The organism is Streptomyces herbicida (genome assembly GCF_032656585.1).
In the GTDB taxonomy this organism is placed as follows: Bacteria; Actinomycetota; Actinomycetes; order Streptomycetales; family Streptomycetaceae; genus Streptomyces; species Streptomyces herbicida.
In genome coordinates this window covers 115,344-226,734 of record NZ_JAUYWJ010000013.1, presented here as the reverse complement: position 1 = coordinate 226,734, position 111,391 = coordinate 115,344, and the positions used below count along the sequence as shown (strand labels likewise).

Sequence of the window (111,391 nt, the reverse complement as noted above, 5' to 3'; positions counted from 1 at the left end):
ACACGGGGCCGGGCGCGCGAGGTCGCTCACAACGGTGCTCATGCGTAGCTACCCTGCGCTCCCCCCGCGCTTGAGGCACACCAAGCCAGCGTGCCCGGAAGAGCTGTTGGAGATCAGGCGAGCGGTACCCAGCCGAGGAAGATGTGGCCAGCGGCGCCGTAGCGCAGGACGTCGCTGGGGCGGCGAAGACCGGTTCGAACACCGTGGAGGATGCCCAGCAGCAGGCCGTCGCCGGCGACTTCAACGCCGAGCCCGAAGAAGTACCGGTCCTGGCGATCTGCGGCAACGCCGAGGACACCGGCAACGGCGACCTCGCCCCCCGCGTCCTGGTGCCCATCGAACACACCATTCCCAACGAGGCCGGCTACACCCTGATGCGTCAACGGGCGGCGTCTCGCTGCTCGAAACCGCTCAGCCTCGGAGGACGACGATCACGACCGCTGTGCTCCGGGTCGGCCTACCGTGCCGGGCGGAACGGCTGCAGGAAGCGGATCCCGTCCTCGACGCTGCCGTCCATCAGTTCCAGCAGTTGGGGCACCAGGTCCTGCATGCGGGGTGCCTGCAGGTGGCTTTCGAGGGCCTCGCGGCTCTCCCAGCGCTCGAAGATGACGAACGCGCCCGGTTGTCCCTCGACCTGGTGAGCCTCGTAGTCGATGTTGCCCGCGTCGTAGCGCGATGCGGTGACGGCGGCTGTCATGAATGCCTTCATCGCGGCTTCCTTTCCGGATTTGGCCCGGGCTTCCCACAGCACGGTGACGTAGTGGTTCGAGGTGGTGGTCACGCTTGCTCCTCCTGACTCCGAACAGCATCGTTGTGCGCCGTTCACGACTCGACACCGAGCCCCCGGGGAGCGCCGGCGGGAGCTACGGGACTTCGTGGTGCAGCGTGTACCACCCAGCGGGGCGGGGTGTGCGGGAGGATGGTGTGCATGGATCAACTCGGTGCCGCGCTGCGGGCGTGGCGGGACCGGCTGGACCCCACGACGGTGGGCTTCGCACACGGCTCACCCCGTCGGGTCCCCGGTCTGCGACGCGCGGAGCTGGCGACGCTGGCCGGCATCTCGGTCGAGTACGTGGTCCGGCTGGAGCAGGGACGGGTGGCGACACCCTCGGCGCAGGTCTGCTCGGCCCTGGCTCGCGCCCTGCACCTGTCCGACGACGAGCAAGCTCACCTTTTGCGCATGGCCGGTCACGCAGCGGATCCGAGCCGGGTTCCACGAATGATCCCAGGGAGCCTGTACCGGATCGTGGACCAACTCGCCGGCAACCCGTTGGCGATCTACGACGCCACCTGGCAGTTGCTGCACTGGAATCCGCTGTTCGCGGCCACGTTCGGCGATCCCACGGTCCGCGGTGTGGGAGACCGCAACGTCCTGGTCTGGCAGTTCCTGGCTGAGCTGCCCCGGGTCCGGCAGACGGCGGCCGAGCGGGTGGCGTTCGAGGAGTCCCTCGTCGCCGACCTGCGCGCGACGACGAGCCGGTACCCCGACGATCCCGACCTCGCGGGGTTGATATCGAGGCTGAACCTCAGCCCACGGTTCTGCGAGTTGTGGAGCCGCCGAGCGGTGGGCGGTCACCAGAGTGCGCACAAACTCGTCCAGCACCCGGATGTCGGAGACGTCGCCATGAACTCCGACATCCTCAACACCCAGGACACGAACCTCCGCCTCGTGGTGTACACGCCGCAGCCAGGCACCGACGCCCGCAGCAAACTCGAATTCCTTGCGGCCATTGGGGTCCAGAGGATGTCTCCTCAGGGATGAGGCCCGCGTTCTGCCTCGTCCGGTGGACCAGGCTGCTGGGTGGTATGCGCGGTACCAGGAAGTCCCGTAGCTCCCGCCAACCCTCCCGGGGACCCAGCATGGGGTGTGTGAACAGCGCACGACCGTGCTGTTCGGACCAGGAGGAGCCAGCATGACCACCACATTCATCACCGGGGCCAACAAGTCCCTCGGTTTTGAAACCGCTCGTCGTCTCGTCGAGGCGGGGCACACCGTCCTCCTCGGTGCCCGCCACCGTGAGCGCGGTCGGGCCGCGGCCGAGTCGCTCGGCGCCCGGTTCGTTCAGATCGACGTGACCGACGACGTCTCGGTCCAGGCCGCGGCCGCGGATGTCGCCGCGCATGAGGGAACGATCGACGTCCTGGTCAACAACGCCGGCGTCCTCGGCAAGGTCGGCCCCGTCGAGGAGTACACCGCGGCCGACGTGAGCGCCGTACTCGACGTGAACGTCGTCGGGATCGTGCGCGTCACGCACGCCTTCCTCCCGCTGCTGCGCAAGTCGCCGAACCCCGTCATCGTCAACGTGTCCAGCGGGATGGGCTCCTTCAGCATGACCCAGGACCCGGCGCGGATCGAGTCGCAGTATGCCCTGCCCCTCTACTGCGCCTCGAAGGCCGCGGTCACGATGCTCACGACGCAGTACGCCAAGGAACTGAAGGACGTGAAGGTCAACGCCGCAGACCCCGGGCAGACCGCGACCGACTTCACCGGCGGCCTCGGACACGGCGTCGCCGACGGCGCAGAGTCCATCGTGACCCTCGCGACGATCGGCCCGGAAGGGCCGACGGGACAGTTCATCGACCGATCCGGGAACCTCCCGTGGTGAACCTGCCCTGAGCTCAGGGTCGGCCGACCCGCCGCCCTGCGCGTACCTCATGCTCGTAATCTCTATGCTCAGTGATCACGAAGGACGGCCGTGCCCGCGCTGCCAGCTTGCCTGCTCGAACCCCTGTGGGAACAGTTCGCCGCGCTCCTTCCCGTCCGGGAGGAGTTCGTCGTCGGCCACCCGCTGGGCTGTCACCGCCGCCGGATCCCCGACCGAACCGTTTTCGAGCACATCGTGCTCGCGCTGGTCCATGGTTTCGGCTACGAGCGGATCTCCACGCCCGGATGCTCTGACCGCACCATCCGCCGACGCCTCAAAGAGTGGTCCCGGCAAGGGATTTCCAAAGCGCTGCACGCTCTCGCCCTGGACGCCTACGACCGGATGATCGGCCTCGACCTTGGCGAGATCTCGGTGGACGGCTGCATCACCAAGGCCCCGTCCGGCAGGGAGAAGGCCGGCCGCTCGCCGGTCGACCGGGGCAAGCAGGGGCTGAAGCGCTCCGCCGCCTGCGACGCCCGCGGCGTCCCGCGGGGGATCGTCTCCGCGGGGGCTAACAGGCATGACTCGCCACTGCTGGGACTGACCCTGGACGCCGCGCAGGAGCAGGTTGGCATGCTGCCGGACACCGTGAACGTCAACCTCGACCGGGGCTACGACAGCATCAAGTCCCGTGAGCTGTGGCTGAGTTGGGGTTCACTGCCGAGATCGCCCGCAGGGGTGTGCCCGCCCCGATCCAGGCCAGCAGGCGCTGGCCCGTCGAGCGCACGCATTCGTGGATGAACGGCTACGGCAAGCTTCGGCGCTGCACCGAGAGAAGCGGCAGGGTCGTGGACTTCTACCTCTACCTCGCCGCTACCCTCGTCACACTTCGCATGCTGATCTGGCAGGCACGCAGCCGCTACCGCTGGGATGGCCGACCCACCAGCTGCCGCCTCAAGTGATCCATTTGCCGGTCGGTCTTAGTACCAGCCGATCCATGGGCCCTGAGATGGTGCGGTTTGACGCTTGAAGTGCTCGATTCCATCCGGCCCCCAGGCACCGACCCAAATGCGGCCATCCGAGAAATAGCCGTTCCACGGAGAGCTTACGAGGTTCCCGCCAAGGTCTTCCCAGCCGGACCAGCCACCGCTCGCTGCAGAATCCTGCCACTTGTGGAACATCTCGTGGTAGATGCCGATCACGAATACATCCAGACGGCAGTCCGAGTTGCGTGCTGCCGAGGGGTTGTAGATTATTGCCCCGCCGAGGCTCACCCAACCGCTCCATGAACTGGTGTCAGAGGGGCGTTTTTCCCACCGGTGCCACAGCGCGTTGTCGCTTCCGCGAGTGAACTCCTCCCGACGTCCGTCACAGTTGTTGATGCCAAACACCGGGTTCGGGAGGGTGACACTGGCACCCAACGGTACAGCGCTGTGGCTCACCGGCGCGGGCTGACGGGACGCGCCCACGGATGTGGCTCCCGCGACATCGATCGACAACGGCGCGGCTGCCCGGGAGACGGTAGGCGGAGCAGCGGCGACCGCCGGGGATGAGGTACCGACCGTCAAGGCCGCGGCCACCATCGCCCCAGCCGCCAAGGGTGTAGCAAGTCGATCGATGGGCCTCTTCCTGTTCATGCGATTCTCGCTTTCTGCCGTTGTCGCAGGGGCATGACGTGGCCCCCGGTCCTGTGTACTCAGGGCGTGAGCGTTACTCGTGGGGCCCCGTCCCGGCCGGGTGTTACGGCTTGCTTTTGCTGAGGGTGACGGTTTTCAGATCAGATGCCATCTAAATCAGCGGCCAGGACGCCTGACTTCGATGCGCGCTGATTCAGACGGTCGGACAACCGTTGTCAGAGCGCAGTGCACTCCAGGTGTGCGTTCCAACCCGGCCGTCGACGGTGAGTTTTATGCTGCACCCCCTGTTGTTGTCCCACGTCTGGAATCCCTTGACAGCCGCGAGGGTCTTGCCGCCGAAGTCCCCGTCCACGCCGTCACCGTCGGGGCCGGTGGAGCCGAGGTTCCAGCCCCAGACGTAGACCAGCAGGCACTGGACTTCGCGAACCCGGTCGTTGTTGTTGCCGTACACCGTTTCGACGGTGCCGCCGTAGAAGCCGCACGACCAGGACTTGACCTGCGCTTTGGAGGCACTCACGGACGTGGACGCCGGGGCGGCGGCCGCGGTCCCGGCGGCGGTCAGGCCGAGGCTTGCCGCGAGGGCGGTGGCGGCGCACGCTGCGGCGAACTTGGTGCTGACGGACATGCTGATCTCCTCGTGTCGTCCTCGACGGGGAAAAGATCTCTTCTTCGAATTACTTACGGCCTGGAACAAATGGCCGAATTCTGTTCGCGAAGGATGTTGCCAGCGGTGCCGCGAACTGGCAATCATATGTCGCCTGGGCTTAATAGCCGAGGCCGCACGGGGGGAACGGCATGCTCCGCATTCATTTCACCGACGCCGATTTAGCGCGCACGCGCGTGGCCGCCGCCCCGGACCCGCTGTGGGAGATCACGTTCAGTCTCCACCGCTTCCAAACCCGCCAGGGCCGCTGGGCATACGCCGACTGGCATCGCCGCGCACTTGCGGCTCTGAGCGAGAAAGGGCTCGGCCGGGCACTGCCGACGAGACTTCTGCCGCTGTTCCCGAGAGCCGCCTACTTCCCCGACTTCCTCAATCCCGCCGAGGCCTCCCTCGGCCTCGCCGCCGGCCTTGCGGCGATCGTGGACACCCCACCGGACCGGGTCCGCAACGAAGTGGGCCGTCTGGCCGGCCAACCGACGGGCGCACCGTCGTGGCTCACCGGTCTCACCGAGAAGGAGAACCGCGAAGAACTGGCCGCGGCACTCAAGGACTACTACAACGCCGCGATCGCCCCGTACGACGACCAGATACGCGCCCGCCTCGACAGCGACCGGCACATCCGCTGCCGCGCCCTGCTGCACGGCGGGGTGGAGCGGCTGCTCGGCAGCTTCGGCGCGACGATGCGCTGGCGGGCTCCAGTCCTGCACGTCGACTACCCGGTGGAGGATCGCGATCTTCATCTCGGCGGGCGAGGCCTGCTGCTGGTCCCCTCGTACTTCTGCTGGCGGATACCAGTCGCGCTCTCGGACCCCGAACTGCCACAGGTGCTGGTCTACCCGCTGCACCCCGTGTCCGCCCCCGAAGCCGTCGGGAACCGCAGCGAGCGGCCGCTCGCCGTCCTCCTGGGCCGTACCCGTGCCAACGTCCTGCGCTCCACCGTGACCGGTGCCACCACCGGCGAACTGGCGCGGGCCGCAGGCATCTCGGCGTCGGCCGCCAGTCAGCACACCACCGCCCTGCGCGACGCCGGTCTGATCAGCACCCGGCGCAACGCGGGCTCCGTGCTGCACACCCTCACCCCTCTCGGGGCATCCCTGCTGCGCATCGGCAGACCCGGGGGGCCGTAGCCGCCTCGCTCAACGCAGCGCCCACGAACCAACCGCCCAGGGACCGGAAGGCTGTCTGGGTCAGTGGCCCGAACGCTGGTAAACGCCCGGAGTGATGCCGTACGTACGCTTGAACCAGCGGTTGAAATGCGCCTGATCCGAGAAACCTGACGCCGCCGCAGCATCCGCCTCCCGACTCCGCCGAGAGCTGAAGACGGTGCCTCATGAAGGCGAGTGGTCACCCACGGAACCGCCCGCAGCTCGTCCGTGACGTTTCACGAGCAGGGCCCGCGTCACTGCCCCGCCAGTTTCGCCAGCCAGGGATGTCCGGGATGCACATGCGTCAGCCACCCGCTAAGCACGTCGCACCGTGCCTGGCTCAGCAGCGGCAGGACCCCGTCGAAGTCCGCATGATCCTTGGGCCGCGCCGCCTTCGCTTTGAACAACAGCACCAACTCCGGCACCAGATAGGGGATGCCGTCCGAGGTCCGCTCGATGATCGCGTCGTACGGCAGCCGCAGGCTCTCGTCCCGCCGACAGATCCAGGTCCTGTCCTCGTGCGGTTCGCGGAAGACATCGAACAGGAACTGCCCGCTCACCGGATCCCGCAGCCATGTCTGGTGAGTGGCCGCGAGCGCATCAGCTCCTGCACTCGCCCACACCCGTCCCGAGCCCACCGCGTCAAACACGTACTCAGGAAAGCGGTCCCGAATCTCCCCGAAGCCCGCCGCTGGCACCGCAATCTCCAGATCACCGTGGGGCCGCGACTGCCCTCCACGGAACAAATCCAGCGCCCACCCTGCCACGATGCACCAGGGCGCACTAACCCCACCCAACCGCTCCGCGACCTGTTCCGGCCGCCAGGCCGCCCACCGAGCATCCACTTCGTCGGCATCAAGGACAGCGCCGCCGGGCGGCACAGAATCAGTCATCGGAACAACGTACTGCCCCAACTGGTGGTTCAGAGAAGTCACCAGACCGAAGCTGATCGCGCCGCTTCAGATCGTCCGGGCATGGCAAAGCCTCCGCACTACACCCCGAGCACACCCAGCCTAAAGGCCGGGCCACCACCCGGCACATAGCCCGCCACTCCCCCACGGACCGGGGAACACCGGGACCAGGAACAGCTCTCTGGACGGGGCCGACCGCACCTTCACGCTGACTGCGGGACCGACCCCAAGACCCACCCTCGCCAACGAGACACAACTCGAACAGCAGTTCACATCTGGCCGGTATCCTATGGCCCGGGTGACTGGAAATAGGCGCCCAGAACAGGATCCACGATGACGACGACTCCCGTCCCCTCAATCTCAGAGCCGGACCCGTCCGCACTGACCTGCCCTGGCGACCGGGTCGGCCTGTGCGCCGTATGCCAGCGAAAGACGCACAAGTACGGCCACGGCGGCAGCCCTCTGTGCCAGTGGTGCATGGCCCCCGTGATGGAGCGGTGGGGTCCGACGGTGCGCTACGTCAGCACTCGCACATAGCTGCGTACTCGGTCAGGTGAAGACGCCCGGGCCAGAGAACCTCCATGGGCGCCCGCACGCCTGGAAGGAGATCTTGCCGCCGAACATGCCGGGGCGTTGGCCGACGCTGGCGCGTCTGCTCGGGGACCATCCCCGCGAGTGTGGGGAGCAGGCTCCGTCCCAGCGCGGCGCACCGTGAGGTTGGGATCATCCCGGCGGGTGCAGGGAGCAGTTGACCCCGGTCGGCGCCACCGTGATCTTCGTGGGACCATCCCCGCGAACGCTGGGATGGTCCCACGATCAGGATGGCGGCGAGCATCGGCGTCGGCGCCGGGATCACCGGCATCGGCTGCGGCGCCTGGCTCGTGCTCCAGGGCCTGGCCTCCGTCACGTTGAACGGCGTCCTCAGGGTCACCCTGCCGTTCGCGGGCCTGGCGATGGCCGCCACCGCCATCGGCGGCGTGATCAGCAAGGCGCGCTGCGCCGTCACCAAGAACGTCTCCGAGGGGCCGGTCACCCACCACACCGAGATCCATGACAACAGCACCACGCGCGGCGCGTTCTTCGCCCGCACCCGCAACGAGATCCGCTGACCGACTCCGGCCGGCTCGCCACCCCAGAGCCCCGCCGATCGGCGGGGGCCGAAGTGGCGGTGCGGGGGCTTGCTCCCGCAGGGCGCTCCTACTGCGGTCGCATGAGGTCCAAGTCCTCACCCCATGCGTCCAGCACCGCGCCGTGCCCGGCTTGCCGGGCCACTGCCTCGACCTGGGCGAAGAGGCCATGCTGGGTGGACACGTCGCCTGTTCTTGAGATGCGGTCCGCAGCGTCGAGCAGCATGGCGGTGTCCCAGTCGGGCAGCGGGAATCGGGCAAGTTCCCATTCCAGATACTTGTTGTAGGGGCGGGGACGACGGTCGAAAGCGAAGAGCAGCTCGAGTAGAAATCGGATGCTGTCGGCGGCGTCGAGTCGGGCCGCGAGCGCGTGTCCGTCGCGGTCGTTCTTGAGCGAGCGGTAGAGGGAGTTGGTGTAGGCATCGAGCCATTTGCCCGCCTCCCGGAAGGCTTCATCGGCGTCGAGCTGTGCCTTGCTGGCCAGGATCTGGGCGATGACTCCGTCGAGCCGATCGAGCACGATCTGGGCGCGGGCGAGGGCGTATCGCTCGAAGCCGGGCATTCCGGCGGCGCGGAACTCGTCGAGGGAGAGGATGACGAGGTCGAGTTCTGGGGTGCGGTGACCCGCGAACCGGGTGAGGGCCGTCGTCTTGCCATCGTCGAGAACGACGTACAGGTCGTGGTCGGAGTGCTCGGTGGTCATGCCCTCGTGGGCCCGAGAACCCTTGAGGACAAGGCCGACGACAGCTGGATCAGCGGTCGCGAGTTCGACAAACGCGTCGTAGGTGATGGTCTTGTGAGCAGTCACTGCTGATCTCCGGGTGGTGATGACGGGTACGCCAGCTGGGCGGTCCCGAACGCATCAGGGCCGCCCACCGTCTGCGGCGGGGTTCGGCCGCCGCCCGGAAGATCAACGCACATGCGGACGCTACCGTCCGGCTAGCCGAAAGGTCTCGCATTCGGCCGCCTCAAGCACGACGAGTACGCAGATCGCTCTTGAGCACCAGAAGGTCAACGCGCAGCCCAGGTGCGGAGAGGTGAGCGCAGCCGCTGTCGCAGGAATACGACGGCATCGGAACACGTGCTCTGCGCCAGTACCGCTCAAGTTGCTCGGCAGCTGCCTTCTCCGGACTACGTCTTGGGGTGCACCGATCTATTGCATCGCGGGCGCCCGGCGCCGCGATTTATGATGATCGGATGCTGAGGTTCACCGATGTCATTCTCGACTGCCCCGACCCCTGGAAGCTGGCCGAGTTCTATGCCGAGCTGCTGGGCTGGGAGATCAACACGGACATCAGTCAGAAGGACTGGGTCAACCTGCGCAATGACGGCGTCGAGCTGTCGTTTCAGCGGGTGGAGAACTACCAGCGGCCCAGCTGGCCGGGCCAGGAGCATCCGCAACAGTTCCACCTCGACTTCGAGGTGGACGAGTTCGAGCCCGAGCAGCGCCGGGTGATCAAGCTGGGCGCCACCCTCCAAAAGAGCTTCGTCGGCGAGTCCGGCTACGGCTGGCAGGTCTACACCGACCCGGCCGGGCATCCGTTCTGCCTGTGCCGCAACCGTCCCCAGTCCTGACCGCACACGACGAGAAACCGCCCCGGCTACGAATGGAGCCGGGGTGGCTGCTTATCCCTGCAGGAACTGGGTGTTGCGCATGACCTTCGCCGGAGGTGACAACCGTCCAGGTCACGAAAGCTCCGTCGATGCGGACACCGCAGTGGTGCGAGCAATGATCTCCCGGAAGGCGGGAATTCCGAGGTCGACGGACTCCTGCTGCCGGGAGATCTGCGCGTCGAGGTGGTGAGCTTCTCCTCGGCGTGGGTCGGGCTGCTCTGCAAGCCTTCGATCTCGCCGAGCCAACCCTCGCGTTCGGTTTCCAGGATGCGCGCGAGGAGGTTGTCGCGGATGTCAAAGAGCCGCGGCCGTTCTGTCGCGTGACGCTGCCCTGCGCGGATGCTGACGGGGCGCGAGGTACGACAAACTCGCCGTCCGCTACGAGGCAACGGTGCTGGTCGCAGCCGTGAACGAGTGGCTGTGACCAGCACCGTCGCAACGGCCCTCAGACGACGTCGAATTCGTTGCCCTCGGGGTCCTGCATGGCGGCGGCGTAGAGTCCCATGTCCGGCTCATCCTTGATCCGCAGCACGGTGGCACCAGTTTTGACCAGCCGTTCCACCGTAGCCTTTACCCGCTGTGTGCGGACGTCCAGAGGGACGTCACGGCCCCCACCGACCTTCAGATCGAAGTGCCACCGGTTCTTGGCGACCTTCGGCTCCGGAACCTGCTGGAACCACACCCTCGGTCCACGTTCCGCGGGATCGATGATGGACTCCGGGATATCCCCGGCGCCGGCTGGCAACTCCGCCTCGGGCACCCCCACCGCCGCCCAGTAAGCACGCCACGTGGCGTGCCCGCTAGGCGGAGGCTCAGGCACGTAGCCCAGGGCCTCGGCCCAGAAAGCCACCATTTTCTGCGGATCGGAGCAGTCGATCGTCAGCTGCACTGTCATCTCCATGCTCGGATCATTCCAGGCAGGTCTGACAGACGATCCACTTTCACAACAGGCCCCAGCAGACGCCCCATCTGATCTGCGAAAGCTCATGAGTTAGTTCGGCCATCGGGCCTGGAGTGCCGCGACGGCACCCCGTCAGACCCGGGCAGCGAGCTGCATCGCTCCCCCGCGGACGCACACCGGCTGGCCGCATAGACGCGAGCCCCGTCCCAGCGGCCACACCGGCTGGGACGGGACTCAGCACGGGCGGCCCGCGCATCGGCATAAGGGCCGGCCACCCTCCCCCTTCACCCCTTCGAGATCAGGGATTGTCCATGCCTATCACGGTCTCCACCACCGACCAGAACCTGACCGATGCCTGCCACACCGTGGCCGGAGAGATCGCCCGCACTGACGGAAAAGCCCGCCTGCTACTGGCGTTCAACGGCGCCGTCCTCGCCCGACTCACCACCCTCCCCCGTGCCGGGCTCCCGCTCCTCACGCAGACCTGCGGGGTATTAGCCGTAGCCGCGCTGGGCGCGGCCGCCGTCCTGCTCCTGCTCGTGGTCCGCCCCCGGCTGAACGGCAACGACCGAGCCTCATTCCCGTACTGGGCGCACCTGGACGACGACACGATCCGCGCGTGCATGACCGGGGACACCCGACCTGCCCGCATCCGCGTCCTGTCCGGCATCGCCGTACGCAAGTACGTCCTGCTGCCTCGCGCTGTCGACCTGTCACTGACGGCGCTCGCCCTGCTCGCCGCTGCCGGCATCACCGCCCTGTAACCCGCACCTCCCGAAAGCAGAAAGAGGCGCACCCCCCACGCCTTGGAAAGCCGGGGTGCGCCTCTCCCATTTCCGCCCACACGGGCGAGAACGGAGATCCCATCATGCCCTCCCCCGCCGCCTTACGTCAGCGATCCCGCACCCTCGTCATCGCTGCGGCCGCCGTCCCGCTCACCCTGGCCGTCCTCGCCCATTCATCGCTGTCTCATGCCCGGCCAAATCCCGGCGCAGCAGGGGCTTTGGAGGAGCAGGGCCGCCACTACGGCGGCGAGCATGGCGTTCGGCAGTTCCTCGACCCGGTCGACGACTACGCGAGCACGGTGTGCATCCGGATCACCCTTCGGGGTCGGTACCTTCGCCTCTTGGTGATCCGAATACGGCCCCAGACAACGGCCTGCCGCATCCTCCTGCCCTGACGGTACCCAGCGTCACCACCGACTACGGGCCAGAGCCGAACGATTTACAGGTGGGCGGGATCGCTGCGCTGATCACCTCGGATACGAGAAAATTGGGGCGGGCGCCCCGGTCAGCGTACTCGCCCCGGCAACAGCAACCTCAAACGGCTGCTCGGAATCGCCGCCATGGTCGCGATCAGGAACAAGAACTCCTACTTCGGCGTCTACTTCCGCCGCCTGGCCGCCCGACGCGGCGGCAAACGAGCCCTGGTCGCCGTGATACACAAACTCGCCATCGCCATCTGACACGTCCTGCACGACAAGACCCACTACCGGGAACTCGGCGCCGACCACTTCACCCGCCGCGCCCCCGAACGCGCCATGCGCCGCATGCTCAAGGAAGCCAACAGCCCGGGCCTGACCATCCGCTTCGAACCCATCACGGCCTGACCGACTGACTCACCCACGAGTCATTTTCGGACCAGTAATCCAGGCCGCTGCGCTGGCCGCCGTAGTGGCGGGAAAATGGGGCCTGTGTCCGTCCGGAACGCCGACGAATCTGTGATGCCTTGTGAGCTCGCGTGTCAGTATGGCGTCGGGGGCTGCTGACAGGGACTGTTGATTGTTGCGGCAGCACGCGGACCAGACTCTTTAGCCCTGTGGCTCCTCCGGACGGCACTTGTGCACAACTGCCGTCCCAGGAGGTGGGGTTCATGGACGTACTGCACGAGCGGTGCGCCGCACTCGACATCGGCAAGAGAGATCTCAAGGCGTGCGTCCGAACCCCCAACCCTTCCGGCAGACGCTCGCGTCGGCAGGAGATCCGCACGTATCCGACCGTGACCAACTCCCTGCTGGAGCTGCGGGACTGGCTGCTCGAGGAGCAGGTCACCCTCGTTGTGATGGAAGCGACGGGAGATTATTGGCGGCCGGCGTTCTACCTGCTGGAGGACTGCCTGAACGTGATCCTGGTCAACGCCGCCCACGCCAAAGGGCTGCCCGGCCGCAAGACCGACGTCTCCGATGCGGCCTGGCTGTGCCAGCTGGGTGAATGCGGGCTGCTCAAGGCCTCGTTCGTGCCGCCGGAGCCGGTCCGGCACTTGCGCGACCTCACCCGCTACCGCACCAGCCTCACCGCCGAGCGGACCCGCGAAGTCCAGCGGCTGGAGAAGGAGTTGGAGGACACGGGCATCAAGCTCTCCAGCGTGGCCACCGACATCATGGGGGTCTCCGGACGAGCCATGCTCGCCGCCCTGATCGAGGGTGAACGCGACGTCCACGTCCTGGCGGGGATGGCCAAAGCCCGCATGCGACCGAAGATCCCTACCCTGGTCGAGGCACTGACCGGGAACTTCGGCGAACACCACGCGTTCCTCTGCCGACTACACCTGGAACGCATCGACCACCTCACCGCGGCAATCGGGGAGCTGTCGGCGCGGATCGAGGAGGAGATGCTCCCTTTCGCCCGCCAGCTTGAGCTGCTGGCCACCGTCCCCGGCATCGGCCAGGGGGTTGCCGAAGTCATCATCGCCGAGACCGGCGGCGACATGTCCCGCTTCGCGACCGCCGGCCACCTCGCCTCGTGGGCCGGGGTCTGCCCCGGACACCACAAGTCCGCCGGCAAGCACAAGTCCGGCCGCAGACGCCGTGGGAACCGGTGGCTCGGCGCCGCGCTGGGCACTGCGGCCATGGCGGCCTCCCGCACTCGAGGGACCCCCTATCTCGGCGCCCGCTACCACCGGCTCATGCCCAGGCTGGGCAAGAAGAAAGCCCTGGTCGCCCTCGAACACTCACTCCTGACCGCGGTCTGGCACATGCTCACCCACGACACCGAATACACCGACCTCGGCGGCGACTACTACGCCAAGCACGACCCCGAACGCGCCATGCGCCGCCTCACCCGGCAGGCCAACGCCCTCGGCTACACCGTCCGCTTCGACCCCATCGAGGCAGCCTGACCACACCGCAGTCGCTGCCTCGATGACCTGGGCTCATGCTTCATTTTCGGACCAGTCCCCCGCTGCCGCCGACCCCTGCAACTGCGCAGCATCCGGGCTCAGCGAAGTTGGCGGGGGGTCGGGCTGGCACAGCGCTCCACTTGGCCATTCGGAGACGCGGCCGTCTCGGCCGGCCCCACGGCTGGGTCAGCCCGGCTTGACCGCCAGCGTCGCAAAATAGTTCGACATGTATTGAGCGGATGCGTTGGATTGGTGCGGCGCTTCCGCGAAGCCGGTGAGGACGAACCCAGCGGCGAGTTGCCCGCCAATCTGGTCGGTGAGGGTGTGGCTGTATTCAAGAGGGGCATCCGCGCCGAACTTCGTGGCGCGTTCCTCGGCGGAGTACTGCGTGACATCGCTGTAGGGCAGCTTGTGCACGACGATCAGCTCGCCACGCTCGTCGAGCGCCTCGTGGTCGAACAAGTACACATCAGGGTTGAGGAAGCCCACGAGCAGAGTTCCGCCCGGTCGCAGGACGCGGAAGCACTCCCGCCACACCGCTGCCAAGTCTGGTACGAATAGGTTAGAGACCGGATGGAATACGACGTCGAATGTTGCGTCGCCGAAGGCGCTGAGGTCGCGCATGTCGCCTAGGACGGTGCGCAGCTCGAGTCCGTCGCGCGCCGCCACCATCTGGTCCTGGCCGAGCTGGCGGGGTGAGTTGTCGAATACGGTGACCCGCGCCCCTGCGGCGGCGAGGATCGGACCCTGCTGGCCACCGCCGGAGGCCAGGCACAACACGTCCTTGCCGGTCAGGTCCGTCGGCAGCCAGGAGCGGTCGACTGGCTCACGCCCGATGAGAACAATCGACCAGTCGCCCATGCGGGCGCGCTCGACATCCTCAGCACTCACCGGCCTCGACCACTCATTGCCCTCTTGGACATACTTGTCCCAGGCTGCCCGATTGTGGGCAACCGGGTCGACAACAATGTCCTGCACGTTTAACTCCCTGCTACAGCCAAGCGGACACCTGCGGTACTGACAGTTCGGTGCCGCTAGCCAACACGATTGCAGGGTGCGGGCTCAACGAAATTAGCGGGCATCGAGGTGTCCACGGGCTCGACGGGTGGTCGCGCAGCGGGTGCGTAAGCGCTGGTTGCCGGGCTTGCGGAAGCCGTAGGCGTGGCGGGCGATTGTCTTGATGACCCGGTTGGTGCCTTCGGAGCCGGCGTTGGTGATCCCGGTGTGCAGGAACGCAAGGATCTCTGGCCACCATGTCTCGACGGTTGTGGCTAGCGCTGCAGTTCGGGAGGTCGCCGTCGGCGTATCGGCGGTAGAACCGGTACGGCAGATCGCGGACCTGTTCCCGGTCCGGGCGGGTCCGGGCGGTGGCAAGCAGGTCCAGCAGGACTTCCTTGGCGTTCCACGCGACGGTGGTCGGCGCGCCGATCACCCTGGGCAGGTTGGACGGCTCGTCGGGGAGAGCGTCGAGGTGCTCGCGCGCATCCGGGCGGCGGAGCGGGTCAGCCGGTTGCGCAGTTCCCACTCGCGGTTGCCCTTGCGGCCGCGGTGGGTCACGGTGCCTCGTCCGGGATCCATCTCGGCCGGCCTCGGCGGATCTCGTCGATACCGAGCGCCTGCACCGGCTCGGGCTGGGCCGGCAGCACCGCCAGGGCGTGACTGGTGAACGCCGCCGCAACGGCCGGCCAGGAGAGCGCATAGTCGCGGGCCGCCTGGACGACCGTGCGGCCCCGATCGGCCGCCGCCGCCCCGGCCGCAGCCCGGTTAGCCGCTTACCTGGCGGTACTGGCGGGACCGACTCGGTGAACGAGCGACGCTGGCACGCCAGCTCGTCGCAGCGCCAGCGGCGCTTGGCCCACACCAGCCGTGGTCGGCGGCCACCGACCGACAGATCACGCGGCCGGGTCACCCGCCGACACGTGATGCTGCGCTGCGCACAGGGTGAGGGAGTGTCGGTGACGAGGGGGGACGGCGCGTCGCGTCGGATCGATGGCGGCCGGTGGGTGGTGAGCCGCGCATGGGTCATCCAGCACACCGGGGCGTCTGCGGCCACCGCGGCCCGCTGGTACGCCCAGCGCGAGCAGTACCCGCCCGAGCACCGCTTTCCCGAGGGGGCGTGGTCGGGGGCGGGGTTATCGCATCGTAACGCTGGTCGGGCCTTCGTGGTCGGTCCTCTGGTCGGGGCCGACTGCTCGTCTGGACGGTACGCGCGGCGCCGGACAAGGCCGGCGCCGCACCGTACGGGAAGGAGCGGCGGCGACGCTGAACATGGATGCGGGTGGTGGGGACCGGCTGGCGCTGGCGGTACTGGCGCAGTACCGGATGGCGACGACGGAACAGATGCATCTGGTGATCGCGCCGGGCGTGCGGATCGAGCAGACCCGGCGGCGCCTGGCCAAGCTGCGCGAGGAGGGTCTGATCGACCGGGTCACCCTGCCGCAGGCCGGCCGCACCCAGGTCTGGTTCACCACCCAGTACGGCGCCGACCTCGCCTCCCAGTGGCCCGAGCTGCGCGAGCGGCGGCCGCCCAAGCTGATCGCCGACCGCACCGCGGCCCGACTGCGGGCGGGACACGCGCTGACGGTGACGGAGACGGGGCTGGCCTTCCTGCAGGATGCGCGTCGCCGTGGGGACGTGTGCCAGCCGCTGGACTGGATCCCCGAAGTCCACCACCCTCTCGGCGGCGGTGAGGCGGTCATCCCGGATGCCCTTCTGTACTACCGCAGCTCCAGCGACGGCGGGTCAATGCTGCGGGCCTTCGTGGAAGTCGACCGGGCCACCATGGGACCCGAACGCCTGGCCGCGAAACTCACCGCCTACGCCCGCCTCCACAACTACGTACCCGCGCGCATGCCCGGACGCCCACGGACGGCCTATGGCCAGCAGTCTCTGGAAGAGGACTGGAGGCGCCGCTACCCCCTCTTCCCACGCATGCTGTTCGTCCTGGACAGCACCGGCCCCACCGGCGTCCGGACACGCATCCGCGCCCTCCACGCAGCAGCCTCAGAACTGGCACCGTCCGGCTTCCTGCGCAACGTCCGCGTCGTCGCGGTACCCATGGTCGACCTCCTCCAGCACGGGCCCTCCGCACCCATATGGCACCCCGTCCAAAACCCCGACCGCCCAGTCAGCTGGATGCAATCCCCCCATCCGTAGACAAACCCGCGCGGCGGCTGCGCACCACCCACCACACAGCCGCCGCGCAACACTCACCACCCACCAGGAGAAGGCCACCATCCGGGCGATCGCCGCCGAGCGCCGTGTCCGTGGACAGCAAGGGCGTGCAGCGGCAGCTGATCACCCGGCCCGTCGCTCAGCTGACCGGCTGCGTGGAATCCATCGCCGACTGGCTCACCTCTCCCCAGGCCTGATCCGGCCCTCGGCCCCGGCCCCGCCGCGAGCAACCACCCAGAAGGGACCGTGACTTCGATGCGCGCAGCCCTACCCGTGCGCTGCCTCGCCCGCCGCTGGCCGGCGGTCTGGTCGTGCCGTGGGTCTCCCTGACCCACAACGGCCACGCCTGTGCCAGATCTGCTCCCAGCCGCTCCAGGAGCGGTCCTTCGTCATCGCCCGCCCCGCCGACCAGCAATATGGCTACTCCCCCGAGCCCGCGCTGCACCCGGAGTATCAGCCGTACACAGCCGCCAACTGCCCGATGCTCATCTCTCGTCGGTTCGCGATTTCTGAAGCACTGTTCCGCCGGAACCCACGAGGCAAGGCGCGTGACGACCAGCCGGAACGTCGGGTTCACGAATCCCGGGTTGCTCTCCCTGAAGCACGTCATGAGTCCCCCGTCTGCTGCAAGGGCCGGAGCCGCCCGATCCCGGTCGGCTTCTTGAGCAGCCTTTTCGCGGGCATGATCCACCGTCGATCCGGCCGCGAACCCGCGCTTACCGATCTTGCTCATCAATCGGTCGATTGATGAACTGTCGATTCTCCTGTCCGCCTCTGCCATGCAGCGAAGCCGGACTTGGCGGCGAGGGTGTCGGGATGCTCCGGGCCCAGCACACGCTCGCAGTCAGCCGCCAGCTCCTGATACGCGGTGGCCGCGCCGGCCTCGTCGCCCGCTTTGCCTCGAAAGTAAGCGAGGTGATTGAGGGTCATGCGGACTTGAGAGTGGTCAGCCCCGAGGGTTCGCCGCATCGTATGAAGCAGCGGTTCGAAAGCGGATGCAGCATCGGCCGGATCCCCCGCCATCCCTCGCCAGAAGAAGAGTTGACGCTGGATGGACAGTGTGTAGGAGTCATCTGTTCCCACCACCCGCTGGAAGTCCTGCAGCAGTGGTTCGAACGCAGCTGCAGCACCGGCCGCATCCCCCGCATTGCCTTGGAAGTTAGCGATGACGTTCCGGACATTCAGGGTGGCAGGGTGGTCGAGTCCGAGTATTCGCTCATGATCCGCCAACTGTTGTCTCGCTGCGGATAAGGCGTCACTCCAGTCCCCTGCTCTGCCCGGATAAAAAAGGACTCCGACTCGGGCAGACAAGGTTTCGGGGTGGTCCGGGCCCAGTAACCGCTCACGGTCAGTCAGCAGCTCCCTGTATGCAATGGCCGCGCCCGCCTCATCCCCTGTCTCCCCCCGCCAATAGGCAAGGTTCTCCCGGGAGTCAAGGCAGTCCGGATGCTCTCGCCCCAGACGATCCTGGGTCATCTCGACCATGCGCTGGAAGTGGTGGGCCGCCGCTTCGGCCTGGCCAGTGTCGCCGAGACTGACGCCTGCGCGGAAGAGCAGTGGGTGAACACCACTGTCCTGATACAGGGCGTCTTCGGCGTAGCGGGCGAGAGCGTCGGCGTTGGCACGAAGAGCCTGGGCGAGGGCGGTGTCGCGTTCGATGTCGGGCCACGCAGCGATCAGGGCGTCGGCGGCTGCCTGGGCGAGTCGATGGTGGTGCTGGGCGCCGAGGGCGTCGCGGGCGGTGCGTTGGATGAGCTGATGGACGCGGACTGCGTGGTGGGGGCTGCGCGGAGTGTGGTCGATCAGGCTCAGCCGGTGCAGGGTGCGCAGCACCCGTGCGGCGTCCTCCGTGGTGACCTGGTCGGGCTGCGCCTGCCCGATGGCGTGTGCGCGGTGTTCAGTGAGGTACTCCAGGGCGGGTGAGTTGTACAGGACGGGGGCGGGGATGCCGTTGGGGTCTAGGACTGCGGCCAGTTGCAGCAGGGGGCGGGCCAGACCGGCCGGAGGAAGCCGGTCGACGCGGTCGATGGACAGTGACCAGGCGGCCGCTACCGATTCGAGTTGGTCGTCGGGCAGGGCGGAGGGATCGGTGAGGGTGCGGGCGCGGTCGGCGAGCAGGGTGCGGTAAGCGGCGCAGTCCAGGTCGGCGTCGATGAGGTATGCCGCGGCCTGGGACAGGGCCAGTGGGAGGTGGCCGAGGTCGGCGGCGAGGGCGGCGAGCAGGTCGGCGGGCTCTTCACGTTCGTGGGCGGCCAGGGTGGTGGTGAGGTAGGCGGCGGATTCGTCGGGGGTGAACAGGCCGACCGACACTAAGTGCCGACCGGGGCCGGTCAGAGCAGCGTCGCGGCGGCGGGTGCTGATCAGGGTGCGGCCGAGCGGGCTGGCTGGTGGCCACAGGCCGCGCAGGTCTGCAGGGTCGGCGAGGTCGTCGAGCACGATCATCCATCGGCGCCCGGGTCTGTCCGGGTTGGGTTCGAGCCAGGCCAGGAATGAGCGTGCGGCCCGTTCGGGGTCGGTGGGGTCGGCGCCGAGGATCTCGGCGGCGGCTTGGGTGTAAGCCGAGAGGATCGCGGTGCGGGTGGCGGCGGTGATCCACAGCAGTAGGTCCAGGTTTCCTGACTGCCACCGGAAGCGGGCGTGGTGGGCGGCGAGCTGAGTCTTGCCGACTCCGCCCATGCCGGACAGTACTTGGCACAGCACCGCCGTGCCCCCGCTGGCCATCACCTGTTCGAGCTGGGCGACGGCCGATCGGTCCTGGAAACAGTCAGCCTGCCGGGGCAGCACCCCGATCTGGTGCGGCCAGCTCACTGAGGGCCGGGGTGCGGCGTAGTAGGCGACCTGGCCGCCTTCGGCGACGTAGCCGACGGCCAGGCTGCCACGGCGGGCGTGCGCCATCACGCGTGCGGGTCCTTGCCCGGCGACGGAAGTCGACCCGGTGGGGGGTGGGCTTAGGTTGGCCGGTCCGTTCAGCCCTGCGACGGATCCGGCTGCGGAGGGTGGCCGATGTGCGCACCCCCCTGGATCACCCCGGCGGCGATCGACCCGCCCTCGGCGCGGATGTCCGCGTTGCCGCCCACCGCCAGGCCGCCCGGCCCAGCGCTAACACCGCCTCCGGAGGCGTGCTGTGTCAGCAGGCTTCGCAGTTCTTCGGCGGCTCGGTCGCGTTCGGGCGCGTCCAGGCCTTCCAGCAAAGCCTCGATGCGGGCTTGCCAAGCCGCCTCCTGGCGAAGGCGCGCCCGCTCCGCCTCGGCCGCATCCGGGGTCTGCAGCGCGGTCGCGGTCTGGTCCAAGCGCTCCAGTTCTGCCTGCTGGCGCTGGCCGTCACCCCGACCGAACCAGCGCGCCATCGCCTGCCGCAATCCAGCCCACGCCTCCGTACCCGCTGCCTGCACCACCGCTGTACTGCCGGTCGCCGCCAGCACCACCAAGGCCTGTTCCAGCATCCTCCGCCCCCCTGACGTGGACCTCACCTGCACGGTAGCGCCGCCCGTCGTGTCACGCAGCGTCGTTGAGCGAACACGCTCCTGCAATCGCGGCCAGTTTCGCCTGTCGCAGTCCCCACCTGCCGCCATTCCTGCCGTTCCGTCCGGCCCCCGGTCCTCGCCACCTTCGTCACCTTGGTAGTCGGGATCGCGCAGCAGGCGGAGGCCCGACACTCTCCACTGGTGAGGTACGTGGTGGGCTCACGAGATGGCGGACTGTCCCTGTCGTCGATGGCGTTCAGCAAAGCTGACACGGTCGACTGTGGCCGTGCAGCGCCGAGCGGCGTCGACGGTGAGGCCGAGAGATCAGCAAGGCGACGGGCATCCCCGCCGCTGGCGTGCGCTTCGTCGAGGATACGGTCTTCCCGCCGGGCTTCGGCGGAAGCGCCGAGTACGGCTTTGACCCATTGGCCAGTCACGGGCGTCAAGGCGCCCGGCCGTCGCCCGGTTGATGGACAGATGGGGGTTGCCGCAATTGGGCAACTACAGCTGCCGGTGGGCGAGGTAGCTGTTCAGGGCTGCTCGCACGGTCCAGGCAAGGAGGATCTTCCTGTCCTCGATGTGGAGCCGGCCGTCGACGACATCGGTGACGTAGAGCGTGCGCAGTTGACGGGGTCGCAGCCCGTGGAAGATGAAGGGGAATCCGCAGGCAGCCCGGATCGCATCCGGCCTCGCCGGGGGCGGGTGCTCCCAGTCAGACAGGCGGGTAGGAAATCCGTGCCCGGACGGCTGCTTCTTTTCGCCGTCGCTGACCGGGCCAGGGACCTCGTTCAGGTCTCTTCCTTCCACCCGCTACCGGTGCCGACGTCCGCCACATCCAGAGACCGCGACTCCTGCCGCACGAGATCGAACGAAGACGCCCGCTGTACGGCACGCGCAGAGTCCGGTGCACCAAGAGGTGCAAAGTTCATGCGGCAGGTGACGATCAAGACACCCGTGACCGTAGTGAGGCGTGGTCGTGATCTCGACTTGGCAGGGTGGCCATATGAACACGCTGCGGCGGGACCGTCGCCCCCGCAGGAGCTTTAGTCGGGAAACGAGCCCGGTCGTCCGTGCGTGCAAGGCTGCCGTCGGTCTTCTGCTCACGCTGGCCGTCGTGACATCCGTCCTCTCCGGGTGCTCCTCAAGTGGGGCAGCCGACGTGAAGCTGGTCGTTCCCTCGGTCTTCTACGTTTCCCGCGATCCACAACAGGCCGTATCTGACCTGCGGGTCGAAGAGAGAGCCGGCGGAGCGGCGGTCAGACTGAGGGTGACCTTCGACGCCGGTGATCTGAAGGGCATCGTCACCGTCAAACGGGCGCTCGATGCATGTGTCGTCCACTTGCCCGTCTACCACTGCGACACCCAGGCGGGTCCGACAGGTGGAGGGGGCATCCAGGCCTTCCACCTGAGTCCCGCGAAAGGTGCGAAGGCGGGCGACTCCGCGGTGCTGCGCTACCGCGTGACCGCGCCCGGCCTGCCGCCCGTCAGCGGTCACTCCCTCATCGTGGTCGGCCGACCGAAGCTCCGGGTCACGCTTCACCCCGATCCGGGGCCGGTGGAACCTGGCGGGAGCCTGTCGGTCCGGCTGACCGTACGCAACGTCGGCGACGTGCCCGCCCGCGGAGTGGCCCTGCGCATGGAAGCACGCGACGGCATCACCCTGACCGACCGGCACCGCAACTGCCGCTATCGAGGTGGCACTTCGGCGTGGTGTCGGCTCCTCGCGGACGACGTCGTCATTCCGCCCGGCCGGTCGTACGGCCTGGGTGCCCGCGAGCACGTGCGGGCCGCACGGGATGCCACCTATCCGACCGTCAACGTCAGTGCTGATGCCATCGGCACCGACTACATGCCCCCGGCCGAAATCGCATCGAAGTACCGGCCCGGCAACGGGCCTGAACTGCATTTCGTTCCGGCCCCCAAGGCCGACACCGGTGTGACGAGCACAGTCGGTAATGATCCACAGGTGCTCCACGTGACCGTCCACAACCAAAGCGAGCTGGCCGCGGTCGCCGACACGGCACGCGGTCCCATCGGCAGTCTCACCACCGTGCGGATCGGCGCGCGGAACAACGGTCCCGGATCGCTCACGGCAGCGGTGAAGGTCGTCTTCACGGCGCCCGAGGGCACCACTGTCATGGCGTCGCCGTACAGCTTCGAACGCGACGAGGAGGTGATCGACCAGGACTGCCGGGCCGTCACCGCCGACGGCACACCCCTCGCGGAAGCCTCCACGAGGCAGCCGAGTGCCAGACGGTACGTGTGCACGGCGCGCGTAGGAGCGGTGGGGACCACGACGACGTTCCCGTTCACTCTGCGCATCGACAAGGACAGCGCCGACAGCAGCGGCCAGGTCACGGTCTCGGACAGCGACCCGAAACGCCCCAGCGGCGACACCGAGCCGGCTGATGACGCGGCGGACGTGGCCGTGTCCGTGTGGCCGGGGCCGGCCTGGGCCACCCCTGGCTTCTACAACGCCGCTGCCGTCGTCATCCCGCTGCTTACCCTCGCCGTCGCCCTGTACCTGCGACGCCGAAAACTCCTCCGCCGCCGCAAGAGATGACACCCCGTGGCTAAAGGGACCGCCCTGCGGAACGCCTCCCTCGGCGTGCTAGGAGCGGCTCTCCAGGCGGTAGCCGTGTCCCCTCAGGGTGGTGATGCGGGGCACTCGGCAGGGACGGTCGGATGCTTCGGCTGCCGAGGCGAGGCGGTGGCGCAGGCTGGCCATGGTGACGTCGAGGGTTTTGGTGGATCCGAACCAGTTCTCGTCCCAGACCTCGGCCATGAGGGTTTCGCGGGATACGGCCTCGCCGATGTGCCGGCCGAGGAGGACGAGGAGTTCGAACTCCTTGGGGCGCAGTTGGACCTCTTCGCCGTGGAGGCTGCAGTGCCGCGCCGTGGTGTCGACCATGAGGTCGTCGAGCCGGAGTACTTGCTGGGGAGCCGGGGTGATGGTGTGTCGGCGCAGGTGGGCGCGCAGGCGGGCCAGCAGGACGGTGAGGCTGAAGGGCTTGACGAGGTAGTCGTCAGCTCCGGCGTCGAGGCCGGCGATCACGTCGATGTCGTCCGTGCGGGCGGTGAGGATGATGATGAGCAGGTCGGGGCAGCGGATGCGCAGGGTGCGGGCGACGTCGAGGCCGTCCATGTCGGGAAGGCCGAGGTCTAGGAGGAGGGCGTCGTAGGGGGTGTGGGCGGCTTCGGCCAGGCCGCTTGCGCCGGTGCGGCTCCAGGTGGGCGCGTAACCGTTGCTGTGCAGGCCGGTTTCCAGGTGGCGGCCGATGGTGGCGTCGTCCTCGATGACGAGGACGCGGATGCGGCTGCGGTCCGGTGCGGCGGGGGTGCGCATGGTCGACAGCGTAGGAGGGCGCGCGGGGATCGGCTTGGTCGCCAACGCAGGTGTGCTCACAGGTCACGTAGCTCCTCCACGGGCGGGCGCTTTGCGCGCCGGATTCCGTTCAGCGCGGCTGCCGTGACGGCGATCAGTGCGGCGAGCGCGGTGAGCACCAGGTAGGAGCCAGGGACCGAGAGGCTTGCGGGGGGTGGGTCGAAGACTCCTGTCAGGACCTTGACCAGCATTTCGGACAGGGCCCAGCCGATGAGGGCGCCTCCGGCCAGACCGGCCGCGGCCAGGATGAGGGCTTCGGTGAGGACCATGCCGCGCAGCTGGCGTGTCTTGGCGCCGAGGACGGTGGCGATGGCGAAGGTGCGGCGGCGTTCGGCGAGGCCGAGGGCGAGGACGAGTCCTCCGGCTCCGGCGGCCAGCAGGACAGCGAAGGCGAGTTCGATGCGGGTTAGTCCGGCTAGGTCGACGGAGGTCAGGCTGGTGCCGACGGTGCCGCGGGTCTGGGTGAGGTCGGTGACGGTGGCGGCGGTGCCGAGCTGATGGCGCAGGTGGGCGGCGATCTGCTTCTGGTGCGTGCCGCCGGTGTCGAGGAGGAAGGCGCCGACCGCGTCGCTGCCGGTGGTCTTGGAGATGTAGGAGGCGTTGGCGACGAAGAAGCTGTCCTTGGGGGCGGTGGGGAACTCCTTGGCGATGCCGGCGTAGTGGAAGGGGACCGTGCGCAGGGCCGTGGTGCGGGCGTCCTGGATGCGCAGGTTGACGGTGTCGCCCGGGGAGAGCTGGAAGTCGTTGACGGTTTCCACGCTGACCAGCAGGTTGTCCGGACGCTGGGCCAGCTTCCGCATGAGCTGGTGAGCGGTGCCGCCGGCGAAGTAGGCGTCCTGGAGGGAGGTGGCCTGGGCGATGGTGTCCGGGCGGACGCCGTAGAGGTCCTGCAGGTCGGAGCCGACGTAGGCGAAGCGGTGCTGGAGGGGCTCGACGTGCCTGACGCCGGAAACCTCCAGCGTGCCTGCGGTGGCGGGCGGGATGCGGGCACCGGGTGGTTCGGTGACGGTGACGTCGGCCCCGTTGGTCAGCCGGGCGTCGACCTCGGCCTGCTGCTTGTAGGTGGCGTTGAAGACGGCAGTGGACAGGGCGAAGGACACGGCGAGGGCGAGCAGGACCACGGAGCGGGCGAGCGGGCGTCGGCGTCGGGCGAGGACGGCGGCGGTGGTGCCGGCAAGGGTGGCGGTCAGCGGGCGGGCCAGCCGGGTCAGGGCGGGGCGGCCGTGGGTGAGGGCGAGGAGGGTGAGCCGCCACAGCAGCAGGGCGGCGCCGATCCACAGCAGGGCGGGGCCGAGGAAGGCCCAGTACGACACGGAGATGCTGGGGACGCCCTCCGGGGCCAGGACGAGGGCGTACTGGTTGCCGGAGGAGGCGCGGAAGATGAGCCAGGAGCAGACCAGCAGGAGGAAGTCCAAGCCGTAGCGCATCCACCAGGGGTTGCGGGTGCTGAGTGCGCCGGCTTCCTTGCGGGTGTCGGCGACGGTGACGGTGTGCAGGTCACGCAGGGCCGGTATCAGGACGGCGCCCGCGGCGACGGCGGCGCCGAGGACGAAGGCGATGCCGTACCAGACGGCCAAGGTGCCCGCGCTCGCCCCGAAGGAGGCGGCGCCGAAGGCGAGGCGTCCGGTCAGAGCCGCGATGCCCAGTCCGGCCAGGCCACCGGCAAGACCGATCAGGGCGGCTTCCAGGCCCGCGAGGGCGGTGATCTGGATGGGGCGCAGGCCGCGCAGGCGCAGCAGCCCCTGTTCCTGGCGGCGGCGCTCGCCACCGGCGGAGGCGACCGATGCGGTCAGCGCGGCGGCCAGGACGGCTCCGGGGACACCGAGGAAGAGGAAGAGGATCTGGGCGTAGAGGGCGTCCTGGCGGGCGGAGTCGAGGGCGGCACCCACGTTGTTGCCGACGAGTGCGGTGCCGGAGGAGCGGGCCTCCAGGTGGTGGGCGGCGCCGGTGACCGAGGTGAAGGCGGCGGCCGGGTCGGAGGGCAGGCCGGCGTTGTCGCGGGCGACGTGGATCTGGGTGGTGACACTGGTGGCGCCGTGGGTGAGGGCGGCGAACTTGGCGGCGGGCAGGAGGACGACGTTGTCCGGGGGTGCGGTCGGCTGGGACTGGGCGGGGGCGCCGACGGTCTGGAAGAGGGAGTCGGCCTGGGGCAGGTCGACGACGCCGTCCACCTTCACCTGCCGCACTCCGATGCCGGGGAAGTGGATACCGATGGTGTCGCCGGGGGCGGCGTGCAGGTTGGATGCGGTTTGCTGGGCCAGCAGGACACCGTTCGGGGAGCCGGACAGCGTGCGGATGGCGTCGGGGAAGAGGGCGCGGTAGCCGTCCGGAAGTCCGAGCGCCATGCCGGGGCCGGTGGTCTGGGTGCTGCCCTGGACGCGGGCGGCAAAACCGGTGGTGTGGGCGTAGCCGACCGGCAGGGCGGCGCGGGTTCCGGGTGTCGTGCGGACCAGGGACAGGGCCGTGTTCGGATCGGCTGCGGGCTGTACCTGGACCTGCCAGTCGACGGCGACCGAGCGCAGGGCGCGCTGGGTCATGGTCGCCTTCGATGCGGTCAGGAAGGAGCCGAGCGCGGCGATGAGAGCGACCGCGAGCGCGATCCCGGCGAGGGCGGCCAGTAGCCGCCCGGCGCGGTGACGGGTCAGGCCGCGCGCCCAGGCGGTGATCACGAGACCTCCTCGGGGGCGAGCAGCCGGCCGTCGTGCATCGAGCGCCGCACGGACAGTCGGGCGGCGACGCCCGGGTCGTGGGTGGTGACGACGAGGGCGGCGCCGATGTGGTCGGCGGCCGCCAGCAGGGCGTCCAGCACATGGGCGCCGGTGGCGTGGTCGAGGCGGCCGGTGGGTTCGTCGGCGAGGATCAGCCGCGGGGCCTGGGCCAGGACCCTGGCGGCGGAAACGCGTTGGGCCTGTCCACCGGAGATCTCCTCGGGCAGCCGGTCGGCCAGATCGGCGGCGCCCACTAGGTCCAGCGCCGCCAGGGCGGCCTGCCGTGCCTCCGGTTCGCTCCGGCCGGCGAGCACGAGGGGCAGGGCGGCGTTCTCGACCACGCTCAGAGCAGGGATCAGGCTGTCGCCTTGGAAGACCAGGCCGATGTCGTACGGCCCGAGTGACGCGGAACGGGTGACCATGCCGCTGGTGGGCTGTTCGAGCCCGGCCAGCAAGTGCAGCAGCGAACTCTTACCCGAGCCGGAGGGGCCGACAACCGCGAGCCGATCGTCGGTCCCGATCTCCAGGGTGGTTCCGTGGACGGCCACGACCGCCTGCGGACCCTCGCCGAACGTGAGGGCTGCGTCCTGGCAGGCGACGAGGACCTCATCCGGTGGCATCGCGGACCTCCTGCCGTTCAAGACGTGCGCCGTGGGCGGCCGAGGCGTCGGTCGCTGTTCCATCCATCAGGGCGATGACCCGGTCGGCCACCCGCACGGCCTGGTCGCTGTGGGTGACGATCAGGACCGCGCAGCCGTCGGCGGCCCTTTCGCGCAGCATGGCGAGCACCATGCGCTCGATGTCGCTGTCGAGTTCCCCGGTCGGCTCGTCGGCCAGGAGCACGGCGGGCGAGTTGGCCAGCGCCACGGCGAGTCCGGCCCTCGCCAGTTCCCCTCCGGACAGCTGCCTGGGCAGGGCGTGGGCCCGCTCGGCGAGCCCGACCTGGCTCAGCAGCTCTCGTGGCGAGGTGGCAGGGCCGCGGCCCTTTGCCCGCTGTGCCAGGCGGATGTTGTCCCGCAGGCTCAGATGGGGCAGGAGGTTGCGGGTCTGCAGCAGTACGCCGACGTGCCGGGCGCGCAGCCGGGCGCGCTCGGTCTCCGGCCGGTGGCTGATCCGCACCCCGTTGACGCGGACCTCGCCGCCCGAGGGTTCGTCCAACCCCGCCAGACACGCCAGCAGGGTCGATTTGCCCGACCCGGACGGTCCGACGACCGCGACCGTCTCGCCGCGCCCGACTCGCAGCGAGACCCCGCGCAGCGCGAGCGTCTCTTCCTCCCCGGCCCGGTAGAAGCGGTACAGCTCGCGGGCTGTGAGGACGTCCTCGGCGGGGGCGTGGGTGCGCATCTCGTGGGAGATGTTGGCGGCCATGGTGGTCACTGCCAGGTGAAGGAGTCGCTGACGATCCGCCAGGGGTCGACGTTGTCGGCGTTGACTGGGCCGGACAGCGTCAGGTCCACCTCGTGACCGGGACGGTGGAAGGCGTATCGCTCGAACGCGTCCCGCACCACCTTCCCGGTGACTGGATCCTTGGCAGAGTCGCCCTGGTAGGTCAGCAGGACGACACGGCCGGCAGGCCGGGTCACCTCAGACACCTTGGGTGTCGCGAACTTCGGCACGTGGGTGCGCAGCTGGGGAACGACCGTGTTGGTGACCGAGCCGACCGTGGGGGCGCTGGAGGCGGAGGCCGCCGTGATCCGTACAGTGTTCAGCTTGTCCGTGAACACGGTCGTGTTCTTCTGGTCGGTGCGGGCCCAGCCCTCAGGCACCTTGACCGTGAAGCCGGTGAAGGTGAAGGTGCCGCCGCCCGGCCGGTAGGCGACGTAGACCTGGTTGTCGGGGATGTCGCCGGGCGGATTGGACTCGGTGGGCGCCGGACTGTTCGGGGTGTTTCCACCTCCTGCCGCCGCGTGCGAGGCCGGTGCGGGGGATGGCGGGGCGGAACCCGAGTGCGTTCCGGTACCGCCGGAACAGGCGGCGGTCACCGCGGCGACCAGAGCCAGACCGACGACGGCGGACGTCCGTGCGTGTGCTGCCATGGCCACTGCCCTCCCAAGGAGCCCTTGGACCAGACGGTCATGCCACCGACGCTAGAAGCCGGCCGGTTAACGCCCGGCACGCCGACGGTTAGACGACGGCAAAAGCGCGTGGCTCATTCCGCCCGGACCAGGCCGACGGCCCGCATGATGAAAGACATGAGACAGCGCGTGGTGCGAGTCGCCCTCACCGCCGCCCTGGTCGCCCTCGTCCTCCTGGCCGTGCCCCTGGCGTGGGCCATCAGGTCGGTGCTCTACATCGACCAGCGGGACAGCCTGGAGCGGGTCGCCCTCGCCGGTGCCGTGCAGGTGAGCCCGGACTACCAGAAGGGCGACCCAGTCGAACTCCCCAGACCCCCGGCCGGCACGCGGCTTGGCCTGTACGACCCACAGCTGCGGCTACGGACTGGCAGCGGCTCAAGATCAGGCGACACATCGGTCCGCCAAGCCCTCAAAGGGCAGGTGGTCCGGAGCCGATCGGGCGGTGACCTGGTCGTCGCCGTGCCTGTCTCCCACGCCGAGCAGGTGATCGGAGTGGTACGGGCGTCCTCGCCCGTCGCAACCGTGCGCAACCGCGTTTTCGCCGTGTGGGGCGTCCTCCTGGGCGTCGCCGCTTTCGGGCTGGCTGTCGCCGTCCTCGTCGCCCACCGTCAGGCCCGCGCACTGGCCGCCCCCCTGGAAGACCTCTCACGCCACTGCCAGGCCGTCACCGACGGCGACCTGAACGCCCGCGCGGCCCCCAGTAGCATCACCGAGATCGACCAGGTCGCCCGTACCCATAATGAGATGCTGCACAGCCTGTCCGAACTCCTCCGCCATGAACGGGACTTCACCGCCAACGCCTCCCATCAGCTGCGCACCCCGCTCACCGGTCTCCAGCTCACCCTGGAGGCGGGCCTGGAGCAAGGCGAGAACGCACGGCTCCGGCCCGTCCTGGAGGAGGCTTTGGCCACCACGCGTCGGCTGCACCACACCGTGGAGGAGGTCCTGCGCCTGTCGGGCTCACCCGGCCCTCCCCGGTCCCGTGCCCTGCTCCGGCCGGTGGGACAGGTGCTGCGGGCGACGCAACAGCGCTGGCACGGCCCGTTCGCCGACGACGGCAGACGCCTGGAATACCTCACTCACGACGTGCCGGACGACTTGCCCGTGCCCGGTGGAGCTGTCACCGAAATCCTGGACGTCCTGCTGGACAACGCCCGCCTGCATGGCCGGGGCATGGTCCGCGTAACGGTGCGCGACCTTGACGACGCGCTCGCCTTCGACGTCACCGACGAGGGCGAGGTGAGCGACCACATGGCGCGGCTGTTCGATCGGGGTCACACGGGCAGCGGGACGGGAACGGGTATCGGCCTCGCCCTCGCCCGCGACTTGGCGGACTCCCTCGGCGGCCGACTCTCCCTGACCCGCGGCACCCCGGCCACCTTCACCCTGCTCCTGCCGGTTCACCGGGACCAACCATAACAAGCGCCGAGGCCGAAGTAATCGCTCAGCACGAGTAGTGCCTTCACCACATAGGTTGACCAGTTCGGCCAGGTTTCCGCAGGGAGAGGGCGTCCGCCCCAGCGGATGCGTTTCCCGCTCCGGAAGCGGAAGCGTTCGCGTCGTTGGGCGACGAGGACGTCGGGGTGGCGGCCCTTGGTGGTGCGTCGGCGCAGGCAGACCTGCAGGACCCGGGTCTGAGTGGTCACCCACGCCTGCTTCTGGCATCCGCCGCCACCGCGACTGACCAGCCCAGGTGACAGCGGGGCGGTCGAAGCCATTGACGCCAGCGTCGACCGCCCCACGGGAGCCTGCGGATATGACCGGGCTGCCACAGGCGGCCCCGGTCGCTTTGCGCTGTCGCGGCTCGCCGGCGTGTGCCGAGGCGGCGCGGTTCTCTGCGCAGCCCGGCACACTGAGCCCGTCGGCCGGCCGGGCGCTGTGCGGTCTGTCAGCCCATGTCCGTCAGGAGGGCGTTCAGTTCCTTCTCCTGCTGCGCAGGCGACATCGGCGGGTTCGAGTGATCGATACCGAAGGTCTTGAGCACCTTGTCCATCTGAGCGTCGATGGAGGTCCAGCCGGTGTTGTCCAGCGGCTGCAACGACGCCTGGTCGGCGTCCCACAGGTCACGCAGCGACTGGGCGGCCGCGTGCGCGCCCTTCGCGTTCCCCGAGCGTGCGTCCTTGAGCGAGGTCGAGGCGAGGGTCCGCAGCGCGGAGACCTTGGCAGGCGGGAACTTCTTCACCGCCACGCCCGGAGCCATCTGGACGGCGGAGGTGTTGTCGGCCTCCGGCGCCGGGCCGACATGCGGCTGGCCGTGGGCCCAGACCAGCAGGCCCGTGGTCGCGACGGCGAGCAGCCCGAAGCCGGCCAGCGCGACGCGCTCCTTGCGCGGGTCGCCGGTGGCGTGTGCGGCGTGGGCCGCCTCGTAGGTCTCGGTCACGTCCGAGCGCGTCACCGTCAGGTAGACCACCGTCGCCAGGATCAGGCCGAGGAAGATCAGGCTGGTGGTGAAGGTGCCCAGCGCGAGACCGGTCGGCTCGCCCGGCTGAGCGACCTTCGGGGAGGCGAGCCAGTCGCCGATGTTGGCGCCCAGCGGGCGGGTCAGGATGTAGGCGAGCCAGAAGGACAGCACCGGGTTCGCGCCGGACTTCCACAGCAGCGTGATCGCCGCGATGAGGCCGAGCGGCAGCAGTACTGAGGCGCCCGGGCTCCAGCCGGTGAGCTCGAGGGTCCAGTCGCCGGTCGCGGTGCCGAGTGCGAAGGTGACGAGAACGGCGAGCCAGTAGAACGACTCACGCGGCAGCGTCGTGACCGAGTGGATCGAGAGGGTGCGCTCGCGCAGCCACCACACGCCGAAGACCACGGCGAGCAGGAGCGAGAACACTGCGGAGCTGATCCACAGCGGCACGTTGAGCTGGTCGGTGAGGATGTCGGTGTACAGCGTGCCCGTGACACTGACAACGACCACGGTCAGCCAGTAGGGGAACGGGACGTACCGCTTCAGCCGCAACTGGATGGCCAGGACCACCACGAACACCGCGGTGAAGATCCAGGCCGTGTTCACCAGGCCGACGCCCAGCTTCATGTTGATCCAGTCGGCGAAGCTCTCACCGACGGTGGTGCACAGGATCTTGATCACCCAGAACCAGATGGTGACCTCGGGGACCTTGTTGAGCATGAGGCGCCCGCTGCGCGTGCGTGCTTCCGTTGTCGTTGTCATGCAGGGAGGTTTACGGGGGGAACCTGCAAGCAACCTGACTACGTGACCGCACGCGCGGCCGGGAGCGTCACCTCGACGTGACCGCGGCCGTCCGCGATCGCGCGGACCTCCACACCGGCCGAGGCGGCAATGCGCCGGACCACCGGCAGCCCCAGCCCGTATCCGTCGCCGCCGGTCACACCCGCTTCGAAGACCCGCTCGACGTCCGCGGGATCGAATCCGGGGCCGTCGTCCAGGACATCGACCACGACGGCCTCGCCCTGGCTGCGCGCGGTGATCCACACCCGCGACCGCGCGTGCCGCAGGCCGTTCTCCAGCAGGGGTGACAGCAGTGACACGGCGACGTCGGGCGCCACGGCCACCTCGACCTTCGCCGGGAAGGCGACCTCGACCGCGCGGGAGCCGATCGCCTGCCGCGCGGCGGAGCGCAGATCGCACCGGGCCTCGTCGTCGGTCCGTGCGCGCGCGGCGCGCAGAATCGTCGTGATCGCCGTATCGAGGCGGTCGACCTCGCTCAGTACCGTCTCCGGCGGCACCGGCTCGCCGGACAGCTGTGCAAGCTGCGCCTCACCCCGCAGGACCGTGAGCGGGGTCCGCAGTTCGTGGGCGATTTCATCGGTGAGCCGGCGCTCATCCGCCAGCGCGTTGTCGACGCGCTCCAGGAGGCGGTCCAGGGTCTGTCCCAGTTCCCCGAACTCGTCGCGGGGAACTCCGAGGTTGAAACGGCGTCCGGGTTCGTGATGACCCCAGTCGTCGGCGAGGGCGGCCATCTCGTGCACGACCCGCAGCGCGCGGTGCACCACGAGGTGCGCGACACCGCCGGCGAGGAGGATCGTGAGGCCGCCCAGGATCAACGACAAGGTCAGACTGCGCTGCTCGGATGTCTCGTAGGGCGTGAGGTCCACCCGGACAACCACCATGACGTGGTGGCCGTCGATCGGCACCAGCCGCGCGTACAGGAGGTAGTCGCCCACCGTCGCGGTCTGCGATCGCCCCGAGTCCGCCAGCTCCTCGACGCGATCGACCACGCTTGCCGGTACGTTCCCGTCGATCAGGCGGCCGTCGGCATACACCCAGGCGACCTCGTCCAGCGCCTCGCTGCCGTTCTCCGTCAGTACGACACGGCCGCCCTTGGCGGTGACGTTCGCCGCGACCGCCTCGGCGCGGGTCCGGGCCAGATCGTGCGCGTCCGCGTCCGTCACGCGGCTCAGCAACACGTGCGAGACCACGACCAGTACCGCGACCACGGCGGTGGCGATCAGTACAGTGAGCGCGACGACCCTGCTGCGGAATCCCGTCACTGCCATCGGTAGCCCACTCCGCGGACGGTCACCAGACGCTCGGCCACGCCCAGCGGACCCAGCTTGCTCCGCAGCCGGCGCACGAAGGAGTCGAGGGTGTTCTCGCTGACCTGCGCTCCGTGCGGCCAGCCGGCGGCGATCAGGGCGTGGCGGCGTACCGCGTCGCCCTGCGAGGCGATCAGGCGGCCCAGCAGCCGGAACTCGGTCGGGGTCAGGCTCTCGCTCACCGAGCCGTAGGTCACCACGTGCTTCGCCGGATCGAGGACGACCTCGCGCGGTGCGGGCGCCACGGTGGCCCGGCGCAGGAGGGCTCGGACCCGGACCAGCAGTTCCGGGATGTCGAAGGGTTTGGTCATGTAGTCGTCGGCGCCGGCCTCGAAGCCGCCCACCTTGTGATGCAGGCCGTCCAACGCGGTGAGCATCAGCACCGGCACATCGACACCGCGAGCCCGAAGGGACAGGCAGACGTCGCGGCCGTCGGCGTCCGGGAGCCCGAGATCCAGGACGACCAGATGGGGCGCCGGTGCGAGCTGCCGCAACAGGCTGTCGGCCGTGGCGGCGACCGAGACGGTGTGGCCGTCGTACTCCAGGGCGCGCTTGAGGACGCCACGGACCGCCGCGTCGTCTTCGCACACCATGATGAGAGCCACGTGCTGACGATACTCCCGTCCCACTTCTCCATCTGCCCTGATCAGCCGCCTGACGGTCGTGAGGGGCGCTGGCGCCGCACGCGTGCCCTGCCAAGCCGCGACGGTCCGGCGCGACCGGCCGAGCCGCAGCAGCGGAGGTTCGCGGGGGACCACCATCGGTCGCATGGATCCTGTGCAGGAGTACTCGACACCCTCGCGCCACCCCTCGCCCCCTGGCGACCCGAGCCGGCCGTCCGCGAGTTCATCCACCGGGCCCGCAAAGAGCTCAGCATCGCCGCGTGACGGCCTGCTCTCTTCAGTCGTCCGACGGGCGGAGCGGGATGACGTTGCCGAGGGCAGGTTGGTCCTGGCTGTCGGGTCGCCGGAGGATGAGCACGGCGGCCGCGAGGGCCATCTGCCCCGCTCGATGCCGGGACTCGGCCTCGGCGGCCCGGGAGTCGTTACGAGCTTCCTTCAGGCGGACAACCTCTTTGCGAAGCCGCCTTTCGACTTCCGGCGTCTGGTGCTTTTCCCGAACGCACCCGCGCGTAGAACACCTCCTTGAGGTCGGCGTGGCGCTTGTGCAGAGCCATGCGGTGAACACCGGCCTCTGCGGCGAGCGCGACGACCGTGAGGCTGCCGTTGGAGCGGTGGGCCGGCCGGCCAAGAGGCGGTCCATGGCCGCGCGGATGCGGGAGCGTTCGTCCTCGTGCTGCTGGTTCATGCGATGGCCTCCTCGGCGTACTGGGCGGCGGAGTCGTGGGCGTCGGCGAGAGCGCGGAAGCGATTGGCGGTCCTGCGAAACCGGTCGCCCAGGGGCTGGGGCACGAAGGCTGCCTTCGCATCGAGCCGATCAGCGTGCTCTCGTGCCGCCTGCGCATGGCTGTCGGGTGCGGACCGCGTTGCCGCAGCCGAGCCGGCAGGCGAACTGGTTGGGTGCCGTCGCCCCGGGATCCGGATCGCAAAGGGCCGTGTCCCAGCAGAAGAACAAGCAGTAGGGGGACCATGATGATCAACCTCCGAAAAGCGCGGCACCACGCTGGTGACCACTCCGGTCGAGCGTGTGGACCACATCATCGCCACGACCCACGGCATGCGCACCGATCAGCAAGGGGTAGGGGAACTCGCAATCCCGGTCGAGGACGCGTGGCAGGCCAGAGGGCTCGGCACCGCGCCGGCCGAACATGCGGCGACCGTTGCCCGCCGCGAGGGCCACCACGCGCTGCCCACCGCGGTGGCGGCGAGCAACAAGCGGATGCTCCATGTCCCTCAGAAGCTGGACGCGACGCAGGTCGACGCACCGGGCCCGTGCTCGACCTCCGCATCCTGCTCCAGGGCCAATGGCCGTGACTCTGCTGGTGATGTGGTGCCCGCAGCATGAAAGTGGCCTGGTCAGCGGCACGTTGCCGGGTGCGCCGCTGATCCGGGCGCGGTGCGGGCCGCTGCGGCGCGCTCGTGCCGAACCTGGGCTTTTCCCCAGACAGCGGTAGCTGGAGCGGCGCCCCTTTAGAGTCGCCCCATGAGGGAAGCACCGGATCAGGACCGCGGCGTGCGGTCGCGGAACGCAATTCTCGACACCGCGACCGAACTGATGTCCCTGCACGGCTATGCCGCCACGTCCATTTCGAGGGTCTCCGCCGCTTGTGGCCTGCCCGCCAGTTCTATCTACTGGCACTTCGGCAGCAAGGACGGCGTCTACGTCGCGGTGCTCGAACGCGCCAGGATCTCCTTGCTGTCGGCGCTGCCCCCCGTCACAGTACCGGGCGCGGACATCGGTCAGCGGCTGGACACCTTCCTGGAAGCGGTCGAAGACGCCTTCCAGCGCCACCCGGTCGACGTGAAACTGCTCATCGGCCTGGGCATGCTGCAGCGCACCGCCAGCGCGGCGGCCGTGGCCGAACTGCACCACTACCGTGATGCACTGCTGGCCTGGGCGCGCGACTCCCTCACCTCCGTGTTGGGACTGCACGACCGCCCGGAGGTGTCGGACCAGCTCGCCCGCTTCGCCCTCAGAACGGCGAGCGGAACCGCCGTCGCCCGTTGGTTCGATCCGGCCAGTTCCCTCGACACCGACGCGCTGCGCGTCGCGTTGCTCGCTCTGGCGGCCCACCAGGGCGTACCCCTGGGAGCGTCCGCTGCGGAGCCGGCCCACGGAGGGCAGCCGAGCGGGTAGGCCCCGGCCGGACAGCGGGCGTCACCGGCCTGGCCGCAGCCGCTGCCCGGCCAAGGCCGGTGACGCCCCTTTAGGACACCCCGTCCCGCTGCCAGAACGCACAGCGGTGGTCGGCCGCGAAGTCGGCGGTAGGGGCCGTCCGGTTGGGGGCGAGGACCTGAACGCCGTCACGGTCGGTTGTGTATCTCGGCCACACGGGAGAGCCGGGTCCGTTCGGATTGCCAGTGGCGGCGAATCTGGCCCAGTAGCCCGTCATGGTCACGGACAGCCGCCGCTGGGCGGGAGTCAGCGGGCGCAGCGAGTCCATCGGGAACAGATAAGCCAGCTCCGAGGCGTGGAAGGCGCCCTGCGGGGTGTGCGGCGCAGGGATGAACGGCGGCGCCTCGGGGTCGTTGAACTCATAGGCGTAGACAGGTACCCGCCCGCTGTACAGACGGCTGTCGCCTCTCGCCGGGCAGGCGAAGAACCGGTCGGTGCCGACCGCGGAGTACGCCACGTTCGGCGAGGGATAGGCCGAGGCCGGGTAGGTGTCGAGGATGGCGGCCGCCTCAGCGGGGTACTGCGCCTTGATCAGGGCGGCGTAGGCCGCGGGCGTGAGCGGTCCGCCTCCGAGCAGGTCGACGCGCAGGGCGGTGAAGTACCGGTACTCGTCGTGGGTGCTGCCGCTCAGGACGGGGACGGCGTTCGCCCGTCCCGCCGACCACGCCGCGCGCGGGGAGAGCGGAAGGACGCGCGGTCCCGTGTTCGCCGCCCACAAGGACGAGGCACCGGAATCGTCGGCGATCAACTCGGTGACGGGAGCGGCACGCAGACAGGCCGCTGCGGCCGCCGGGTCGGTGCAGCCGACCGAGGCCGCAAAGCTGCTTCCCCGCTGCTCGGCCACCGCCAGGGTCAGCGGGGCGAGGGCGGTGTCCGACACACAGCTGCCGCTCTGCTGGACGGCCCGGTGGAAGAGGCCCTTCGCGGTCGGCGAAGCGATGTTGAGGCAGGTGTCGGCTGATCCCGCGGACTGACCGCCGAGGGTGACCCTGTGACGATCCCCGCCGAACACCCCGATGTTGTGCCGCACCCAGCGCAGGGCGGCTTGCTGGTCCATCAGACCGTAGTCACCCGAGGCGCGGTCGGAGCTCTCCGCGGACAGGGCCGGATGCGCGAGGAACCCCAGGGCGCCGAGGCGGTAGTTGACCGTGACCACGACAACCCCGTGCCGGGCGAGGGCGGATCCGTCGTAGTCGCTTCCAGCGCCGTAGGCGTTGCCACCACCGTGCAGCCAGACGAGGACCGGCCAAGCCCTGCCCCTGGTATGGGCCGGGGTCCACACGTTCAGGAACAGGCAGTCCTCCGAGGTGCTGCCAGTCCGGTTGGACTCGCCGGGCAGGACGGGTCCACCATCCGGGAGCAGCGTCAACGGCGGCTGAGGACAAGGATGGCCCGGCGCGGTGGCGTCCCGAATCCCGGACCACGGTGCGGGCGGTCGGGGAGGTCGCCACCGCAATGCCCCCGTGGGAGGGGTGGCGAAAGGGATGCCCTGGAAGATCCGGCCGCCTCCGGGGCCGACCGCGCCGCGCACCGCACCGGCCGCGGTCCGGACGACCAGGGGGTCATGGTCGGCAACAGCAAAGACGTCTGCGGGCGCCGTGATCGGCAGCAGCAACGCCGCAAGGGCGGTCATGGCGCGGGTCGCGGTGCGGCGCGCGCTGGGTAATCTCATCTGATTCCTCCGTGGATGCCCCCGCCTTCAGGCGGGGGAGGAAACGGACTTCTGCGGAGCAGGGCAAGGAGCTGCGATTCGCCGCCAGCGCGGATCGCAGTGCCATAACCCGCAGGTTTGGTCTTCACGTGCGGCCGCACTAGTTCGTGAGCGTGACCACGAAGTGCGCCAAGCGGGCGTTCAAGTACCGCTTCCATCGGCACGATGCGCAGGCTGCCGGGTGGTCGGTATCACTGCGCGCGTTCGTAGGCGCCGATGTCACAGGCCGCGCCCTGAGGGCGGGGGACGCCGCGCTGGTCGGTGGCCGGGCAGAGGGCAGCCGCGTCCAGGGCGGGGCTGCCCGGCAGCAGCGCATGGGTGTCGGTGGGGCCGCCGTTGTCGGCGAGAGGTCCGAGCAGCGCGGTACGGCTGGGCAGGTCACCCCCGGCGGTCAGATGACAGCTGCCGTCGCCGTCAATGTTGTGGCCGAGAGACTCGATGACGGCGAAGGCCTTCTCGCAGTCACCGGGCGTGCCGCCGCCGGTGTTTCCGGCCACGATCGAGTTGCGCAGGACCAGTCGTCCCAGCGGCAGGTCGATGACGTCGGGGATGGGTGAGGGCAGACTGTCCAGGTAGGCGGGGGCAATGTTGATCCCGCCACCGCGGGGTGAACTGTTACCGGTGACGGTTGAGTTGAGGATCGTCACAGTCCCCAGGCCGCGGATGTCCACACCTCCGCCGTAGCCGCCCAGGCTTCCGGGACGATCGCCCGGATCCGTCACGCGGTTGTCCGCGATCGTCGAGTTGACCACTGTGCCGCTGTCGTCGAACCTGACCCCTCCGGCCTCCCCCGCGGTGTTCCCACTGACGGTGCTGTCCACCAGATCCAGGTGGGAGTCCGGGATGTTGAAGATACCGCCGCCGTAGCCGGCGGTGTTTCCGGTCACGGCAACACGCCGCAGCGTCATGTTCCCGGCGTTGGCGATGCCGCCGCCACCGGTGTCGGTGATGGGCACCTCGTGCTGCTTGGCGGCTCCCCCTGTGATCGTCAGATCGGACAGCTCGGTGTCGGCCCGCATGCGGAAGACCCGGTCGATGCGGTCGGCGTCGATGACGGTGGCACGGGTACCGGCGCCCCGGATCGTGGTGGGTTCGTTGATGTTCAAGTCCCCCGTTTTGGGGTCCGGATGGGACCCGAGGAGGAACAGCGGGTTGGGCGGGATGGTGAGGCGGTATCGGCCGGCGGGCAGGACGATGGTGCTGCCGGGCCGGGCATTGGCTTCCATGACCGCAGCACGCAGACTGCACTGGCCCGCCGTCGTGCGGCACACACCGTCCGACGGATCGGCGTCCACCGCGTCGGACGTGGCGTCGACGGTGAACTGCGTGGGACCGGCGTCCGCGGCCGAAGCGGGCACGGGGGCGGAGGCGGTCAGGCCTGTCGCCAGAGCGAGAAGGACTGCGGCGAGGGCAGAGGCGGTTCGGTCTCTCATCAGGGGAACTCCTGTCCACGTAGAGGCGCTTGCTCGTGCTCCGGTCGGCGCAGGCTGTGGGCGTTCCACGACCGCTCGGGTCGGTCCGAGGCCGTGCTGGGCCACGGGATGAGCTGAGAGAGGAGAAGGGACGTACGCGGCGGACGCCTCCGAATGGCGGAGGGAGGAGCGCACGGTTCCCGCATGCGGGATGACACGGTCGGCACCAACCCGCTGTAGCGAGCGTTCCATTCAGAGGGTGCACCTGTCCAGAGAGCTGACAGCAAACCCTGGCGCCCAGGGTCGTCCCCGGCCGGCACGAGACGTGAAACACTTCTCGAACTCGCCTGCTCGATCATCTGCCTCCGACGACTCCGGAAGGCATTCTGAATGATCAAGAAGCGGACGGATGGTGTTCGAGGCGGGCCATGAGGGAGTTCTTCGTGTCGGGCCAGTCAGGGCCGGTGATGCTGTAGAGCGCGGAGTCACGGATCCAACCGTCGCGCATGACCATGTGCTGGCGCAGGACCCCCTCATGGGTGGCACCGAGGCGGGTGATCGCGGCCCGCGAGGTGCTGTTTCGGACGTCGGTGAGGAACTCGACGCGATTCATCCCGAGCGTCTCGAACGCGTGGCTGAGCATCAGCAGCTTGGCCTCGGTGTTGACAGCCGTACGCTGCCAGGATCGGCCGAGGAAGGTGAAGCCAATCTCCAGCCTACGATTCGGCAGGTCAACCGCCATGAACCGGGTCGATCCGGCGATGCGCTCCGTGGCCAGGTCGATGGTCGCGAACGCGAGCTGGCTGCCGACGGAATGAGCGGCGAGCGCGTCGTCGATGAATGCACCCACGTCGCGGGGATGGGGGACGAGCGTCACCTGCAGTTTCCACAACTCGCCGTCTCGGACAGCCTCGCACAGGCCATCGTGGTGCCTGTGTGTGAGCGGTTCCAGTCGTACGTGTGTGCCCGCCAGCGCTATGGCTTCCAGTTCCATGCCCTGCCCCCAGTGATCACCCGCACTGGGACGTTACCGGCGTGGGCGGACTGAGCGCCGCGTCGACCAGTATGCGGGCACAATGCGCGAGCGAGCATGCCTCAAACGGATCACGGTTCAACCGGTGTCGGCCACCGCCTCGGCCACGCGCTCGCAATCTCAACCGCGCAACAGCGCCCAGCCGCAACTCCACCGGTCCCCCGCCCACCTCAGGGAATCTGTTGGCGCGCTTCCTGGTCCACAGAGCCACCTCGTCCGACGCTGACATTTTGGAACGGTCAGCAAAGGACGGGGCTTGCGCTCAAGATGTTCGGTCAGATTCGACTTCGCCGAGCCGCCCCGGTCGAAGGTCAAGGGCTCGGCGAAGTCGACGCCGAAAGTCTCGAACCAGCGGCTCAGCGCCCCGGCGTCGATTCCGACGATGTCCGCTCATTGCCTGAACGGGAGCGCGTCACCGAGGAGTTGGCCGCCGTCGATCACCATGGTCTCGCCGGTGATCCAACTCGCGGCGTCCGAGACGAGAAAGGCGACCGCCGAGGCGATATCGGCAGGCTCTCCTATGCGCCCGAGCGCCGTCGATACGGACACGGCCTGCTCGTGCTCCTTCCACAGAGCCTCGGCCAGTTTCGTGCGCACCACACCTGGTGCCACGGCGTTGACGCGAATCTTCGGCGAGAGCTCCAGGGCCAGTTGCTTCGTCAGATGGATCAGTGCGGCCTTCGACGCGTTGTACAGCCCGATGTTGGCTTCGAAGGCCATGCCGCCGACCGACGCGGTGTTGACGACCGCGCCGCCGTGCTCGCCCATCCAGGCCCGGGTGGCCAGCCCCGTCCACAGGATGGGAGCCCACAGGTTTACGTCGAAGGTCTTGGCGAACCGGCCGTGATCCTGATCGATGACGGGCCCGAAGGCCGGGTTGGTCCCCGCGTTGTTGACGAGGATGTCCAGGCTTCCGAAGCGCTGGAGCGTCAGATCGACACAGCGCCGGGCCGCTTCTTCGTCGACCGCGTGCGCGGCGACGCCGAGCGCCGTGCCCCTGACCTTGGCCGCGGCGGCGTCAGCTGCCTCCTGGGACCGGGAGGTGAGGACGACGTTTCCGCCGGCCGCGGCGATGGCCTGGGCGATCGCCAGCCCGATTCCGCGCGAGGCGCCGGTGACGACGGCGGTGCGACCGGTGAGATCGAGTCCTGTCATCTCAGCTCACCGCTGCCTTGTGGCCGCCGCGGGTGCCCGTGTTGTTCGCCGCCGCGGTGTCCGCGCTGCGGTACTGCCGCAGTTCGTGTCGGGCGATGGCCCGCTTGTGGACCTCGTCGGGGCCGTCCGCCAGCCGTAGCGTCCGCAGTTGGGCGTACATCATCGCCAACGGGAAGTCCTCGGTCACTCCTGCTGCTCCATGCACCTGGATCGCGCGGTCGATGATCTTCAACGCGATGTTCGGAGCGGCCACCTTGATGGCCGCGATCTCGGTGCGCGCTTCCTTGTTCCCGACCGTGTCCATCAGATAGGCGGCCTTGAGCGTGAGCAGGCGGATCATCTCGATGTCGATGCGCGCTTCCGCAATCCAGTCCTGGATGTTGGACCGTTCGGCAACCGGACTACCGAAGGTCACCCGCGACTGCGCGCGCCGGCACATCAGCTCCAGCGCCCGCTCGGCTGCGCCGATGGCCCGCATGCAGTGGTGGATACGACCGGGACCGAGCCGGGCCTGGCTGATCGCGAAACCCTCACCCTCACCCTTGAGGACGTCCTTGGCCGGCACCCGGACGTCGGTGAAGTCGATCTCGGCGTGCCCCTCACGGTCCTGGTAGCCGAATACCGGCAGGCCGCGCATCACCGTGATCCCGGGGGCGTCGATCGGGACGACCATCATCGACTGCTGCTGGTGCGGAGCGGCGGTTGGGTCCGTCTTCCCCATGACGATGAGCACTTTGCAGTTGCGGTGCAGGGCGTTGGACGCGAACCACTTGCGGCCGTTGAGCACGTACTGGTCGCCGTCGCGCTCCATCCGCAGCTCGATGTTGGTGGCGTCGGAGCTGGCGACACGCGGCTCGGTCATCGCGAAGGCCGAGGCCATGGTCCCGTCGAGCAGGGGCTTGAGGTACTTCTCCTTGTGCTCGTCGCTGCCGAACAGCGTGAGCACCTCCATGTTGCCGGTGTCGGGAGCGTTGCAGTTGCATGCCTCGGGGGCGATGTGGCTGCGCCCCATGATCTCCGCCAGCGGCGCGTACTCGAGGTTGGTCAGTCCGGGGCCCCACTCCGGGTGCGGGTGGAAGAGGTTCCACAGTCCGCGCCCCCGCGCCTCCGCCTTGAGTTCCTCGATGATCGGCGGGTGGAAGTGCGGGTCGCCCGACGCGCTCATCTGCTCGTGGTACACCGCCTCGGCGGGGTAGATGTGCGAATCCATGAACTCGAGCAGATCTGCCTGGTATTTCTTGGCGCGCTCCGACATATCGAACAGAGACATCTGAACTCCTGACGGGTAGGGAGGGAAAGTTCGGCGGGCGCACTTGTCGAGGTGACTGGCCACGCCTTCGACGACATCGGACCCGAGGAAGGCCCGGAGCATGAAACCGAGTTGCAGGTCGGCTCCGGCACGGAATCCGCCTCGCTCGGCGCGCCGGTCATGCCTGCGCCAGAAGGGAGCTCTGGTATCGGCGCATCCCGCGCAGCCACCGGTCGTAGTCCGAGCCCTTTTGCCGGTACATCTCAAGAACGTCTTCGTGCGGCAGGATCAGGAAGCGCTCGTCCTCGATCGCGGCCAGGACGGCGTCGGCGACTTCGGCCGGCTCCAGGACGTCACCCGCGGACGTGACGGCTCGCGTCGCGGCTGTTCCCAGCGGGTCCCCGGAGTCCTCCCCGGAGAACAGCAGCTTGGTGTTCACCCCCATCGGGCACAGACAGCTGACGTGGACCCCGCGATCGCCGTAGGTGACACTCAGCCATTCGGCGAAGGCGACGGCCGCGTGCTTGGTGACGGCGTACGTGGCGGAGCCGATCTGGGTGAGCAGCCCGGCCGCCGAGGCGGTGCTGACGAAGTAGCCCTCGCCGCGCTCGAGCCAACGCGGCACCAGCAGCCTCGCCGCACGGATGTGGGCTCGCAGGTTCGCGTCGAACGAGAGGTCCCAGTCCTGCTCGCTCGCGTCGAGGCCGAGCGCTCCGGCGATGCCCGCGTTCGCGAAGTAGAGGTCGACCGGACCGAACGCGGCCTCCGCCAGGGCGACCAACTCCTGGATCTGGGCGGTGTCCGACACGTCCGCGGCGGCGCTGACGGTGTTTCCCGGATGATGGGCGTTGACCCTCTGCGACACCGCCTGCGCGCTGTCCGCGTCGAGGTCCGCGACGACGACCCGGGCACCTTCGCGAGCGAGTCGTGCGACCAGCGCGCTGCCGATGCCGCCGCCACCTCCGGTGACGATGGCGACTCTTTGTGCAACGTTCACAGCGAACCCTCTCCGTGGCGTGGCGTGCGGTGCCGGGGCATGGATCCCGAGATGGCGTGACCGTGCTCTTCCCTACCCTGTATAGTTGAATCTGACGTCAAGTTCAACAGGTGGGCGTGACACTATGCGGAGCAGGCCGCCCGGCCCCCAAGGGCGTGCGGCCAGAATGGATCGTCAAAGAGCTCGGCCCACGGCATCGCCCATGCGCCTGGCGTGATCGTCATGTCCGTATGGAGACGAGCAGCAGAGAAGCCCCCGGCGGTACCGGGCGATGAGGCAGGCGGTACAAGCCGCCGGATCAGCGGTGGCCGGGGAACCGCAGGGCGTTCGCCCAGAGCCGGGTGACCGTGGACACGAGTTCCTCGAAGTCCACCGGTGTACCTGCTTCGTGCCGTGCGCCGAGCACGAAGGCGTTGTAGGCCATGACGCTGACCATGCCCGACAGCGCGCGGGAAGCCATCATCGGATCGACCTCACGGTCTGCGACACCCCGCGCCTGCAGGTCGGCGATGCCGCGGGCATTGCGACGGATGAACGCGTCAGCGCGCCGGCTTCGGAACTCCCGGAACTCCGGCTCCACTTGTGCGACCTGCTCAAGCAGGGACATCAGCTGCGCATTCCGTTTGTATGCCTCGAGATACGCGCGATTGCTCGCCTCGAGTACCGCATAGGGATCGTCGGCACCCTGCACCCGGCCCATGCCGGGGTGCATCATGTCCTCCTGCGCCTCCAGGAGGACGGCGGCCAGCACCTCTTCCTTGTTGGCGAAGTAGGTGTAAAAGGATCCCGCCGCGCACTGAGCTTCTTTGGTGATGTCGGTCAGGCGGGTGTCGAGGTAGCCGTCCCGTTCGAACACCGTCCGCGCGGCCTTCACCAAAGCGGCCCGCGTCCGCGCTCCGCGCTTCGTCGTGGGCAGCTCGCGAAGGTGCGAGAGGGGCGCCATGGGCGGCGCCTTCTCGCCGTCGGGCTCCTCGGGCGCAGTGGTGTCCATCCCGGAAACTGTACTTGAATCCGACGCCATAGTCATAAATCCGGCCAGCGGGCCGAGCTCCTGGTGGGTGACGTCGAGCAAAGGCCTACGGGGATCAGCGGAGGGCAACGTCGGCGGGCGCCGTGTCGCGGGTCAGAGCGGTACGGTCGATGGACCGCTTCAGGATCTTCCCGGTCGGGCCCTTGGGCAGCGCGTCGACGAACCGGACGATGCGCGGGATCTTGTAGGCGGACAGCCGCTCTCGTGCCCAGCTCGACACCTCGGCGGCACCGAGCTCCGAACCGGGCCGGGCAGCAATGAGCGCGGCGACCTCCTCGCCGTAGTGCTCGTCGGGGACGCCGATCACGGCTGCCTCGACGATGTCCGGATGCTCGTAGAGAACTTCCTCGACCTCACCGGGGTAGACGTTGTAACCGCCGCGGATGATCAGGTCCTTGATACGGTCGACGATGCGCAGGTCACCGTCCGTGTCGGTTTCGCCGAGGTCGCCCGTCCGGAACCAGCCGTCGGACGAGACTGCCGCAGCGGTGTCCGCGGGGCGGTTCCAGTAACCGCGCATCACCGTGGGTCCCTTGATGTGGACCTCGCCGACGGTACCCGGCGGGCACTCCTTGCCGTCGTCATCACGCACCTGCACCTGCAGCCGCGGGACTGCCCTGCCGGTGTACCCGGTCTTACCGCCGCGGTCGATGTCGTTGAAGGTGCCGAACGCGGTGGTCTCGGTGAGCCCATACCCTTCGAGGATCGTGCATCCGAAGCGGGCCTCGAAGGCTCGGGCGATCTCCCCGGGCAGCGACGCGCCGCCGGAGACGGCGACACGGAGCCCGGCGAAGTCAGTCGGGTTCGCATCACCCGCCGCATGCAGCAGCGCGTTCCACATGGTCGGCACGCCGGCCATGATGGTGAGCCGGTCGCGGCGCAGCATGTCCAGCATCGACGCCGGGTCGAATCGGGCCAGCAGCGACATCGAGCCGCCCACGGTCAGGGTCGCCATCAGGACCGACGCCTGGCCGAACACGTGGAACAGCGGGAGTCCGGTGCCGGTACGGTCGACGCTCGAGGCGCGGCTGCACTCGGCGCCGATCTCCCCGGCGGACAAGAGGTTGCCGACAGTGAGTTGGGCCCCCTTCGGCCGCCCTGTGGTGCCGGAGGTGTACAAGATGGCCGCGGTCTCGTCGCGGTCCCGGCTGACGACATGGACAGGGGTTGCACCGGTGACCGAGGCGCCCGGGAACAGCATCCGGAAGGGCACCTTGAGCGCCGCGGCCGCGTCCGCGACGGCGGAGCCGAGGGCGTGCCATGCGATCGCCGATGAGCACCCGGCGTCGCCGAGAACGTACTCGACCTCGGCCCTGGTGGACATCGTGTTCACCGGCACCACGACACAGCCCGCGACCTGAATCCCGAGGTAAGCCACCACGAACTCGGGCACCGACGGCGCTGCGAGCAGCACCCGGTCCCCGGGGGACAGGCCCTCTGCGGCCAAGGCGCCGGCGTACCGTACGCTCGCGTCGCGCAGCTGACGGTAGGTCCACTGATCCGCGTCACCACGCAGCGCGATGTTGTCGGGGGTGGCGGCCGCGTGGCGGCACACAGGATCGAAAACGCTGGTCATGGCGGTGCCTTCCGGGATGTGAGCAGGTGACGGTGTGGGTCTCGCCCTCGCCGATCAGTTGACTTGGCGCGGCCTCGACATGGTCCTCGGACGGTATGGCCGGATGACCGACCTCGCTGCCCCCGGTCGATCGATCGGTTCGGTCAGTCGATTGGTTCGGTCAGTCGATCGGACAGGCGGTGATCCCGAAGCGTTCGGCGAGTTGGCGGCGGGTGTCGGCGGCGCTGGTGTGCAGTACTCCCCCGATTCCGATCCGTGCCGCTCCGTCGAGGTTCTGCTGCAGATCGTCGATCATGACTGCCTCCTCGGGGACGATGCCCAGGCGTTCACATGCGATCGCATAAATACGCCGGGAGGGCTTGCGGATCCCGACCTCGGCGGAGATGACGACCACATCGGCAACGGCGGCGAGGTCGACGCCGTCGTAGGTTCCGGTACCGAACGAGTTGGATACGAGCGCAACAGGATGGCCGGCGGCCCGAAGTTCACCGAGCAGCGCGAGCATGTCCTGGTCAATCGATATTCCCGCTTGCATCCGGGCCGTGAGCCCCTCGGCCGGGACGTCGGCGCCGTGGACGCGGAGACGTTCGGCGAATCCTCGCTCGAAGGCTTCGGTGTCGATACGGCCGCACTCGTGGTCGGCCAGGAGGGTGCGTGATGGCTGGTCCCGGGCGAGGAGGCCCAGCGGCAGGCGCGGGTCACCACCGAGCGAGGCGCCGAAGTCGGTGAAAGCCCGCAACACACTGGAGGTGATCACACCGCCGAAGTCCACCAGGACCGCGGTTCGGGTCATTTCCACCACGTTCGCCACGGTATCCACGCCTCTCTCTCGCGGTCGGCGAACCGTCGGCCCATGCGACGGCGGCCATGTTTCGTCGGCTCTCATGTAGGGCCCCTGCTACCGCACCCCCTGCCGGTCCCTGCTGCCCGTCCCCAGCAGGGATGCTGAGCTCAGGCGACCTCGAACAGTCCGGCTGCGCCCATTCCGCCGCCGACGCACATCGAGATCACCACGTATCGGACGCCTCGGCGCTTGCCCTCGACAAGGGCATGACCCACCAGCCGGGCACCGGTCATTCCGTACGGATGACCGACCGAGATCGCGCCGCCATTGACGTTGAACCGCTCCGGGTCGATATGGAGTTCGTCACGGCAGTACAACGCCTGGGAAGCGAAGGCCTCGTTGAGTTCCCACAGGCCGATGTCGTCGATGGTGAGGTTGTGTTGCTTCAGCAGTTTCGGAATGGCGAACACCGGACCGATGCCCATCTCATCCGGCCCGCAACCGGCAACGGTCATACCCCGGTAGACGCCCAGCGGTTCCAGTCCGCGGCGCTCGGCCTCCCTCGACTCCATCAGCACCGACGCCGAAGCCCCGTCCGACAACTGCGAGGAGTTGCCCGCCGTCACGCTGGAATGCGCGCTCACCTGACCGTCGGGCAGCACCGGCGCCAACCCGGCCAGGCCTTCGAGCGTCGTCGACGCGCGGTTGCCCTCGTCCCGGGTCAGGGTGATCTCCTCGTCCCGCACTTCCCCGGACTGCTTGTCGAGAACCTTCTTGACGCTGTTGAGAGCGACGATCTCCCGGTCGAACCGGCCGGCCTCCTGCGCCGCCGCGGTGCGCTGCTGTGACACCAGCGCGAACTCGTCCTGGCGTTCCCTACTCACGCCGTAGCGTTCGGCGACGATCTCCGCCGTCTGCAGCATCGGCATGTAGATGCTCGGCTTGTGCTCGACCAGCCAGGGATCCGCCATGCGGTGGGTGTTCATGTGGTCGTTCTGCACCAAGGAGATCGACTCGACGCCGCCGCCGACTGCGATCTGCATGCCGTCCGTGACAATCTGCTTGGCGGCCGTCGCGATGGCCATAAGGCCCGACGAGCACTGCCGGTCCACCGTCATCCCCGACACGGTGTCCGGAAGTCCGGCGCGGAGAGCGGCCTGACGCGCGACGTTGCCACCGGAGGAGCCCTGCTGCACGGCGCAACCGAAGATCACATCCTCGACCTCGGCTCCCTCGAGCCCGGCGCGCTGCACCGCGTGCGAAAGGGCATGGGCGGCGAGTTCCTGCGCCTGGGTGTCGTTGAACGTGCCGCGGTAAGCCTTTCCGATAGGTGTCCGTGCCGTCGAAACGATGACCGCTTCTCTCATGTCGCCTCACTGTTTCCTGTTGGTCCGGTTCGCCCCGGAGCGTCGGATCCGGGATTCCGAGCTCCGTGAGCCGGGCACGACGGCCGGTAGGCGGTGCCGAACGCCAGCTGCAGCGCGATGAGGGCGCAATGACCGTCGCTTCCGGTGACCGATGACATGAGCCACGGCCACTGGGGTGACGGGAGTCGGCCCTCCTGATCGTTATAGTTGAATTCGACGTCATGTTCAACCACCTCGGGATGATCGGGCTAAGCATGGGATCACGGTCTGGCCCAAGGCCCCCAAGCCGCCGTCGCCGGGGTGTGCGCATGCTCGCGGCCTTGACGGCCCTCTCCGGCCCCTGCAGGATACCGACCGGCCGGTATGGTGAGGTGCCGTGCCCTGAGCATCCACGAGTGCGAGCGTGCTCTCCGCGATCGTGGCGGGTCCGCGGGAGGGCCGCTCGGTGCTGCTCCTCGGCTTCCGGCAGACTCGGGGCTGGTATTGAGACGGCCTCGCACCCTGACGGTGGTCTGGACCCCGCACGACAGCGCGTTCAACCCGGCGACCACGCAGGAGACCAGGCCGTGGGTCAACGGGCCGTACCGGTTCGAGACCCTCCCGAGCATCCGCCGAGCTGGTCACCTCGACCTTCTACAACTTCAACCCCCGCTTTCGTACGGCAGGCGGTCGACGGGGCGTGGAACGCAACGACACCACAGCAGGTGTTGGACGCTCGGTACGCCGCGGCGGGCGAAGCCCTGCGGCGGGCAGGGGTCCACGAGCTGCCCGGCTCGGACGAGGTGCTGGCGCTGACCCGCCGGGCCGCCGAGGCGGCCTGCGAACACACCCAGGGCCGCACGCTGTTCGCCGCACATGCCGCACTGCCCTGGCCGGAGCCGGTACTGGAGCTGTGGCACGCCCAGACGCTGCTCCGGGAGCTCCATGGAGACGGACACGTCGCGTGCCTGCCGAGCGAGGGCATCAGGGGATTTGAGGCCCTGGCTCTGCACGCCGCCACCGGTGATGTTCCCGTCCACTTCCTCAAGGCCAGCCGCGCACAGCACCCGGGAGCGCCTGCCCGAGCGAGGTCTCCTCGACGGCGACTGCCTCACCTCGGACGGCGTAATCCTGCACCAGCACATCGAGGACCGCACCAACCGCCTGGCCCTTCCCGCCTACGCCGACCTGGGTGACGCCGACTGCGAACGTCTCGCCGAACTCGCCAGCTCCTTCGGCCGCGCCGTCGTGGATGCCGGCCTCTGAAGCTCGGCTGACAGGGCCTCGCGCGCGATCCGCTCGAACCGGGTGGCCATTGCTTGCGGGACGGCCGTGGCCGCCAACAGCGGACACGCCTCCCACAAGGCGGCAGCCCTGACGCTGTTTCACCGCTGTGGGACGGCTTCATGTGAAGCCCGCCCCCAGGTCAGTTCCACATTCCGGTGCTGCCGGGGGCGCGGGCGGCTCCCGCGTGGGTGGTCAGCCCGGCCAGGTCCGGGAGGGTGCGCAGCACGTCGTAGCGCGTCGAGACGGAGCTTCCCGGCGCGACGGGCGCACCGTGGAGCACGGTGGCGATGTGGCTGCTGTGCGAACTGCCGTCCTTGTAGGAGGTGACGGCCGCTGCTGCAGCGCGACGACGGCGGCTGCCCCGGCATGGGCGACGAGCACCGGACGCTCCGGCCGGTGCCGGGCCCGGACGGGCGCCCGGCACCGGCCGGAGTGGAAACGGCTCTTCGACCAGCCAAGGAGCGGGGAACCACATACCTGCTGACCATCCGCCAGCCACCACGTCGCGCGCCCCTGGCTGCCCGGCGGGCCGGTGGACGGCGGTGCGGGGCCCACTGCATCCGCCCGGCAGCGGGGAGCGACCGACGCAGCTCAGCCCAGCAGCTCAGCGCTGCCGGCCGGTTCGCGCCGCACCTGTCCGTTGATGCGGTGCCGTTCGATGGACGAACGCCGGTACACCTCCTGCCGCACCCGCTGAATCTCGCCGATGGGCCGGTGTTCCTCGCGTGATCGCCACGGCGTGATCGACGTGGCGTCGGCGGCCACCAGGTTGTCATTCCCGCCGATGTCCTGGCGCGGGAGATCCACCCGGGCGACTGTCACCCAAGGGGACAGGTCCTCGGGCCACTTGACGGACGTGTTGTCCACCGGCATACGGGCCAGATCGGTGTTGAGCTGGACCTGGAGCTCGAAGGAGTGGTCTCGCTCCGCGGCCTCGGCCACCAGGGTGCGGCGGAATGCCTCATTGTCCGCGCGCACGTCCACGATCTGGTGCGTGAGGGAGGCCAGGGACGCGGCGGTCGGCACGGTACGGATCTTGGCGATGTGATCGCCGTACCGGATGGCGCCCATGCCGTTGTAGCTGTACGACAGCAGGTTCCTGCGCGGGACAGTGGTGAACGACAGCATGGCGAGCAGTTCGTCCCACAGCCAGCTTGCGGGATCGGTGAGCGTGTGCCGGCGGGTCAGGAACTCGGCCATCCAGGTCTTGCGGCGGGCTGGGTCCACGAGGGCCTCGGGCAATTCGGCAAACAAATCCTCGATCACCATGTAGTCGTAGGCCGTGTTCGCGAAGAAGACATCGTTGTTGATCAGGTTGAGGTCGAAGGTGCCGCTGTCTCGTTCGTCGTCCAGCAGCGAGGGGCCGGCAACTCCGAACAGCTTGATGCCCATTCCGCATGCCGCGCCCAGCTGGTGGTCGGGGCGGTGGTGGCCCAAGCCGTTCGAGTAGCGGACGACGGCGTCGTACGCGGTCGGCTCGGCGAAGATGCCCTGCCCGTAGAAGCCTGGATTGTCACCAACCGTGACCGTGGCCTTGAGGAGGCCATAGGTTTTTCCGTGGGCAGTGCGGACAGCGCGGCCGACGGTCTCGCGCTCGACCGAGGCGCGAGTACGACGCCCCACCTGGGCAACGACTGCTTCCATCTCCTCTTGATAGGACGGGCGTTCGATGGGCCGGTAGTCCTCGTAGCGGACGGGATTCATTGTGCCGCCTCCCTCTCGTGGTGTCTTGCCCACAGACGCTAGTACGCAATTTGATTGCGCACAATGTAACTGTGGGCAATTGCACGTTCCCGGCACCGATGGTCGGTGCTGGCTGCTCGCTCGTACCAGGTGAGTGGGATGCGCCTCAAAGCTCAGAGCTCAGAGCGGACGACGGACAGAGTTGACGCTCATGGGTCGGCAGCCGGTCCCGGGTGCCGTCGGCGGACCCACGGCGAAAGCGTTGGTCGACCGTCCAGGCTCGTAGCGTTCGAGCAGGTTCCGCCAGGCGCCCCGGTCGACAGCTCCAGTGGGATGTCGTTGACGAGCTGACGGCGCCCCCGCACCGGCCGGCCCATCCGCGCCGGACCAAGCAACGGCCCGATCACTTCCCACGCCCGGTCAGGCATCTCATGACGACGCACCACGAACAGACCGACCCAGCCGCTTTGCGGAGACGGCCTAGTACCCGCGGCCCGGGTTGAGGATGCCCTCGGGGTCGAAGGCGGCCTTGATGCCGGTCATCAGCTCCCGCTCGGTGGGACCGAGTTGTGCGTCGAGGTAGCGTGTCTTGAGCGAGCCCACGCCGTGCTCGCCGCTGATCGTGCCGCCGAGCGCGAGCGCGGCGGCCACGATGTCGTCGAACGCCGCACCGGCACGGTCGGCAGCGTCAGTGTCGGTGGCGTCGTAGACGATGGTCGGATGCAGGTTGCCGTCGGCGGCGTGGCCGAAGGTGCCGACCAGTACGCCGTGGTCGGCGGCAGTCCGCTCGATCGCGGCAAGCAATCGGGGAAGGTCCTGGACGGCGACGCCGACGTCGTCGAGCAGCGTGGTGCCCAGTCTCTCCAGCGCCGGGTACACCGTTCGTCTGGCCTGCATGAACATCTCGCCGTCCGTCGGGTCGGCGGTGTGCAGCACCTCGGTGGCGCCGCCGGCTTCAGCCAGCCTGGCACAGGTGGCGGCTTCCTGATCGGCGGACGGCCCGTCGCACTGGATGAGAAGGAGCGCCCCGGCGGACTCGTCCAACCCCATGCGTGTCAGGCGATTGACGGCGCGAATGCAGGTGCGGTCCATGAGCTCCACGGCCGCTGGGTCGGCGACCGCCGCGATCTGCAGCACGGTGTCGACTGCCTGTTGGGGTGTCGGGAACGCGGCCACTGCGGTCGCGGTGGCCATCGGGAACGGTCGCAGTCGCACGGTGGCGTCCACGATCACGGCGAGGGTGCCTTCGGAGCCGACGAGGAGCCGGGTGAGGTCGAGCCCGGTGACGTTCTTGCGGGTCGGCGGACCGGTACGGATCACGCGGCCATCGGCAAGTACGGCCGTCAGCGCGGCGACGTGGTCGGCAGTGACCCCGTACTTGGCGCAGCACATGCCGCCTGCGTTGGTCGCCAGGTTGCCGCCGATGGTGGAGATCGCCTTGCTGCCCGGGTCCGGCGGATACCACAGGCCGTGCTCGCGGGCGCGGGCGTCGAGATCGCCGGTGACCACGCCCGGCTCGACCGTTGCCGTCCGGCCGGCCACGTCAAGAGCCAGGATCCGGTCCATCGCGGCGAGCGAGAGTACGACGCAGCCGTCGATCGCATTGGCCGCGCCGGCCAACCCGGTGCCGGCCCCCCGGGTCACCACCGGCGCGCGATGGTCGCCGGCTGTGCACAGTGTGGCGATCACATCATCGGTCGAGCGAGCGCGTACCACCGCAGCCGGGCGCCCCGCGGGAGCCAACAGGCACTGGTCACGGCGGTAGGCCTCCATCGCGCCCCGGTCGGTGACCACCCGGCCCGGAAGCGCGGCGGCGAGGGCGGCGGCGACGTCCGCGGCAGCTTCGGTCATGGCGTCTCCGGTGCGTAGAAACCGCGGACGTGAGCCACGACCAGCTCGGCGGCACGGTCGGACTCGCCCGCGTCCAGCGCGTCGACGATCGCCTGGTGTTCGGCCAGCAGACGGGCGAGCACCGTGTCCCGGTCGGCCACCGCGGCGAGCGCGTCGAGCAGGTAGCCGGCGATGCAGTCGCGCAGCACGCCGAGGACGAACCCCAGCGCCTGATTACCCCCGGCGTAGGCGAGTTGCACGTGGAAGTCCACGTCAGCGGCGTGGAAGGTATGGATGTCGGTGTTTTCCACCGCTGCCGCCATGGTGACCAGGCAGGACCGAGCCGCATCGGGCACGGAGGTGGTCTGCCGTATCGCCTCCGCCTCCAGCAGCATGCGCAGCGCCACCAGGTCGCCCAGCGGGATCGCGCCGACCTGCAACGCGGTGCTCAGCGCCAGGCTGGCCGCGCCCGCCGTGCGCTCGTGGGTAACGCGCGGACGCGCGGTCGAGACGGTATCCGCGCCGCTGATCAGACCGTGCGCCTGCAACACCCTGAGCGCCTCGCGGATGGTGGACCGCCCTACGCCGAAGGACTGGGCGAGTTCGGTCTCCGTGGGCAGTTCGGTGTCGGCCGGGAATGTGCCGTCGAGGATGGCCGCCCGCAGGCGCTGAGCCACGTCCAGGCTCAGGGGCATGCGCGATACCGGCGAGATCGTCATGCGGCACACGATAGACTCTTGTCTGCTTGTCGGACAAGCAGCTATCGTGCTTCTCGCTGTGCCTCAGAACACAGAAGGCCACTACCTACCTCAAAGAGGCGGAAGTCAGGTGTCGCGATGACCGACCAGCTCGAGCTCGACCCGGCCAAGACCGCAATCGTGCTCATCGAGTACCAGAACGAGTTCACCAGCGACGGCGGCGTGCTGCACGAGGCGGTCGCCGACGTCATGAAGCGCACCGACATGCTTGCCAACACCGTCGCCGTGGTCGACACCGCCCGGGGAGCCGGAGTGTCGATCATGCATGCGCCCATCACGTTCGCGGAAGGCTACGGCGAGCTGACCCGACACCCGTACGGCATCCTCAAAGGCGTCGTCGACGGGAAGGCGTTTGTCAAGGGCACGTGGGGCGCGGCCATCGTCGACGAGCTCACTCCGGCGAACGGGGACATCGTCATCGAGGGCAAGCGCGGGCTCGACACCTTCGCCAGCACCAACCTCGATTTCATCCTGCGCAGCAAGGGCATCGACACCATCATCCTCGGCGGATTCCTCACCAACTGCTGCGTGGAGTCGACCATGCGCACCGGTTACGAGCACGGCTTCCGGGTGATCACCCTGACCGACTGCGTCGCCGCCACCTCGCAGGAGGAGCACGACAACGCCATCTCCTACGACTTCCCGATGTTCTCGCTGCCGATGACCGCTGCCGACGTCATCGCCGCCCTGTAGTCCCGCCGTCGGCGCCCCTGGTGCCCCGGCAGTTGACATCGCCTGGAGCCAACGGCGTGAGACCCACCTGCGGCCCCGCTCCAGGCGGTGACCGACCATTTTCCGGGCATGTGAGGCGAAGAGGGCGGTGGAAGGGTCACCGCAAGGTGATCAACGGGATTCTCATCTGTCGGTGGACCGTGTCCCGCTGCGGGATCCGCCACGAGCGTTCGGAAAGTGGAACCGCGCGCCAGCAGGGCTGCGCAGCCTCGCCGGCCACTACCAGGCGGCCATCGCGGACCGGCCAGCAGCCCTTCCCGATGGCCCACCCTTGTGCGCCCCCTCACGGACCCAGGCGACGGGAGCCACCACGGGCATGGGCGCCAAGGCGTTCCTCGACCAGCGCATCCGGCTGGAGGCCACAAGACTGCTCGCCCACACCGACCTGCCGGCCAGCGGTTGCGCCCGACGCCTCGGCTTCCGGGATGCCCGCACCTTCACCAACGCGGCTCCTGACCGCGAACCCAGCATCGGGTGGACCGCCACGGCCGGCCCGATGCTGCATGCGGCCGCGGCGGCGACGGTGACGAAGCAGCCCGTGGCTGGTACCCCCTCCTGTGCCCCGTATCGCGGGCCCGGAGGACCGGCAGTGCGGCGCCGAGCCAATCCGGGCGCGCCCGGACCCCGGCGTCGGCCGGCCCCTCAGGCCCGGCGGAACTCCACCACCACCGGACCGGCCAGTCCTGTGACCCGCGGCACCCGCGCGACCAGGCCCAGCAGCTCCTTCCGCTCGGTCCCTGACGGCAGCCCGAAACCGCTCAGCCACTCCTCGGGACGCCCGGCCTCTGTGGAGAGCGTGAGCGCATAGACGTAGCGGCCGGGGGTTCGGGGAGCGAAGGTCAGCAAGGGCAGCGGGCGGGCCCCGGCCGTGGGGTCGAAGGATTCCCCAGGCGTCAGTCGGCGCAGGTCGCCCGTCCGCGGCGGCCCGACGAGCGGATCCTCGCCCGGCCCGGGCCCGAGCGACGGTCCGCCCGCTACCGGCGAGGGTGACGGACGGCAGGTAGTGCGGATACCGCAGTCCGGCCTCAGACCCGTCGAGCACCCCCGCGATCCACACCTCCCGTGCGCCCGTATTCCGCACCTCCACCTGTATCGGAGCGGGACGGCCGACGGGCTGCGGACCCTCCGGCCCGTACAGGACGAGATCGAGCACGACGGGCTCCTTCCGCCCTGTCCCACAGCTCTGCACGCGGTGCTGTCACAAGCAGCGGACCGGCACCGGCGTGCGTAGGCTGCCCACGGGCGGACGACGTCCGTGAGCAGCCCGCGCCCGTGGCTCAGCCCGCGCCGAAGTCGGCCATGAGCTGGGCCTTGGTGGAGTCGGCCTGCGCGCGCACGGCCTCCACGACATGCGGCTTGAACGCCGGGGTGTCGAAGTGCCGCACCAGGCGGTCGAGGGTGGAGCCGGCTTCCTCCAGGTCACCCTGGCGGGCATACGCGCGCGCCAGCCGCCGGGTGGCCAGACTCAGGGTGAGGTTGTCGACGCCCTTGGGTGAGAAGAAGGACAAGGTTCTCAACCGCGAGGGTCAGACCTTCCGGTTCCCCGGCTACTCGTTCCTCAAGAAGGTTGTCATCAAGCCCCTTTGACGGCCAACGGCGCCGGCTTGCGGTCTCCGATCCCTCGGCGCGGTCGTGAAAAAGCGGCGATCGCGCCGAGTACCGCCCACGCACCGTCCGCCATCGATGTTCATCCTGCCGGAACACCTCGCTCGCCCGGACCAAGCTCCGTGTCCCCGACAACATCCACTGGGCCGTATCGCCCTGCCCTGCTTTGGAGAGAACCATGTCAGTCCCCGGTACCTGACGGCGATCCTGGTCGGCACTGTGGCGTCCACCGGACTGCTTGCCGTGCCCGCGTCGGCGACCCCCGGCCCTGCCTCCCTGCGGTCGGAAGTGATCAAGCAGACCAACGCCGAACGCACCAAGGCCGGTTGCCCGGCTCTCACGAGCAACCCCGCACTCACCACAGCCGTCCAGAACCACACCGTCGACATGGCGAACCACAACTTCGTCGGGCACACCGGCTCCGACGGCAGCAGTCCGGTGGACATGGTCCAGGCGGCGGGCTACACCGGCTGGAGTGCACTGGCCGAGAACGTCGCCGCCGGGCAGACCACCGCCGCCGACGTGGTCAAGGCCTGGATGGATTCCCCGGGCCACCGGGCGAACATCCTCAACTGCTCGCTCGAGCACATAGGCATCGGCTACGTGACGAAGCCCGACACCGGCTACGGCACCTTCTGGACACAGGACTTCGGCGCGAAGTTCTGAACCGACTCCGCGGCCCTCTTTCCCCCGGGGGCCGCAGGCCGTGTGGCGGAGCCCGCTGCGCGCATCAGACAATTCGACCCGCCCGGCGCGTCCGCCGGACCCTGGTAGAGAGATCCGCAAGGACTCGCTCCTCGAGGAAATCGGCCACCCGGGCGAGCACCGCCCAACGGGTGCCGGTCCGGGACCCACGGACAGCACGGCGATCAAGTCGGTTGAACGGCGATCAGGCAGGTGTCGTCATCGGTGTCGGCGATGTCGCAGGACAGCAGATGGTCCAGATAGTCCTCCAGGTTGTCCACCGGGCGGCTGGCGGCGGCCAGGAGCTGTTCGAGGGCTTGGTCCATGCTGCTGTCGCGGCGCTCGATGAGGCCGTCGGTGTACATCAGCAAGATGTCCTGTGGCTGCACCTCGTGCCGGGTCTCCTCGTACAAAGCGGTCTCAACAGCGCCCAGCAGCACGCCGTCCGGCGGCTCGAGTGCTTGCGCCTTCCCACGGCTGACGAGGATCGGAGGTACGTGTCCTGCATTGGCCCAGCGCAGGGAGCGGGCGGCGGGATCGAACAGGCCGCAGACGACAGTCGCGGTGACCTGCTCGGTGAGGCAGCAGGCGACGCTGTTCAGCCAGGAGAGCAGCCGAGCCGGCCCCGCACCGGTGATGGCCAGGCCCCGCAGGGCGTTGCGCAGGACGACCATGCCCGTCGCGGCAGAAATGCCGTGGCCGGCGATGTCACCAACCGTGAGCAGCACCCGGCCATCGGGCAGGACGACGGCGTCGTACCAGTCTCCGCCGACCCGCTGGTCCTCCTCCGCCGGACGGTAGCGCACGGCGACCCGCAGCCCCGCCCCGTACACCGGGTGTTCGGTGGGGGGCATGATCGCCCGCTGCAGTTGCCGGGCCAGGCGATGACGCTCCGCGGCCTGCTGCTCGGCACCAGCCAGCCGGTCCCGGGTGGCGGCCAGCGCGACCTCGGTCCAGCGGTGGGGAGAGATGTCCTGGTAGACGCCGCGTACTGCGACCAGGAGCCCGGAGGCGTCGCAGAGAGGTTCGGCGACCACCCGCAGGTGGCGGACCACCCCGTCGGTGCGCCGCAGCCGGAAGGTGATCGTGCTCTCCTCCCGCTGGTGCAGCACGGTGCGCAGGAAGCGCCCCACAGGTCCGGTGTCGTCGGGGTGCGCATGTTCCGAGAGCTGGTGCAGCGGAATGGGGGCCGCGCCGTGTGGCAGCCCGTACAGGGTGGATAGCTGCTCGGTCCAGGTGATCTCACCGGTGGCCAGGTTCTCCTCAAAGACGCCGATCTGGCTGAGCCGCTGAGCGTGCGTCAGCAGGTCGGCCAGCCGGGCGTCGCCCTCCGGGAACCGCCAGCTGAGCAGCACCACATCGCCGAAACGGGCCAGCCCCACGGCAGCGGCCACGACCGGTGGCGCCGGGCTGCCCGGGAACCTGAGCACCATGCTCCGACTGCGATACGTGGCCCCGGTGCTGTGCACTTGCTTGATCCGTTCTAGCAGCCCGCCGTCCCCAGCAAACAGCGGATACGCCTGCAGCAGCGGCAGCCCGGTCAGCTCGCCACGGGGACGACCGGCCGGGTCCGTGAAGCGCTCGTTGGTGTGCTCGATCATGAAGTCGGTGATCCGGCCATCGCGGTCCCGAAGCGGCCGCAGCAGGGCGGCAGAGTCCAGCAGGCCGTCGACCAGTCCGACGAGCCAGGCGGCGGCTCCGCCGGGCGGCCCGCCCGACCCCACAGCCTGGGCGGACAGTGACAGGACGCACAGCTGGGCCAGGGCGTCCAGTTGCCGCTGGAGGGCGAGCGCGGGCTGGGGACCGGGCCAGTGGACCTCCAGGACAGCGACCCGCTGACCGGCGCCTTGAGCAGGCACGACGGCCCGTATGCCGCTGCTGCCAGCGCCGATGGTGGGCGGCAGCACATCGCCGGGCTCGCTGATCCACACGGTTCGGTCCTCGGTGATGGCCTGCTGGGCCGGGGTGCCGAGCCCGGGCGGGACATAGCGCCAGCGAGCGGCTTCGGCGGGGCCGAACCCCGCCTCTCCGGCCAGCGTGAGGGAGCCGTCGGGGGCGGCCGACCACACGGCGGCGGCGGTGGCGCCCCATGGCCGCAGGGCCCGGTCGAGAAGGGCCCGGGCGAGGGCCTGGGTGTCGTCACCGGCCAGGAGGGCGGCGGACTCCGCCGTACGCAGCCGCAGGGCAGCCCCTGCGTCCTGCGGACCCACCGCTCCCTCTGCCGTCCGGCTCGTGCCGGGGGTGGCCGACGTGGAGCGGGCTTCGGCGACCGCGCAGGCGGTGGCGTCCGAGGCGGCCTGGTTGACGATGTCAGCGGCCAGCTCGGGCAGAGCCATCCGGGCGTCGGAGGCGAGCCTTTGCAGCTGCTGTGCGGCTTCACCGGGAGCGCAGTTCAGCCGTTCCACCAAGATGCCCTGGGCGAGGGCCACCAGAACCCGGGCCTCACGGTCCTCCCGCAGGGCGCGCATCTCGGTGCTCAGCCGGTCGACGGTGGCCGCCAGCCCAGCCACTCCGGCCTCACTGCGCCGTGCAGGACGCACGCCGGGTTCGGCAGGGGGCCGCTGCCGCATGGGCTCGCGCTGCTCCTCCACCATGGGGTGCTCCTCGGCCCGGGGATCCAGCGGGCGACTGCTCGCCTGGTACCCACCCCCAGCACATCACACGTCGAGCCAGCGGCGCATGCAGTCAACCAACTGCTGCGCGTCGACGGGCTTGGGCACGTAATCGTCGGCCCCGGCGGCCAGGCACTTCTCCCGGTCACCGGACATGGCCTTGGCGGTGACCGCGATGATCGGCACCCGGCGATGCCCGGGCATGGCCCGGATCGCCGCGGTGGCGGCGTAACCGTCCATCTCCGGCATCATCACGTCCATCAGAACCAGGTCGATATCCTCATCGGCCAGTGTCTGAATGCCTGCACGGCCGTTCTCGGCGTGCAGGACGCGCATGCCGTGCAACTCCAGGATGCCGGTGAGGGCGAAGACGTTCCGGGCATCGTCATCGACGATCAGTACGGTGCGGTCGGCCAGCGGATCGGACTCCCGCGGTGCGGACTCCGGCCCGGTCACCGGGACGTGGACCATTGGCAGGGCCTCGCCGGAGCGCTCGCCGGTCAGGTGCAGCACGATGCGTTCGCGCAGCTCGTCCAGGCTGGTGAGCACTTCGAGCGGCTGGGCGCCGGCCTGGGCCCTGAGCCGACGCTTCTCCTCGGCCGAGGGCGCCGGGTGGCTGCAGTACACCAGGACCGGCACGTGGCCCAGGGCCGGGTCGGCGTCGAGGAGCTCCAGTAGTTCGCCTGCTCCATCGCGCCACAGGCCGTAGTCCACTACCGCGCAGTCGTGGGGCCGGTCGGCCAGTGTGGCCGCCGCCTCCCCGGCATCCGGGACGGTACCCACTCGGACGGGCACAGGGCCCCCGGGCAGATCGGCGACGGCGCTTTCGGTCAGCAGGGACAGCAGCCCTCGCGGCTTGGCCTCGACGACCAGCACTCGGCGTTGCGCGGCTGGCACGCCGTGGGTGTCCGGGGCGAGGTCGGCTTCGCCGGGGCGTCCCAGGCTGGGTGCCGTGCCCCGGCCTTCGCGCGACTCGGCGCCGGGCACGGCGACCGCGGGGGGTGGGGCGGCCGCCGGTGGGGCCGCGGTGTCCTGGACAGCGGGGTGCACAGTCGGCAGGTACAGGGTGAAGCAGCTGCCCTCGCCCTGGGTGCTCCGGGCGTGGATGGACCCGCCGAGCAGGTAGGCGATCTCGCGGCAGATGGACAGGCCCAGGCCCGTTCCTCCGTATCTGCGGCTGGTCGTGCCATCGGCCTGCTGGAAGGCACCGAAGATGGTCTCCAGATGCTGGTCCGAGATGCCGATGCCGGTATCGCTGACCCGGAAGGCCAGGGCCGGGCTGCCGCGGCGGACGAAGTCCGGCACGTCGGCGGCGGCCGTGTCGACGGCCTCGATCCGCAGCGTGACATGGCCTGCCTCGGTGAACTTCACAGCGTTGGAGAGCAGGTTGCGTAGCACCTGGCGCAGCCGGGACTCGTCGGTGACCAGGTCGGACGGGACTCCGGCGGCAGTGACGACGCGGAACTCCAGCCCTTTCTGTGAGGTCAAGGGGCGGAAGGCGGCCTCGAGGTAGTCCAGCAGCTGACGCAGCCGGAAGCGCTCGGGGCTGATGTCCATTTTCCCCGCCTCGACCTTGGACAGGTCGAGGATGTCGTTGATCAGCTGGAGCAGGTCGGAGCCGGCGGAGTGGATGACTTCCGCGTACTCCACCTGCTTCGGGGTGAGGTTGCGGTTGGGGTTCTGGGCCAGCAGCTGGGCCAGGATGAGCAGGCTGTTGAGTGGGGTCCTTAGCTCGTGGCTCATGTTGGCCAAGAACTCCGACTTGTATTTTGAGGCACGGGCGAGCTCCCGGGCCCGGGCCTCGAGCTCCTGCCGTGCCTGCTCGATCTCCAGGTTCTTCGTCTCGATGTCGCGGTTCTGGCTGGCCAGCAGCGCGGCCTTCTCCTCCAGTTCGGCGTTGGAGTGCTGCAGTTCCTCCTGACGGACCTGGAGTTCCTCCGAACGGGCCTGAAGCTCGCCCGCGAGGCGCTGGGACTCGCCCAGGAGCTCGTCGGTGCGGGCGTGGGCGATGATGGTGTTGACGTTGACGCCCACGGTCTCCATCAGCTGGTCCAGGAAGTCCCGGTGCACCGGAGTGAAACGGCCCGTGGAGGCCAGCTCGATGACGCCGAGCACCTGCTCCTCGACCATGAGGGGCAGCACGACCAGGCTCCTGGGGACCGCACCGCCGAGACCGGAGGAGATGGTGACGTAATCGGCCGGGACATCCTCCACCGCAATGGTGCGTCGACTACGGGCGGCCTGACCCACCAGCGACTCGCCGAGCCGGAACCGGGTGGGGCGGTGGGAGCCCTCGGGACGTCCGTAGGAGTCGATGAGGCACAGCTGCACACCTTCGCCGGTGTCCTCGGCGAGGAAGAAAGCGCCGTACTGGGCGGAGACCAGCGGCACCAGCTCGTCCATGATGAGACTGGCGACGGAGGCGAGATCGCGACGGCCCTGAATCAGGCCGGAGATCCGGGCCAGGTTGGTCTTGAGCCAGTCCTGCTCCTCGCTGGCCTGGGTGTTCTGGCGCAGCGATTCCACCATGGCATTGATGTTGTCCTTGAGCTCGGCAACCTCTCCGGAGGCGTGCACGGTGATGGAGCGGGTGAGGTCTCCCTCGGCTACCGCACTGGTGACCTCGGCGATTGCGCGGACCTGGAGGGTGAGATTGTCGGCCAGGTCGTTGACGTTCTCGGTGAGCCGCTTCCAGGTGCCGGACACGCCCTCCACTTCGGCCTGCCCACCGAGGCGACCCTCGCTGCCGACCTCGCGGGCCACCCGGGTCACCTCCGCGGCGAAGGAGGACAGTTGGTCGACCATGGTGTTGATAGTGGTCTTCAGTTCCAGGATCTCCCCGCGGGCGTCCACGTCTATCTTGCGGGTGAGGTCACCCTTGGCGACGGCGGTAGTGACCTGGGCGATATTGCGGACCTGGCCAGTCAGGTTGTTCGCCATGGAGTTGACGCTGTCCGTGAGGTCCTTCCAGGTACCCCCCACATGGGGCACCCTTGCCTGGCCGCCGAGGATGCCCTCGGTACCCACCTCGCTGGCCACCCGGGTCACCTCGTCGGCGAACGCGGACAGGGTGTCGACCATGGTATTGATGACCCCGGCGAGTGCGGCGATCTCCCCCTTGGCCTCGACGACGATCCGCTGGGAGAGGTCGCCCCGGGCAACGGCGGTGGCCACCTGCGCGATGCTCCGCACCTGGCCGGTGAGATTGGACGCCATGACATTGACGTTGTCGGTGAGGTCCTTCCAGGTGCCGGAGACCCCGCGAACGGTGGCCTGGCCGCCGAGGTTGCCCTCGGTGCCCACCTCGCGGGCCACCCGGGTCACCTCGTCGGCAAACGCCGACAGCTGGTCGACCATCGTGTTGAGGGTCTCCTTGAGCTCCAGGATCTCCCCGCGGGCGTCCACGGTGATCTTCTGGGAGAGGTCGCCGCAGGCCACGGCGGTGGCCACCTGCGCGATGTTCCGCACCTGAGTGGTGAGGTTCCCGGCCATCGCGTTCACCGACTCGGTGAGGTCCTTCCACGACCCCGAGACATCCGGCACGCGGGCCTGCCCGCCGAGACGGCCCTCGCTGCCGACCTCGCGGGCCACCCGTGTCACCTCGGAGGTGAACCTTGACAACTGGTCCAGCATGCCGTTGAAGACGGTGGCGATCTCGCCGAGCAGCCCGTCGGCGTCTTCGGGGATCCGGGTGCGGAAATCCCCGTCCCGGACCGCAGTGAGACCGTCGAGCAGGCGACGCAATCCGGTCTCGTCCATTTGGCAGGCCGCGCTCGTAGGTCCGTGCCGCGTGGCCGCTCCCGAAGCCTCAGCCATCTCCGCTCCTGCCGTACTGATCCTCCGAGGCCGACCGGCTGGGAAGGCTGCCTGAGGGTTGCGGTTCCTCGCCCCGCCCTGATGCTGCCTGGCGGTCGCCCCGTCGTCTCCAGTGTGCCGCTGACGAGGCATCGCGGACAGCGCACATCCGGGGTGCCACGGTGGCTCACGTGGGGGCGGCGAGCGGAAAGGCGCCGTCCTGCAGCACCGGCCCCGTCGCCAGCCCAAACCCCTTTTCCGGGGGCGGTATCTGGCTGGGTCAGGGCACCGGCGCAGGAGGGAGGTACTTTCGCACCTCTGCTGATGGGGCGGTGCGCCGTGGGGCGTACCGGGTGGCCTGGCCGGGTGTTCAGCGGGTGAGGCGGCGCGCGAGGCGCGATCCGCTGAGGTTGATGGTGGCGCCTGCGGTGTGGGCACGGATGAGGACTCCGGCGGTCCGGACGGTGATCATGGAGAGGACCATCAGGACGAATGCGGCGCCGTAGGTGGCCGGGGGTATGTGGTGCTGGATGGAGAAGGTTGCCAGCGCGTGGGTGAACCAGTGGGTCGAGCCGTAGGCGAAGCCAAGGCGTAGGACCATCGCGACTGTCCACAGTGCGGCGTACGGCCAGCCGGCGACGGTGACGAGGTGGGAGTCGGCCGGGTCTCGGTGGATCTTGATCAGCGCGATTGAAGCGAGGCCGAACAACAGGCCGACCACGAGCCCGACCGCTTCGAACAGGTGGGCCGCGTTCCCGGGCGGCATGGTGCGCAGGTATTTCAAGCCGACGCCCGCGACGATCGCGACCGGCAGCAGCAGCCGTCTGGCGTCGGGGCGCCGGGTACCGAGCTGGGTGGCAAGGATCGCGACGAACAGACCGGTGTAGAGCAGGTAGTCGCTGAGGCTCATGGTGTCCTTCCGGTGGGATCGGGCTGGCCGCCCATCTACATCTCCAAAGATGCATCCATAGAGATAGATCTGTCAAGATACATCTTGCCAGATACATACATGGAGATGTATCTTGGGGGGATGGAGATGAGCGACGTGTACCAGCTCGGCCGCCGGCTGGCCGAGATCGCCCTTGAGGACATGGGCGCCGACGAACTCGGCCTGGCGCCAGGCGAGTTCTTGGTCCTGCAAGACCTCTTCCTCAACGGCCGCAGCCCCGTCGGGGACATCGCCAAGCGCACCGGCCTGGCCCAAAGCCGCGTCTCCACCGGCGTGCGTGCCCTGGCCGGGCGCGGCTGGGCGACCACTACGGCCGACCCCAGCGACGGCCGCAAGACACTCGTCGACCTCACCGAGGCCGTACGCGCGGACGGCGAACAGCGCCGCACCGGACGGGCCGACAAAACCCTGACCGCCGCCCTGGCCGGCGCGGACGACGACGAACGGAACGCCCTGATCGCCACGCTTGCCCGCCTGCACCAGCTCCTCGTCGCAGACCAGGCCCCCCGCCGCTTTCCGGACACCCCAGCACGCCGCGCGGCCCAGTAGCCCAAAACGACCGGCTCGCCTCCGGAACGCGTCGGCAGGGCTGGGGTCAGACCCGCCTTGCGGTAGGCGAGGTGAACGGGCCGGGACGTAGAGCAGCCACTGACGTTAGGCGTTCCTGCCGGGCGTGTTCGGGAGCATTTTGGGTGTGTGGAGGCACGGGAAGTGAACCGTTTCCGGGCGACGTTGGCGTTGTTTGTCGCTGATGCGTTCGCCTCGGTGCCGCGGAACGCCCAGCACGCCAAGGGCGACTGCCACCTGCGGGGACTGATGCTGGACGGGTGCCGCACGCCGCCTTCCGCGCTCTCGGCGCCTCGGCAGCCGCTTCCTCAAGGGCGTTTATGACCTCCTTGCCGATGCACTTCCCGGCGGCTTCGTGGTGGGCACGGGCGGTGGTGGAATCCACGCTGACCAGGGACAAGTCCGTCTTCCCCAGGCGGGCGGGCTCGGAAATCACGCCGTCCAGCAGCACGGTGAAGACGCCGGCGTCCCGCCAAACCCGGAAACGGCCGTAGACCGTCGGCCACGGGCCGAACTCACGCGGCATCTCCCGCCACTGGCTGCTGGTGCGGAACCGCCAGATCACCCCCTCGAACTGCTCCCGCAGCCGCGCGGGGTACGGGCCGAACCCGCCGACCGGCAGGTAGGACTCGAAGAACTTCCACTGTCCGTCGGTGAGTTGCCTGCGCGTCACACCCAGCGTCTTACCGAATCCAGCCCCCGGACGGGAACAGAACCCGAAGAGTGAACACAACATCACACAGGCCCTAGGAGGCGGTCGCGAGCGGGCGGCGGCCTACCATGACGGCGGCCGAGCGTCGCCTCGGCATGCTGCGCCGCTTTGGCCGGGACCTACGGCTCGTGCTGTGCGAGGAGTCCGTGGAGCAGTTGGCCGATGTGGTCGGGGGCCTGGGCTGGTTCCAGCGACTGATGGCCGACCAGCAGGCGGTACCAGAACAGGCCGAAGAGATGGTCGGTGGCGGCGTCCAGGTCCGCGCCGGCCGGGAGTTCGCCGCGCTGCACGCCCCGGGCAAGCAGGGTGAGCACGACGGCCCGCCGGCTTTCCACCCACTGCTGGAACGGCTCGGCGAAGGCGGGGTCGAGCTGGGCCTCCGCCACCAGTCCGCGCAGGGTCCGGACCCGGATCGGGTGCGCCGAGACGCCGTACAGGGCGGTTACGAAGGCGGTCAGGTCGTCGGCGAGTGAGCCGGTATCGGGTTCGGGCATCCGCTGCTCGACGGCCGTACGGTAGGCATCCATGACGAGGAGCGCCTTCGACTTCCACCAGCGGTAGATGGTGCTCTTGGCTACGTCGGCACGGGCGGCGACCCGTTCGATGGTGACGGCCTGGTAGCCGAGCTCCTCGACGAGCTCGATCGCGGCGGCGAGGACGGCGTCGTGGGCGTCCTGGCTGCGAATCCGGCCGCCGGTGCGGCGACTTGGTCTTTCTCCTGTGGGCACCCCGTCACGGTAGCAGCGTGCTACGGTTTATCGAAACGCAACGGATCGTTTTGATTAACGGAGTGGATGGATCATGAGTGAGATCGTGGTCTCGCACGGCTACGGCGCCGGCGAGGACAGCGTCTGGTTCCCGTACTTGACCGAACGGCTCGCGGCCGCCGGACACCGGGTCACCGTGCCCCGCCTGCCGGCCACCGCCGCCCCACGCCGGGAGCCCTGGCGCACGACCTACGGCGAAGCTGTCCTGGCCACCGGCCCCGCCGAGTCCACCGTGCTCGTCGGGCACAGCATCGGCGGAGTCAACGTGCTGCGCTTCCTGGAACAGCACGACCCCGCCACCCACGGGGTGTTCGCGGGCGCGCTGCTCGTGGCGACCTCCGCACACGAGGTCGGCTACGACGAACTCGCCGAGTTCTTCGAAGGTGGCTTCGACTGGGAGCGGATCCGCCGCTCGGCGTGGCACTTCCGGGTACTCCAGGCCATGGACGACCCGGTCAACCAGCCTGACCCGACCGAACACGTCCGGCTGCTCGTCGACGGCCTTGGTGCGACCGCGGTAGTGACCCCCACCGGAGCGCACTTCGGGGCCACCCCGGACGACCACGTCGAGGTACCGGAGGCCGTCCGACTCGTCACCGAGCTGCTGGCGGCCTGAACAACCCACGTGCCTGCCCCAAGCAGAGCTGACCCTCGCCGAACAACAGCAGCTCGCGGAGTCCGTCATCCTCCTCAAGCGGCTGAGCCTGAACGCCTGGTCCGGGCCCCGCACTACCGGTCCACCCTGGTCGATCCCTACCGCGGGCACCCGCGCCGACGCCGGGCCGAGGACCCGGCCGTCCCCGTCACCCACCTCCTGCACGAGATCAAGGAGATGGGCTACGCCCGCAGCGCCAACCTCCTGGTCCGATACATCAACCACGGCCGTCCATGATCATGGTTTCGGTGACCGTCCGTGGCCCTGGCACGGAAAGTGATCCAGGACCCACATTCATCCGTTGCCGGCACCCCGCGCGGCCCGCGCGTGAGCGCGGGCGAAAAGGCGGCCGGAGGAGGATGTCGCAGCTGGCGCATTCTCCTCCGGCCGTACGCAATAGGGCACCGTTCCTCGATGTCGGTGATGATGATCGCCTCATCAGGATGCGACTCCCTCACTCGCCCTCGGACGACTCCTCACCCTCGGCCTTGGCAGCTCCGCTTCCTCGGCGCTCGCTTCGGTCGGGGGTGCTTCGCCCTCAGCCTCAGCCGCCTCGGATCCCGCGCTCTCGCCAGTCGCAGCAGGCATGAGGGGAGGGGGCCCGTGTCGACGGAGACGACGGTGGCGTTGCCGACCTTGTTGGGGGGGCGAGCTGGGGGTTCCCGTTGTGCTGCGGCTGCTCTCGGAGAGGGTGGTGGTGGGTGGGTTCATGGAGGGACGCGGCGGTGCCGAGTCTGCTGCGCGCCGCCGCCGCTGCCACCGCCGCCGGTCGCCGCCCGGGCGGCACTGCCATCGCCGGGCGGGGCGGCGGATGCGGGCGTGGACTCGATGCCCGCCAGCCCGAACGACAGGATCAGGAGCACGACCGCCCAGAGGGACAGTCTTCGCCGTCTGGCCCCGGCCAGCGGCATGCGGATGGCACCGGACATGCGGAAATCCCCCTTGATGATGGGCGAATGGATGCACGACGACATCGATCGCCACTCCCCCACACGTGCTGGGCAGAGCACTGCCGTCGCACGGCAGCGAACCTAGCGATGCGTGACCCGCCCCACCAAGAGCCTCAGGACAAGAACCGAAATAGGTCCGAATCCCCTTGCTGAGAACGGGAACTAGAGCAACACGCCGGGCCCGAAAGACGGCGGCAGTCACTGCGCCTCGGGGTCCGCAACAGCGCATCCAGCCAAACTCTCCACCCACGCGGACGAGGTGCGCTCCGGCGGACACCGAAACGCACCTCGGAGTGGACCGTAAAGAGATCAGCCGGATCGGCAGGGGCTTGGTGATGTGCGGTGCGGGGACGGTGGCCCCGCCGCGGGTGCGGGAGGCGGCGCTGCCGCCGGTGACGGCGAGGGGCCCGGCGGTGTAGAGGGCCTCGTCGAAGGCTTGCCCGTTGGCCGGAGTCCTGCCTACGGCGAACACGGAGACCGCCTTACCGCCGATGACGGAGGTGGACAGGTGGTCGCCGACCATACGGCCCTGGGCGGAGTCGGCGATCTGGGACAGGGACATGGGCCCGGCGACAGTGGTCGGCGTGCTCCAGGTGCTACCCCCATTGCCCGAGGAGATGTAGCCGACCCCAGCCGGCGGGCCTGCCAGCCCGCCCGCTGCCGTAACTCCGCCGTCACCGCGGACCAGGCCCCGGTCTGGCTGGCCGAACAACCCCGATGCGGGTGGCCTGACCGCGAAACAGCGGATCAGGCCGGTGGGCAGAACTGACACGGTGGCCCGGGTCGTACTGGGTAGCGGCCCAGAGCAGCGGATGCCGACTCGTGCCGGGAGAGGAAGGCAAGTGTTCGGTGGCGAGCGCTGCTCGGAGTTCATCCACGTCGCCCCACACCTCCCCACAAGATCACCCAGATGATCAAGCAGAGTCGCCGCTCGCGGCTTGCCTGCTCGGCCTAAGTTTGAACAAGTGCCACTTCTGACGTGGGGTCAGATCTTTGCCTCGGTCCACAGGAGACTCACCATGCGCAAATTCACTCTCGGCCTGAGCGCGGCCACCGCCCTGGGTACCGTCCTCTCCTGCGCCCCGTTGGCCTCGGCCGCACCGCCCATTACGTTGGTGGCGCGGGTGACCCAGACCGGAGCCATCGGGGACGGGACCAGCCAGGGCAGCGGGTTGGTGTTCGCCGAGGACATCTACCGCGACAACCAGAAGGTCGGCCGAGCTGGCGTGACCTGTACGATCGTCCGTACCGACCCTATCGGCCCTACGGACAGCTCCCGCGACATGCAGTGCCTGGGGACCTTCATCCTCGGCGGCGGCGACATCACCGGGCAGGGGATCCTCACCTTCACCCAGGCGCCCACTGACTTTACGCTCGCGATCACCGGAGGCACCGGAAGCTACTACAACGCCAGTGGCACGATCCACGGCCACGTCCTCAACGATACGGACGCCGAAATCACCATCACCCTCAACGGCTGAGCGTCTGCCTCGAGCCGCTGCAGGGTCTTAACTGCCCTGGTGACGTGTGAGATTGACGATGCTGGAATCCAGTTCACCTTCAGCGTCATCTTGCCCACGATCGGGTACCGGCGCGAGTCCTGTCACGAGGACACCGGGGCTCTCACACGCATCACGGGATAAACGCACGCCCGACTGCGAAGGTCACGGGCCCGGTCAGTCGTCCGTATCGGCTTAACGCAGGAGAGCTCCGTTGGTGCGGGACTCCCCATCATCTACCTCCCGCTCCTCCTCTCGGCCCCGGCACAGGTCATCTCGACCAGTGCCGGGGCCGTTTGCGGCTGCGGGCGCCTTGCACCGCAGCAGCCGGGAGTTGCAGGGGCTTGGTAGTGGTCGGCGGAGAGTGGGAGTGCTGTGGCGCGGCTCCGGCCCGAGGATGAGCCAACCCCGCCCTCATGGACGGGGCTTGCGCTCAAGACGTTCGGTCAAGAACTGCGGCGACGGCGCACAGCCATCAGCGTCCCGCCGCTGACGGCCAGTCCCATCGTCGCTCCGCCCACGGTCAGGGCCTGCACGTGACCGGCGGCCGCAGGCCCCGCACGGTGTTCGGAGCGGCCCGTTGCGTCACCTTGGAAGTTCGGGTCCAGCCCATGGTCCTTGCCGGCCCGGGCAGGGTTCTGTCCCGTGCCGGGCACCAGCCGGCTGTCTGCGGCCAGCACTTGGAGGTGGGCGCAGGCGGTGATGTTGGGGTTGCGGGCGCTGAGTGTGAAGGCGTACCAGCCCGGGCGTTTCCGCGGGATGGTCACCGTTCCCTGTACGTTGCCCTGCGTGTCGGCCCTGAATCGTCCGAGGGGAAACAGATCCGAGTCCAGCCGCGCGACGACGGCTTGCCGGGCGGCGAATCCCGTCGCGGCGAAGCTCACCGGTGACCCAGGGTTCACCGCAGTGGCGCTGAGTGTGAGGCTCGGGGGCGGCGGGGGGTAAGGCTGCGCGGCGGCGGCTTGAGCCCCCACCAGGGGGCCGGCGACGAGCGCGGCAGCTGACGCTGCCGATAGCAGCACGATCCGCCATCTGGAAAACGTGGTCATCTTCGCTTCACTCTCCTCGTCCTCGGTCCAGTCCGCTCTGCACGTCAGCCGCTCTGTCGAGACGCCGACAGCGAGACACATATAAGAGGGAAGGACGGGGTGCGCGGGCAGTGACGTGCCCGGTGTTGCGCAAAAGGCACCGAATGGCAGAGCGCTCTTGATGTCGCTGAGCACAAGCTCTGTCAGCGGTGGCGGAGTTCCTCATCCCAGTCCCGAAGCTGGTCTACGAGGATCAGGTTGCCGCCGCGGGCTGCAGTCTGGAGCAGTTGGGCGCACATGGTCACTTCGGCGGCGACCCGGCCGGGCTGCCCAGGACGGGGAAGGCGTCGCGGACGCGGGCGGCGGTGTTCGGCTGGAGCAGCGTGTAGGCGTAGAGGGTGGCGGCGGCGAACCCCCGGGAGCTTGGCCCCGTCTCTCCGGGTGTCGCAGGTTCGAATCCTGCTGGGGCGCCAGGGAAAAGGCCACCTACGAATCTCCGTAGGTGGCCTTTTGATCAGCCGGCCGTGACCGTCGAGTCGGTGAAGTCGGGGGGATCTGATGGTGCGGCTGTACGAGTTGCCGGGGCAGGCGGGTGCGGGCCACCTCGGTCCGGGGTTCCGGGTGGGCCGGACCGAGGTGACGGACCTGCTGGAACGGCGGCTGCACGAGAGCGACTTGGCCTTCGGGCTGCGACCGTTCCAGGTCCTCACGCAGCGCCTGCGACCGGAGTGACTACTTGCGTCCCACACCCTTGTCGCCGATGTGGAAGATCCTGTGGCTGTCACGGGCTATGTCGACGACAAGCTTGGTGGTGGTGTTGCCCCAGGTGAGGGTGACGACGGCCTCCGTGTAGGTGCGGGTGGTGCCGTTGTCGGTGACCTTCCAGGCGAGCGGGACGCTCTGGGCGCGCAGGACGCCATCGGCGTGCTCCTTCCTCTCCCAGGCCGCCAACTCCTTCTGGAAGGCGGGAGTGAGGTAGTGGCTGCGCAGGGCCTGTCCGAGGTTGCCGCGGTCCTCGCCGAGCTCCGCGTCGATGTAGGCGCCGTAGAAGTCGGCGATGCGGGTGATGTTGTCGGACGGCTTGCCGCTGACGCTGCGCGGGGCGCCGGCGGATGCCTGGGCGGTGGCGCCGAGGCCGAGAGCGACGGCGAGGACCCCGGCGGTCAGGACGGTGCGGGTCTTGCTGCTCATGTGTGTTCCCTGTTTTCCGAGTCGTGACGAATCGCGCCGAATGGCGCTGTCGGTGGTCGATGGGCCGCCCCCCCACCCCCGTGGCGGAGGGCGGCCCCGGTCATGCGGTCAATGGAGCTTGTTCACGGCCGTGACGGTCCTGCCGTCCCAGCCGACGGAGAGCAGACGGATGTCGGAGGCGCCCCGGGAGATCACCGTGTGCAGGCCGGGGACTTGGGCACTCTCCTCGACAGGCAGCGTGCCGTGGTCCTTCAGCGTGGCCTCGGTCTCCGGGTTGGCCTTCTCGATGGATGCACTCGGGACTTGATGTCTTGGTCAGCCCCGAGCCGAGCCGTCGCCGCCCAGTTTCATGCTCTGGCAGCGGTCCCACCGCCTCCGGTACGCCCGCGGCGACCTTGCCGCTCGTTAGCCCGGGTGCGGCGGGAGATCGGCCGCCGCGAGGAAGCCGAGCGCCTTGGCCGAGGCGTTCGCCGGGGCGGTGAGGGCCGTGCCGAGGGCGAGGCCCGTGACGGTGAGTGCGAGGAGCGCGCCTGCTCGGGTGCGCTTGGGCATGGGTGTCCCCCGTGGATGAGTGGATGGATGTCGTCTGTCGCCCGCCGCCGGCTGGTCGGTCCGGCCCTGGTCGGTGCGACACCAAGAGCATCAGCCGTCACGGGGGCCCGGCGCAACGCCGGACGCCCGTCCGGCGACGGTGGAACCATCCCAGCCCAACTGACGTGCAGGTATATGGACCCCCTGGGATACAGGGACAGGTGGGAGGACAGGGGAACGGTGTCGACCGGGGACGATGTCGAGCAGTTCGCGGCGCTGCTGCGCCGGCTGAAGGACCGCACGGACCGGAGCTACGGCTCCCTGGCCCGGCGCCTCAACATGAACACCTCCACGCTGCACCGCTACTGCGCGGGTGAAGCGGTTCCGCAGGACTATGCCCCAGTGGAGCGCCTGGCCGCCTTCTGCGGAGCGACACCGGAAGAACGCCTCGAACTGCACCGCCTGTGGCTGCTCGCGGCGGGGGCACGACGGCGGTCGCGGGCGGGTGAGGGGGCGGCAGAGCCGGCAACGGCCGAGGAAGCAGCGGAGCCGACGAACGCCAAGGGGGTGCCGGAGCCGGCAGGGGGCCGGCGGGCTTCGCGTCCGGACAGCCGGACGGCGCTCGGCGCGGGCGGCAGCGCGGACGGCATCGGCGGTGACGGGCGCGGCACGAGCGGAACACCGCGGCGACTCGGCGCGGGCGCATCGGACGCGGGCGCATCCGACGCGGGCGCATCCGACGCGGGCGCATCCGACGCCGGACTGCCCGCTTCCGACGCTCCCGGACCGGGCAGTCCCGAGCCGACGGTCCAGTGGCATGCGGCCCGCTCGACCGGACGGCCCTGGTACCGCCGTCGCCGCACCGCCCTCGGCGCTGTCACCGCGACCGTGCTGATGGTGACGCTGGGCAGTCTGTCGGCGCTGTCGGCCGACCGGTCTCACGACGACTCGGCCAAGGCCACCGGTCGGTCCCGTACGACAGAAACCGGTACGTCACACCACCCCTCGGCCACTGCGACCAGCCCCTCCCCCAGCCCTGCGTCGACCTCGCCGTCCGCAGGAGCACGGGCTTCGGGGAGTCCCGAGGCAAAGGGCGGGCCGTCGGCGGGCACGAAGAGCGACGCCCCGGCGCCGATCGGTGTGCCGCTCGCCTGGACCGCCGACTCGCAGATCTGGGACGGAGGTTGCGGGTACGACTACGTCATCGACAAGGAGCCGAGCCAGGTGCCCCCGCCGCCGGTGGAGCAGGACGCCGGGGTGTGGGCGGCGACGCAGGGGGCGGTGCCCGGACGGCAGACGATGGTGCAGATCTCGGTGCAGGGGAAGTCGTCCACGGCCGTGGTCCTGGAGGCCCTCCGGGTCCGTATCGTCAGCCGCGGCACCCCGGTCACCGGCAACGCGTACGCCATGGGCCAGGGCTGCGGCGGCGGCCTGACGCCCCGTGACTTCTCCGTGAACCTGGACATCAACCGCCCGATCCCCCACGCGCGCGCCGTTCAGTTCCCCTACCGCGTCTCCGCCGAGGACCCGGAGGCGCTGCTGGTCACCGCGACGACCGAGACCTACGACTGCAAGTGGTACCTGGAACTCGACTGGTCTTCCCAGGGCCGCACCGGCACGGTCCGCATCGACGACCACGGCCGCCCGTTCCGCACCAGCAGCATCAAGGGCCTGTCCCACTACTGGTACGGCACGAACGGACACGGTGTGCGTCAGTGGGTGCCCACCGACTCTTGACGTACGCCGTACGACCACCCGCGGCCTGCCCCAAGTCCCGCCGGCCCCACTGACATCCAGCGCTGACATCAACGGCTATGAACAGCCGCAGTTGTCAGCGGCTGCCCACGACTCCGTGCAGAAAGGAAGGCTTCACCTTGCCGGGCGTGGATCGAACTCCTGAAGCAGGTGTCATCCCATACCAGGGGTCCAACGCACGAGCGCCCTCCCGGGCCGTGTCATGGGGCCGTGGAAGGGCGCTCGATGGTGACGAACGTCGACAACTGCCGACAGCTCAGTAGCAGGTCAGAGTGTTGATCGATTGGGTGGCTTTGTTGACGCGAACCGACAGCACCTGGACACGAGATCGGGCAGCACCTGAAGCACTGTAGAAATCGAGCAGTTCATGTCTTCAGGCAGGGCGGGCCCCTGCCCGCGGCATGAACAGCAGAGGAGCGCCGGGACCTGGCCTCGACAAGCAGCAGTCTGGCCAACACGGTTTACCGTGTGCTGGTGGCCTGACGGCCCGGCCTCACTTCAGGTGCCGGGCGAAGAACTGGACCGCGGCGTCCCCCGCGAACTGCGGAACGCCGGTGTGCCCGCCGAGGTTGGCGTGCAGCGTCTTCTCCTTGGAGCCGAAGGCGTCGAACAGGTCCAGGGCCGCCTGGCGGTCGTTCCCTTCGTCGTCCCACTGCAGCAGGACGTGCAGCGGAATGGTGACCTGGCGGGCCTCCTCGAACATGGCGGCGGGCACGAAACTCCCGGCGAACAGAACGGCGGCCGAGATGCGCGGCTCGACCATCGCCAGCCGGGTCCCGATGGCGATCACTCCCCCCGAGTACCCGACGGGGCCGCCGATCTCGGGCAGCGAAAGGAGGGCGTTCAAGGCGGCCCGCCATTCCGGGACCGCCTTTTCCACCAGCGGGAGGACGAGCCGGTCCACGATCTCGTCGCCGACCGGCTCGCCGGCCTCCTGTGCCCGGCGTAGGTCGGCGCGGGCCTGCTCGGCGGCGGCGGAACGGGGCCGGTCACCGCTTCCGGGGAGTTCGATGGTGGCCGCGGCGAAGCCCTCCGCCGCGGAGTGCCGGGCCCGGGCCACCAGGCGGGGGTACATCTTGTGCAGTCCGCCGGGGTGGCCGAGCAGGATCAGCGGCGCCGGTGCGGAGGCGGATGCGGATCCGGGCGTCCACAGGATGCCGGGGATCTCGCCGAGGGTGAATTCGCGTTCGAGGACGCCGTCGTCGAGGCGCTGCTCGGAGTTGAATTGCATGGTCGTGCCTTTCGGGAGTGCTCTTGAACGGCGCTCCCGGACGACCTATCGCCCGACCGTGATCCCGGAGGGGAGCACCCATGTCGATACTGCGTTCACGGGTACCACCTCCTCGTTCTCTCGCACGGCCTCCGGAAACGTAGCAGTGGTCGCGGTGGTCCGCCAACGGGTTTTTGCAGGCCCTGCGACCGCGGGGCGCGCTGGGGGCGCTGTCGTCGTTTCTCATGAACATCGAACACGACGCACCGCCGACGCCTCCCAATCTCATGCGCTGGTGCTGTCGGTTCTCGTGAACAAAGCCAATTAGGCGACCGCAGGTCACGGCCGCCGATGGCCAGTTGTGCCTGATCAGACGGGGATCCAGTCAGGCCACTGTGGCGGAAGGTTACTCACGGGGCAGAGGCCGGAGTCGCCGGGATAGCCGTCCAGCGTCCCTCGGGTCGCGAAGAACCACCATGCCAGCCACACCGTCGCCACAACCACCAGCAGCGGCGGCAGTGAGAGGCGGACCGCCGTCGGAGCGCGATGCAACAGGCGTCGGCCCACGGCCCGCGCCACAAGCCCAACGAGTGCTTCGGCTCCCACAACCAATGGGAGCAAGAAGTTGAGTTCGAAGCGTCCGCCGGCGTCGTAACCCGCGTCGCAGTACGCGCGCGCCCAAACGGTCAGCGACCAGGCGACGCAGCCCATAGCGGCTCCGAACAATGCGGAGCCCGCCCAGGGGAGACAGGAGTTGGATCTCGGCTTGGCTGTGTGCACGACATGACACGACATCGAACAAGAGAAGCACACCAGCCCAAGACAGAGTCCTCACCCGAGTTGCTTCGGGACGAAGAGGTCGTGCCAGGCCCGTGTCGCATCGTGCGGCGGACCACGGGGCACACCGGGGAACCAGTTGGCCCGCCCCTCAAGCGCCGACTCCACTCCGCCGTAGGTCAGCAGAGGTCCCGTCCCTAGATCACCTCAGCTTCCCAAGCTGAGAGCGCGAGTTCGATCCTCGTCACCCGCTCCAGGCGCCGCTCCTGCCTCGGGCCCGCTCCGCCCGCGCTGCGCCAGCCCGCGCCCACCGGATGGATGGGCCGGTGACCAGGAGTAACCAGCGGGGAACAACGGGGAACGTCAGCTCGCATGCAGGGAACACACAGGTCAGCGGCTTGCCAGCTCAGGCCGCATCCACATCCGCGATCTTCCAAACCGATGCCCCACCGACCTTGCTGTCACCCAATGTAGATTGAAGCTCCGCCCTCTTGAAGTGGCTGGTCAGCGGGGTGGCGTGACCTCGTTTCGGGGTGCTCGTGCTGTTCGCGGGCGGCAGTCTGGGGTGTAGATCGTCCGGCGGGGTGGTTGTGCCGATGAGTTCACCGTCCTCGGACGGTCTACCCAGCGACACGACCGTTCTCGACAGGAGTGCCATGTCCACCATCCAGCCAGTGATCATCACTGCCGACCTGGAAGTCCTGCTCGGCTTCTATACGAAATTGTTCGGCGCCGAGGAGATCTTCCGGGTACCGGCGAAAGGCCCGGCCTTCTACCTCGGCTTGCGCATCGGCGACACCGACCTCGGGCTGGTGGCCAAGACGAACCCGGGGACCGGGGCGGCACCGCGGATCCTGCTCAGCATCGGTGTCGACGACGTCGACGAGATGCTCGGCCAGGTGGAGGCGCTGGGCGGCTCGGTCCGCGGCGGCCCCAACGACATGCCGTGGGGACAGCGCGTCGCCCACATCCAGGACCCCGACGGCAACCCTTTGAACCTCACCCAGCCGATCCCGGCCCGGTGACGCTGTTCCGGGGTGCTTGTGCTGGTCGTGGGCTGCCTGCGGCCCAGCCAGCGGCCCACCGTCCGGTCCAACGCGTCGCCGTCGATGGGGCCCAGCAGGCGCCGCACCGTCGCCTCCGCCGGCAGGCACCGCTTCGGGGGCAGCGGATCGAGCCGTACGCCAAGGCGCTCCAGGACGGACGACGGGGCGTCGGTCATCCACTCCCCCACCGCCAGCAGGGAGGTCGCTCCGGCCAGAACCGCGCACGCGGCCAGCGCGAGCACGACGACCAGGTCGTGCCGTACGCCGCGCGGATCTCGTGGTCGGGCACCCCGGCCAGCCGCTCCAACAGGCCTGGGATCTCCTCGAGTGCGGCCCCGGCATGCGCGCGGAGTTGGTCAAAGACGGGCGGGATCGGCGGTGACGCGTCGGCAAACACAGTTCATTCGTCCGCGACGTCCTCGGCCTCCCAGCGCAGCAGGTCGCCCGGCTGGCACTTGAGCACCTCGCAGAGCGCGGCGAGCGTCGTGAAGCGCACCGCCTTGGCGCGGCCGTTCTTGAGTACCGCCAGGTTGGCGGGCGTGATCCCTACGCGCTCCGCGAGCTCGCCCACGGACATCTTGCGCCTGGCCAGCATCACGTCGATGTCGACGGCGATCGGCATCAGATCACCTCGTCCAACTCGGCCTGCATCTGCGTCGCTTCGACGTCGCGTGCGACGGCCTGGGCGAGCAGCATCCGCAGTACGAGCACGATGAGTGCGACCCCGAGGATGGCAACGCCGACCCCGGCCATGATCACGGTGACGCCCGGGTCGTCCCGCTGGCCCGGTGCGTTGAGAGCCGTGACCGCGAACCACACGAGGGCAGCCGCCACGATCGCCCCGATCATCCCGTCCACGTACCGGAAGGCGGCGTGGGAGAACACGGTTCCGCCCCGCACCATCGTCACCAGCCGCCATACGCAGACCAGGGCGACCTGGGCCGACACCATGCCCAGGATCGTGATCACGCGCAGCGGGGTCAGCGGGAGCGACCCGTCCTCCGGGTCGCTCCCGCTGGCCAACGTCCACACCATCAATGCCTGTACGAACACGGTGCCGGCGAGCACCACCACGAGCACGGCACGCAGCGCACGCACTGTCAGCTTTCCCATGACCCGACCTTCCAACGAGTTGCGATGGAAATCTATCGAATTTCGATAGGCGAGGCAAGAGTCGGGACAGAGGGTGGGGCGGTTTCGCACTGTGGCGGGACGCCGTCGCCCTAGAGGCCGGGGCGGCTGCAAGCCCGCCTATGCTTCCGCCATGCAGAAGCCTCGATCCATACCGGACACCGACGGTGACCTGGTTGCGGCGTTCCCCCAGCAGCTTGCTGATGAGGTTCGCGTGGTCTTGGCGGTCATGCCGGAGGCCAGGTTCGCACCCGTGTCGCCGTTTTCGGTGGACGTGGGCGATGAAGCCGTCGCCATTCCGTATCGGATCTATCTGGATGAGCCACCCGTCGAGGTAGTGCGCTCGTTGACGGCGATGCAGCGGGCGATCCTGCACTGTCTGTACTCACGGCACAGCGACGGGCTGGTCCGCCAGCGTCATCTGGAGCAAATCGTCAGCTTGGACACGCCGTGGGTGGTGCCGTTCGTGGTGCAGCTGGTCGGCGAGTACGTCTTGGAGATCCTGGAGGCCATCCGGCACGCCCTTTCCGGCCTGATCGCAGTACGGTCTGCCCAGCACCTGCTGTACGGGGACTTCATCGCGCGGAATCCGGCGTTCCTCGCGCGGACCGAGCGCCGGGTGGTGAGCTCCTGGTCCTGCTACTACCGGTGGAGGTTCCCCGAGTTCGGCACTTACCCGGGCTGCCATCTACTGGACCTGCTGCGGGCCGCCGCAACCGACCGCACGGGCAGACCATGGCCCCGCCATGCGCCGGCGGGGCTCATCGAGGTAAACGGTTCCGTGAGATGAACACTGCCGCCGTCGCCCGGTGAGTGCGAGGTTGTGCAGGTGGCTGCGGGCCACAGTCAGTGGGTCTGGCGGGGCTGACCGGGTCGAATGGTCTCCACAGCGAGTACCGGGTTGAGATGCTCCACGACTTCCTTGGTGGCGATGGCCACGAGGCGCGCGGGTGCATCACCGTCCAGCAGCGCGCTGACGTACTCGATGGCTTCCTCGGGCGACAGTACCGGCAGCCTCTGGCGCAAGGTCCGCACAGCGTGCATGCGTCCGCTCGCAGCGTCGACTCCGCGTATCGCATCGTGTAGATCGTCTACTGCGGTGCGTACCGGCAGCCCACGTATGCGGGCTCGGTAGTCGGCCTCCCACTCTCCGGTTACTCCGGAGACGACGCCGATCTGGTGCAGTCCTCCGTCGACACGGTCGACCAGGTACGGCCCGGTGCCGGCCAGCATGAACTCCGAGTTCCCAGTGCGTACGAACTCCTCGGACTGCCAGGAGACGATCCACACCAGCTCATGCTCCTCAACATGGACCACAACCATGCTCATCGCGTCCACAGCCGCAGCTCGCCACTTCTGGCAGTCGCGCTCCAGCTGTGCTTCGACAGCCTGAACTGCGGCTTCTCGCTCAATCACGCGTGCAGCATCCCGTACGGGCCCCGGTCTCGACCAGCGAATTCGCACGGCCCAGGGCCACGTAGGTCTCCGACACCGACGAGAACCTGGATACGAGCTCCAGGTCCTGATCGACGCGGTCACCACCGGACACGGCCTTGACTCCTACTGCCGGACTTAACTGTCGGCGACGGCCGAAAAGTGGACCAGTAGCGACGCCCGAAAGTCGATCCCCCCAAGGGGTCTGGCTCGTTGACCAGGCCGGGAGGAGTGGTGTTCAGCGTGGAGGACTGGGCGGAGATCCGCCGGCTTCACCGGGCCGAGCAAATGCCGGTGCGGCGATCGCGAGGAAGCTAATCTCGAGAAATACCGTCCGCAGGGCCATCGCGGACGACGCGCCGCCGAGGTACCAGCGGGCACCGAAGGGGTCGATCGTGGACGCGGTCGAGCCGCAGATTCCTGAACTGCTCGAGCAGTGACCGGAGATGCCCGCGACGATGATCGCCGAGCGGATCGGCTGGGATCGCGGCCTGACCGTACTCAAGGACCGGATCCGAGACCTGCGGCCGGCCTATCGGCCCGCGGATCCGGCCTCGCGGACGGTCTATGAGCCGGGCGAGATCGGCCAGTGCGACCTCTGGTTCCCGCCTGCCGACATCCCGCTTGGCTTCGGCCAGGTCGGACGCCCGCCGGTGCTGGTCATGGTCGCGGGCTACTCGCGGTGGATCACAGCCCGGATGCTGCCCTCCAGGTCCGCGGCCGACCTGATCGCCGGGCACTGGCGGCTGCTGACCGAGTTGGGCGCCGTCCCCAGAGTGCTGGTCTGGGACGACGAAGGCGCCGTCGGCTCCTGGCGGTCCGGCGGACCCCAACTCACTGACGAATTCGCCGCGTTCGCCGGACTGCCGGGCATCAAGTTCCTGCTCTGCAAGCCCCGGGATCCGGAGGCCAAGGGCCTGGTCGAGCGGGCCAACGGCTATCTCGAGACGTCGTTCCTGCCCGGGCGGGTGTTCACCTCGCCGGCCGACTTCAACGTCCAGCTCGCCGACTGGCTGACCAGGGACAACCGGCGCATCCACCGCACCCTGCAGGCCCCGTCCGTCGGACCGTCTCGAGGCCGACCGCTCCCGGATGCTGGCTCTGCCGCCGATCGCCCCGCCCGGCTGGTGGAAGGCATCCGTGAGGCTGCCGCGGGATGACTATGTCCGCCTGGACACCTGCGACTACTCGGTGCACCCACTGGCTGTCGGCCGCCGCATCGAGGTCGCTGCCGACCTGGACCAGGTCCTGGTGACCTGCGGCGGCGTCGAGGTCGCCCGCCATGCGGGGTCGGCCAGGGTGAAAGCAACCGGGGTACCCGGTGCGCCCCATCCGAAGCGGATGGCGTTTGGTCTTCATCCCGCAGGGCGCTCTGTGCTTCTTCGCACAGGCGACTCAGCTTTCGAATTGACCAAGGAAAGGAACCTGGAATGGAGGGTCGCAGTACCGGAGGGCCACGTTAGTGCGCTCGCGCACGCCCTTGCGCCGCGCGTTGTCCCGTTGCGGGATCGTCAATCGGTCCGGATGCGGAGGCTCCTCGTCAGGGTGGGAATCATTACCGTCGCAGGGACGAGGTGCAGCCCGAGGAGGGCGGTGGTGGTGGCGGTGTTTGCCCCGGAGAGGAGGGGCGGGACCAACGAGATCGCGGTCAGCGACACCGCCGTCCACACGAATCGCTTGGCAGGGCGAGCGCTCCAACGAAGGAGAGCTACGGCAATGACGATGCCCACGACCGAGAAGAAGCCGGTCACCACGGCGAGCCCGGACAACGGGATCGTCTCGCCACCATCGGGGACCTCGAAGTCGACGCCAACGGCCTGGGCAAGCGCAGCGGCGAGGGTGGTGGCCACCATCGCTGCGAGCGTGGCCATGAAGCCGGTGCCGGCGAGCCTGCGGAGTCGGTGAGGGTGGCTGGTCTGGCCCGATGCCGGACCTGCGACGACCCCGGTGTCATTCTCGCTGTCCATGTCGTTCCTCCATCATCCGGTAACTGGCGTACCGGTGCGTTGACTGGCATGTGACGGTCCTGGCCCTGGGGGTGACGATGCGCACCCTCGCCGTGCGACGGCCGGGGTTCCGCAGGGCGCGGACGCCAGTGCCGCGGAGCCAGAACCCGGCGCCGCGTCCGAGCACCGGCTCGGGCTCGCCGTCGCGCAGCTCCAGCTGCATCCGCCCGCGGGTGACGACGCCGAACGCGTCGTCGTACCACTCCGCCGCGATCACCGCGATGCGGGCGCCACCGCGCAGCGCGAGCGTCCACACCGGGACTACTCCGTGCCGTCCGCCGTCAGGCGCTCCGGCAGCCCGAGCCACGGGAACTGGTCGTCGTGGAACGTGACGATCTCGGTGATCGCCCCGCCGGTGACGCGCAGGACATCAATCGTCAGCGGCAGGTACGCGCCCTCCGGCTTCCGCCAGAGGTAGAAAGCGACGGCGGGCTGCCGGTTCACGGAGGTGAGGACGGCGCGCAGGCCCTTCATGCCCTCGAAGCCGCTCTCGACCCAGTCCTTCACCACCGCGTCGCGGCCGACGTACAGGCCCGGCGTGGGCGGCATCGAGCAGCGAACGTCGTCCCGCAGCAGTGCGGCGAGCCCGGCGACGTCCGTGGCCACGCTGGCGTCGGTATAGCGGCGCACCAGCTCGCGCGTCCCGGCGTCCTGTTCGCCGCCGGTCCAGTCCTGCCGCTCGGCGGGCAGGTGCTCCCGCATGCCGGCGCGGGCCCGCTGCACCGCGCTGTTCACGGAGTTGACGGAATCCCCAAGGAGCTCCGCGACGTCCTTCGCCGGCCAGCCGAGCACGTCCCGCAGGATCAGCACGGCCCGCGGGCGCGGCGCGAGGTGCTGGACTGCGACCGGGTACGCCAGCTCGATGGTCTCCCGCGCGACGGCGGCGGTCTCCGGCTCACCCGCGTCGCCCGCGGGCAGCTCGTCGAGCAGCCGGTCCGGGTAGGGCTGCAGCCACAGCACCTCGCCGCCGGTCGCGGGCTCCGGCCGGCACTTGGCGAGCAGGTCCAGGCAGGCGTTGGTGGCGATCCGGTACAGCCAGGCCCGGAATGTCGACCGCCCCTCGAAGGTCTCCCGCCGCCGCCAGGCACGGAGGAACGTCTCCTGCACAGTGTCCTCGGCGTCCTCGAACGACCCGAGCATCCGGTAGCAGTGCACGTGCAGCTCCCGCCGGTGCCGCTCCGCCAGCCCCGAGAAAGCCGGCTCGTCGACCTCGCCCAGTCCGATCCCGCCCAGTCCGATCCCGCCCAGACCGCTCTCGCCCAGCTCCTCCAGCCGCGTGTCCGCACTCATCACGTCATCCTTCCGTCTCGTCGTGTCGCGTCGTAGGTGTGACGGGCGCGGGCGCGAAAACTCATCACCAGGGTCGGTCGGCATGGCTGAGCGCTTCTCATCCTTGGTGGGTCGGGTTTTCGACGTAGTGAAGAACGAGGATGGCCTGCACCATAGCGGCCGTCCGGGACGGGCTGCAGCGCAGCTTGGCCAGGATTTTCCGGCAAAGTTGCGGACGCACCGGATTGCGTCAAGGTCATCGGCCGACTCCCCGTCGAGCACTCCTGCACTCACTCGTCTGGGCCGTCCTCGACCGCGCCTCACGCGGCTGGCGCGGCTTCGCCATGACACCCGCCGGCCTGCGCACTCTTAAGAGCTGCGCCGAGCGATCCTCGAACCCCCGACCCGGCTGCGGCTCGCGCCGACCCGGCCGAAGACAGCCGCGACCGATGCGGCATAAGATCACCGCACGGCACCCACCCCGGCGAACCCCAGGTTCGTCGTGCGGGCTGCTCGTCAAGAACTGAAGGAGAACCCCTGTGCCCTGGACGGCTGGCGCCGGGCTGGCAGCCATCGGGCTGGCGCTAGCTGGCATCGGATGGCCGTGGCTACGCCGTCGGCGACGCTTCCGCGACGCCCGCCAAGAGCTCCTGGCCACTGTCGTGGCAGTCGAGTCGTCCAAACTTGCGGTACGTTTTTGGCCAGCCGACCAGGAGAAGCAAGCAGAGGCACTCATTACGGTTCCCCCGCCTTTGGTGAGTGAATGGACACGGCGACTCAGCTACGGTCCACCGCCGTCGCAGGACCCGGACTTCGAGGGTCCAGAGCTCGGATGGAATGAGATTGAGGTGTCCTACCAGCCCGGCGAGTCGCCGGAGGTACTGCTCAGCTCCCAGGTCGAAGCGGCAACTCAACAACCCTTTGCATTCGTTGGCGTGGGGCTCCTGCTGACGGTGTTCGGCGTGCTCCTGCTCTACCCACCGCTTCTCCTTATGCTCTTGGGAAGCGGAAGCGCGCTGATGGCTGTGGGGTTCCTGCTCACGCGTCAACGGCGTCTGTCTGAAGCCGCGCGCGGTGTCCCGGACATCACCGGCTTGGTACTGGCCGCGTTCCTAGGGACGACCGCAACCCTCTGCTTCGTAGGTGCGCTGCAGCTACGGTGAGATCGAGCCCGCCGAGTCCCCGACCCAGCTGCGGCGCGCGCCGAGCCGGCCGAAGACAAGCCACGACCGAAGCCGCCCATGATCACCTCACAGCACTCACCCCAGCGAGCCCAACTACACCGCTCCCAGGACATGACCCTGCGGTTCACCCTCTTCAACATGCCGGGCACCAAGTTCGACTCAGTCCACATGACACAGCATCAAGGCCACCAGTTCGTGTAGGAGCCGGGCGGCGCGGATGGTGCGGCCAGGCCCACACGGTGACAACGTCTGGGCGTTTCCATCGCGGGTGGCAGGGGCCGCCTGTGGTGCTCTTCCGGACGGTGACCTGTGCGCGCGTGCCAATGAGTCAGACCGCCAGGGAGAGCAGGTCTGGCTGCCGTGCTGCGCCTCCCGTCGGGGTAATCGGGCCAGAAGTCGTCGTCACGAGTGCCAGACTGTTCGCGGGGAGAGGGGTGCTTCATGGGGTTCGGGTTCCGCGTCGGTGTTCCTGGGATGAGTGTGCGGGTCTCGACGCGCGGTGTGCGGACATCGATCGGTCCGCGGGCGGCAAGGCTGAGCGTCGGCACGGGCGGCGCCCGGGTGTCATCGGGGCTCGGGCCCTTTTACGCGTCGAGTTCCCTGAGCGGAGGCCGACAGGGAACAAGCACACGCCGCACGGCACGGCCTCGGACCGTGGCCCCTTCGCCCGCGCAACTGGATCGCGCCCGACGGCAGGCTGAGCGAGCCCAGCAAGAGGCGGAGCGCGACGCAGCCATCGCCGAGCTTCGCGAGATGCGTCGCCAGATGACCGGCGTTCACCTGCAGTCGTTCCCCGCCGCCCATCCACCGGAGATTCCCGACCTGCCGCCCCTGGGTCTGCCCTGGGCACTCGCCGAAGCACGCACCTTTCACCTGCAGGGCATCGGCCGGCTGGCTCGCGCGGAGCGAGCGGCTGCCAAGCAGCGTGCGGAGCAGGACGCTTCCCGCTACCTGGCTGCGGAAACCGCCCGTCTCCAGGCAATGCGTCAGCAGCTGGCCGCCGAGGCACAGCAGTGGTGGCAGGCTCTGGTCTCCAACGACGAGGCGACGGTCTGCGAGGCAGTGAACACCGCCTTCTCCGACAACCCGGCCGCCGGCTGTGCGGTGGGCGTGGACGGCTCCGTTCTCTCCGTCGTGATGCGGCAGCAGGACCTCGACGCCATGCCCACGCAGACCCCCGGTCTGACGCCCAGCGGCCGCCCGACACTGAAAAACCTCACCAAACGGGACAAGACCCTCTGGTGGCTGACCTCCATGGGGTCGAACATCGTCGCCACACTGAAAGAGGGCTTCGCCACTGCCCCGGGCATCACCGCCATCGACCTCGCCGTGCTGACCCGCCTGCCCGACACCCAGCGCCTCGGCTTCGTGGCCTACGGTCGCTGGACCCGCGCGGCAATCGAGTCCACGCCCTGGCGGGAACCCGAGGACGCCCTGCGCTTCCTGGACATCGGCCAGGAAGTGGCCTGCTCCGTCACCACCACGGCCTCCGGCAACCTCTCCAGCACCATCAAGCCCCTGGACACCACCCGCCTGCCCGGTCTGCAGGACCTCCTCGACCACGCGCAGGACGAGCCTGACTCCGGCCAGGCGTCCCTCGCCGACCTCGACATCAGTCTCGGCACGAACACCAATACTCCGCCCGGTGACGGCGCCCCGGTCACCGATCCCTACCGGATCAAGCCGTTCGCCCAGTGGAAGCAACAAGCACCGGCCGGCCCGCCTCCTATGACGCCGATGCCTCCCGCACCTCCGACAGCCCCCATCGCGTTGATCCCCGGCCAGACGCTTGTCCTGCCCGAGGACGCCTGGCAGGGGCTACGCCTCGCCTTCAGCTTCTCGGGCGCCGACGCAGACCTCACCCTCTTCCTCACAGCAGACGACGGACGAGTCGCTACTGACGAGGACTTCATCTTCTACAACCAGCCGTCCGGCGCCGCCGGCGCCGCCCGCCTGGTCGGCAAACAGCCCGAAGGACGACACACCGTCGAACGCGCCACCATCCACCTGTCCGCCCTTCCCGAACGGGTCCAACGCGTGGTCATCGCCATCAACATGGACGTCGACACCGGACTGACCTGCGGCTCCCTCACCCATGCCGCCCTCCACATGGACTGCACAACCGGGGCAGCCTGGATGTTCCAGCCACCCGCAGATCCCAGCATCCGGGCCATGGTCGTCGCCGAACTGTACCGGCACACCATCGACGGCGGCCCGGCTTGGAAACTGCGTGCCGTCGGTCAAGGCTGGGCGGACGGCCTCGACGGCCTCGCCCGCGCCCACGGCGTCGACGTCGCATGACCTAGCCGCCGAAAACCGTGTTGCGGGCCTGCTTGCGCAGCCGGGCGATGCAGAACCCGAACCGCGGTGACGCAGTCTTCTGACGGTGCCCCTCTGCCGTTCGGGCACGCGCGCTGGCAAGGCCCCCGCCGAGGCACGTCCGCCGGGCGAACGGCGCGATCGTGATCAAGGGGCGGTCAGGAGTTCAGGCTTCGAAACCCCGCCGATCAGACCGCCCTCGCCGCTCTGCCTGCCCCGACTCCCCCATCACCCTCGCTCGTTGACCACAAACCGCCGACCCGGCACCCGGGGCTTGCCTTGCAGTGGTCGTCACAACGACCGGCCGGAGATGGGATGTTGATGGACACGAGGAAGGCCCGGACCGTCCAGGCGCAGGGCACTCTGCCCAGCCTATATCGGCTGTTCGGTGTGTGGATGCGAGTGGCAGCGTCCCTGACCAACCAGCCGCCGTACTGCTGACCGCAGCGAGCAATGACTGGGCAAACGACGGACTTCAGCCTACGGTGGCGAAGCGCGCGGCCGGGGGCCGTCCGCTCGCGTCGTCGCCCTGGATCCCCTCTCCCTTTCGGTCGTCGTCGTTCAGCCCGCCCTCACATGCGTGGGGGGTCGCCTACGTCGCCCCCTTGTACGTGGTCCGCGTCGAGGTAGCCCACGGACCTTTTCTTTCGGGGCCCGATCGCACCGGTGCGGCCCTTCTGCCGTGTCCGCCAGACGGAACGCACAGCTCCGCGGCGCTAACCCCGCCACCACACCCCGTGCCGCCGCAGCCGGTGGATCTCCCACCAGGCCACCGCCGTCACCGACACCGGGCCACCGAGGACCGCACAGACCGCGAGCGGCACCGGGCCCGGCGGCAGACCGCCCGCCGACAGGCCGAGCCCTCACCTTGCACCGCGTCCCGCAGTAGAAGGCCGTCGGCCTCCGGTCGACGCCGGCGATCCGCCGAGTCCCGCACTCGGGACACTCGACCACCACCCGCACCGCTCTGCACGGCCGCCAGGCGCTTGCGCAGCTGCCGATCCGTACGCCGCTGCCTGGCACGACACGCTGACGATCAGTACACCGCCTGTGGCCGTGCCCCCAGCCTCAGCCGTTCGCCACGAGCCCGACGGTTCCTCTTCCCTGCCCGCCCGGCGCCCTTGGACACGGTGGCACCGTGATTTGTGAATCGAGGTGACACCACCTCACCGTACAGCGATGCCACACAGCGAAGACACCAATGACACCGAGGCGCAGATTCGCAGTGCTCCTGGGGCCGTCGCCGACATCACGTGGAGGCCGCCGGGGTCGGTGTCAGTGGACCGGGTCGAGATGGTCGGCGCCCGGGCGCCCGGCGCTCAGGTGGGCGGTGAGGAAGCGGGCGGCGCGGTCGAGTGCGGCGTCCGCCTCGTCGAGGCGGCCGTAGTGGTGCTGGAAGACGTGGGGGAGGCCGGGGCCGACTTCGAGCGTGACCTCGACGCCGTCGGCGCCCGCGCGGCCGGCCAGCCGGACCGCGTCGTCGAGGAGCACCTCGTTCGCTCCGACCTGCACGAGGAGTGGGGGCAGTCCGGTGAGGTCGGCGAACACCGGACTGGCCAGGGGATGCGCCCTGTCGCCTGCGCCGACGTAGAGATCCGCGTAGGCGCGCACGTCGGCCTCTGTGAAAATGGGGTCGGCGCTCTCCTTGGAACGGATGCTTCCTCCAGCGAGGGTGAGGTCGGCCCAGGGGGAGAAGACGACCACGGCGGCTGGTTGCGGCAGCCCGGCCTCCCGGGCGGCGAGCAGCGTGGCGATGCTCAATCCGCCACCGGCGGAGTCACCGGCCATGACGAGGTCCCGTGGGTCGGTGCCCGACGCCAGCAGCTCGCGGTAGGCCGCGAGCCCGTCGTCGACGGCCGCGGGGAAAGGGTGCTCGGGCGCCAGCCGGTAATCCACCGACGTCGCGCGCAGCCCTGCGCGGCGGGCCAGTTCACCGACCAGCCCTGCGTGGGTGTCCGGGGAGCCGATGACATAGCCGCCGCCGTGCAGGTAGAGCAGTCGGCCGCGGCCGGAGGCTTCCGCCGGCTCCAGCTCCAGTATCGGCCGCCCGCCCAGCACGGTCCTGCGGGTGACCACGCCCTCCGGCGCGGGGCGGGTGACAGCCGCGGCGAAACCGCTGCGCTGCTCCTCGGGAGTGGGCCGCATCTCGCTGCGAGGGGCGGAACGGAGTATGGCGTCCAGGGCGTCGCGCTGCTGTCGGGACATGCGGGGCCTCCATGGGTCGGGGTGCGAGGATGGATTCCTGGGAATCCACCTGCCTGACACCAACCGGATTCCAAGGAAGATGATTCCTGGGAATCCACTGGAGCTAATGTGAGCCACATCACCCCGATCTTCACCGATCTGGTCCGCGTCGAGACCCGGCTCTACAACGCGGTGAGCGCCCGGTTGCGCGCCGAACAAGGGCTGGGGCTGGGACAGTTCGAGCTTTTGGAGATCATCGACCGCGTGCCGGGATGCCGCGTGCTCGACATCGTCGGCGAATTGGCGATCACCGTGGGGGCCGTCAGCAAGGCGGTCGACCGGCTGGTGACTGCGGGCTGGTGCCTGCGGGTCGCGCACCCCCAGGACCGCCGCTCGTCCGTCCTCCGCCTCACATCCGCGGGCGAGAAGCAGTTGTCCGCTTCCCGCCCCCTTGTCGAAAGCGAGCTCATCTCACTGACCGCGGCGGTTCCCCCCGACGACCTGGCCCGCATCGCCTCAACCCTGGCCATCCTTCGCGCAACCCTCGAGGCAGGCCCCACGGCCGGCCGGGATGAGGGGACATGACCCGCGAATGGCATCCGACCCCCAGTTGAGTGACACTGCTTGGCCCCGCAAGGCCGACATCACGAATTCAAGTGCAGTAGTCCCGGACCAATGAAACTGCGCAGCGTTCAACGAACCTGCATACCGCTGCGCAACAACGGTGTCACCGCAGGAGCGGACAGGAGACACCAGCTCACATCCCTACGTTGGCTGTCCCCTGTGAACTGCGTCTGACGCATTCCTTACGGTGCGTTGCCTGGACCTGGCTGCGTTACCCTGCAGCCAGCCAAGATCACACCACGTCGGGGGGCGTGCATGACAGCGCAGGGCGAGGCAATCCTGACCGAACTCAGCTCTCTTCCAGCTCACGTGCGCGCGGACTACATCCGCATCCTCGAGACGGTCGTGCGGGTCGTCCCCAGAGCATGGACCCGTCGCAGGGGCGTCCGGCTGCAGTGGATCACACTCCATGACGGCGACGATGACGTCGTGGTGCAGGTGGACTCCGGCGAACTGAGCAAACACGTCGACTGGGACGGTCCACGGTCCGCCCGCTCTTTCGCCGGCGCGCTGCGGGAAAAGCTGGGAACGAACCAGTGCGCCGCTCTGGTCTATGGGAACGCGATCGACTCGCGCACGTGGGGTTGGGTCCTCCCGCTCCTGGCCGGACAGCTGCCCAGGCTGGACACAGCGGTGATGGTCGATGTCGAACACCGCACAGGAGTCCGATCCACGTTCTGGTTCCCGATCAGGTACCGGCGCTTGCTCGTACGACGCCTACGGTTCGAGGAGGACGTGCGCGCGATCCTGCAGCGTGCCAGGAACGCTTGACCCGAGTTCCGCAACTGCCGGGCACCAACCGCTGCCAGCCAGAAGGGCGCTCGCAGTTGCCGAGGCCCCCATTTCGGTGGTCAACCCCAGATCACCGCCCCGAGCCATGCCCCGATGAGGAGCAGACAGGTGAGGAGCAGCCAGGCGAACAACTCGGCCGCCACACTCCACCCGCCCCACCGCTTGGCCCTCCAGAGCGCCGTCCGTGCCGCGCAGCGGCCGAGTCCTCGTGGGCGCGGCCAGCAGGACCGGTCGTCAGCTGGGGTCGGTGCACCGCCCGGAGGTACACGCCCGCGTGGGCAGCGCAGCGGGCGGCGACCGCGAGCACGCCCGCTCGACGCGGCCGCCAGAGGCCGGGGTGCGCGGCTCAAACGGGTCCGGGCGACCGACCGGTAATCGGGTTGAACCAGTACCGTGGGCGGAGAGACTTGCGTGGTGATCATGGAGCTGTCCCCCCCGCAATCTGGCCTGGGACGAGGTGGATCCCGCCCGTCATCCTTTCGACAGCGAGTCGGCGGCGCGGGTGGTCAGATCGCTCGGGCCGGCCCAGCGGGTGCCCCGCCGTCCCGACGTACCGCCGGGTGACCGGCCCACCCTGCACGAGTGGAGCTGGGACGAGGCCAGACCCTGGTCCGAGGCCATGACGTACGCCCTGACCGAGCACTACGGCCGCTGGGTCACCGGATGGCGGTGGGCGCACGACGAGGGGGACTTCGACGGAGGACCGGTCGGCAGCTGGTGCTGCGCCCAGCACTCGGTCACCACTGTGGACGAGACCCTCGACCGTGTGACCGCGGGGCTGCGCGAGTGGCGCGAGTGGCTGGAGAGCCTGGCCGCACGGTTCGAGGCCTACCCGCTGGACCTGGCCGGCATCGACGACCAGCGGATCCTGTGGGACCGCACCGCCCGCCACCTGATTCTGCACGTCACCGACCGGACCGGCTGCGGCAGCGGCTGGTACGGGCACTGCCATCAGGTGCTCGAATGGTTCCTCAGCCGCTGGGGCGTCGGGGCCGACGACGCCGAGCATCTGGTGGCGCGGGCGATCGGCGGCCGATTCGAGAGCTGGACCGGCCCCGACCCGGTGCTGGTCGAGGACATCGCCGAACGGCTCGCGGCCTCCGTGCGGCCGGACCCTGGCCACGCCCGGGCCACCGCCGCTCCGCAGCCTGCCCGCCTTCGCCAAGGGCGGCCTGGAACGGTACGGCATCGGCCCCGACGCCCGCGCCCGCCTGGACGCCTGCCTGACCGAGAGCGCGAACGACCCAACCTGGCCCCTTCCGCTGACCGCTCGGGCCGCACGCGCCTTCCTCGACGTGTGTTTCTTCCACCCCTTCGACGACGGCAACGCCCGCTCCGCCCTCCTCACCTGCCTCTTCGTCTTGGCCCGCGAGGATGTCGCACTCGACAACGTGCGACTGCTGCGCCGTGTCTCCTTCCAGGCTGACGAGCCACAGGACGCACTGACCCTTGCCGGGTACATCGACCTCCTCCGGGAGACCCGGCGAAGGACCGCCGACCCGGCCTCCTAGACAGCCTGCGGTCGCGACCCACTCCGACCGGTGACCTCGGGCACTTTGTGTGCACAGGACGCCGTCGGCCCGGTTGAACTCGATGCAGAGCCTGGTGCCGTTGCGGAACTTCCTGCCCTTGCTGTCAGCTCAACCAGGGCACTGCGGCCGACTCGTCCCGTTCAGATGACTCCGAGGACCCCGTTGCCGCCGAGGAGGGTGCTGTCCTTCTGCGGAAAGCCGACGGACGGGGTGGTGATCATGCTGCTGCCCTTGGCCGTGGGGCCGTCGGTGCCGCCCGGGAGGACCCAGACGGCGCCGGTGGCGTTGTCCTCCTCTGCGGCGCTGATGAAGAGTTCCGGTTTGCCGTCCTTGTTGATGTCGCCGACGGCCACGGTGGTGCCGAATGAGTCCTCGGCCTCGCCTGCTCCGGGGATGCCGGCGGTGTCCTGGGTGAAGGCGTAGGCGCCGCGGCCCAGGGCCCCGGTGCGGCGGCCGGGGATGACCGTCACCTGCCCGGCATTCCTCTTGCCCGTGTCCTCCAGCGGCGCGCCGACCACGATGTCCGCCAGCCCGTCACGGTTCAGGTCGGCCACCGCGAGGGCACCGCCGAAGTTGTCTTGCTTCTCGCTCGCATCAGGAACGCCGGGGGTGTTCTGGGTCAGCTGCACCGGTTTCGCGTCTCGTGCGATGCCGTGCGCCGAGCCGTACCAGAGCAGCACCCGGCCGCCGAGCGCGCCGTCGGCTCCTGGGTTGTCCGGCTCGTCCGGGTCACCGACCACGAGATCGGCGTATCCGTCGCCGTTGACATCCCCGGTGGCCGCGATCAGGCCATTGCCCACCTGCTGCGCGCCGCCGTGGACGGAGTCGACATACACCTCGCCGCCGCTCAGCCCGGTCTTCGCACCCGGGCCGGTGCCGAGCGCTGCGACGTCGAGGCCGTAGTACGCGCCGGCGGTGGTCGCCGGCCGCCAAGGAGGCCGCAACCAATGCCTGCTCCTGCACCGAACCCAGTAATCAGACCCAGATAGCCGTCGTGGTGACACTTGCCGAGGCTGGACACCACGAAGACGCCGCCATCGTAGCCCGCAGTGTCGCCTACCGGCCGCGATGTATTAGGGCTGCAGCAGAAGTCGCCCTCGTCTTGACGGCGACAGGACGGCAACAGGACGCGGTGCCCCTCGCCCTGGAGGCCACCGGCCTCGTCCGGCCCTACTACGGGGTAGAAGCCAGCAACCCCAACAATGCCAAGGCCTGGAGCCTCACTTGGGCGGCTCGGGCACTGGCGCAGTGGGGCAAGCCGTGGAGGCGGCCGACGCAACGCGTAAGGCCGCGGCCCTCCCCCGCGGTCACGGCACGCACGGCGCGTGATGGTCAACGCCGCCACCCAGGGTGGCCACACTGGGACGGCCTCACGAGTGAGGCCCGCAACTTGCCCCGTCCATTTCCGGGCGAGTGACGGACGAGAAGGTCGTCCGTGGGCCGTACAACGACGGTGCGCGGCGGCAGCCGGCTGGTCACCGCGTCTCCTCCCCACCGACGGAACGTCGGAAGCCTACGGAGCGTGGCGCCAGTGGCGCCCGGCCGTTGGGGAGTAAAGAGCGCAGATGGGTACTACGCGGGGAACCCGCTTTGACCAGGACATGGGCCCAGAGCTCGACGACGGGTCAGCCTGTCCAGCTACGCTGCCGCCATGACCGAGGACATAGCGGCACGGCAAGTCACGGACGCGTGGCGGCGCATCGAGGCGTGGCTTCGTGAGCACGCGCCCGTCACGCATGCGGCACTGGGTCCGGGGGCGAGCACGGAGGAGATCACCGGTGTCGAAGCGGCTCTGGGGTTCGCGCTGCCGGTGGAACTGCGTACCTTGTGGGGCCTTGTCTCTGGCGGAAACGTCAACGGCAGCGGTTTCTGGCTCGACAACCGTGCCCTGATGCGCCCGGAGGACGTCATGTTCGTCTACCGGCTGAAGATGGACATTCAGCGGGATCTGGACGCGGAGTACGACACCCCCGGAGTGCCGGGGGAAGACGACATCATCGCGTGGCAGCCGGGGTGGATTCCGGTGTTTTCCAAGGGCGAACACAACAGCGTCTATGGCACATTCCTCGACAGCGAGTCGGGGCTGCTCGGTCACTGGGACAAGTACCCGTACGAACCGCCGGGCGACGACGAGCCGCAGAACTCGATCGTGACGTACTTGGAGGAAATGGCGGACAGCTTGGAGATGCCGACGCTCGCGACACAGACCACACCGGGCCTGCTGGACGGTCGGCTCGTGTGGGAGTGCCACTACCTGGACGAGGACGAGCAACGCCGGTGGCGGCCGGTGGAATAGCTGACGCTCATACGAAGAGGGGGACCGTCACCGGCCCCCCTCTTGCTTTACTGGTTATCCGATCTTGCGCCAGGCGCAGGTTGTGTCTGCGCCCTTGCAGTGCTCGTAGCCGGGCATACTGACGAAGTACCCGTCATCGTCGAGCAGGCGCCAGGACTTGACGGGCAGCTTGTGGAATGCTCCTTGGTTCTGTGCGGAGTTGATCGCCGACCTGCCGCAGCGTTCGTTCCCCGACGGGCCGCGCGTGGCCGTACGGGTGTCGGCGAAGATGCCGAACGCGCTGTTCCCGCTGGTCATCTTGTCGGTGAAGTACTGGGCGCATTTGTCTCCTCCGGAGACCTGGTTGACCCCGCCGGGAAATCCGCCGCTTTCGTGGGTGGACGCCATGGCGTACTCATCGCAGTCGGTGGTTCCGACGGAACTGTCTGCCGGATGCTTCTGCCACGAGTCAGGACAGATGATGGCCTGGCTCTTCGCCCTCGTCCACGGCTTTCCATCAGGGCCCTTCGCGGTCGTGTCCGGGCCCAGGTAGTGGAGCAGGGAATCCCAGCGATGGGCGCCGGCGTGGTCGGGAAGGCGTTCCTGCATCAGCCAGTAGTACGCGCCGGCGGCCGGGTACAGGTTTGTGTCGACCGTGAACGTCGGGTGGAAGTACGGCAGCGTACATCCGGGCGCCGTGCCCTTTACGATGGTGTCGCAGCGGGGGGCCAGTTCCCGCACGCGGGTGTCACCGGAGGTGCCGAAGTTGGCGGTGGCGGGGTTTCCGCCGGCTCCCACCGTCGCCGTCACGTCCCAGCCGAGGTCGATCTGCTTCTTGCCGGAACCGACCCACTTCGTCAGCACCGTGCCCCACCTGCGGTCGTACTGCGAAGACGTTTGGGTTACCCAGTAGGCCGAACCGCCGGTGTCGGTCCCGTTGTCGTCCGTCCATTTGGGCGGGGTCTGAATGCACTCGTCGTCGCAGGAACTGGCCACCTTCCAGTCCATCTTCACGTCTTCGAGCTGAGGATCGATGTACGTGGGTTTGATGAGAATCTGCTGGTCGAACTCAGCGAAGTCGCTGCCGGACTCGGTCTTGGTCGGGTACGCCTTGATGCGCTGCTCGAACTCGAAGTTGGCGTACCCCAGCGCGGGCTTCTCCGGGTCGGTGTCCGTGAAGATCAGCTTTCCGCTCCCGACGCTCTTCATACACGCGTCGCTGCGGGTCATGTAGTCCGCCCCGGACGCCTTGTCCTCGCACCACGGGATCAACTCCGCCTTCGGAACAGCCGCGGCAACGCCCGGCCTGCGCGGGGTGAGGCTGCGTTTCTTCGCTGGCAGGGACAGTTCGATGCACAGGCGGTGTCCCTGGGCGTCGGGCGCGCCGCATGAGCGTTTCTTCGTCGGCTGTTCGGCGATCGTCCCGTTGGCGCGCAGCGTCGGCAGGGACGGGCCCGGATCGGTGCGGGTGAAGGTCTCGGGGGTCTGGGTGGTCTGGTCGATCGTGGACGACGCCTGGGGTTCGGGGAACGACATGTACGGCTCGATGCGGAACGTCGCCCATGGCGACCATTCGGTCTCGTACAGGCTGCCATCGAAGGCGTTGGTGTGGAACATGTAGGTCACGCCGGGCTTGAGCCTGCCGTAGTCGACTTCGGCCTGCGCGGGCTTACCGGAGGCGACATAGGGCGAGACGAGAACACCGTAGGGGTTGGAGTCGGTCAACTTGACCCGATCCTTCGGCTTACCGTCGGCATCCACCGTCCAGACCTCGAAGGTGACGTCCACCTTGTCGCCGTCCGGATCGGTGGCCGTGTTCCGCAGCACCACCTCGGGTGCAATGACGCGCCACGTACTGCCGGACTTCTTGAACTGCGGTCCCGCCGAGGGGTTCTTGCCCGAGGCGGGGCGACTGTTGGCGGCGATGGCGGCACGTTCAGGGCCGGCGGCCGGCCTGGTCGATGGCGGCGCGTTGGGGTCGAGGGCCGAACTCGCTGCGGCAGTTGTCGAGGTGGCGGAAGCGGTACCGGCCGCAGCGAACGGCACGACCGTCAGCAGAACCGCGCCGAGAGCGGCGCGGGAGAAGAAGCGGCGGCCGGTCAGCCACCGTCTGGCTTTTCGCACGAAAACTCGTGTCCTTCCCCGTAGAATCTTCAAACACTTGTGCGAATATGCGTACAAGCACAGGACTGTACGAGGAGCCTCACGGGGACCTGAAGACGCTTTACAGCCATCTCACAGGCGCCCAACAGAACTCAGCCACGCAGTAGTACGCCTGTCAGCATTCGCGTCCTGAGCTGGTTGTTCTCTTTGGCCGGACATGGTGGCAATGGCTGAAGCCAACTGCCGGGCTGCGGAGTTGGAGTCGGTGTTCACACGGGTGGCGGGCCGGCTCAGTCGGGCGGATCTGCGATGACGGAGGCTGTGCGCCGGCATTGACAGTCCAGCGGATGGGCGCCCCTGTGGATGCCGGGTTCAAGCAGGCCGTGGTCGAGCACGGCCCCCGCCTCGGGATCGACGCGCAGATCGTCCAACGTGACCCCGGGGCAAGAGGGTTCACCCCGGAACCGAAGAGATGGGTAGTGGAGCAGACATTCGGCACCCTCCTGCTCCACCGCAGACTCGTGCGGGACTACGAGACGCGGCCGACCAGCACGGTGGCAATGATCCACTGTCCATGACCGACGTCATACTCCGCCGCCTGACCCGCACCGCCACCCCGACCTGGCGCGATGCACCCCGGGCGAGCGGGAGGTCGCGGTGAGACAGCTCCTGGACAAGATCGAGGCCCGCAGCGACTGGTGCGCGAGACCGCCTAACGGCTGCGCGGGCAGATCGCCGAGCTCACCGAGCAACTCGCGCCGCCGAGCACACCTTGGAACGGCTGGAGACTACCCCCGAGACCATGCTGAACCGGCCACCGAGGACGGCGGTCCACCGCCCGAGCCGCTGCCGCCCGGCTACCACGAGATCCTGGCCCTCCTCGAGCAGAACCGGGACGGGCTGCGCGCCAGGGATGTCTGCCACCGGCACTGAACCGCGCCACAGCGAAGGCATGCGTGCCAAGCTGAAACGCCTGGTCAACCGCGGCATCCTCACCGAACCCGAACCCGGCCTGTTCACCCTCACCCAGCCGACACCAGCCACCCCAGAGGCCAACTCAAGCCGACATCAGACGAAGAACCGAATCCCTTGAGCCGCGGATGTCGCGGATGTCGCGGTGAGGACCTCGTAGTCGAGCCTCAGTCTCCCACTCCGGCCTTGTCCATGGCCTCCGCCAGGGTGCGCAGGGTCGCGATGCCCTGTTCGACGTTTTCCGGAAAGATCGTGGCCGAGAGGGTGGTGACTCCAGCTTCGGCGTACGCCTGCAGCCGGTCGGCGATGCGGTCGGTGGAACCCAGCAGGGCGGTGCGGTCGAGGAATCCCTGCGGCATGGCCTCGGTGGCCGCACGCAACTCCCCGTCCAGGTAGAGTTTTTGCACCTGTTCGGCCTCGTCGGGGAAGCCGGTGCGGGCCATGAGCCGGTTGTAGAAGTTGTCCTGCCGTGAACCCATCCCGCCCACGTAGTGGGTGGTGAATGCGCGAATCCGGTCGGCGCAGTCGGCGAGATTCCCGCCGGTCGCGACCGGCACCGCCGCCGCCACCACGTCGAATCCCCGCAGATCCGCCCCCTTGCGCCCCCGTCCGGTACGCAGTTCCGCCAGGGACTCCTGCCCGAACTCGGGCTGGAAGAAGACGGAGAGCCAGCCGTCCGCGATCTCGCCCGCCAGGCGCATGTTGGCCGGGCCGACGGCCGCGAGGTAGACCGGTACGTGCTTGCGCCGAGGGCGCATGCCCAGCTGGATGGCCTTGCCGGGGCCGTCCGGGAGCGGCAAGCGGTAGTGCTCTCCGTCGTAGGCGACGGTCTTGCGCTGCAGGGTCATCCTGACGACGTCGACGTACTCGCGGGTGCGTGCCAGCGGCTTTTCGAACCGGGCGCCGTGCCAGCCCTCGGCAACCTGCGGCCCGGACACTCCGAGTCCGAGGCGGAAGCGGCCTTCGGAGAGCAGGTCGAGGGTGGCGGCGGTCATCGCCGTCATCGCGGGGGTGCGGGCGGGGATCTGCATCACCGCCGTGCCCAGATCGATGCGGGAGGTCTGCGCGGCGAGCCAGCCGAGCAGCGAGACCGTGTCCGAGCTGAACGCTTCGGCAGTCCAGGCCACCGAGAAGCCCAGGCGCTCGGCCTCGCGAACGTACTGAGCGGATTCCCGCGGCCGGGCTCCGGCGCCCAGGTGGCCGAGGTAGCGGAGATTCAGTCCGAGCCTCATCGGTCCGGGTGTCCTTCCTGTGTGGTCAAAGAGCGATCGAGGAATTCCAGGACGGTGCCGCGGTACAGCTCGCGGTCCATCGCCATCGTCTGGAGATGGCCCGCCTGCGGGATCACCAGCAGCTCGGCTCGTGCGTACGGCCGGGCCAGCCGCCTTGCCTCCTCGGTCGGTACGATCGGGTCGGCGGTACCGGAGACGAACAGCATCGGGGTCCTGTCGCACACGGGGTGACCTGCGGGCGGCGGCCACGGCGCGGGTGTGCCCATGGTCACCCTGCCGATCTGCCCGAACAGCGCCTGAACCGCATCGCGTGTCGGCCGGCCTCGGGCGATCGCCGGCAGCGGCAGTGCGCCCGCGCTCAGCATCCGGCGCGCGGTCGCGGGTACGCTGAGCGCCGGCCCGCCGTCGAAGACCGCCGCGTCCACCGCGCCGCCCGGAAGCGTCATGGACTGCAGCATCGCGAAGGTGGCCAGCGAGAAGCCGTAGAGCACAATCCGGCACCCCGCGTGCTCGGGCAGGCTCCGTACGTGGTCGACCACCGTGCGCACGTCCTCGACGTAGCGGTTCAGGAACCGGGTCAGGCCGTGGTCCCTGGTGCTGCCGCCGTGGTTACGGAAGTCGAACAGCACCACGGTGAATCCGGCGCGGTGCAGCATGCGCGCGTGTGAGAGGGCGTGAGACTTCTCCTGCCCCAGGCCGTGCCCGAGGATGACCACGCGCTGCGGGTCCGCCTGGCACACCCAAGCGGCCAGTGAAAGCAGCCCGTTGCGGTGCGGGATCCGGATCTCCCGCGGGAAGAGCCGGAAACGAGCCGGGGTGTGGTGCGGTGCGGCGGGGGCAGGGTGGCAGACGCGGTGGGCCATGTGCAGGGCCACGACAGGCGCCAACGGCAGCGCCAGCACTCCGCGGCACCAGCCGCGCCGGGCGTGGTCGCGAACGGGCGAAGCAGGTGCGAAAGACACGGTTTCCCTCATGCTCTATGGATCGGGGAAGGGTGCGCTCAGATCACCAGGCCGCCGTCCACGCCCAGGACCTGGCCAAAGATGTGGCGGGCGCGGTCGGAGACGAGGAAGGAGACCAGGTCGGCGACGTCGTCGGGGGTGCCGAAGCGGCCGAGCGGAGCGCCGCCGAGGCTGTCCTTCTTGACCGTCTCGGTCAGGCCGACGGTCATGTCGGTCTCGATGAGGCCGGGCGCCACGACGTTGGCGCGTACGCCGTACTTTCCGCATGCCCTGGCCAGGGACTTGGTGAAGCCGAGGTCGCCATGACATCGCCCGAGGCCTCGCCGGTCATCCTCACCAGGGGGTTGTCACGTACCGCTCCCGCGGAGGCCACCACGGCGTCGATCGGGCCGAGCTCGCTCTCCGCGGCGTCGGTGAACGCCCGGGCCCCCTCCGGAGACGCGACGTCGACGCGGTGGGGGACGACACGGGCTCCGGTATCGGTAGCCGACTTGACGACCTCGTCGGCTGCGTCCGCGTCCGAGCGGTAGCAGAACGCGACATCGAATCCCTCGTGGGCCGGCCGGGACACGAAGGCGCGGCCAATGCAGCGGGAGCCGCCCGAGACGAGCGCCACCGGTCGCTGGGTGTCTGGCATGTGCTTTTCTCCTGAAAAGCCCTGTCAAGCAGGGGCTGTGAGGGTGCGGCCGGCCGTGCGTCTCCGCTCTCGTAGGCGCACGGCCGGCCGCATGAGCCGCAGGCAGGTCAGGATGCGGCCTGCGCGGTGCGCTTGTCCGTGATCAGCTGAAGGACGTCGATGAGCGACGAGACCTGCCTGAAGTCGCTCTCCTGCAGCTTGACGCCGTACTGCCTGTCCAACCGGACGATGATCGCCAGTGCCATCAGGGAGTCGACCTCCAGGTCCTGCACGAGATCGGCGTCGTCCGTGACCTCCTCCACGTCGACCTCGAGGACGTCGGCGACGAGGGAGCGCAGCTCTTCTTTGTCGAGTGCGATCTGGGTGTTGTTGGACATGTGGGGGTATTCCCTTCGGATTTGTGTCAGTGCTGCTGGCGGGTGATCGCGGCGAGGGTGGTCGTCGCGTTGACGGACTTCAGGCAAGTGGGATCCCACCCTCAAGCGGGCGTCGGGTAATTACTCATCGTCGCGGAGTCAACGGAGAGTCCGGCAGTTCAAGGTCTGCAACCTTTCCGAGAGGTTTCACGGTCGCTTTGAGCGCTGCGTCGGGAGCCGGTCGGCATGCGCTCGCTGATGTTGTCTTTCTCGGTTGCTCCCCTTCATGTTGATCGGGTCCGGCCGGATCGATCAGTCCGAGGAGGGGGTGATGAGGTGCCCGGCATGACTCCGCGAGATGCCCCAGGAAGCCGTCGGACTCATTCGTGGACGCCATACGCTCTGCGGCGCCTGGCGGACATCGGCAGACCGTGCCGCGGCCGGATGGTGATCCTTGCCAGCGGGTCGACCGCGTACCCGGGAACGGGCTCGAACTCCCAGTGCCGCCCCACGGTGGCCAGCGCCATGACGCCCTCCATCTGCGAGAAGGCATTGCCTATGCACTGCCGCGGACCGCCGCCGAAAGGCAGGTAGGCGAGGCGCGGGCGTCCGGGCCGTATCGCGTGACCGGTGAGCTCGTCCGCCTCGCCGGCGGACCGCGGGGTTTCGAGCCAGCGCTGCGGGGCGAAGAGTTCCGGCTGCGGCCACCACTGGGGATCGCGGTGGACGACCCACGGGATGATCCCGACGAAGCTGTTCTTGGGGACGCGGTGGCCGCAGGCCTCGAAGTCCTCCAGGGGACGGCGGGCGGCGCCCATGACCGGCGGGTAGAGGCGCATCGCCTCGGAGAGGACCGCATCGGTCCAGACGAGGCGGGGCAGGTCCTCGACCGTGGGCAGCCGGTCGCCGAGCACCTCGTCGATCTCCTCGTGCATGCGCTCCCGTGCCTCGGGGTGGCTGCCGAGCAGGTGGTAGGCCCAGGTGAGAGCGCTGGCCGTGGTCTCGTGGCCGGCCGTGAGGAGGGTGATCGCCTCGTCCCGTACCTGGCGGTCCTCCATCGGCTCCCCGGTGTCGGCGTCGCGCGCCGCGAGCAGCAGGGAGAGCAGGTCGGTGCCCTGACCGTCGCCCTGCCTGCGCTCCGCCATGAGCCGGTAGACGATGGCATCCAGGTTGGCCCGGCCCTCGTAGAAACGCTTGTTGCCGGGCAGCGGCAGCTTCGCCAGATGGCGGGCGAAGGGCAGGGAATCCCAGCGCAGCGGACCCTCGTGGCGCGGGATGGAGGCGATGGTGCGGGCCACATCGCTGTCGAGCGAGACGTCGAAGAGCGTGCGAGCCACGATGGCGAGGGTCAGCTCGGTCATCTCGGCCTGCACATCGAGCCGGTCCCCGTCCTTCCAGCCGGACTGGATGTCGTCGGAGAGCTCGGCGAAGGCACGACCGTAGCCGGCGATGCGTTCGTGATGGAACATCGGCTGTATCAGCCTGCGCTGCTTACGATGGAACTTGCCATCGCTGGTGACCAGGCCGTTGCCGAAGATCACCTCGAGCGGGGCGGCCCACTTGCCGCGTCCGGCGCGCATGACGTCTTTCCTGAAGTTGCGGTGCGACGTGACCAGGACCTCGTGGACCGCCTCCGGGTCGCTGATCATGTACAACTCGTTCGAGGCGAGCGGGATGCGCACGACGGGGCCGTACTGGTCGCGCAGCCCGGTGAGGTAGTTCAGTGGATTCCCGGACATCGCGAGCAGGGCGCGCAGCCGGCCGGTGGGACCGGGGGCCGCGGTGGCCGTGGGGGCGACGGAGACCTGGGTCATCGAGGTGCCTTCCTGAGGTGCGGTCACGAGTGGCGCCGCGGGGTCGGCCGGCGGTCCAACGGGACGTGGGTGCCTTGGTGGTTGGGGGGCCGCCCATCGGTGCGAGCAGGCCGAAGACCAGGTCCTCGACCCGCTTGGGGGCTTCGCGAGGGCTGACTCGCCGGACGCGCGGGAGATGACCGCGGCCCGGAGCACATGGGGGTGGCCCGTGTGGTCGGTGTGGCCGTCGCCGGTCAGGCACCAGAACGTCTCCGGGAGTTCGTCGGCGCGCGGGGCGGGCGTCAGGGTGTCGAACATGTCCGCCGGGGCGTCCTGGTGGTGGTCGACGATGCGGTACGAGGCGCCCGGGGGTACGACATGGACCTTGCCCGGCTCGGCGAGGATCTCCTTGCCGCCGATCTCGATGCGCACCGAGCCTCGCAGGTGGCTTCCGGCGTGAGCTCCATGGACACGGGTGGGGTCACTCCCTGACGAAGCGTTGGAGGGCGAGCGAGACGTTCTGCCCGCCGAAGGCGAAGGAGTTGGAGAGAGCCGCCCGGACCTCGTACGGACGGGCGGTGTTCGGCACGTAGTCGAGGTCGCACTCGGGATCGGCCGCGTCCTGGTTGATGGTGGGCGGGATGACCCCCCGGTCGATGGCCAGGGCGCAGAACGCCGTCTCGGTCGCGCCGGACGCGCCCAGCAGATGGCCGGTCATCGACTTGGTGGAGCTGACGGCCAGGTTCCCGCTGTGACTGCCGAAGGCGGACTTGATCGCCTTCGTCTCGGCGGCGTCGGAGAAGGGGGTCGAGGTGCCATGGGCGTTGACGTGGTCGATCTCACCGGGCTTGAGATCGGCCTCGCGCAGCGCGGCGAGCATGGCGCGGGCGGCACCCTGCCCGGTGGGATCGGGGGCGGTGACGTGGTAGGCGTCGCTGGTCTGGCCGTAGCCGCAGATCTCGGCGTAGACGTACGCGCCCCGCGCCTCGGCCGACTCCGCGGTCTCCAGGAGCAGCATGGTGGCGCCCTCCCCCATGACGAAGCCGTCCCGGTCCGCGGTGAACGGGCGGGAGGCTCGGCGGGGTTCGTCGTTGCGGCGGGACAGGGCGCGCAGGTTGGCGAAGCCCGCGATCAGCGGCGAGGCGATGCACGCCTCGGAGCCGCCCGCCAGCGCAGCCCCGGCATAGCCGTCGCGCACCAGGCGGTAGGCCTGCCCGATCGCGTCGGCCGAGGAGGCGCAGGCGGTGACCGGTGCGGCGCCGGGGCCGCGGAAGCCGAAGCGCTGGGCGACCGTGCCCGCGCCCATGTTGATGATGGAGCTGGGCACGAAGAACGGGGAGACCATGCGGGGTGCCGTCGCGTCCTTCAGCACCCCCTCCTTCATGGTGTCGGCGCCGCCGATGGCGCTGCCGATCACGGTGGCGGCGCCGTCCCGGTCGATGCCGTCGAGGCCCGCGCGCTCCACGGCGAGTTCGGCCGCGGCGATCGCGAAGTGGCAGAACCGGTCGAGGCGTCGGGCCTCCTTGGTGGTCAGCCAGTCGGTCGGGTCGAAGTCCGTCACCTCGGCGGCGATGCGGACCGGCAGCCGGTCGGCGTCAAAGCCCTGGATCGGTCCCACGCCGGAGGTTCCGGCGAGCAGCCGCGTCCAGACCGTCTCGGTGCCGATGCCGAGCGGGTTGACCATGCCGATGCCCGTCACCACCACCCGGTGGCGGCCGGGGGCGGTGCTCATACGGGCTCACTCGGCTCGGCGAGCCCGAAGAGAGACTCCATCCGCATCGCGAGGCGCACATCACCCTCGATGTGCAGCCGGCCCTTGAGCAGCAGATCCATGCCCTGGGCCGCGGCGGAGGCCATCTCCACGAAGCTGACCGCGTCGAGGGTGAGGGTGACCGCGGGGGCGCCGGAGATCCCCGTCTCGCGCACGTCGCAGGTGTCGTCGGTCAGTACGAGGTCGTACGCGACGGTGTCGGCCGGCGGCCTTCCGACCTCCCAACGGGCGGTCTGCGGACCGTCCATGGGGCCTCCGGTGTAGCGCTCGGGCATCTGCTCGAAGACCGTGCGCAGCACGGCCTCGCCGTCAGGTGTGGCCAGCCAGGCCGCCAGGTCCTCGCGCGGCAGCCCGGCGAGGGCGGCGCGGACTTCGGAGAGCGTGCCGGAGCGCAGTCCCGCGAGTCGCTCCGGGGAAAAGGTGGGTCCGGCCGTCATGAGAGCCCTTCCGCTCGTGCGGGCACCGGCCCGCTGTTGACTGTTCGGTCGACGGCCTGCCGGAGTTCCTGCCGTGGGTCGACGCCGGGCAGCCGGGCGAGGACATGGCCGTCGGGCCGTACGAGAACCGCTTCCGCCCCCTGCAGGGCGTAGCTGTCGGCGAAGGCTCCGCTGACATCGCGCAGTTGAGGCCCGTCCGCGGTGATCACAGCCGCGGTGAGGGGCAGGCCCAGGACGGTCGGGGTCTCCTGCGCCACTTGCTGCCAGACGGCTCCCTCTGCCCCGGTGAGCAGGGCGAAGCCGGTGCGGGCCAGGTCGGTCGTGGAGATCCGGTCGCCGGCCCGGTCGAGCCAGGCGTGCGGGGCCCGGTGGCCGGCCTGGGCGGTCGGCCGGTAGTTCACAATGTCCTGGACCACCGGCTCGCCAGGGCCTGGTGCGTAGGTGAAACCCAGCGTCTGCCCCTCGAAGTCGAAGTGTGGCCGGTGCTGTTCGATGTTTCGGGCGAACTCCGCCGGGTCGGCGTCGGATTGGAGCAGCGCCCGCTTCTGGAGGGCGTTGCGCTCGCTGTACCGGGCGTTGAACTCCGCGACCGGGCGCCGCTCACGCTCGTACGAGTCGAGCAGCGAGTCGGGGGCACCGCCGCGCAGTACCGCGGCCAGCTTCCAGGCGAGGTTGTGGCCGTCCTGGATGCCGGTGTTCATGCCGAAACCGCCGGTGGGCGGGAAGGTGTGGGCGGCGTCTCCTGCGGCGAGGACCCGGCCGTCGGCGCTGCGCCAGGAAGCGAGCCCGGTGGAGCCCATCACCCAGTTCCGTACGGAGTGGATGCGCAGCCCGCCGAGCGCTTCGCCCGACTCGCCGATGGCGGCCTCGATCAGCTTGTGGTGATCGACTTCCGCCTCGAAGTAGGTGTGTTCCTCGTCGGGGGTGAGGGCGGGGATCTCCAGGAGCCATTCGCCGCGCTTGGGGTCCACCGTGATGAGGACGCCCCGTACGGTGTCGTTGAGTACCCAGTACAGGGCGCTCTCCCGGCCGGCCGTCCAGGGCGAGAGGTCGGCGGTGAAATGGATGTCGAGGAGTCTGCCGAGCGGCGTGGCAGCGGTCCGCCGCAGGCCCACCGTCTCGCGCAGCGGGCCGTGCAGCCCCTCGGCCAGGATGGCGTAGCGGGCCTCGACGACGGTGGGGCGCTCGCCCGATGCCGTCACCCTGACACCGGTCGGGGTCCGGGTCAGCTCCTCGGCCCTGACGCCGCGGATCACTCGTGCGTTCTCGGGGAGCCGGTCGACGAGCAGCGCTTCCACCCGGTTTTGCGAGCAAATGACGGGAAGTGCGGGGCTGTTGGCCACTCGCTGCATCAGGGCGTGTGCCGAATCGATGATGTCGAGGCCGGCGAGTTCGGTGCCGGCGAGCTCGGTGCACCAGGTGATGCGCGCCGTGTTCTCCAGGGACACGCCTGCACGGCGCACCTCGGCATCGACGCCCAGGTGCCTGAGCAGCTCCATGGTGCGTGAGTTGATCACCGTGGCGCGTGGGTGACCGGACGGTGCGGGGCGCTGTTCGAGGACGACCGTGCGGACGCCGTGTCCGGCGAGGAAGTGGGCCGCGGCGAGGCCGGTGGGCCCGGCACCGACCACTACGACGTCGGCCTCCAGCTGCGCGGCCGTCTCCGGCTGGTGCTCTACGGCTGCGGTCATCGGCGCACCTCCGCGAGACGGGCGACGACCGGCGCCAGACGCCGGGCCACCGCGGCGTCGAAGCCGGCCTTGAACAGGACGCGGGCGACGACGACCGCGGGCAGCCCGGCCGTGATGGCGCCGAACAGCCAGAGCACGAACACTGTGGTGAGCGCGTTGCGTTGGGCCTCGCCTCGGCGGCCTGCGGCGCGGATGAGCGGGCCCCAGACCCGGAAGGCCTTCCCGGCCAGGAGGTCGGCCGCGGCCAGCGGATAGTTGACGGGGGCCGCGTCATGGGCGGCGAGAACGGCGCGGACCCGGTCGGCCAAAGCCTCCTCGGAAGCGGTGCGGGAGGCGGGTTCGGCCTGTTCCGGGGCGAGTTCGGTTTGCGCTGGGGCGAGTTCGGCGATGCGCTCGCCGAGGAGCGCGAGCCGGTCCAGCTCGTCCGTGCCGACACCGGCGCGCGGGAACCCCCAGGACGCCTCCCGCTTGCCGGCGAGCAGCCAGCGCAGCGTGGTGACGAAGGTGACCCCGGCGGAGGCGGTGTCCACCGCGGCGATCGTGCCCAAGTAGCGGCCGCCCGCGGCCTGGAGCAGCCGCTGCACCTCGACGGCGGCCGAGTACCACATGTTCCGGCAGGCCACCAGGCCGACGACGGCACGCCCGTCGAACGCCTTCGGCTCGGCGCCGACGAGCGCCCGCATGGGCAGCGCCGGAGCCAAGTACCAGACGGGGAAGGCAAAGACGACCAGGTCTGCGTTGTCATCCTCGGCCACCGGCGGCCGGGCGGTGATCTCGGCTGCCCCGTCGGGGTCGACACAGGCGGGGAAGACACCGAAGAAGCGGCGTACGGGCCAGGGGAAGGGAAAGGGTTCCCGCGGCCTGATCTCGACCTTGCGTATGTCCCAACCCGCCTTTTCCAGCGGGTCGGTGACGGCGGAGACGGACTCCAGGAGCTGACCGGTCTGTGAGTACCAGTAGACCGTCACTCGGGGCTGTGCGCCCATGGCCTCAGGCCTCCCCCGCGGAGACGGCCGTCAGATGCGCGAAGGACACCGCGAACCGGCCGGACTCGGGGACCATCACCAGGAGCTTGTCGCCGGGGGACACCAGGCTCTCGCTGAGCATCTCCTCCAGGATCACGTAGATGCTGGCGGAGCCCATGTTCCCGACCCGGGGCAGATTGCTGTACCACTTCTCGAGGGAGGGTCCCCTGACCTTCTTGTGCTCGATCTCCTTGACCACCATGGACTTCATGCGCTCGCTGGAGTAGTGCGCGGGGAACCAGGCGAGCTCGTCCGGGTCGAAGCGGCCCTCGTCGAGCAGCCGCTGGTACTCCTTGACCCCGACCCGCACGAGATGCGGCAGCAGGCCCAGGTTCTGACGCAACGCCAGCGCGCCGTCGGCGGCGGCCTCGGCCGCGGAGGGGTAGTCCCACCAGGCCTGCTCCGCCGAGTTGTCGGCCGAGCCCATGTACATGCAGGTCTGCTCGGTGTTGGCGTAGGAGGTGAGCGAGATCCAGTCGATCCGCAGGCTCACCCCGTCGGCCGCCGGGCGGTCCTGTACGACCGCGGCGCCGGCGCCGTCCGAGAGCATGTAGCGCAGGAACGCCATCTCCATGGCGATGGCACCGTCGTCCGAGACCGGCCGGACGTCGGCGAACCGGTCGCTCCTCAAGAAACGCGAGGCCAGTTCGGACGCGGAGGCGACCGCGTTCTTCTTCTCCCCTGCCGCCACCTGGAGGTAGGCGTTCTTGAGCGCCATCATCCCGGAGCTGCAGATGCCGTGGGTGGTGACGATCTCGCAGGGCGGGCTGCCCAGTTCGCCGTGGATGCCGCTGGCGATGCCGGGCGCGACGAGATCCGGGACGGTGGTGGCCGCCGCGATGAGGTCGATGTCGTCGAGGGTGATGTCCGAGCGGTCCACCGCCTGGCGGATCGCCGCGACCGCCATGTCGGTGTTGGAGAACAGGGTCTTTTGCTGCTTGTCGATGGCGTAGTGCCGTGACTTGATCCCGCAGTTGGCGAGTGTCAGCTCACGCAGCCCCGAACTCGCTTGACCCACGCTGCCGATGTAGTCCTCGATCTCCTCGTTGGGCACCGGATCGCCGGGAAGGAAACGTCCCATGGCGGTGATGTAGGCAGGCAATGCAGAGTCTCCCCGTGATCTAGGCGATTGCTGCGGTTTCGATCTTGGAGACGGCGAAGTCCAGCACGTCGCCGACGGTGCGGAGCGAACCGAAAAAGCGCTCGTCGTCCATCGAGATGCCGTACGCACCCTGAAGGGTCTGCGCCATGGCGATGAGGTCGAGTGAGTCGATGCCGATGTCGTAGTACAGATCGGATTCCACGGAGAGTTCATCCGGGTCGGCATCGCACTTGGCCAGGAGGAATCCAGTGATATCTGCGTAGAGGTCGGTCCTCAAAGACATGTTCACCTCCCGTGCCCCACCCTCTGTGCGGCACAGGATTGACCCTGGCTCAAGCCGCTTGGCGCTCGCTCTCGCTGCCCTTGAGCGGACCGATCACGCAGGCTCCGGCGAGAAGGTGGAGCTGCTGGAAGTGGTGCCCGTCGACGCCGCTCGTCCCGACCTGGACGGAGCACCTGGGGAAGCCGCGGCCGGCGTGCTCGCGGCCGCGGGCCACCCTGATGAACCGTTAGGACAGTCGAGGAACCTGCCCCGCAGCCAGGAGCGCAGTGGTCGGCCTGTACCAGCCCGTCCCTTGCCACCGTTGACGCCACCGTGACGCAAGCCTGGAACCCTGCAGGGCGGGAGGGACTCTGCATGTCGGCTTTCACGTACGACCATCAGCAGCGGCCAGCTGCCGCCGTGATCGCAGCCAAGCTCGCCACGCAGGCGGGCCAGGGCCGACCGCTCCCGCAGGGCCTGCGGCGCGCGCTGGAGACAGACACCGGACACGACCTCATGGATGTCCGGGTCCACACGACATACGACGCCGACAACCTCGCTGACACCCTCGAGGCGCGCGCCTTCACCGCGGGCAGTGACATCTTCTTCTCCGCGGGCGCTTTCGACCCAAACTCGTCGGCGGGCTACCGCCTGCTCGCCCACGAAGTGATCCATGTGCTGCAGCGCCGGCCTCTCGGCGACGGCATCCAGGCCGCCCAGGGCTGGAAGCTCGACGACCCGGCCGGACCGGACGAGGAGCGGGCCGCGGCTCATGCCGACCGCCTTCTGCACGCCAGGGGCCCCGCAGGAGGAACTCCTCACCGCACCGGCACCGCCGCGACCGAACAGCCTCCTGGCTGCTCCCGCCGACACCCCATACCCGTTCCCGCGCCACAATCAGCCGCCGGACATGGACAGGTGCTGTGCCGGGCTCCTGCTGACGAGTACGTGGGGCGGACGGGCCTGGACGAGACAGCGCTCGGACGCCTTCTCCTGACCATGGCACTCGCCGGTGACTTGGCAACTGTGGAACAAGTCTTCGATGAACTGGGCGGGACCGATCAGGACGACGTGTCGCTTGCGTTCATGGAAACCGCCACCCCTGACGACCTCGGACACTTGCTCCGCAGCCCCGGCGGCCGAGCCCTGCTGGACCGCCTCCTCGACCAGCTGACCTCCGGATACGTCGGAGACGACGAGCAGCACGAGGCTGACCGCATCCTGGCCATGAAGAGCCTGCGTATCAGCCCCCAGGACTTCGAGGCCGGTGTCCAGGGCGCCAAGGTGTTCCCTTTCAAGCTGCCGGGGCTCTTCGTGTTCAGCGACGCCCCGATCGACGCCGACCGCAGGGAGCGCGGCCGGATCTGGGTCAAACAGCCCGTGCGGAACCCGGTCCGGCACCGGCAGCCGTCCGGGGTGACGGCGACGTCGGGACGGCCGCTCTGGCAGCAGTGGAGCTATTCGCTCCCACAGGCCGTCGGCGACAAGATCGATAGACACCAGCCGGACCCTGCCCGGAAGGACCTTCAACCACCAGCCGACACGCCGATCTCACCTGAAGTGCTCATCGGCCCTCTTCCGGCACTGACCGCCGGTCGGCGAGGCGATCCTGGTCGGCGGCGTTACCGGCACGAGCCTCGGTGCGGTGACCCCGTGCCAGGTAGTCCCGGACGATCAACTCGACAGCGTCCTGCGGGCTCCTGGTACCGGCCAGCAGCATGACCTCGATGGCCAAATCGCTGTCCAGACTGATGGTGACCTTCGCCATGACACCTCCTGAAGGGTTTCCGCGGAGCTTATCCAAGAGGCTAACGGTCGGCGATGGGTAGGTTGCGGCGCCCGGGACAGAGGGACGGGGCCGGAAACCCGACGGTCGCGGACGGCGCCGACTGTTCGCCGAGCGCGGGTATGAGGGGACGTCGGTCGACGACCTCGTCCGAGCGCTGGGCGTACACCGGGGCAGCCTCTACAAGGTGTTCGGCAGCAAGCGGGCCTCTATCTGGCCGCGCTCCGCCGCCATCTCGATCAGGAGGTGCTGCCACTGGCGAGTGCCATCGCGACCGCCGGCGACCTGCCGAACGCCCTGACACAGGCGGCCGCCGCGTACGACGGGGGCCTCGCCGCCGGGCTGCTCCTGCTCGCGGCGGCCGAGCGGGCCCCCACGGACCACGAGACGGCCGAACTGGTCACGGAGGGCCTCACCGCACTCGACCTGGCAATCCGTCAAGTACTCGGCCTCGACGGGACTCCGCAGGCACTCGCCTACGCCCTCACCGCCGCCGTCCTCGGCCTGCCCCTGCGCAGCCGGGCAGGTGCCGAGCCGACCGTCGGCGCTGAGGCCGTCCAGGCCCTACAGATCCGGCACTGGGCGGCTCGCACTTGTACGAGAACCACACGCCGTGGGCATGCCGCTTTGACCGGCGACGGGCCCTGCGCTGCGGAGGCCAGGTCTTCACACGGGGCCGTGGGGCGCCGTGAGGCCTGGCGAGCGCTCCGTACGGCGGGCAGCGTAGGGTCGTTGCGGATGCTGAGGAGGGAGCCATGACCCGCGAGGAATGGGTGGAGAGCGCGGCCTGCCGCAGCACCGACCCGGACAAGCTGTCGCCGTGACGGTCAAGCGTCCTGAACACTGATCAGATGCCCTCTAAGTCGACATACGACAACAAGAGGAGCTAACGACGGCCTCGGTCGAGCCGGTCGAACAATTCCTCGAGCGGCTCGCCGATGTCCTGTCCGAACTGGGTCAGGCCGTAGGTGACCTGGGGCGGCGCCGTCGGCTCGACCTCCCGCCAGACCAGGCCGTCCTGCACCAGCGCGCGCAGGGTCTGGGCGAGCATCTTCTCGCTGACACCTTGGATGCTCTCGCGCAGCTCGTAGAACCGGAGGTCGCCGCCGCGCAGGGAGATCAGCACCCAGACGCCCCACCTGCTGGTCACGTGGCTGAGCACATCGCGCGCGGGGCAGTCGGTGTGAAACACCTCATACCGCTTCCCCGGTTCGGCCTGCGTCAACTGCGCGCCTTCCACCATGTCCGGAGCTTACCTCCAGGTATGTTCTTACGAAAAGTAAGCCCTGCTCCTAGCGTCGTTGCCGCAGTGCACAACGGACAAGGAGCTGATCATGATCGTGGTGACCGGGGCTACCGGAAATGTGGGCCGGCCCTTGACGCGGGCCCTGACCGAAGCGGGCGAGCCGGTGACGGCGGTGTCGCGGCACGCGGCGGCGGTGCCGGACGGCGTCCGACACGCGGCGGCCGACCTGACCGAACCGGCGAGCCTCACACCCGCGCTGGACGGGGCGAAGGCGCTCTTCCTCCTGCTGTCCGGCGACCTGCACGCCCCCGAAGCCAGGCCGACCGACATCATCGGCCTGGCCGCGGCCAGTGGGGTACGCCGGGTCGTCCTACTGTCCTCGCAGGGCGTGGCAACCAGGCCGCTCGGCCCGTCGCGGGTCGCGATGCGCGCGGTGGAGGACGCGTTGCGGGAGTCCAGCCTGGACTGGGCCATCCTGCGGCCGGGCGGCTTCGCCTCCAACGCCTTGGCCTGGGCGGAGTCCGTCCGCATGCAAGGGACG

General features: G+C 69.1%; 102 protein-coding genes and 12 pseudogenes (1 of these 114 running past the window's edge). 40 read left to right on the top strand and 74 right to left on the bottom strand.

Annotated elements, in window-relative coordinates; genetic code table 11:
• Positions 1-113 precede the first annotated feature (113 nt).
• Positions 114-344, bottom strand: coding sequence for a hypothetical protein (locus Q8A52_RS27065; RefSeq protein ID WP_316756090.1), 231 nt, complete (start codon positions 342-344; stop codon positions 114-116).
• A gap of 113 nt (positions 345-457) precedes the next feature.
• Positions 458-781, bottom strand: coding sequence for a putative quinol monooxygenase (locus Q8A52_RS27060; protein WP_316756088.1), 324 nt, complete (start codon positions 779-781; stop codon positions 458-460).
• A 147-nt stretch (positions 782-928) separates the two neighbouring features.
• On the opposite strand from Q8A52_RS27060, the gene Q8A52_RS27055 reads away from it, so the two are divergent.
• The 3 genes and pseudogenes from Q8A52_RS27055 to Q8A52_RS27045 all read left to right on the top strand — a co-directional run bounded on the left by Q8A52_RS27055 (position 929) and on the right by Q8A52_RS27045 (position 3,547).
• Complete coding sequence (locus tag Q8A52_RS27055) at positions 929-1,762, top strand: helix-turn-helix domain-containing protein (RefSeq protein WP_316756086.1); 834 nt, start codon at positions 929-931, stop codon at positions 1,760-1,762.
• 151 nt (positions 1,763-1,913) lie between these two features.
• Positions 1,914-2,606: an SDR family NAD(P)-dependent oxidoreductase gene (locus Q8A52_RS27050; protein ID WP_316756084.1), complete on the top strand. Its 693-nt coding sequence runs from the start codon at positions 1,914-1,916 to the stop codon at positions 2,604-2,606.
• A gap of 90 nt (positions 2,607-2,696) precedes the next feature.
• Positions 2,697-3,547, top strand: a pseudogene (locus Q8A52_RS27045) (IS5 family transposase).
• 18 nt (positions 3,548-3,565) lie between these two features.
• Here the strand turns inward: Q8A52_RS27045 and Q8A52_RS27040 are convergent.
• Together Q8A52_RS27040 and Q8A52_RS27035 are read right to left on the bottom strand one after the other, a co-directional pair.
• Positions 3,566-4,054 (bottom strand): hypothetical protein, encoded by a 489-nt coding sequence (locus tag Q8A52_RS27040; protein WP_316756083.1) that lies wholly within the window; start codon positions 4,052-4,054, stop codon positions 3,566-3,568.
• A 361-nt stretch (positions 4,055-4,415) separates the two neighbouring features.
• Positions 4,416-4,847, bottom strand: coding sequence for a peptidoglycan-binding domain-containing protein (locus tag Q8A52_RS27035; RefSeq protein ID WP_316756081.1), 432 nt, complete (start codon positions 4,845-4,847; stop codon positions 4,416-4,418).
• 170 nt (positions 4,848-5,017) lie between these two features.
• Between Q8A52_RS27035 and Q8A52_RS27030 the strand changes: the two genes are divergently transcribed.
• Positions 5,018-6,013, top strand: a complete 996-nt coding sequence (locus tag Q8A52_RS27030; protein WP_316756079.1) for an ArsR family transcriptional regulator — start codon at positions 5,018-5,020, stop codon at positions 6,011-6,013.
• A 60-nt stretch (positions 6,014-6,073) separates the two neighbouring features.
• Here the strand turns inward: Q8A52_RS27030 and Q8A52_RS27025 are convergent.
• A pseudogene (locus Q8A52_RS27025) lies at positions 6,074-6,169 on the bottom strand (helix-turn-helix domain-containing protein); the annotation flags it as partial.
• Between the two features lie 116 nt (positions 6,170-6,285).
• On the bottom strand, positions 6,286-6,924 hold the full coding sequence (locus Q8A52_RS27020) for a nucleotidyltransferase domain-containing protein (RefSeq protein ID WP_316756256.1): 639 nt from the start codon (positions 6,922-6,924) through the stop codon (positions 6,286-6,288).
• An 839-nt stretch (positions 6,925-7,763) separates the two neighbouring features.
• On the opposite strand from Q8A52_RS27020, the gene Q8A52_RS27015 reads away from it, so the two are divergent.
• A complete protein-coding gene (locus Q8A52_RS27015) occupies positions 7,764-8,051 on the top strand; it encodes a hypothetical protein (protein ID WP_316756077.1) in 288 nt (95 codons plus the stop codon).
• A gap of 88 nt (positions 8,052-8,139) precedes the next feature.
• Here Q8A52_RS27015 and Q8A52_RS27010 read toward each other — a convergent pair whose 3' ends face one another.
• Positions 8,140-8,877: a hypothetical protein gene (locus Q8A52_RS27010; protein WP_316756075.1), complete on the bottom strand. Its 738-nt coding sequence runs from the start codon at positions 8,875-8,877 to the stop codon at positions 8,140-8,142.
• 389 nt (positions 8,878-9,266) lie between these two features.
• Between Q8A52_RS27010 and Q8A52_RS27005 the strand changes: the two genes are divergently transcribed.
• Positions 9,267-9,644, top strand: coding sequence for a VOC family protein (locus Q8A52_RS27005; protein ID WP_316756073.1), 378 nt, complete (start codon positions 9,267-9,269; stop codon positions 9,642-9,644).
• A 484-nt stretch (positions 9,645-10,128) separates the two neighbouring features.
• On the opposite strand, the gene Q8A52_RS27000 is transcribed toward Q8A52_RS27005, so the two are convergent.
• Positions 10,129-10,584, bottom strand: a complete 456-nt coding sequence (locus Q8A52_RS27000) for a VOC family protein (protein WP_316756071.1) — start codon at positions 10,582-10,584, stop codon at positions 10,129-10,131.
• Positions 10,585-10,895: 311 nt separating this feature from the next.
• Here Q8A52_RS27000 and Q8A52_RS26995 point away from each other — a divergent pair, with 311 nt between their 5' ends.
• From Q8A52_RS26995 to Q8A52_RS26985, 3 genes are all read left to right on the top strand, one after another.
• On the top strand, positions 10,896-11,348 hold the full coding sequence (locus tag Q8A52_RS26995; RefSeq protein ID WP_316756069.1) for a Pycsar system effector family protein: 453 nt from the start codon (positions 10,896-10,898) through the stop codon (positions 11,346-11,348).
• Between the two features lie 104 nt (positions 11,349-11,452).
• On the top strand, positions 11,453-11,764 hold the full coding sequence (locus Q8A52_RS26990) for a hypothetical protein (RefSeq protein ID WP_316756067.1): 312 nt from the start codon (positions 11,453-11,455) through the stop codon (positions 11,762-11,764).
• Positions 11,765-12,456: 692 nt separating this feature from the next.
• Positions 12,457-13,701, top strand: a complete 1,245-nt coding sequence (locus tag Q8A52_RS26985) for an IS110 family RNA-guided transposase (protein WP_316756065.1) — start codon at positions 12,457-12,459, stop codon at positions 13,699-13,701.
• A gap of 186 nt (positions 13,702-13,887) precedes the next feature.
• Here Q8A52_RS26985 and Q8A52_RS26980 read toward each other — a convergent pair whose 3' ends face one another.
• From Q8A52_RS26980 to Q8A52_RS26975, 3 genes are all read right to left on the bottom strand, one after another.
• On the bottom strand, positions 13,888-14,679 hold the full coding sequence (locus tag Q8A52_RS26980) for a class I SAM-dependent methyltransferase (RefSeq protein WP_316756064.1): 792 nt from the start codon (positions 14,677-14,679) through the stop codon (positions 13,888-13,890).
• Positions 14,680-14,772: 93 nt separating this feature from the next.
• Positions 14,773-15,075 (bottom strand): transposase, encoded by a 303-nt coding sequence (locus tag Q8A52_RS49120; protein WP_361614790.1) that lies wholly within the window; start codon positions 15,073-15,075, stop codon positions 14,773-14,775.
• Positions 15,076-15,129: 54 nt separating this feature from the next.
• A complete protein-coding gene (locus Q8A52_RS26975; protein WP_316756063.1) occupies positions 15,130-15,279 on the bottom strand; it encodes a hypothetical protein in 150 nt (49 codons plus the stop codon).
• Between the two features lie 690 nt (positions 15,280-15,969).
• Between Q8A52_RS26975 and Q8A52_RS26970 the strand changes: the two genes are divergently transcribed.
• On the top strand, positions 15,970-16,857 hold the full coding sequence (locus Q8A52_RS26970; RefSeq protein WP_316756062.1) for a replication-relaxation family protein: 888 nt from the start codon (positions 15,970-15,972) through the stop codon (positions 16,855-16,857).
• A gap of 750 nt (positions 16,858-17,607) precedes the next feature.
• Here Q8A52_RS26970 and Q8A52_RS26965 read toward each other — a convergent pair.
• The 3 genes from Q8A52_RS26965 to Q8A52_RS26955 all read right to left on the bottom strand — a co-directional run bounded on the left by Q8A52_RS26965 (position 17,608) and on the right by Q8A52_RS26955 (position 21,146).
• Complete coding sequence (locus tag Q8A52_RS26965; protein WP_316756255.1) at positions 17,608-19,770, bottom strand: tetratricopeptide repeat protein; 2,163 nt, start codon at positions 19,768-19,770, stop codon at positions 17,608-17,610.
• 71 nt (positions 19,771-19,841) lie between these two features.
• Complete coding sequence (locus tag Q8A52_RS26960) at positions 19,842-20,318, bottom strand: hypothetical protein (RefSeq protein ID WP_316756061.1); 477 nt, start codon at positions 20,316-20,318, stop codon at positions 19,842-19,844.
• Positions 20,319-20,840: 522 nt separating this feature from the next.
• Entirely contained in the window at positions 20,841-21,146 is a 306-nt protein-coding gene (locus Q8A52_RS26955) for a hypothetical protein (protein ID WP_316756060.1), read from the bottom strand.
• Positions 21,147-21,342: 196 nt separating this feature from the next.
• Between Q8A52_RS26955 and Q8A52_RS26950 the strand changes: the two genes are divergently transcribed.
• The gene (locus tag Q8A52_RS26950) at positions 21,343-22,902 is read left to right on the top strand and encodes a COG1361 family protein (RefSeq protein WP_316756059.1); all 1,560 of its coding nucleotides are present in this window, start codon (positions 21,343-21,345) and stop codon (positions 22,900-22,902) included.
• 48 nt (positions 22,903-22,950) lie between these two features.
• Here Q8A52_RS26950 and Q8A52_RS26945 read toward each other — a convergent pair whose 3' ends face one another.
• The 5 genes from Q8A52_RS26945 to Q8A52_RS26925 are packed head-to-tail and all read right to left on the bottom strand — an operon-like array spanning position 22,951 to position 28,468.
• On the bottom strand, positions 22,951-23,685 hold the full coding sequence (locus Q8A52_RS26945; protein WP_316756057.1) for a response regulator transcription factor: 735 nt from the start codon (positions 23,683-23,685) through the stop codon (positions 22,951-22,953).
• Positions 23,686-23,741: 56 nt separating this feature from the next.
• The gene (locus Q8A52_RS26940; protein WP_316756055.1) at positions 23,742-26,393 is read right to left on the bottom strand and encodes an FtsX-like permease family protein; all 2,652 of its coding nucleotides are present in this window, start codon (positions 26,391-26,393) and stop codon (positions 23,742-23,744) included.
• The gene (locus Q8A52_RS26935) at positions 26,390-27,052 is read right to left on the bottom strand and encodes an ABC transporter ATP-binding protein (RefSeq protein WP_316756053.1); all 663 of its coding nucleotides are present in this window, start codon (positions 27,050-27,052) and stop codon (positions 26,390-26,392) included. Before Q8A52_RS26935 ends, Q8A52_RS26940 begins: the two co-directional genes overlap by 4 nt.
• Positions 27,039-27,800 (bottom strand): ABC transporter ATP-binding protein, encoded by a 762-nt coding sequence (locus Q8A52_RS26930; RefSeq protein ID WP_316756051.1) that lies wholly within the window; start codon positions 27,798-27,800, stop codon positions 27,039-27,041. Before Q8A52_RS26930 ends, Q8A52_RS26935 begins: the two co-directional genes overlap by 14 nt.
• Positions 27,801-27,805: 5 nt before the next feature.
• Positions 27,806-28,468 carry a hypothetical protein gene (locus tag Q8A52_RS26925; protein WP_316756049.1) on the bottom strand — a complete coding sequence of 221 codons (663 nt, stop codon included), beginning with the start codon at positions 28,466-28,468 and terminating at the stop codon, positions 27,806-27,808.
• A 156-nt stretch (positions 28,469-28,624) separates the two neighbouring features.
• On the opposite strand from Q8A52_RS26925, the gene Q8A52_RS26920 reads away from it, so the two are divergent.
• Positions 28,625-29,926, top strand: a complete 1,302-nt coding sequence (locus Q8A52_RS26920; protein WP_316756048.1) for a sensor histidine kinase — start codon at positions 28,625-28,627, stop codon at positions 29,924-29,926.
• Here Q8A52_RS26920 and Q8A52_RS49115 read toward each other — a convergent pair.
• From Q8A52_RS49115 to Q8A52_RS26895, 5 genes and pseudogenes are all read right to left on the bottom strand, one after another.
• Positions 29,908-30,153 (bottom strand): hypothetical protein, encoded by a 246-nt coding sequence (locus Q8A52_RS49115; RefSeq protein ID WP_408649252.1) that lies wholly within the window; start codon positions 30,151-30,153, stop codon positions 29,908-29,910. The genes Q8A52_RS26920 and Q8A52_RS49115 overlap by 19 nt on opposite strands.
• A 242-nt stretch (positions 30,154-30,395) precedes the next feature.
• Positions 30,396-31,667, bottom strand: a complete 1,272-nt coding sequence (locus tag Q8A52_RS26910) for a COG4705 family protein (RefSeq protein ID WP_316756046.1) — start codon at positions 31,665-31,667, stop codon at positions 30,396-30,398.
• A gap of 38 nt (positions 31,668-31,705) precedes the next feature.
• Positions 31,706-32,974: a sensor histidine kinase gene (locus Q8A52_RS26905; protein WP_316756044.1), complete on the bottom strand. Its 1,269-nt coding sequence runs from the start codon at positions 32,972-32,974 to the stop codon at positions 31,706-31,708.
• Positions 32,965-33,618, bottom strand: a complete 654-nt coding sequence (locus Q8A52_RS26900; RefSeq protein WP_316756042.1) for a response regulator transcription factor — start codon at positions 33,616-33,618, stop codon at positions 32,965-32,967. The genes Q8A52_RS26905 and Q8A52_RS26900 overlap by 10 nt, the downstream gene beginning before the upstream one ends.
• A gap of 295 nt (positions 33,619-33,913) precedes the next feature.
• Positions 33,914-34,321: pseudogene (locus Q8A52_RS26895) on the bottom strand (hypothetical protein).
• A gap of 318 nt (positions 34,322-34,639) precedes the next feature.
• Between Q8A52_RS26895 and Q8A52_RS26890 the strand changes: the two are divergent.
• Positions 34,640-34,978, top strand: a complete 339-nt coding sequence (locus Q8A52_RS26890) for a GNAT family N-acetyltransferase (protein ID WP_332845899.1) — start codon at positions 34,640-34,642, stop codon at positions 34,976-34,978.
• A gap of 138 nt (positions 34,979-35,116) precedes the next feature.
• On the top strand, positions 35,117-35,770 hold the full coding sequence (locus Q8A52_RS26885; RefSeq protein WP_316756038.1) for a TetR/AcrR family transcriptional regulator: 654 nt from the start codon (positions 35,117-35,119) through the stop codon (positions 35,768-35,770).
• A 70-nt stretch (positions 35,771-35,840) separates the two neighbouring features.
• Here Q8A52_RS26885 and Q8A52_RS26880 read toward each other — a convergent pair whose 3' ends face one another.
• The 10 genes from Q8A52_RS26880 to Q8A52_RS26835 all read right to left on the bottom strand — a co-directional run bounded on the left by Q8A52_RS26880 (position 35,841) and on the right by Q8A52_RS26835 (position 48,123).
• Entirely contained in the window at positions 35,841-37,481 is a 1,641-nt protein-coding gene (locus tag Q8A52_RS26880) for a carboxylesterase/lipase family protein (protein WP_316756036.1), read from the bottom strand.
• A gap of 230 nt (positions 37,482-37,711) precedes the next feature.
• Complete coding sequence (locus Q8A52_RS26875; protein WP_316756034.1) at positions 37,712-38,953, bottom strand: choice-of-anchor Q domain-containing protein; 1,242 nt, start codon at positions 38,951-38,953, stop codon at positions 37,712-37,714.
• A gap of 373 nt (positions 38,954-39,326) precedes the next feature.
• The gene (locus tag Q8A52_RS26870) at positions 39,327-39,926 is read right to left on the bottom strand and encodes a GNAT family N-acetyltransferase (RefSeq protein WP_316756032.1); all 600 of its coding nucleotides are present in this window, start codon (positions 39,924-39,926) and stop codon (positions 39,327-39,329) included.
• A gap of 429 nt (positions 39,927-40,355) precedes the next feature.
• Positions 40,356-41,120 carry an SDR family oxidoreductase gene (locus Q8A52_RS26865; RefSeq protein WP_316756030.1) on the bottom strand — a complete coding sequence of 255 codons (765 nt, stop codon included), beginning with the start codon at positions 41,118-41,120 and terminating at the stop codon, positions 40,356-40,358.
• Between the two features lies 1 nt (position 41,121).
• Positions 41,122-42,390: an acyl-CoA dehydrogenase family protein gene (locus tag Q8A52_RS26860; protein ID WP_316756029.1), complete on the bottom strand. Its 1,269-nt coding sequence runs from the start codon at positions 42,388-42,390 to the stop codon at positions 41,122-41,124.
• A 157-nt stretch (positions 42,391-42,547) separates the two neighbouring features.
• Positions 42,548-43,366, bottom strand: coding sequence for an SDR family oxidoreductase (locus Q8A52_RS26855; RefSeq protein WP_316756027.1), 819 nt, complete (start codon positions 43,364-43,366; stop codon positions 42,548-42,550).
• A 298-nt stretch (positions 43,367-43,664) separates the two neighbouring features.
• Positions 43,665-44,438 carry a TetR/AcrR family transcriptional regulator gene (locus Q8A52_RS26850; RefSeq protein ID WP_316756025.1) on the bottom strand — a complete coding sequence of 258 codons (774 nt, stop codon included), beginning with the start codon at positions 44,436-44,438 and terminating at the stop codon, positions 43,665-43,667.
• A gap of 13 nt (positions 44,439-44,451) precedes the next feature.
• Entirely contained in the window at positions 44,452-45,972 is a 1,521-nt protein-coding gene (locus Q8A52_RS26845; protein ID WP_316756023.1) for an AMP-binding protein, read from the bottom strand.
• Positions 45,973-46,132: 160 nt separating this feature from the next.
• A complete protein-coding gene (locus Q8A52_RS26840) occupies positions 46,133-46,765 on the bottom strand; it encodes an HAD family hydrolase (RefSeq protein ID WP_316756021.1) in 633 nt (210 codons plus the stop codon).
• A 158-nt stretch (positions 46,766-46,923) separates the two neighbouring features.
• Entirely contained in the window at positions 46,924-48,123 is a 1,200-nt protein-coding gene (locus tag Q8A52_RS26835) for an acetyl-CoA C-acyltransferase (RefSeq protein WP_316756020.1), read from the bottom strand.
• Positions 48,124-48,344: 221 nt separating this feature from the next.
• Between Q8A52_RS26835 and Q8A52_RS49110 the strand changes: the two are divergent.
• Positions 48,345-49,368, top strand: a pseudogene (locus Q8A52_RS49110) (SCO6745 family protein).
• Positions 49,369-49,528: 160 nt separating this feature from the next.
• Here Q8A52_RS49110 and Q8A52_RS26825 read toward each other — a convergent pair.
• The 5 genes and pseudogenes from Q8A52_RS26825 to Q8A52_RS26805 form a co-directional block, all read right to left on the bottom strand.
• Entirely contained in the window at positions 49,529-49,669 is a 141-nt protein-coding gene (locus tag Q8A52_RS26825) for a hypothetical protein (RefSeq protein ID WP_316756016.1), read from the bottom strand.
• Between the two features lie 311 nt (positions 49,670-49,980).
• Entirely contained in the window at positions 49,981-51,093 is a 1,113-nt protein-coding gene (locus tag Q8A52_RS26820) for a catalase family protein (protein WP_316756014.1), read from the bottom strand.
• Positions 51,094-51,274: 181 nt separating this feature from the next.
• Positions 51,275-51,500: pseudogene (locus Q8A52_RS26815) on the bottom strand (transposase); the annotation flags it as partial.
• Positions 51,501-51,552: 52 nt separating this feature from the next.
• Complete coding sequence (locus tag Q8A52_RS26810) at positions 51,553-52,923, bottom strand: FAD-binding oxidoreductase (protein ID WP_316756012.1); 1,371 nt, start codon at positions 52,921-52,923, stop codon at positions 51,553-51,555.
• Positions 52,920-53,621: a FadR/GntR family transcriptional regulator gene (locus Q8A52_RS26805; RefSeq protein ID WP_316756010.1), complete on the bottom strand. Its 702-nt coding sequence runs from the start codon at positions 53,619-53,621 to the stop codon at positions 52,920-52,922. The genes Q8A52_RS26810 and Q8A52_RS26805 overlap by 4 nt, the downstream gene beginning before the upstream one ends.
• A gap of 117 nt (positions 53,622-53,738) precedes the next feature.
• On the opposite strand from Q8A52_RS26805, the gene Q8A52_RS26800 reads away from it, so the two are divergent.
• The gene (locus tag Q8A52_RS26800; protein ID WP_316756008.1) at positions 53,739-54,353 is read left to right on the top strand and encodes a cysteine hydrolase; all 615 of its coding nucleotides are present in this window, start codon (positions 53,739-53,741) and stop codon (positions 54,351-54,353) included.
• Between the two features lie 681 nt (positions 54,354-55,034).
• Here the strand turns inward: Q8A52_RS26800 and Q8A52_RS26795 are convergent.
• Together Q8A52_RS26795 and Q8A52_RS26790 are read right to left on the bottom strand one after the other, a co-directional pair.
• A complete protein-coding gene (locus tag Q8A52_RS26795; RefSeq protein ID WP_316756006.1) occupies positions 55,035-55,238 on the bottom strand; it encodes a hypothetical protein in 204 nt (67 codons plus the stop codon).
• A gap of 431 nt (positions 55,239-55,669) precedes the next feature.
• A complete protein-coding gene (locus Q8A52_RS26790; RefSeq protein ID WP_316756004.1) occupies positions 55,670-55,900 on the bottom strand; it encodes a hypothetical protein in 231 nt (76 codons plus the stop codon).
• A gap of 316 nt (positions 55,901-56,216) precedes the next feature.
• Here Q8A52_RS26790 and Q8A52_RS26785 point away from each other — a divergent pair, with 316 nt between their 5' ends.
• Positions 56,217-56,663, top strand: a complete 447-nt coding sequence (locus Q8A52_RS26785) for a CAP domain-containing protein (RefSeq protein WP_316756001.1) — start codon at positions 56,217-56,219, stop codon at positions 56,661-56,663.
• A 203-nt stretch (positions 56,664-56,866) separates the two neighbouring features.
• On the opposite strand, the gene Q8A52_RS26780 is transcribed toward Q8A52_RS26785, so the two are convergent.
• The 3 genes from Q8A52_RS26780 to Q8A52_RS26770 form a co-directional block, all read right to left on the bottom strand.
• Positions 56,867-59,275, bottom strand: coding sequence for a SpoIIE family protein phosphatase (locus tag Q8A52_RS26780; protein ID WP_316755999.1), 2,409 nt, complete (start codon positions 59,273-59,275; stop codon positions 56,867-56,869).
• A gap of 63 nt (positions 59,276-59,338) precedes the next feature.
• Positions 59,339-63,109 (bottom strand): HAMP domain-containing protein, encoded by a 3,771-nt coding sequence (locus tag Q8A52_RS26775; protein WP_456300750.1) that lies wholly within the window; start codon positions 63,107-63,109, stop codon positions 59,339-59,341.
• A 349-nt stretch (positions 63,110-63,458) separates the two neighbouring features.
• Positions 63,459-63,998, bottom strand: coding sequence for a hypothetical protein (locus tag Q8A52_RS26770; protein WP_316755996.1), 540 nt, complete (start codon positions 63,996-63,998; stop codon positions 63,459-63,461).
• Positions 63,999-64,118: 120 nt separating this feature from the next.
• Here Q8A52_RS26770 and Q8A52_RS26765 point away from each other — a divergent pair, with 120 nt between their 5' ends.
• The gene (locus tag Q8A52_RS26765) at positions 64,119-64,586 is read left to right on the top strand and encodes a MarR family winged helix-turn-helix transcriptional regulator (RefSeq protein ID WP_316755994.1); all 468 of its coding nucleotides are present in this window, start codon (positions 64,119-64,121) and stop codon (positions 64,584-64,586) included.
• Positions 64,587-64,733: 147 nt separating this feature from the next.
• A pseudogene (locus tag Q8A52_RS26760) lies at positions 64,734-64,919 on the top strand (IS701 family transposase); the annotation flags it as partial.
• On the opposite strand, the pseudogene Q8A52_RS26755 reads toward Q8A52_RS26760, so the two are convergent.
• Together Q8A52_RS26755 and Q8A52_RS26750 are read right to left on the bottom strand one after the other, a co-directional pair.
• Positions 64,867-65,277 (bottom strand): annotated as a pseudogene (locus Q8A52_RS26755) (transposase); the annotation flags it as partial. The pseudogenes Q8A52_RS26760 and Q8A52_RS26755 overlap by 53 nt on opposite strands.
• Before the next feature lie 158 nt (positions 65,278-65,435).
• Positions 65,436-66,044, bottom strand: coding sequence for a TetR/AcrR family transcriptional regulator (locus tag Q8A52_RS26750; protein ID WP_316755992.1), 609 nt, complete (start codon positions 66,042-66,044; stop codon positions 65,436-65,438).
• A gap of 73 nt (positions 66,045-66,117) precedes the next feature.
• Here Q8A52_RS26750 and Q8A52_RS26745 point away from each other — a divergent pair, with 73 nt between their 5' ends.
• Entirely contained in the window at positions 66,118-66,699 is a 582-nt protein-coding gene (locus Q8A52_RS26745; protein ID WP_316755990.1) for an alpha/beta fold hydrolase, read from the top strand.
• Between the two features lie 105 nt (positions 66,700-66,804).
• Positions 66,805-66,969: pseudogene (locus Q8A52_RS26740) on the top strand (ISL3 family transposase); the annotation flags it as partial.
• Between the two features lie 476 nt (positions 66,970-67,445).
• On the opposite strand, the gene Q8A52_RS26735 reads toward Q8A52_RS26740, so the two are convergent.
• Positions 67,446-67,667, bottom strand: coding sequence for a hypothetical protein (locus Q8A52_RS26735; RefSeq protein WP_316755988.1), 222 nt, complete (start codon positions 67,665-67,667; stop codon positions 67,446-67,448).
• A gap of 1,040 nt (positions 67,668-68,707) precedes the next feature.
• Here Q8A52_RS26735 and Q8A52_RS26730 point away from each other — a divergent pair.
• Complete coding sequence (locus tag Q8A52_RS26730) at positions 68,708-69,169, top strand: hypothetical protein (protein ID WP_316755986.1); 462 nt, start codon at positions 68,708-68,710, stop codon at positions 69,167-69,169.
• 464 nt (positions 69,170-69,633) lie between these two features.
• Here the strand turns inward: Q8A52_RS26730 and Q8A52_RS26725 are convergent, their stop codons facing one another.
• Positions 69,634-70,089, bottom strand: coding sequence for a hypothetical protein (locus Q8A52_RS26725; protein ID WP_316755984.1), 456 nt, complete (start codon positions 70,087-70,089; stop codon positions 69,634-69,636).
• 335 nt (positions 70,090-70,424) lie between these two features.
• Here Q8A52_RS26725 and Q8A52_RS26720 point away from each other — a divergent pair, with 335 nt between their 5' ends.
• Together Q8A52_RS26720 and Q8A52_RS26715 are read left to right on the top strand one after the other, a co-directional pair.
• Positions 70,425-70,604, top strand: coding sequence for a hypothetical protein (locus Q8A52_RS26720; RefSeq protein WP_316755982.1), 180 nt, complete (start codon positions 70,425-70,427; stop codon positions 70,602-70,604).
• Positions 70,605-70,773: 169 nt separating this feature from the next.
• Positions 70,774-70,947, top strand: a complete 174-nt coding sequence (locus tag Q8A52_RS26715; RefSeq protein WP_316755980.1) for a glycosyl hydrolase-related protein — start codon at positions 70,774-70,776, stop codon at positions 70,945-70,947.
• Here Q8A52_RS26715 and Q8A52_RS26710 read toward each other — a convergent pair whose 3' ends face one another.
• Both Q8A52_RS26710 and Q8A52_RS26705 read right to left on the bottom strand, forming a co-directional pair.
• Complete coding sequence (locus Q8A52_RS26710) at positions 70,948-71,406, bottom strand: hypothetical protein (RefSeq protein WP_316755978.1); 459 nt, start codon at positions 71,404-71,406, stop codon at positions 70,948-70,950.
• Between the two features lie 405 nt (positions 71,407-71,811).
• A complete protein-coding gene (locus Q8A52_RS26705; RefSeq protein ID WP_316755976.1) occupies positions 71,812-71,958 on the bottom strand; it encodes a hypothetical protein in 147 nt (48 codons plus the stop codon).
• 174 nt (positions 71,959-72,132) lie between these two features.
• On the opposite strand from Q8A52_RS26705, the gene Q8A52_RS26700 reads away from it, so the two are divergent.
• Positions 72,133-73,674: a helix-turn-helix domain-containing protein gene (locus tag Q8A52_RS26700; RefSeq protein ID WP_316755974.1), complete on the top strand. Its 1,542-nt coding sequence runs from the start codon at positions 72,133-72,135 to the stop codon at positions 73,672-73,674.
• Between the two features lie 511 nt (positions 73,675-74,185).
• Here the strand turns inward: Q8A52_RS26700 and Q8A52_RS26695 are convergent.
• On the bottom strand, positions 74,186-74,923 hold the full coding sequence (locus Q8A52_RS26695; protein WP_316755972.1) for a dienelactone hydrolase family protein: 738 nt from the start codon (positions 74,921-74,923) through the stop codon (positions 74,186-74,188).
• A gap of 1,412 nt (positions 74,924-76,335) precedes the next feature.
• Between Q8A52_RS26695 and Q8A52_RS26690 the strand changes: the two genes are divergently transcribed.
• Positions 76,336-76,704 (top strand): VOC family protein, encoded by a 369-nt coding sequence (locus tag Q8A52_RS26690; RefSeq protein WP_316756253.1) that lies wholly within the window; start codon positions 76,336-76,338, stop codon positions 76,702-76,704.
• A 104-nt stretch (positions 76,705-76,808) separates the two neighbouring features.
• Here the strand turns inward: Q8A52_RS26690 and Q8A52_RS26685 are convergent.
• The 3 genes and pseudogenes from Q8A52_RS26685 to Q8A52_RS26675 form a co-directional block, all read right to left on the bottom strand.
• Positions 76,809-76,967, bottom strand: a pseudogene (locus Q8A52_RS26685) (ISAs1 family transposase); the annotation flags it as partial.
• A 158-nt stretch (positions 76,968-77,125) separates the two neighbouring features.
• Positions 77,126-77,347 (bottom strand): helix-turn-helix domain-containing protein, encoded by a 222-nt coding sequence (locus Q8A52_RS26680; RefSeq protein ID WP_316755970.1) that lies wholly within the window; start codon positions 77,345-77,347, stop codon positions 77,126-77,128.
• Positions 77,347-77,838, bottom strand: a complete 492-nt coding sequence (locus Q8A52_RS26675) for a DUF2975 domain-containing protein (RefSeq protein ID WP_316755969.1) — start codon at positions 77,836-77,838, stop codon at positions 77,347-77,349. Before Q8A52_RS26675 ends, Q8A52_RS26680 begins: the two co-directional genes overlap by 1 nt.
• Before the next feature lie 151 nt (positions 77,839-77,989).
• Here Q8A52_RS26675 and Q8A52_RS26670 point away from each other — a divergent pair, with 151 nt between their 5' ends.
• Entirely contained in the window at positions 77,990-78,646 is a 657-nt protein-coding gene (locus Q8A52_RS26670; protein WP_316755967.1) for a hypothetical protein, read from the top strand.
• 56 nt (positions 78,647-78,702) lie between these two features.
• On the opposite strand, the gene Q8A52_RS26665 is transcribed toward Q8A52_RS26670, so the two are convergent.
• Positions 78,703-79,272, bottom strand: coding sequence for a YrhB domain-containing protein (locus Q8A52_RS26665; protein WP_316755965.1), 570 nt, complete (start codon positions 79,270-79,272; stop codon positions 78,703-78,705).
• Between the two features lie 252 nt (positions 79,273-79,524).
• On the opposite strand from Q8A52_RS26665, the pseudogene istA reads away from it, so the two are divergent.
• Positions 79,525-80,574: pseudogene (gene istA, locus Q8A52_RS26660) on the top strand (IS21 family transposase); the annotation flags it as partial.
• A 227-nt stretch (positions 80,575-80,801) separates the two neighbouring features.
• Here the strand turns inward: istA and Q8A52_RS26655 are convergent.
• From Q8A52_RS26655 to Q8A52_RS26645, 3 genes are read right to left on the bottom strand one after another with little or no spacing between them, the layout of a single operon-like run.
• Positions 80,802-81,257, bottom strand: coding sequence for a DUF6069 family protein (locus tag Q8A52_RS26655; RefSeq protein WP_316756251.1), 456 nt, complete (start codon positions 81,255-81,257; stop codon positions 80,802-80,804).
• Entirely contained in the window at positions 81,241-81,552 is a 312-nt protein-coding gene (locus tag Q8A52_RS26650; protein ID WP_316755963.1) for a hypothetical protein, read from the bottom strand. Before Q8A52_RS26650 ends, Q8A52_RS26655 begins: the two co-directional genes overlap by 17 nt.
• Before the next feature lie 5 nt (positions 81,553-81,557).
• Positions 81,558-82,586 (bottom strand): RNA polymerase subunit sigma-70, encoded by a 1,029-nt coding sequence (locus Q8A52_RS26645; RefSeq protein WP_316755961.1) that lies wholly within the window; start codon positions 82,584-82,586, stop codon positions 81,558-81,560.
• Positions 82,587-83,413: 827 nt separating this feature from the next.
• Here Q8A52_RS26645 and Q8A52_RS26640 point away from each other — a divergent pair.
• Complete coding sequence (locus Q8A52_RS26640) at positions 83,414-83,728, top strand: hypothetical protein (protein ID WP_316755959.1); 315 nt, start codon at positions 83,414-83,416, stop codon at positions 83,726-83,728.
• A gap of 786 nt (positions 83,729-84,514) precedes the next feature.
• Positions 84,515-86,050: a TerD family protein gene (locus Q8A52_RS26635; protein ID WP_316755957.1), complete on the top strand. Its 1,536-nt coding sequence runs from the start codon at positions 84,515-84,517 to the stop codon at positions 86,048-86,050.
• 1,293 nt (positions 86,051-87,343) lie between these two features.
• Here the strand turns inward: Q8A52_RS26635 and Q8A52_RS26630 are convergent.
• A complete protein-coding gene (locus Q8A52_RS26630) occupies positions 87,344-88,273 on the bottom strand; it encodes an alpha/beta hydrolase (RefSeq protein ID WP_316755955.1) in 930 nt (309 codons plus the stop codon).
• A gap of 108 nt (positions 88,274-88,381) precedes the next feature.
• Between Q8A52_RS26630 and Q8A52_RS26625 the strand changes: the two genes are divergently transcribed.
• The 3 genes from Q8A52_RS26625 to Q8A52_RS26610 all read left to right on the top strand — a co-directional run bounded on the left by Q8A52_RS26625 (position 88,382) and on the right by Q8A52_RS26610 (position 91,094).
• The gene (locus Q8A52_RS26625; protein ID WP_316755953.1) at positions 88,382-88,837 is read left to right on the top strand and encodes a MarR family winged helix-turn-helix transcriptional regulator; all 456 of its coding nucleotides are present in this window, start codon (positions 88,382-88,384) and stop codon (positions 88,835-88,837) included.
• Positions 88,838-89,131: 294 nt separating this feature from the next.
• Entirely contained in the window at positions 89,132-89,647 is a 516-nt protein-coding gene (locus tag Q8A52_RS26620; protein ID WP_316755951.1) for a hypothetical protein, read from the top strand.
• Between the two features lie 478 nt (positions 89,648-90,125).
• Positions 90,126-91,094: a hypothetical protein gene (locus tag Q8A52_RS26610; protein ID WP_316755949.1), complete on the top strand. Its 969-nt coding sequence runs from the start codon at positions 90,126-90,128 to the stop codon at positions 91,092-91,094.
• Between the two features lie 246 nt (positions 91,095-91,340).
• Here the strand turns inward: Q8A52_RS26610 and Q8A52_RS26605 are convergent, their stop codons facing one another.
• Entirely contained in the window at positions 91,341-92,144 is an 804-nt protein-coding gene (locus Q8A52_RS26605; RefSeq protein WP_316755947.1) for an FG-GAP and VCBS repeat-containing protein, read from the bottom strand.
• 707 nt (positions 92,145-92,851) lie between these two features.
• Between Q8A52_RS26605 and Q8A52_RS26600 the strand changes: the two genes are divergently transcribed.
• Positions 92,852-93,496: an SMI1/KNR4 family protein gene (locus Q8A52_RS26600; RefSeq protein ID WP_316755945.1), complete on the top strand. Its 645-nt coding sequence runs from the start codon at positions 92,852-92,854 to the stop codon at positions 93,494-93,496.
• A gap of 54 nt (positions 93,497-93,550) precedes the next feature.
• Here the strand turns inward: Q8A52_RS26600 and Q8A52_RS26595 are convergent, their stop codons facing one another.
• Positions 93,551-95,656, bottom strand: coding sequence for a hypothetical protein (locus Q8A52_RS26595; protein ID WP_316755944.1), 2,106 nt, complete (start codon positions 95,654-95,656; stop codon positions 93,551-93,553).
• A gap of 269 nt (positions 95,657-95,925) precedes the next feature.
• Here Q8A52_RS26595 and Q8A52_RS26590 point away from each other — a divergent pair, with 269 nt between their 5' ends.
• Together Q8A52_RS26590 and Q8A52_RS26585 are read left to right on the top strand one after the other, a co-directional pair.
• The gene (locus Q8A52_RS26590; RefSeq protein ID WP_316755943.1) at positions 95,926-96,156 is read left to right on the top strand and encodes a hypothetical protein; all 231 of its coding nucleotides are present in this window, start codon (positions 95,926-95,928) and stop codon (positions 96,154-96,156) included.
• 374 nt (positions 96,157-96,530) lie between these two features.
• On the top strand, positions 96,531-96,671 hold the full coding sequence (locus Q8A52_RS26585; protein ID WP_316755941.1) for a hypothetical protein: 141 nt from the start codon (positions 96,531-96,533) through the stop codon (positions 96,669-96,671).
• A 46-nt stretch (positions 96,672-96,717) separates the two neighbouring features.
• On the opposite strand, the gene Q8A52_RS26580 is transcribed toward Q8A52_RS26585, so the two are convergent.
• From Q8A52_RS26580 to Q8A52_RS26530, 11 genes and pseudogenes are all read right to left on the bottom strand, one after another.
• Positions 96,718-97,782 carry an LLM class F420-dependent oxidoreductase gene (locus Q8A52_RS26580; protein WP_316755939.1) on the bottom strand — a complete coding sequence of 355 codons (1,065 nt, stop codon included), beginning with the start codon at positions 97,780-97,782 and terminating at the stop codon, positions 96,718-96,720.
• Entirely contained in the window at positions 97,779-98,744 is a 966-nt protein-coding gene (locus Q8A52_RS26575) for an alpha/beta hydrolase (protein ID WP_316755937.1), read from the bottom strand. Before Q8A52_RS26575 ends, Q8A52_RS26580 begins: the two co-directional genes overlap by 4 nt.
• Before the next feature lie 38 nt (positions 98,745-98,782).
• Positions 98,783-99,381: pseudogene (locus tag Q8A52_RS26570) on the bottom strand (SDR family oxidoreductase).
• 107 nt (positions 99,382-99,488) lie between these two features.
• A complete protein-coding gene (locus tag Q8A52_RS26565; RefSeq protein ID WP_316755935.1) occupies positions 99,489-99,758 on the bottom strand; it encodes an acyl carrier protein in 270 nt (89 codons plus the stop codon).
• Positions 99,759-100,117: 359 nt separating this feature from the next.
• The gene (locus Q8A52_RS26560; protein WP_316755933.1) at positions 100,118-101,962 is read right to left on the bottom strand and encodes a cytochrome P450; all 1,845 of its coding nucleotides are present in this window, start codon (positions 101,960-101,962) and stop codon (positions 100,118-100,120) included.
• A gap of 49 nt (positions 101,963-102,011) precedes the next feature.
• On the bottom strand, positions 102,012-103,262 hold the full coding sequence (gene fabF, locus Q8A52_RS26555) for a beta-ketoacyl-ACP synthase II (RefSeq protein ID WP_316755931.1): 1,251 nt from the start codon (positions 103,260-103,262) through the stop codon (positions 102,012-102,014).
• The gene (locus tag Q8A52_RS26550; protein ID WP_316755929.1) at positions 103,259-103,738 is read right to left on the bottom strand and encodes an SCP2 sterol-binding domain-containing protein; all 480 of its coding nucleotides are present in this window, start codon (positions 103,736-103,738) and stop codon (positions 103,259-103,261) included. The genes fabF and Q8A52_RS26550 overlap by 4 nt, the downstream gene beginning before the upstream one ends.
• The gene (locus Q8A52_RS26545) at positions 103,735-105,429 is read right to left on the bottom strand and encodes an FAD-dependent oxidoreductase (RefSeq protein ID WP_316755927.1); all 1,695 of its coding nucleotides are present in this window, start codon (positions 105,427-105,429) and stop codon (positions 103,735-103,737) included. The genes Q8A52_RS26550 and Q8A52_RS26545 overlap by 4 nt, the downstream gene beginning before the upstream one ends.
• Positions 105,426-106,415 (bottom strand): hypothetical protein, encoded by a 990-nt coding sequence (locus tag Q8A52_RS26540; protein ID WP_316755925.1) that lies wholly within the window; start codon positions 106,413-106,415, stop codon positions 105,426-105,428. The genes Q8A52_RS26545 and Q8A52_RS26540 overlap by 4 nt, the downstream gene beginning before the upstream one ends.
• 4 nt (positions 106,416-106,419) lie before the next feature.
• Positions 106,420-107,535 (bottom strand): 3-oxoacyl-[acyl-carrier-protein] synthase III C-terminal domain-containing protein, encoded by a 1,116-nt coding sequence (locus Q8A52_RS26535; RefSeq protein WP_316755923.1) that lies wholly within the window; start codon positions 107,533-107,535, stop codon positions 106,420-106,422.
• A gap of 40 nt (positions 107,536-107,575) precedes the next feature.
• Positions 107,576-107,839 (bottom strand): acyl carrier protein, encoded by a 264-nt coding sequence (locus Q8A52_RS26530; RefSeq protein ID WP_316755920.1) that lies wholly within the window; start codon positions 107,837-107,839, stop codon positions 107,576-107,578.
• A 354-nt stretch (positions 107,840-108,193) separates the two neighbouring features.
• Here Q8A52_RS26530 and Q8A52_RS26525 point away from each other — a divergent pair.
• Positions 108,194-108,496: pseudogene (locus Q8A52_RS26525) on the top strand (eCIS core domain-containing protein); the annotation flags it as partial.
• Positions 108,497-109,382: 886 nt separating this feature from the next.
• On the opposite strand, the gene Q8A52_RS26520 reads toward Q8A52_RS26525, so the two are convergent.
• A complete protein-coding gene (locus Q8A52_RS26520) occupies positions 109,383-109,586 on the bottom strand; it encodes a hypothetical protein (protein WP_316755919.1) in 204 nt (67 codons plus the stop codon).
• Between the two features lie 121 nt (positions 109,587-109,707).
• Here Q8A52_RS26520 and Q8A52_RS49105 point away from each other — a divergent pair, with 121 nt between their 5' ends.
• Entirely contained in the window at positions 109,708-109,905 is a 198-nt protein-coding gene (locus Q8A52_RS49105; RefSeq protein ID WP_408649259.1) for a helix-turn-helix domain-containing protein, read from the top strand.
• On the top strand, positions 109,851-110,363 hold the full coding sequence (locus tag Q8A52_RS26515) for a hypothetical protein (protein WP_316755916.1): 513 nt from the start codon (positions 109,851-109,853) through the stop codon (positions 110,361-110,363). Before Q8A52_RS49105 ends, Q8A52_RS26515 begins: the two co-directional genes overlap by 55 nt.
• A gap of 127 nt (positions 110,364-110,490) precedes the next feature.
• Here Q8A52_RS26515 and Q8A52_RS26510 read toward each other — a convergent pair whose 3' ends face one another.
• A complete protein-coding gene (locus Q8A52_RS26510) occupies positions 110,491-110,847 on the bottom strand; it encodes a winged helix-turn-helix transcriptional regulator (RefSeq protein ID WP_316755915.1) in 357 nt (118 codons plus the stop codon).
• Between the two features lie 91 nt (positions 110,848-110,938).
• On the opposite strand from Q8A52_RS26510, the gene Q8A52_RS26505 reads away from it, so the two are divergent.
• Positions 110,939-111,391, top strand: partial view of an SDR family oxidoreductase gene (locus Q8A52_RS26505; RefSeq protein WP_316755913.1) — the 5' portion only. 387 nt of this gene lie beyond the right edge of the window; only the first 453 of its 840 coding nucleotides appear in the window; the start codon lies at positions 110,939-110,941; the stop codon falls past the right edge of the window.

Excerpts from the sequence above, each read along its gene's own strand:
- Q8A52_RS27050 (WP_316756084.1), top strand. The coding sequence starts at position 1,914 with ATGACCACCACATTCATCACCGGGGCCAACAAGTCCCTCGGTTTTGAA.
- Q8A52_RS26775 (WP_456300750.1), bottom strand. The coding sequence starts at position 63,109 with ATGGCTGAGGCTTCGGGAGCGGCCACGCGGCACGGACCTACGAGCGCG.
- Q8A52_RS26930 (WP_316756051.1), bottom strand. The coding sequence starts at position 27,800 with ATGGCCGCCAACATCTCCCACGAGATGCGCACCCACGCCCCCGCCGAG.
- Q8A52_RS27035 (WP_316756081.1), bottom strand. The coding sequence starts at position 4,847 with ATGTCCGTCAGCACCAAGTTCGCCGCAGCGTGCGCCGCCACCGCCCTC.
- Q8A52_RS26990 (WP_316756067.1), top strand. The coding sequence starts at position 11,453 with ATGCCCTCCCCCGCCGCCTTACGTCAGCGATCCCGCACCCTCGTCATC.
- Q8A52_RS27000 (WP_316756071.1), bottom strand. The coding sequence starts at position 10,584 with ATGGAGATGACAGTGCAGCTGACGATCGACTGCTCCGATCCGCAGAAA.
- Q8A52_RS26925 (WP_316756049.1), bottom strand. The coding sequence starts at position 28,468 with ATGGCAGCACACGCACGGACGTCCGCCGTCGTCGGTCTGGCTCTGGTC.
- Q8A52_RS26905 (WP_316756044.1), bottom strand. The coding sequence starts at position 32,974 with ATGGCAGTGACGGGATTCCGCAGCAGGGTCGTCGCGCTCACTGTACTG.
- Q8A52_RS27030 (WP_316756079.1), top strand. The coding sequence starts at position 5,018 with ATGCTCCGCATTCATTTCACCGACGCCGATTTAGCGCGCACGCGCGTG.
- Q8A52_RS26975 (WP_316756063.1), bottom strand. The coding sequence starts at position 15,279 with ATGGATCCCGGACGAGGCACCGTGACCCACCGCGGCCGCAAGGGCAAC.
- Q8A52_RS26600 (WP_316755945.1), top strand. The coding sequence starts at position 92,852 with ATGACCGAGGACATAGCGGCACGGCAAGTCACGGACGCGTGGCGGCGC.
- Q8A52_RS26880 (WP_316756036.1), bottom strand. The coding sequence starts at position 37,481 with ATGAGATTACCCAGCGCGCGCCGCACCGCGACCCGCGCCATGACCGCC.
- Q8A52_RS26960 (WP_316756061.1), bottom strand. The coding sequence starts at position 20,318 with ATGCTGGAACAGGCCTTGGTGGTGCTGGCGGCGACCGGCAGTACAGCG.
- Q8A52_RS26590 (WP_316755943.1), top strand. The coding sequence starts at position 95,926 with ATGGGCGCCCCTGTGGATGCCGGGTTCAAGCAGGCCGTGGTCGAGCAC.
- Q8A52_RS26635 (WP_316755957.1), top strand. The coding sequence starts at position 84,515 with ATGACCGGCGTTCACCTGCAGTCGTTCCCCGCCGCCCATCCACCGGAG.
- Q8A52_RS26690 (WP_316756253.1), top strand. The coding sequence starts at position 76,336 with ATGTCCACCATCCAGCCAGTGATCATCACTGCCGACCTGGAAGTCCTG.
- Q8A52_RS26695 (WP_316755972.1), bottom strand. The coding sequence starts at position 74,923 with ATGCAATTCAACTCCGAGCAGCGCCTCGACGACGGCGTCCTCGAACGC.
- Q8A52_RS26765 (WP_316755994.1), top strand. The coding sequence starts at position 64,119 with ATGGAGATGAGCGACGTGTACCAGCTCGGCCGCCGGCTGGCCGAGATC.
- Q8A52_RS26530 (WP_316755920.1), bottom strand. The coding sequence starts at position 107,839 with ATGTCTTTGAGGACCGACCTCTACGCAGATATCACTGGATTCCTCCTG.
- Q8A52_RS26965 (WP_316756255.1), bottom strand. The coding sequence starts at position 19,770 with ATGGCGCACGCCCGCCGTGGCAGCCTGGCCGTCGGCTACGTCGCCGAA.
- Q8A52_RS26935 (WP_316756053.1), bottom strand. The coding sequence starts at position 27,052 with ATGCCACCGGATGAGGTCCTCGTCGCCTGCCAGGACGCAGCCCTCACG.
- Q8A52_RS26585 (WP_316755941.1), top strand. The coding sequence starts at position 96,531 with ATGCGTGCCAAGCTGAAACGCCTGGTCAACCGCGGCATCCTCACCGAA.
- Q8A52_RS26800 (WP_316756008.1), top strand. The coding sequence starts at position 53,739 with ATGACCGACCAGCTCGAGCTCGACCCGGCCAAGACCGCAATCGTGCTC.
- Q8A52_RS26860 (WP_316756029.1), bottom strand. The coding sequence starts at position 42,390 with ATGTCTCTGTTCGATATGTCGGAGCGCGCCAAGAAATACCAGGCAGAT.
- Q8A52_RS26670 (WP_316755967.1), top strand. The coding sequence starts at position 77,990 with ATGCAGAAGCCTCGATCCATACCGGACACCGACGGTGACCTGGTTGCG.
- Q8A52_RS26580 (WP_316755939.1), bottom strand. The coding sequence starts at position 97,782 with ATGAGGCTCGGACTGAATCTCCGCTACCTCGGCCACCTGGGCGCCGGA.
- Q8A52_RS26710 (WP_316755978.1), bottom strand. The coding sequence starts at position 71,406 with ATGAGCAGCAAGACCCGCACCGTCCTGACCGCCGGGGTCCTCGCCGTC.
- Q8A52_RS26520 (WP_316755919.1), bottom strand. The coding sequence starts at position 109,586 with ATGGCGAAGGTCACCATCAGTCTGGACAGCGATTTGGCCATCGAGGTC.
- Q8A52_RS26885 (WP_316756038.1), top strand. The coding sequence starts at position 35,117 with ATGAGGGAAGCACCGGATCAGGACCGCGGCGTGCGGTCGCGGAACGCA.
- Q8A52_RS26550 (WP_316755929.1), bottom strand. The coding sequence starts at position 103,738 with ATGACGGCCGGACCCACCTTTTCCCCGGAGCGACTCGCGGGACTGCGC.
- Q8A52_RS26510 (WP_316755915.1), bottom strand. The coding sequence starts at position 110,847 with ATGGTGGAAGGCGCGCAGTTGACGCAGGCCGAACCGGGGAAGCGGTAT.
- Q8A52_RS26630 (WP_316755955.1), bottom strand. The coding sequence starts at position 88,273 with ATGTCCCGACAGCAGCGCGACGCCCTGGACGCCATACTCCGTTCCGCC.
- Q8A52_RS26620 (WP_316755951.1), top strand. The coding sequence starts at position 89,132 with ATGACAGCGCAGGGCGAGGCAATCCTGACCGAACTCAGCTCTCTTCCA.
- Q8A52_RS26840 (WP_316756021.1), bottom strand. The coding sequence starts at position 46,765 with ATGACCCGAACCGCGGTCCTGGTGGACTTCGGCGGTGTGATCACCTCC.
- Q8A52_RS26870 (WP_316756032.1), bottom strand. The coding sequence starts at position 39,926 with ATGGAACTGGAAGCCATAGCGCTGGCGGGCACACACGTACGACTGGAA.
- Q8A52_RS26655 (WP_316756251.1), bottom strand. The coding sequence starts at position 81,257 with ATGGACAGCGAGAATGACACCGGGGTCGTCGCAGGTCCGGCATCGGGC.
- Q8A52_RS26735 (WP_316755988.1), bottom strand. The coding sequence starts at position 67,667 with ATGTCCGGTGCCATCCGCATGCCGCTGGCCGGGGCCAGACGGCGAAGA.
- Q8A52_RS26820 (WP_316756014.1), bottom strand. The coding sequence starts at position 51,093 with ATGAATCCCGTCCGCTACGAGGACTACCGGCCCATCGAACGCCCGTCC.
- Q8A52_RS27020 (WP_316756256.1), bottom strand. The coding sequence starts at position 6,924 with ATGACTGATTCTGTGCCGCCCGGCGGCGCTGTCCTTGATGCCGACGAA.
- Q8A52_RS26985 (WP_316756065.1), top strand. The coding sequence starts at position 12,457 with ATGGACGTACTGCACGAGCGGTGCGCCGCACTCGACATCGGCAAGAGA.
- Q8A52_RS27015 (WP_316756077.1), top strand. The coding sequence starts at position 7,764 with ATGGCGGCGAGCATCGGCGTCGGCGCCGGGATCACCGGCATCGGCTGC.
- Q8A52_RS26645 (WP_316755961.1), bottom strand. The coding sequence starts at position 82,586 with ATGAGTGCGGACACGCGGCTGGAGGAGCTGGGCGAGAGCGGTCTGGGC.
- Q8A52_RS26540 (WP_316755925.1), bottom strand. The coding sequence starts at position 106,415 with ATGGGCGCACAGCCCCGAGTGACGGTCTACTGGTACTCACAGACCGGT.
- Q8A52_RS26700 (WP_316755974.1), top strand. The coding sequence starts at position 72,133 with ATGGACCCCCTGGGATACAGGGACAGGTGGGAGGACAGGGGAACGGTG.
- Q8A52_RS27005 (WP_316756073.1), top strand. The coding sequence starts at position 9,267 with ATGCTGAGGTTCACCGATGTCATTCTCGACTGCCCCGACCCCTGGAAG.
- Q8A52_RS26865 (WP_316756030.1), bottom strand. The coding sequence starts at position 41,120 with ATGACAGGACTCGATCTCACCGGTCGCACCGCCGTCGTCACCGGCGCC.
- Q8A52_RS27055 (WP_316756086.1), top strand. The coding sequence starts at position 929 with ATGGATCAACTCGGTGCCGCGCTGCGGGCGTGGCGGGACCGGCTGGAC.
- Q8A52_RS26780 (WP_316755999.1), bottom strand. The coding sequence starts at position 59,275 with ATGGTGGAGGAGCAGCGCGAGCCCATGCGGCAGCGGCCCCCTGCCGAA.
- Q8A52_RS26565 (WP_316755935.1), bottom strand. The coding sequence starts at position 99,758 with ATGTCCAACAACACCCAGATCGCACTCGACAAAGAAGAGCTGCGCTCC.
- Q8A52_RS26545 (WP_316755927.1), bottom strand. The coding sequence starts at position 105,429 with ATGACCGCAGCCGTAGAGCACCAGCCGGAGACGGCCGCGCAGCTGGAG.
- Q8A52_RS26675 (WP_316755969.1), bottom strand. The coding sequence starts at position 77,838 with ATGGGAAAGCTGACAGTGCGTGCGCTGCGTGCCGTGCTCGTGGTGGTG.
- Q8A52_RS26970 (WP_316756062.1), top strand. The coding sequence starts at position 15,970 with ATGGATGCGGGTGGTGGGGACCGGCTGGCGCTGGCGGTACTGGCGCAG.
- Q8A52_RS26730 (WP_316755986.1), top strand. The coding sequence starts at position 68,708 with ATGCGCAAATTCACTCTCGGCCTGAGCGCGGCCACCGCCCTGGGTACC.
- Q8A52_RS26920 (WP_316756048.1), top strand. The coding sequence starts at position 28,625 with ATGAGACAGCGCGTGGTGCGAGTCGCCCTCACCGCCGCCCTGGTCGCC.
- Q8A52_RS26845 (WP_316756023.1), bottom strand. The coding sequence starts at position 45,972 with ATGACCAGCGTTTTCGATCCTGTGTGCCGCCACGCGGCCGCCACCCCC.
- Q8A52_RS26680 (WP_316755970.1), bottom strand. The coding sequence starts at position 77,347 with ATGCCGATCGCCGTCGACATCGACGTGATGCTGGCCAGGCGCAAGATG.
- Q8A52_RS26995 (WP_316756069.1), top strand. The coding sequence starts at position 10,896 with ATGCCTATCACGGTCTCCACCACCGACCAGAACCTGACCGATGCCTGC.
- Q8A52_RS26945 (WP_316756057.1), bottom strand. The coding sequence starts at position 23,685 with ATGCGCACCCCCGCCGCACCGGACCGCAGCCGCATCCGCGTCCTCGTC.
- Q8A52_RS26805 (WP_316756010.1), bottom strand. The coding sequence starts at position 53,621 with ATGACGATCTCGCCGGTATCGCGCATGCCCCTGAGCCTGGACGTGGCT.
- Q8A52_RS26715 (WP_316755980.1), top strand. The coding sequence starts at position 70,774 with ATGGTGCGGCTGTACGAGTTGCCGGGGCAGGCGGGTGCGGGCCACCTC.
- Q8A52_RS26950 (WP_316756059.1), top strand. The coding sequence starts at position 21,343 with ATGAACACGCTGCGGCGGGACCGTCGCCCCCGCAGGAGCTTTAGTCGG.
- Q8A52_RS26535 (WP_316755923.1), bottom strand. The coding sequence starts at position 107,535 with ATGGGACGTTTCCTTCCCGGCGATCCGGTGCCCAACGAGGAGATCGAG.
- fabF (WP_316755931.1), bottom strand. The coding sequence starts at position 103,262 with ATGAGCACCGCCCCCGGCCGCCACCGGGTGGTGGTGACGGGCATCGGC.
- Q8A52_RS26910 (WP_316756046.1), bottom strand. The coding sequence starts at position 31,667 with ATGACAACGACAACGGAAGCACGCACGCGCAGCGGGCGCCTCATGCTC.
- Q8A52_RS26745 (WP_316755990.1), top strand. The coding sequence starts at position 66,118 with ATGAGTGAGATCGTGGTCTCGCACGGCTACGGCGCCGGCGAGGACAGC.
- Q8A52_RS26810 (WP_316756012.1), bottom strand. The coding sequence starts at position 52,923 with ATGACCGAAGCTGCCGCGGACGTCGCCGCCGCCCTCGCCGCCGCGCTT.
- Q8A52_RS26875 (WP_316756034.1), bottom strand. The coding sequence starts at position 38,953 with ATGAGAGACCGAACCGCCTCTGCCCTCGCCGCAGTCCTTCTCGCTCTG.
- Q8A52_RS26705 (WP_316755976.1), bottom strand. The coding sequence starts at position 71,958 with ATGCCCAAGCGCACCCGAGCAGGCGCGCTCCTCGCACTCACCGTCACG.
- Q8A52_RS26770 (WP_316755996.1), bottom strand. The coding sequence starts at position 63,998 with ATGAGCCTCAGCGACTACCTGCTCTACACCGGTCTGTTCGTCGCGATC.
- Q8A52_RS26835 (WP_316756020.1), bottom strand. The coding sequence starts at position 48,123 with ATGAGAGAAGCGGTCATCGTTTCGACGGCACGGACACCTATCGGAAAG.